Origin of the sequence: Sphingomonas sp. AP4-R1, from assembly GCF_013113735.1 — a bacterium.
Lineage (GTDB): Bacteria > Pseudomonadota > Alphaproteobacteria > Sphingomonadales > Sphingomonadaceae > Sphingomonas_I.
Map to the genome: position 1 here is coordinate 2217243 of NZ_CP053346.1, position 113241 is coordinate 2330483.

Below are 113241 nucleotides of genomic sequence, written 5' to 3' on the forward strand. Positions count from 1 at the left end.
AATCAGCGACGCTCAGGTTTGGTGCGGACGCGTCTTGGAAAGGAGCTGAGAAGGTGGCGGACTCGTTCTCCGACGCAGGACTTACGAGTCGGATCGTCGCTATCGTCGATGCTTTGGATTATGGGTCGTTGCCCCCGTCCGCTCAACGGGAGTTGGTCAGGGCATTGGTGAATGCGATAGGTTGCACGATCGGCGGCGCAGACCATCCTCTTGTCGACGTCGCGTACGAAGCTCTTTTCGAATTTTTCGGTCCGCCAACGTCCGTCTTGCTAGGGCGAGGCGTACGCGCCGATGGGTTGAGTGCTGCGCTGCTCAATGCCCTGTCGGGTGCAGCTTACTCGTTTGATGACACCTACTCTAACGCTATGTTGCATCCCGCAGGCCCGATTGCGAGCGCGCTTATTGTCATTGCGCAAAGACAGCAGATTGACGGGGCAACCTTCCTTTCTGCTTTTGCTGCAGGTCTTGAGTTCGCGTGCCGCCTCACGAAAGCGATCGCGCTAGAGCCCGCCGAAGGCGAAATGGGCTGGTCGCAAACGGGGGTGGTGTGCGCCATGGCCGCAGCGCTGGCCTCAGGCAGGCTGCTCAAGCTTGATCAACGCGCTCTGGCGAGCGCGCTCGGGATCGCGGCGTCGCAAGCCTCCGGAACGCGTTCCACGCACGGTAGTATGGCGGCTTCGCTGATTTTCGGCAATGCCGCGCAAAACGGTCTGCGCGCCGCGCTGCTGGCAGCGAGAGGCTTCACTGGTCCCGACACCGCACTGGAGGATCGCTTCGGCATCCTCGCTCTCTTTTCGCGGAAAGCCTGTCAGGAGAGCATGATTGTCGGTTTCGGAGTAGATTTTGAGCTGCTGCATCTCACCTATAAGCCGTTCCCATGCGGCATGGTCATTCATCCCGTGCTGGATGCCGTACTGCAACTGCGCAAAGCCTATGACATAACCGGTCCGAACGTCGAACGCGTTCTGGCGCATGTGAGCAGTCAGGCCATCAAATTCGGCTGGCATCCGGCGCCTCGCAATAGCCTCGAGGCAAAAGTCAGTCTCCATCACTGGATTGCGGTTGGGTTGCAGACCGGGCGGGCGGGGCTCGCCGAAGGCAGAATGGAAATGGTCGAAGATGCCGAAGTGCTTGCGCTTCGCGAGCGTATCGAGCTCGCCGAAGACGAAGCTTTGGCGACGGATGCTGCGCGCGTTGCCGTCATCACGGTAGATGGCGCTCGTCATGAACTTGCGGTCGACCATTGCGTCGGGAGCGCAGAGCAGCCGATGTCGGACGAGCAAATTTCTCGCAAGTTCATGCAGCAAGTGGGACCCATTATCAGCGAAACACGTGCGGCGCTGTTGCTCGAGCAATGCTGGGCGCTGTCTCAAAGTGCCGATGTCGGGGCCATCATTGCAACGGGAATGTGAAGGTCGCCGAGCGCGCGACGAAACGGAGTAAACAATGGATCTGGGTCTCAAGGGAAAGCGCGCGTTGGTGACTGGCGCATCCAAGGGCATCGGCGCGGCCGTCGCGCGTTCGCTCGCGAAAGAAGGGTGTAACCTTTACCTGGTCGCACGCGACATCGAACGTCTCGAGGCGCTCAAGGTCGAACTTGGCGCGATGGGTCCTCAACTGTCTGTCGAGGTGCTTGAGATGGACATGCGCGCGCCCGATGCCTCCCAGACCGTGGCTCGGGCCGCCGGCGCGATCGATATCCTCATCAACAATGCCGGTGACGTTCCGGGTGGCACGGTGCTGGAGATCGATGAGGCCCGCTGGCGCCAGGCGTGGGACCTCAAGGTGTTCGGCTATATCAATCTCGCCCGTGAGCTGTACCGGGAGATGACGGCCAGCCGTCATGGCGTGATCGTCAACATTGTCGGCACGGCGGGCGAGCGCCCGCGCGGCAATCATATCGCCGTCGCCAGCGGCAACGCGGCGCTTTTGGCCTTCACCCGTGCGCTAGGCCTCGAAAGCGTTGAGTCCAATGTGCGTGTGGTCGCGATCAATCCCGGGGCTTCCGAGACCGACCGGCAGATCGTCCGCTGGAAGGCGCGCGCCAAGGACCAGCTAGGCGACGAGGAACGTTGGCGCGAACTGGTTGCCGACTTCCCGTTCGGAAGGCTCGCCAAACCAGAAGAGATCGCTGACGTCGTGACGTTCGTCGCTTCGGACCGCGCGTCCTACATGTCTGGCACAGCCGTGACCGTGGACGGCGGGGGTCATCACTGAAACGCGCCCGAGGTTGCGCCAATTTGTCGATACCGGAGGACAAGGGTGAGTAAGAAAGTCGGAATCATTGGCCTAGGCGCCATGGGTAGTGGGGCGGCCAGGCGCCTCGTCGAAAAGGGTTTCGACGTCGCAGTGTTCGACGTTCGGGCTGAACAGATCGAGGCGCTCAGCGCGTGTGCGCCCGCAAGCTCGCCGGCCGATCTTGCCGCAAAGAGCGACATCATTCTCGCTTTCCTGCCCTATAGCCATCAGGTCGAGAAGGTGGCGCTGGGCGCAAATGGCGTGATCGAGGGCGCGCGACCCGGCTCCATCTTCGTCAACATGAGCACGAGCGCGCCGTCGACGACACAGAGGATCGCTGAGGTTCTGGGCGAGAAGCAGATTGCCGTCGTGGGTGCGCCCATGAACGGCGGTCCCCATCTGGCCTTATCGGGCGAACTGGCGCTCGTCGTCGGCGGCGAGGACGATGCCGTCGAGACATGCCGGCCGGTACTGAGCTGCCTCGGCGAGATCCGCCATGTTGGCGGTGTGGGGGCGGGCGAGGTCGTCAAGATCATCAACAATCTCCTGCTGGCGATCTGCACGACCGCCAATGCTGAGGCGTTGGTACTGGGCGTCAAAGCCGGCATCGACCCTGACAAGCTTGTCGATGCGATCGTTCACGGCGTCGGCTCCAATCACGCCATGCGTAAGCAATATCAACAGCATGTGCTCAAGGGCGACTTCGGCGAGAATGACCTCTTCTCGGTCGACTTCATGCGCAAGGATCTGGCGCTGGCGCTCGACCTCGGCAAGGAACTCAAGGTGCCGTTGATGTACGGCGCGATGGCGGACCAGATGTACCAGGCCACCCAGGCGAAGGGACGCTCCGCCAACTATCACCCGGTCGTGGTGACGCTGCTGGAGGAACTGGTGGGTGTCGAGGTGCGCAGCAAGAACAAATGACGGCAACAGAGCGCGTGCCGCGCGCTCCGGGAGAATGAGAGTGACAGCTTTAGATATCGATGGCCTGTTGCCGCCTATGCTCGGACGGCGAATGCAGATCGCTTTTGCCGTGAAGGACCTCGATGAGACGTTGCGGTTCTGGACAGAGGTCATGAAGGTTGGACCCTTCGTGGTGATCGACAACTCGGTCGCGGGGCGGCGGGTGGTCTATCGCGGCGAGGAAACCGGCATGGATTCCTCGCTCGCCTTCTCTTATGTCGGGGATGTCCAGATCGAGATCGTCCATCAGACGAACGATGAGCCCTCGCCATTCAAAGATTTTCTCGACAGCGGTCGTGAAGGCCTACAGCATATCGCGTTCTGGCCCGCAGATTTCGAGGGCGCGTGCAGCCAGCTCGAACAGCTTGGGTTCCGCGAGATCCTTTCCATGTATACCGACGACGGCGCGCGCAACGTCGTATATTACGAAGCGCCGCCGCATGTCGGTGTGATGGTCGAGATCGTGCCGTGGACGGCATCGCGTCAGGCCTATTTCAGCCGGATTCAAAACCTGACCCGAAACTGGGACGGGACGCGTCCTGTGCGCCGTTTCGCCAGCCGGGAAGAATTCCTCGCTACCGGCGAAGGCACCGAGTGATCCAAGCTGTTCCGTCATCCGGCGCCGATGCGCAGCGACTATCCCATGAAAGTAGACCCTATGGATGACCTTGCCAGCCTGGCTACCCAGTTTCCCGCTTCCGATCGTGCCGAAATCGTAAGGGAGAAAGGCGAGGCCTTTTTTCAGGCCGTTGATGGCTTCTGGGGGGCTGTCTATCGGTCCCCACATTTGACGCTGCGGATGAAGGAGCTCGTAATGGTGGCGCTCCACGCTTCTTCCAGCTCCCTCAACGCCGATGCGATCAAGCGGCACACGCAGCGTGCGATCGCTGCCGGGGCGAGCGAAACCGACGTGATCGATGTGCTCGTGACCATCATTCCGCTCGCCAATCATCCCCTGTATATCGGAATCCCGATCCTAATGGAGGAGCTCGAAAAGGCGGGGCAGGGAGATCAGACCCAGATGCCAGAGATGCTACCCCACATCCTCGCGATCAAGGAGAATTTCGTTCGGTCACGCGGCTACTGGACGGCGATGCGTGACACGATCGGCAGCTGGATGCCCGAGTATTTTGCGTCCTTCATCAACGCCTGCATGGAACCTTGGCGGAGCGGTTCTCTCACCCCCGCTGAACGCGAGCTCATGTATATCGCGATCGACTGCTCGATCACCCATACCTACGAGCCCGGCATGCGCATGCACATCCAGAATGCGCTGCGCTACGGCGCAACCCGCGACCAGATAATGGAGGTTTTCCAGCTCGCCGCCTTGCTCGGAACCGAGGGCTATGTGCTCGGCCTCACCGCCATGACCGATCCGGTCTGAAATTTCGTGTCCGATGCCGACGTTGCCTAACGTCGTTGCCGGGCACGCCATCCACCCCAAACAGGGGGCGCAACGACGCCGCCCCAGTCGAGGAGAATGCCTGATGAGCCAGAATATAACGCTCGCCGACAATGGTGAGGTCGCCTGCGTGGCGATTACTGTCGCAAAGCCTGGGTTTGAGGCCCGGGTCCGCAAGGCACTGGAGGATTTGATAGATCCGGTGCGCGCCGAGCAAGGCTGCCTCCAATATGATCTCCATGTCGATCTCGATAACGACGGCCGGTTCGCGTTCGTTGAACGATGGACCAATCTGGAAGACTTCAACGCTCATTGCGTGGCGCCGCACATCAACGATTATCTCGAACTCACCAATGGCTGGCTCGCGGATGCCCAGCACTTCCCGATGAGGCGGATCGGCTGATCTCCTTCGGTGGGAGTTGCGTCACAGGTAGTGGCGCAGCTCCCACCTGTCTGCGTCGAAAGCAGGGGGCACGGTGCAAAAGACACAGATCGTCATCGTCGGGGGCGGTGCGGCGGGTTTGGAACTTGCGCGTCGCCTTGGGGCTAGGTTCGGGCGCAAACGTCACGACATCATTCTGGTGGATCGGAACCGGACGCATATCTGGAAACCGCTATTGCACGAAGTGGCGACAGGCTCGCTTGATGCCAACATGGATGAGGTCGGGTACCGCAGCCACTGCCATCGGTGGGGATATCGATACTTTCACGGAACATTGGCTGGTATTGATCGCAAGCGCAAAAGGGTGCGGTTAGCAGCTGTTGTCGATCCGGCAGGCAAGGAGATCATCGGCGCCCAAGAATTGCGTTACGATTACCTCGTGCTGGCGTTTGGTTCCGTGACCAACACCTTTGGCACCCCCGGGGTGCCAGAAAACTGCACCTTCCTCGATACTCACGCGCAGGCAGATGTCTTCCGGGACCGATTGCTCGACCACTGCCTTGGCGTGTCTCGCGCGATGATGGCCGATCCACGCTCAGATGCCCGGGTTCGCGTGGCGATCGTCGGCGGCGGGGCGACAGGCGTAGAACGGGCAGCAGAGCTTGTGAACGCGGCCGACGCGCTGAACTAGCACGGCCTCGAAGTATTCGACCGGAACCGCATGGACATCATTCTCATCGAAGCGAGCCCCCGGATTTTACCCGCCCTGCCGGAATGGCTCTCAGACGGAGCGAACTCGTCACTCGAAGCACTGGGCATCAAGGTTCTGACGGCGACCGCAATCACCAAATCCTCAGCTTCGGGATGACCACGGCAGGCGGCGAGGTGATTCAGGCAGACCTCCAGATCTGGGCCGCGGGCGTCAAGGGTGCGCCAATCGCGCAGGGGGTCGATGGATTGGAGCTATCCCGGAGCGATCAACTGGCTGTGCGTCCCACTTTACAGACGACTCGCGATGACGAAGTCTTCGCAATGGGGGACTGTGCTTTCTGTATCCTCCCAGACTCTGATCGACCGATACCGCCACGCGCGCAGGCGGCGCACCAGATGGCAGCATGCGTTTTCGACAATCTGAACAGGATGATGAAGGGAAAACCGCTCGTCCGTTTCACCTATCGGGATCACGGCTCGTTGGTGTCGCTGAGCCGCTATTCGGCTGTCGGCTCACTGATGGGAAACCTTGTCGGCGGCCGGATGGCCGTCGAAGGCAGGCTGGCCCGGCTCGTCTATGTGACGCTCTACCGCATGCACATGATCGCGATTCATGGTTGGCTAAAGGGCGTGGGGCTGATCATGCTGCGCCCGATCAATCGATTGACCCGGCCCCGGCTCAAACTTCACTGAGCGGACGAGAGTCGGAAAAATGTCAGATAGAGCGGCGTCAGGTGGACCAACCGTTAAGGTTGACCAAGATGTGGCTGGAGCGTGACGCTGTTCGAATTTTCGCAGGCAAGGAGTAGACGGACCCTTGCTTCGAGCCGAACGACGAGGGACGTCCGCAATGTCTCGCCCGCCATGATCTTCCTCCAGCTGTTATAGCTGATGCCGAAGCGATCATTGAGGCATTTGTCAGTCTTGGTCCCTACGAGCCGCTGCATCGCCTCGACAATCTCTTGGGACACATGATCGGTCGTCGGTCCGCGGTCCGTCATCCGGTTCGTCATCCTCCATCCGGAGTACGATCTTAGGTGTCCAATCCCTCGAAACTGGACTGTGTGCCGGTCCGGATCATCGAGCGCTGTCTCAATGATCCGGAAGCATTCACGTATTGCCTACATGCCGGCGGTTTGACCACCGTCCATGACGAGCGCGTGTCCGGTCATGAACGCAGTGTCGTCGGAGCAGAGCCATAGCACCGCGCCGGCAATCTCTTCCGGTCGGCCCATGCGGCCGACGGGCTCCTGGGCAATCATACGCTCGCGGCCTTCGTCGGTGTTGTGCGTGAAGCGGCCGATCATCGGGGTATCGATGATCCCAGGGCAGAGCGCGTTGATGCGGATATTCTGGCCCGCATATTCAATCGCCGCCGCCTTGCTCATTGAGGTTACGCCGAACTTGGATGCGCAATAGACTGCCTGACCCTGGATCGCCGTTACGCCGGCACCAGAAGAGGTGTTCACGATCGCTCCCTTGCCGTTCTTCAGCATGATCTCAAGCTGATACTTCATGCAGAGAAACACGCTGGTCAGGTTGACGCCGATGACGCGATGCCAGAGATCCTCCGGGACGTCGGCGAGAAGGCCCACAGGCTGCTCGATGCCGGCGTTGTTGAATGCTGCGTCGAGCCCGCCAAAGGTTTCGACGGTTTTGTTGAGCGCCGCCTGGACTTCGTCGCTCTTCGTCACGTCACACTTAATGCCCAGCGCTTTGCCGCCCGCCGCCTCGATCGCCGCGACGGTTTCGTCCAAGGCGCTTTTAGCGATGTCGATGACTGCCACGCTGGCACCTGCCTGCGCGAATGCAAGCGCGGTAGCCCGACCAATCCCGCTCCCCCCGCCGGTGACGAAAGCGACCTTGCCGCTGAACTTTTTGCTTTGCGCTTCCACGGTATCCTGCTCCTTTCAAAATTGCATTCTTGATATTGGCGGCCTCGGCAGCGACCTTCCGCCAACGAAACGCGGGCATTCCAGATGGCGAGAGATGGATAGGTTTGCCGATCGACCGCCCTTTATCCCAAGGCGCTCCCCGCGGCTTGTCCTGGACTGAATTTCCTCGCGCGCCTTGTTGCAAGCTACAGTCAAATCCGCAGCATTGGCATTCATGTTATCCCGCGATTTGAGATTGGGTCAACAGATTTTCTCGGCCGGGCCTGCGAACCTGTCGGCCATCGCAAACCTCGCTTCAACGAATGCGTTTTGATCGCATCGGTGGTCTGCAAGGTTCAGGAAATGAACGCGAATGGCGGCAATAACTCGGGCGTTGGGCAAATTTTGCCCAACGCCGGGAAACTGTGACTGAAGAGAGGTGGCAAGGAGGATGTCCTGCCCTGGCGAGGAAAAACGAGTTCTGCGATCTAAAACAAATCCCACTAATTGACATTATAGGACGCAGGCCCTACCGTTTTTTCGCGCGGTCAATTCCAGCTTGGCGCTTTCTCGAGACTCAGCCTCAGCGGCGTAATCCGAGTTGCAAATGCCCTGAGGCGGAGCTGCTGCGAACGGTGCGGCGCAAGAGCATGTTTAACGTTGATAATGGTGAGGATCACATGACTGAAGGCCCAGCTACCCATGCTCCGCAGGATTCCGGCGTCCCCGCCCAAGCGCGCGATTTTTCGGTTGTGGGCAGAGTGGTCGTCATCACCGGCGCGGGGCAGGGCATCGGTCGTGAACTTGCCCGCCAATTTGCCGCTGCCGGAGCGGTACCCGTGGTGGCTGACATCAATCTGGCGACGGCTCAGACAGTCGTTGAAGAGATTGAGTCGGCGGGCGGCAAAGCGCAGGCTGTTCGTGTCGATATCGCAGACAAGGCGTCGGTTGACGCCATGGTCGCAGCCATTCTCGACGCGCAGGGCAAGATCGATGCACTCGTGAACAATGCTTCCATCTTCGCAACGCTTGAGAAAAGGCCATTCTGGGAGATCCCATACCCTGAATGGGAACGGGTAATGTCCGTCAATATCACGGGCACCTATCTCAGTGTGTGCGGTGTCACGAAGACAATGCGCGAGGCCGGGTCCGGTCGGATCATCAACATCTCGTCAGATTCAGTGCCAAGGGGCACGATGAACTATCTCCATTATGTGACGTCCAAATCGGCGATCATCGGCATGACGAACTCGATGGCGCGAGAGCTTGGACCGGATGGCATCACCGTCAACTGCATCAGGCCCGGGAGCGTTGCGACGGAAGTCGATCGCGCTGTCAACCCAACCGCGGAGGTTCGCCAGCGCAACGCCGCGCTTCAGTGCATTCCTCGCGGCATGGTTCCGACCGACTTGGTCGGTCTCATCATGTTTCTTGTGACCCCGGCTGCATCTTTCATCACGGGCCAGACGATCGCATGCGACGGGGGTTACACGCACAGCAGCTAAGGCTGGCCAAGGCGACAGCGCAGGGTCGGGATATCGGCTTGAACACAATGGCATGCCCGCAGCGGGCAGGAGCAGGCTCAAATGAAACATTATGGACAATTCTACATCGGCGGCGAATGGGTCGATGCGTCGGGTGCCGACAGGATCGAACTGATCAATCCCGTCACCGAGCAGGTCTTCGCGACGGTGGCGCGGGGGACCGAAGCAGACGTGGATCGCGCCGTTAAAGCTGCGAGGCAGGCCCTGCCGGCCTTCAGCGCGACCCAGAAGGAAGAGCGAGTGGCCTTGCTCGAGCGGATCATCGCCGAGGTCCAGTCACGCGAAGCAGAACTGTCTGCCGCGGTCACGCAGGAAATGGGTTCGCCGGTCAGCAATAAGACCAACTTCAACGCAGGCATTGCCTCACTCAAGCAAGCGGTCAAGACGCTCAAGGCTTACGAGTTCGAAGAGGAACTCGACGGCAACATCATCCGGCGCGAGGCCATCGGCGTTTGCGGCCTGATCACGGCCTGGAATTGGCCGGTTCAGCTTCTCTGCACCAAGGTCTCCTCGGCGCTCGCTGCGGGCTGCACGGTTGTCCTCAAACCGAGCGAGTTCACGCCTACCTGCGCGCTCATCTTCGCCGAGGCGCTTCATGCTGCAGGCGTACCCAAGGGGGTGTTCAACCTGATCGTTGGGCAGGGCACGGTCGTCGGTACGGCTCTGTGTGCCCATCCCGACATCGACATGATCTCGATCACTGGCTCTACGCGGGCGGGTATCCAGGTCGCCAAGAATGCAGCCGATACGGTCAAGCGTGTCACGCAGGAACTTGGTGGTAAATCGGCCAACGTCGTCCTGCCTGATGCGGATTTGGCGGCTGCGGCCAAATGGAACGTTGCACGCGGCTTCGGCAATTCGGGCCAATCCTGCCATGCGCCTACCCGAATTCTCGTCCAGCGCGACCAGGTGGAGCCGTTTCTCGATCATCTGCGGGCGGAAGCTGCACAGGTCCGAGTCGGCGATCCTCTCGATCCCACGACCGACATCGGCCCGGTTATCAATCGGTCACAGTTTGAGGCAATCCGTAAGTATATCCGCATCGGGATTGAAGATGGCGCCCGCCTGGTCTGCGGCGGTCCCGACCTGCCCAACGGCATCGAGAAGGGTTTTTACATTCAGCCCACTGTGTTCGCCGGCGTAAATCCGCAGGATCGCATTGCGCAGGAAGAGATTTTCGGTCCCGTGCTCGCGGTCATCGCCTACGATACCGAAGACGAAGCCGCTGAAATCGCCAATTGCACGCCCTATGGACTTGGCGGGTTCGTATTTGCGGGCGATCCCAAACGTGGCCTTGCGATGGGCCGGCGGATCAGGGCCGGACGCGTTTCGCTGAACGGTGCCGCAGCCACGCCCGCCGCACCGATGGGAGGCTATGGTCAGTCCGGCAACGGCCGTGAAATGGGCGTTTTCGGATTGGAGGAATATCTCGAGGTGAAGGCTTTGATCGGGTTTCCCGAGCAAGCCTTTGATTAACGGCGATCGGGAGAGGATAAATGAAAGAGATAATTCCGACTAAGCTCGCCGATGACTTCATCTTTCTCGAGGCGCCCCGCTGGCACGGGGGCAAGCTTTGGGTGCCTGATGTCTTTGATCAGAAGCTTTATCATGTTCAGCCGACCGGTGAGAAATCGGTGGCGATGGATAATTTGCCACCTGTCCCGAACAGCCTTGGGTTTCTCGCTGACGGAACACCCGTCATCATCTCCTCCTTCGACCGCCGTATCATGAAGGTTGTCGATGGCCACCTGGAGGTGTTCGCTGATCTAAGCGCTGCCACCCCGCATCATCTCAATGATTTCTCGATCGATGATGAAGGTCGCATCTACGTCGGTAATTTTGGCTACGACATTCACGGTGGCGCGGATCAAGAGCCCACTGACCTACACATGGTCGATACCGAAGGCACTGTGCGAACCGTGGCGACGGGACTGGAATTTCCGAACGGATCGGCGATCATCAATGATGGACGGACCTTTGTCGTAGCCGAAACCTGGGTTGGCAGGCTAACGGCTTTCAATCGCGCGCAAGACGGTACACTTTCTAACCGGCGGCTTTATGCCGATCTGGACGGTCGGCAGCCGGACGGCATCTGCGCGGATGCAGAAGGCGCGATCTGGGCGTCCTGCTTCAATACCGGCGAAATTATTCGCGTTCTCGACGGCGGTGAGATCACGGATAGGATTCAATTCGAAGGCAGTGCGATCGCATGCTGCCTGGGCGGCGAGGATGGTCGCACCCTGTTTTGCAGCACCTATGTCGGCACTATCCCGGACCAAATCGCGAAGAAGCGGCACGGGGCGCTCTTTACTGCTCGGGTTGAGGTCGGACGTGCCTGACCCCAGCATTCATCTTAGCGGAACCGCCGATCTTGGCACGACGAGGCTTGCATGAAAAAAGTGTTCCCTGACGCTGGGACGGCGCTGGATGAACTGTTGTTTGACGGGATGACGATCGCTGCCGGCGGTTTTGGGCTGTGCGGTATTCCCGAGTTGCTCATTACCGCGATCAAGCAGGCGGGAACGAAGAATCTGACCTTCGCGTCGAACAATTGCGGCGTCGATGATTTCGGACTGGGCCTTTTGCTGCAGACCCGCCAGATTCGGAAAATGATCTCCTCCTACGTGGGCGAGAATGGCGAGTTCATGCGGCAGTATCTGTCCGGCGAGCTTGAACTGGAGTTCGCTCCCCAGGGAACCTTGGCCGAGCGCATGCGGGCAGGGGGAGCCGGGATTCCGGCTTTTTTCACGCCAACCGGTGTCGGTACGCTCGTTGCTGAGGGGAAGGAAGAGCGCACGATCAAGGACCGTCGCTACATACTGGAAGAAGGGATCGTTGCTGATCTTTCGATCGTCAAGGCTTGGAAAGCAGACGAAACCGGCAATCTGGTTTTCCGTAAAACCGCCCGTAACTTCAATGTACCGGCTGCTACCTGCGGACAAGTCTGCGTCGCCGAAGTCGAGGAGATTGTCCCTGTCGGCAGCCTTGATCCCGACCTCATCCATCTGCCTGGCGTGTATGTCCATCGCATCATAACCGGCCCGCATGAAAAGCGGATCGAGCAGCGAACCGTTCGCTCGCTTGAGGATGCGTCATGATCGGCTGGACAAGAAACGAGATGGCCGCACGCGCTGCGCTGGAACTGCAGGATGGCTGGTATGTCAATCTCGGCATCGGCATCCCCACGTTGGTCGCGAATTACATTCCTGAGAATGTTCACGTCACCCTGCAGTCGGAGAACGGCATGCTGGGCATGGGCCCTTTCCCCCTGGCGGGAACGGAAGACGCCGATCTCATTAATGCCGGCAAGCAGACGATCACCGAGGTTCCCCAGACGGCCTATTTCGACAGTGCGACCAGCTTCGGCATGATCCGGGGCGGCAAGATCGCAATGGCCATCCTGGGCGCGATGGAGGTTGCGCAGAATGGCGACCTGGCGAACTGGATGATCCCCGGCAAGCTCGTGAAGGGCATGGGCGGGGCGATGGATCTCGTGAGCGGGGTGAAGCGCGTGGTTGTCGTCATGGACCACACCAGCAAGGCCGGGGAATCAAAGATCCTGCAGGCCTGCACGTTACCGCTTACAGGGCAGGCTGTCGTGAACCGGATCATTACCAATTTCGGTGTCCTTGACGTCGTTCCAGGTGGCCTCGAGCTGATTGAGCTGGCTCCCGGCGTCGATGAAACGACGCTTCGGGCAGCCACCGACGCAACGATTGTGGCGTGATAATCCTACTTTGACCGCTTGGCGTCGTTCCGCCGAGCCAGATGAACATGAGGTCTAACATGATTGAGATTGCAGAGCGGCCCTCAGAGCAGTTCGAAGCCGAACTTTATCCCCGCATCGGGCTCTATATCGATGGCGAATGGATTTATGATCGCGAGCCTTGGGCGGATGTCCTTAACCCCAGCACGGAAAACGTGCTGGGCCCTGTGCCCAATGCCAGTTCCGCGGATCTCGAGCGGGCGCTCCAAGCAGCCGATCGGGGCTTCAAGGTGTGGCGCGACACACCGCCGCAAGAGCGTGTACGCATCATTCTTCGCGCCGTCGCCCTACTTCGCGAACGCACGCCGGAGATCGCTCGGATCCTGACGCTTGAACACGGCAAGCACCTCGCGGATGCCGAAGCCGAAATATCGCGCTGCGGAAATTTCTATGAGTGGGACGCGGCCCAGTCGCTGCGTATGTTCGGCTTGGTCGTGCCGGCCGAGCCTCAGATGCAGAAGATCATCTACCGGCAGCCGATCGGCCCGGTGGTGGCGATCACTCCCTGGAACGTGCCGATGAGCTCGGCTGCCCGCAAAACCAGTGCTGCCCTCGCAGCTGGCTGCTCCGTCATCCTCAAGGCTGCCAACGAGACGCCGGGGACCGCCGTCGCCTTGGTGAAATGCTTCGAAGATGCGGGCCTGCCTGCCGGCGTGTTGAATCTCGTATTCGGCAACCCGAGCCAGATCTCCTCGACCTTGATCGCTTCACCGATCACCCGCCTTGTAACCTTCACTGGCTCCACCGGCGTAGGCAAACATCTTACCGAACTTGCCGCACAAGCGATGAAGCCGGTGCTGATGGAGCTGGGCGGCAATGCCCCGGTCATCATCGGTGCGAACGTCAACGCTACGAAGATCGGTGAACTCGCCGCTGAGGCGAAGGGCCGTGCAGGCGGACAGATCTGCGCATCCGCCTCGCGCTTCATCGTTCATGAGAGCGTCTATGGAGAGTTCATTGCTTCGTTCGCGAAGCATTTTGGGGCTTATCGCATCGGTGACGGATTTGCGTCCGGGGTGCAGATGGGGCCGCTGGCGAATAATCGCCGACTTGCGGCAGCCCAGGCCATGGTGGCCGACGCTAAGATACATGGCGCGCGCATCGTAACCGGTGGAAACCGGATCGGCGAGCGTGGCTTCTACTTCGAGCCGACGATCCTTGCCGATGTGCCTCTGGACGCGGAAGCCATGCGCGAGGAACCGTTCAATCCGATTGCGGCCTGTGTCTCCGTGCCGGATCTCGACACTGCATTGAAGATCGCAAACAGCGTCTCGGTTGGCCTGGCCGCCTACGCCTTTACCAACTCGCTTCATGATGCCGAACGTATCAGCAGGGAGCTTGAATGCGGCGTTCTCTCGATCAATCATTTCGGTACGCCAGATGCAGACACGCCGTTTGGAGGAGTAAAGGATAGCGGTATCGGCCGGGAAGGGGGACCTACGAGCCTTGAGGCTTACCTCAGCACGAAAACGGTCCTCCAGAGCACAGCGCAGCTATGATCGGGCAGCCTTCAAGGCGGGCAGAGCAGAGAGCATGACTATATCGATCCATCTCGACTATATCCTCGGGACGCTCCCCTTGGCCGAACGCTTCGTGGCAGCCCGGAAACTGGGTTTCGACGCTGTCGAATTCCCCTTTCCCTACGCTGTCCCGGCGGAGGAATATGTAAGCTTGCTGGCCGACAACGGGCTTCGGCAGATATCGATCGGCGCGCCCGCCTGCAATTACAAGGCCGGTGAACCGGGCTTCTCCCTGACGCCGTCGCTCAAAGGTGAGTTCGACCGGTCGATCGATACCGTGATCGGCTACGCCAAGACGATCGATTGCCCTAACGTCCACCTTTTCGCGGGCCCAAAAGCCGACGACGTTTCCGAGGAACTCGCGTTCACGACCTACTGCGACAATCTGCGCGAAGGCGCCGCCCGCCTTCGCGTCGAGGGACTGCGGGTTGTGATCGAAGCCGTGAATTCGACGGATTTTCCTGGTTACTTTATGAACCGCCTCGATCGAGTCATTAAAGCGATCGAGCAGATCGGCGACGATGATACCGGCATCATATTGGACATCTATCATGCCAATGTGAATGCCGAGGACCCCATAGCGTTTCTCCGCGCCCACTCAGATCGGGTGGCGCACATCCAGCTAGCCGACTTTCCAGGGAGGCACGAGCCGGGCACCGGAGGGATCGATTTTGGGGCCTTCTTCGCAGCGCTGGACGAGATCCACTATGCGAGATCGATCGGCCTGGAATATGTTCCGACGCGGCCGGTCTTCGAGGGCGTCCCCCTAGCCGAGCACCTTTTCACCAGCATTCACTGAGCCCCATCGCGCCTTGGACAGGCGAGTTTGTGTACAGCCAGTACATTTAGGTATCGACCCGGGGAGGCCCTACGTGCCCGATAGAGATTTAGCGTTCGATGTAGCCGACTTCTTCTACGACACTGGCTATGCAGACCTCTCTCCCGAGGCGGTCGACGGCGCGAAGAAGAGCATACTAGACACATTCGGCGTTTGCCTTGCTGCCAGCGGTAAGGAACCGGCCGTGCATGCAATCGTCGATATGGTCCAGGAGACCGGCGGCAAGGGCGAAAGCAGCCTGATTGCATTCGGCGGGAAAGTTCCTGCCGTCATGGCTGCCTTCGCTAACGGCGCAATGGCGCATTGCCTCGATTATGACGATCAGACGCCATGGGGCCAGCATTCCGCCAGCTCGCTGCTGCCTGCCGTTTACGCGATCTCGGAACGGGTAGGCGGCGTTACGGGCGAGCAAATGATCAGTGCCGTGGCGGCTGGGCAGGATTTCTTCAATCGCTGCAGGCAGCACGTCGATTGGAAGAAGGACTGGATGTTCTCCACCGTGATGGGCGTATTCGGCGCCGCCGCGGCAGGAGCCAAATTGCTCGGGCTTTCGCGCGAGCAGATCGCCAATGCTATAGGGATCGCCAGCATGCAATGCAGCGGACTGGCTGAGGTGGTAAACTCGACCGGCGGTGATCTGCGTGCCCTATACGCCGGCTTTCCTGCCAAAGGGGCGGTTCTTTCCGCCATTCTTGCGGAGCGCGGTATTTCCGGTCTCCCGGCCGTGTTCGAAGGCCCGTTTGGTATCATGAACCAGTATTTTGGCGGGCGCTACGACCGTGACAAGATCCTAGAAGGTTTGGGCCAAGTCTATACGGGTGGGCTGACCCTCTACAAGCGCTGGCCCGCCGTCGGAACAGCTCATAGTCATATTCATGCGACGATCGGTCTGATGAGGGAGAATGATCTCCAGGTTGAGGATATTGCCGAAATCAGGGTTTACGTCGGCGATTATCATCAGCTCATGTGCGAGCCCATCGACACTCGTCGTGTGCCGCAGACTCTGGTCGATGCCAAATTCAGTCTCCCGTTCCTTGTCTCTACCGCCGCCGTACATCGGGAAATGCGTCTGGCGAACTTTACCGAAGAGGGAATTCATGACTCCCGCGTACTAGCGGCCGCGCAAAAGGTGCTCCCGATCGTCGATTCAAGCCTCGACTGGAAGCTGGAACTTCCACCGGGACGGGTGGAGATCGTGATGACAGACGGCCGCCGCTTTGAGCGTGTGGGTACCGGGATTCCCGGCAGCGTCGAGAACCCGATGACGTGGGGCGATATATTTGCCAAGTTCGATGATTGTGCTCGCGCGGCAATTCATCCGTGGTCGACGGAGACTATAGCCGGAGCGCAAGAGATGGCGCGCAACCTTGAGCAAGTCACAGATGCAACAGCACTCCTCCGATTAGCATGAAATCGTTACACGATGGCTGATCTGCAGAAATTCCTCTGGGGTAGGACCGGCGTGTTCCTGATGGCTACGTTGGCCTGTCTCCTTTGGGGTAGCGCGTTTCCAGCGGTGAAATATGGCTACGCTCTCCTTGATATCGAGGCGGGTGAGACGGCGAGCCAGATAGTCTATGCGGGTTGGCGCTTTGCCTTAGCGGGTGCACTACTCCTGTTTGTTGCCGCAGTGACAGGACAAAAGCCACTTTTGCCGCGGCGTTGGCAGCTTCCGCAGGTTTTTATTCTCGGTCTGTTCCAGACTGCGATTCAATATGCCCTTTTCTACATAGGGGTCGCCCATACGACAGGTGCCAGGTCGTCCATCATGAACTCTACGGGCGTTTTCTTCAGCGTAATTCTAGCGCATTTTATTTATAAGAGCGACCGGCTCGATGCAGGCCGTGTCCTTGGATGCATTGCAGGATTTATCGGTGTGGCTGTCGTCAATCTCGACGGCGGGTTGGATTCCCATTTCAGCTTAAGAGGTGAAGGCTTTATTGCACTTGCCGCGTTCATGCTCGCGGCCTCGTCCATCCTTGGTAAGCACCTCTCTCGCGCGATGAACGCAGCTGTCATGACTGGTTGGCAACTGCTCATTGGTGGCGTCATCCTGACGGTCGCTGGACATCTTCTTGGTGGGGAAGTGGGCTCATGGACCACTGAGGCTGCCTTGCTTCTCGCTTACCTCGTCATGATCTCGTCCGTTTCCTTTTCCGTGTGGGGTTTTCTTCTAAAGCACCATCCGGTCGGAATGATAGCTCCGTTCAAGTTCCTGATACCCGTGTTTGGCATCCTGATTTCGGCATTGCTTCTCAGTGAGGAGGTACTTCGCCCAACCTATTTCTTCGCGTTGTTGTTAGTTTGCGTCGGTGTCTGGCTTGTCACGCGTACCAGGGGGCGAATCATCAGTGAAACAGGATAAGGAGTTTGCGCCTTATCGGGTAGCTAACTCATCATGTGGCCGATGGTGAGCTTGTCGTTATTGAGAGACGGCTATCTGAGATGAATGTCAAACCGAAGCTTGCGACGTGAAATGCGGCAGGATCGGCCTAACTTCGCTTCAATGCATATTTTATTTTTATAATTTGAGTGGTTTTTTTAGCCAGCTGAGTCATCCAGGATCCACACGAGCGCGGTTTCTGGTTTAGGCTCGATGCCGGATTGAGGATGCCGGTGTGGTTGCCGCGAGTGCTGTCACAGGATCTTCGGGAGCGGATGGTCGCCGTTTTTGATGTCGGGATGTCATGCCGGGCTGCAGCGGCGCGGTATGGGGTAAGCGCCGCAAGCGCTGGCGTCAGTTGGTCGTTCAAAATGGTACGCCGGCAGCCTATCGTCAGGGCGGCTACCATCGTGCTGGCATCATCGATGCGCGCGCAGCCGCCATCCTCGGCGCGATCGAGGCGAACGACGACATCATACTGGTTGAGATGCAGGCGCTGCTAGCCGAGCGGAGCACGCCGGTCGCGATCAGCACGCTGTGGCGGTTCTTCGACCGTCACCGGTTCACGTGCGACAAAAAGACTGCGCACGCTACCCAGCAGGATCGCCCCGACGTCCTGAATTCCTAGCGCAGAGAGGACTGGTTTGACGGCCAGTTCGATCTCGATCCGGAGCGACTGCTTTTCAGCGACGAGACTTGCGTATCGACCAACATTGCACAAGTCCAAGGCCGTTGCCGGCGGCTGAACGGCTGTGCTCGGCGTACCGCACAGGCAATGGAATACCGCCACGCTTGTCGCCGACCTAAGGCGCTCCGGTATGGTCGCACCGATGGTGCTCGACGGCCCAATCGACGGTTTAGTCGCCTGCGTCCGTCAGGTGCCAGAGCTGTCACCCGGCAACATCGTCACCATCGACAATTTGTCGAGCGACAGGGTGCCTGATGCACCCGCGGCGATCGAGGCAGTGGGAGCGAAGCTGCTTTTCCTTCTGCCCATAGTTCTGAAATTAACTCGATCGAGCAAGCCTTCGCCGAGCTTAGGGCACCCCTGCGCAACGCCGCTAAAGGCACCATCGATGGGCTATGGAACGCCATCTGCCGGATCTTCGACCTCTGCGCGCTACGGCAATGCGCCAATTAATTAGCCAACCCCGGATACGATGCAAACTGAAGGAAGCTGGTGGAGCGGGAGTAAGTGGTCAGATTGAGCAATTTTGCGGCAGACAGACGTCTCATTGCTCGAAAGTTTGACCCGTGAAGTTAAATCTAGGCTGCCACCAGTTGCTTCAGCGGTACATCTGCGTCCTGCAGTCTTTCAACTGGGATCTCCAAACGACCGCTGACAAGCGCCCGTCCTTGGACGAAATCCTTAGTCGAATTTATGCAGTCGAGTGCGATGACTCTACCCTGCTTCAGATAGATAATCGAGAAGCTTCGCTGAAGGGGATCGCCCCTGACGACTTCCTGGTCGCTCCCAAACGACAAGCCAACGGTTTGAAGGCGCAAGTCATATTGGTTCGACCAAAACCAAGGCACGGTGTCGTAGGGTACGTGTTGGCCCACAATCGCCTTTGCTGCCGTCACTGCCATATCGTTAGCATTCTGCACCGATTCAAGCCGGATTTGCTCACCCCCTGCGAAATTGTTGGGGTGTAGGGCGCAATCGCCAATGGCATAGATATCGGGCAGCGAGGTTCGGCAGAACTCATCCACTGCGACTCCATTTCCGCCTTCTGCACCAGCCTCGAGCAGAGGGGCGACTGCCGGAACGATGCCAATCCCGACAATTGCCATTTCTGCTTGAACGACATTGCCATTGTGGAGGCGCACAGCTGAGATTTTGCCGGAGCCCTCAATGCAATCAACAGAGGTGCTCAGGCGGACATCCACTCCGTGGGCCCGATGCTCACCCTCGAAAAAGCGGGACAGGGCGACGCCTGCGACACGGGAAAGAACCCGATTTTGAGCCTCGAGAAGTGTGACGTTCTTGCCAAGCTTCGCAAACACGGCTGCGGCCTCTAATCCAATAAAGCCACCGCCGATAACTACGATCTCGCGAGTTAAGGGGAGCTCGTTAATGACAAGATCAACATCCGCCTTGGTTCGAATCGAGTGGACCCCGTCAACTTCGTGCCCACGGCATGTTAAGTGTCTTGCCTGCCCGCCGGTCGCCCAAACTAATATATCATACCCCACGATGCTTCCGTCAGCGAGACGGACAGTGCGATCGTGGGGCTTGATCGCGGTAACGCGTGTGGCGGTAAGAAGGGTTACTGCTTGATCCTTCCAAAATGATTGCGGTCGGATGAGCATTCGCTCGAAAGACCTGTTCCCGGTGAGGTAGTCTTTTGAAAGGGGCGGCCGCTCATACGGGATCTCCGGCTCTTCGCTAATAATGAGGATTGAACCCGCATACCTTTGTTGTCGAAGCGATACGGCTAATTGAGCGCCGGCGTGGCCGGCGCCCACGATCACGACATCAGCTCGTTTCATATCAGCAGCCTTTCTGCTATAGCTGGCCTTTATTTTTGCGTTGTACGGTTGTAGTGGACGCCAATATTGAAAGACGCCCCTAATATCACCCCTCGGGAGCAATCGTAAACCGGGCGCCGTCCAGTTCGTTAGTAACCATAATTTGGCATGATAACCGGGAGTTTGGACGACGACTGCTGGAGGCATTTAGAAGCTCCTCCTCGTCTTCGCTGGCTTGAGTAGCTATGTCATTGGATGCATCAACATAGACGTGACAAGTTGCGCACGAGCAACAGCCGCCGCAAATGGCAAGAATTTCATCGATTCCAGCGCCGCGAATGGTTTCCATCAGAGTGTCCCCTGGGATAGGAGACACGACGATTTCACTGCCCTGTCGTAAGATGATTGTGATTTCCACTTTATATGTCCATTCCTAAAATGACAAGCGAGCGACCGTCTGGCGGTCGTTTAACAGCACCGGTCGCTATGCACGTCGGAGCCGGCTAGCGTCGATCGCGAACATCGAAGACAGTCGCTGGAATTGTTGTCATCAGTGAAAATGTTCAAAAGGCGGCTTTCAAGATGTCCAATCCCTCTCTTAATCGCAGGCCATTTGTGTATTGAGTGCATCTCTAGATCCCTCGCTGTCGCCGATATGCTGATATTCGGTCTGTTCCTGTGGTGTCGCCAATTACCGACGAGCCAAAAATTCTGGTGGCATCCCACTTGTACGAGTAGGTATTGTAGGAGTTGGTCAGAACGGGTCGGGGTTCGGGTATGGTTGTTTTTTTGGCTGCCGGTGCTCTCGCCCGGTCCGCGAGACTGATTTTGAGCTGGCACAGGCGGCGTTCGATATATAAATTGAGCGCAAGAGGTTCGAGAGACGTGGCAACATGACTCTTCGTTCGCGTTGGTGACAGGCTTCCGTCGTGCCTTAACAAGTTTGGGCGACCCGGCCCCAAGGCCTATGGTCCCGAATGCATCAACCGGGGCTCGCGACGATTTAGTCTGCAGCACCGCGCCGGGTGACACGCCCCGACGCCTTGTAAACGCGTCGGCAAATGAAGGGGCGTGACTAAGCAGGCCAAAACGACCGTCCACTGAACCGGCTCTGCCCTCAGGTGAACCCCACGGCTTGCTATCTCTGCATTCACGCCGCCCTTTCCAAGCTGGTCTGTACCGTCAATGCGATCTCCTCGAAACGTTCCGATCCGACTCGCTGAGATTACCAATTAGACAAATGTGTGGACCATATGCAAGACGATCAATAGTTCTTCGTAGGCACGGGATGGCGTTCGGACCGCCTTCGCCCATGCTTGCCGCCTCGGTGAAGCTCATAAAAACGGCGCGCTGCGCACTTCGCTGAGGATAACGCCCGCAGATCTTGCGCTTATCGGGATGTCCCCGTGCTTCCAAGCTTACGCACGGGTTGCGCGCTCAACGCTACAGCCCGCAGCGCCTCATCCGGCGCCGGCAGATGACCGAAGGGGCAGGAGTATCGTCCTCGTTTGTTCCTACGCACGCAGAACGTTTCGTTAGCTATTTCTACCCTATCTGGAATGTCGATATTCGCTGGCTTCGCGGGTCGCCAGATCAAGGTTGGATGATGGCCTTCCTGCAAAAGCGCCAGAACCGGATTGATGCTGTATGCGGGTCGCGTGGTCGGAGGCGGCTACCACCGATCTCTGCTTCGACGCAGTAGGATAGCCGTTTATGTACGCTGCCGGGACCACGCTAAACAAAGGTTGTACCGGTGTTAGGGAAGCGAGCAAACTCCGCCACAATGAAGCGATGGAGCCCGATTGCATCACGTACTCGGCTTGAGCGCGATACGGCGGCGGGGGGCATCATCCGCGATGAGCGCTTGTCTAACACAATGCTCGGCAGCTTGATCCTTGCGCCGACTACAGCGGTGGAGAGATCATCTTTTGAGGGGAGGAGTTTCCACAATGTTCCTTCCGACCCGCCGGTATCTGCGGAAATTTACAGAAATGAGCGTGTCGGGAAGTACCTGATAACCAAACTCCGTTCAGCTATTTGATTGTGGTCCAGCGATGGGCCGCCCGGTGAACGTCTCGGCGAAAATCAGCACCTGACTCTATCATGATATCCCCCTGCAAATGCTCTATTATTGAAGGTTGAACATTGCGAGGTCTTATTGATAATATACTCATGTAGCCGCGAGCATGGAATGTGTGCTTCTGCATTCGACGTAATTACAGGCGAAACCGCTCGCGGAGCCATTCCGAGGCAATCTCGCCAAATGCGTCACCGATCTCCGCGGGCGCCATGTGGCCACCGGCAGGAAGGATATGCAAATCCGAGCGGGCGATACGCGCGGCCATTTCAACGTGTAGTGCAGGTGGAAACAGAATGTCCTCCTCCCCGACCATCAGCAATGTGGGACACGAGATTTGCGGCAGCAGATCAGTGCGATCCGGGCGATTCAAAAGCGCCTGCTGCTGAAGAGCAAATGCCGCCGGATCACACCGCCCCAACATTGCGGTAATGCCGGATGTCATCAGTTCATTAGTCCGATTGCAAACCGCCAGCATTGGCGGCAGCCAAGCGCGCGAAACTGCCGCCATTCCTTCACTTTGTGCCAGACGGACGAGCGCACGGCGTCCCTCATCTTCCCCAGGTATCAAGCCATGCGCGCCCGTGCCAAAGAGACCGAGGCCGACGATGCGGTCGGGGGCCAGGGCCGTCGCTTCCAGCGCGACGCGACCGCCCATCGAGTGACCAAACAGACACAACTGCCCGGGAAAGTCGTCAAGAAGGCGTCGGGCCATTTCTTCGAGCGAGCCGCACCCATCGGTTTTCGCGATGGAGACTGGCCCGGTACGGGATAGCGGGCCGATCATGTCACGCCAGACCCAACCGTCGTTCATCAGGCCTGGTACTAGCGCGATGTGCATCCGTGTGGGGCTCCTATAGAAAAGGCATTCGCTTAACGCGTTCACACGGCGAAACACAGACAATTAGGGCGATATCCATATTGCCGTTACGCGAATGGTGCTGGTGAAGACGATGAGGCCATGACCTGTGCGACCTGCCGAAAATGATCGCGGACCCAACGGTGCCCTGGGTCGCGCTGGGATCGTTCGTGCCATATGATTGAGACCTCTAGCGGCACAAAGTCTAGCGGTGCTTCGAGGCATTGCAGGGGCAGTTGTGTCGCGTAATCCTGCGCAAGCCGTTTCGGCAACAGTCCGATCAGATCTGTCTGCGCGACGATGCGCGCCAGTGTGTAGGCGCTCGGTGCTCGGCACGAGACCGTCCGGGTTTTGCCGAGCGCGTGTAGTTGCCTATCACACATAACGTCGGCGGTAGAGAAGGAGTTCGACTGGTTAGCCATAAGGACGTGCCCCGCCGAAACAAAGCTATCGAGCGTCAGTTTTTTCTGAATGGTTGGATGTGACCTGCTGACGAGGCATGCAACGCCGTCAGCGAAACACGGGCGGATACGCAAGCTGGGATCGGGGCGGTCAAAGGCCCCAACTGCAAAGTCGCACGCGCCCTCCTCAAGATAGCTTTGGATCCGATCATGCCCGATCTGGTGCAGGCTGACCTGAACCCCAGGTGCCAGTCGCCGGACTCGCTGCAAAAACTGAGGGAACAACAGTACGGCCACATAGTCGGACATCATGGCGATATATGATCGACGACTAGTTGCTGGATCGAAGTTTCGGCGATTGGATACGGCGCCGGCAATCTCCTCAAGCCCGGCGCGAACTCTTTCAGCAATCTCCTGCGCCGCAGACGTGGCCACCATATGCTGGCCAGACCTGACCAGTAGGGGATCATCGAAAAGTTCCCTTAATCGGCTCAATGAGTTACTCATCCTAGGCTGGCTTAGGTCCATTCGGATCGCAGCCCGCGTAACGCTTGCCTCTTCGACAAGCGCAACGAGGCAGTGAAGTAGCTTCAGCTCAACCTTATCCATGTCCATCTTACGAGAATATATTCCTCTAACGATATAAGCAATATCGCCTAACCAGTCTTGCGGGATGCACGCAATCACCAGATACCACCGTCTCGATGGACAGAGATTGGGTGAAGACCGCGAAAGTCGGCCGCCCCAAATCGCACTAAATCCATGTTGCGATTTACGAAGGAGAGAGAAATTGGCGACTGTAAATCGGGAGATGGAGCTCGCATCGGGACGCGGCAGCGTTGTTCCATCAGCAGCACTCAGCCGCCTTGTGGCTGGGACACTTGTAACAACCGATTTAATCCGCGCACGCCATTTCTATACAGAGTTCTTTGGTATGGAATGTGTGCAATATGCTCCGGGGAGAATGCTGGCGCGAGATCGCCGCAGCAAATATCTGATGACGCGCACTGCGCATGACTTTTTCGTTCTTGACGTACTACAGGTGCCTTCCATTGAACGCCCGCAGGCGATGGTCAATCATTGGGGCTTCTCGGTCGGTAGCGAGGTCGAAGTGGACCGAGTGCGCGCCGCAGCGCTTGCGAGGGGCGAAGAACTCGGTATAAAGACCATCCATCCGACGACGAAAATGCATGGATCTTATGGCTTCTACTTCATTGACGCTGACGACAATTGGTGGGAAGTCGAATTTCGCCGCGGGATGACGCATGATCTGCTTTTCAGCCATGGCGATTTTGATGCCGAGAACAGGGAGAGTTTTCCGATAATCAATCCGCCGCTGGAGATCGCCGAGACCAAGCGCGCGATCATTGGCGACGAAGCATTCTTCACGCACGGCACCACGGCCGTCGCCGATTGCACCGACTGCCGTCCCTTTTATGAGCAAGTCCTGGGCCTGCGTACTGTCCGCCACTCGCGGCAGGCGAACCTCTTTGCGGGCGGAAGCGATTTCGGTGTCGTCGGGGTCGGGGCAGGCCTGCGCATCCAGGATCAGCTTCCGGACAATCGTTTCATCGTGTTAGTCGAGGGAGACGAGGCGCTTCGCGCTCTACAGGAGCGTGTGCAGGAGACTGCCGATACCTTCGGCGTGCAACAGATCACCGAGATCGAGCCTGGCGAATTTGGCGGCAATTTTTTCCGGCTGCGAACTCGCGACCAGATTTGGTTCGAGATTTCGACACGCACGCCCGAAAGCTACGTCGCCGTCTTCGACAATATCTGAAGCAGGCCGAAGGGACCGGCAAATCACCACCAAATCACAATAGGTCGGCCCGAGATCGACCATGATCGATACGTACCCTGGGAGGGGAACCCAATGAAATATCATTTGAAGCTCGCGCTGCTGGTCTCAGCTGCGTATGGAGTGCCAGCTAATGCCCAGGAGGTGCCGGCCTCCCCGGAAGCCCCGGTTCGCGCAGCCGCCGCCCCGGACGACGCCGCAAGCGACATCATCGTCACCGCGCAGAAGCGGGCGACCTCGCTACAGCAAACGCCGCTCGCCGTTTCCGCCGTTGGCGGACAGGAGCTGCGCACGCGGCAGATTCGCGACATTGAGGATCTCGCCCCATCGCTGCCCAATGTCAATTTCGGCAAGAATGTCGGCATTGCCCGGATTGCTATCCGAGGCCTCGGTTTCGATTCCACGCTCGCGGGCCAGGAAGGCCGCGTGGCCTACCATCTCGATGGCGTCTATGTGAGCCGGCCAGCGGCAACGCTAGGTACTTTCTTCGACATCGATCGCGTCGAGGTGGTGCGCGGACCGCAGGGCACGCTCTATGGCCGCAACGCAACTGCCGGCGCCGTCAACGTCGTCACCGCCGATCCGGAAAGCCAGTTCGGCGGCTATGCGCGGTTCACCATCGGGAACTATTCCACCTTTATCGAAGAAGGCGCTCTGACCGGCCCTGTTAACGATGCCATCAGCGCACGCGTGGCGGTCATCAAAACTGATCGCGGCGGTTTTGGTAAGAATGTGGTCACCGGCCAGGAAGTCGACAATGAACACAGTCTCGCTCTTCGCGCGAAGCTCAAGATCGAGCCCAATGCGTCAACGAAGCTGACGCTGGAAGCCGATTACTATGATCGCGACGACGGGGCTTTCGTCTACCACTTCCTTGGCGCGGGCAATCCGCTGGTCGCGCCGATGGCGACTGTGCTCGGCGCGACCAAGCCGGCAAATCCCCGTGACACCAACGCTAATGTCCCGCAAGGCGACGTGCGCTCGTTTGCGGGGCTGACCGGCACGGCCGAGTTCGACCTCGGCTTTGCGAAGCTGACCTCGATCACCGCTTATCGCGATGGCTTCTACCGTGTCACGATCGACGGCGACGACACGAACTCTGCGGTCGGTCAAACCCTGTCGGCCGAACGCGGGCACCAGATCAGCGAGGAGCTGCGTCTTGCTGGATCGCTAGGCTACCTCAACTGGATAGTCGGTGGCTATTACTTCTACGAGCGGATTTTTGGCGAGACCCGGCTGTCGCCTGTTCGCTCACCGGTGCCGGCGCTTCGTGGCGCGCAGGTCTTCGGGCTGAACTTCGACGGCCACATGCGGACCGACGCGTATGCCACATTCGGGCAGCTCGACTATGAGATCCTGCCCCACCTGACACTTTCGGCCGGCGTGCGCTATAGCCATGAAAAGAAGGGGATCGATCAGCGAACCGCCACCGAATTCGTACGTGTCTACGATCCCGGGCAGCAACCTAACTACACGGGCTTTCAGGACGAGGCGACGACGTTCAGCGACACGACGCCACGCTTCGGAATCGAGTATAAGCCCAACAATAACCTGCTTTTCTACGCCACCTACGCAAAGGGATTCAAGAGCGGGACATATAATCTCACCAGTGTAGCGCCACCCGTGCAGCCGGAGCAACTGACCGACTACGAAGCCGGTATCAAGATGCAGTTGCTTGACCGTCACCTTACAGTCAATCTGGCCGCGTTTAAATATGATTATACTAATCTCCAGGTGACTGTAATCCGGGGTACCGTCGCAGTTCTGGAGAATGCGGCGACTGCACGCCTGAAGGGCCTAGAGGGAGAGATCGTCGCCAAGCCCTTCGATAATTTCGAGATTTCCGGTAGCGGTGCCTATCTTTCGTCGCGCTTCACGCGCTATGCTACGATCGACGGTGGTCGACCCGAACTGGGCGTGCTCAACCTCACGGGTAACCAGCTCCCGCAGGCCCCGCGATGGACCGGTAACGCGGCCATCCAGTATCGGATCCCCATTGGCTCCGACAGGCTGACACTGCGCGGCGAGCTGACGTACAGCGGCCGAGTGTACTTCTCGGCGGTTAATCGCCCGGAGATCTCGCAGCGCGCTAACAGCAAGACCAACGCGATCATCCGCTACGAGCTGGCCAATGGCCTGAATGCTTCCGCCTTCATTCGGAACATCGGCAATCGGCGGACGGTGTCCTCATCGCAGGTCTCGTCCAGCTTCGCCGGTTATCCGATCATGGGCACCTATGATCCGCCGCGAACCTACGGCCTGACGCTCGGTTACAATTTCTGAGGGCGGAGCGGCCGTACGGTCGCTTCACCGCACCCCATAGGAGTCTTCATGAAGTTAGTGAGCCTCGCGGGAAATCGCGCCGCGGTCGTGCTGGAAGAGCAAGTGCTCTGCATCGCGGATGCGCGTCATCTGGTCGAAGCGCTGGGCGGCGCGCCCGACACCGTTTTAGGCATCGTCCAGGCACAGGCTGACGTGGTAGCTGGGCTTAACGTCGTAATTGCGGACGTACAGTCGAATCCCGATTTGCGGGCTTCACTGGCGTCGGTCGGAGCCCTGTTGCCCGTGGCGTCCGCGGAACTGATGCCGCCGCTGCCGGATCCGAAGACGATCATCGGGTTCGGCATGAATTACACCGATCATATTTCCGAGATGAAAATCGATCGGCCCGAAGATCCACCTTACCTCAACAAGTCAGTGACGTCGCTCGTCGCGCCAGGTGGGTGCATCATTCTTCCACCTGATCACTCCACTATGGTCGACTGGGAGGCGGAGCTGGCCGTTATCATTGGCCGGACCTGCTACCGCGTATCGCCTGCCGACGCCCTTGGTCATGTTTTCGGATATACGGCGGCCAATGACGTTAGCGCGCGTGACTGGGTGGACGTGAGCTATGCCGCACAGGGACTGATGGACACGATCACCAAATGGGGACTGAACCTGCTCGGCAAACAGTTTCCCACCTTTTGTCCGCTCGGACCTGTTATCGTCACCGCCGATGAACTGGGCGATCCCAACGTACTCGAGATCGCGTGCCACGTTAATGGCGAGCTCATGCAGCAGAGCAATACCGAGAACATGGTGTTCTCGACCGCTGAGCTTATCAGCTACATCTCGAAATTCCAGATCCTGCAGCCAGGCGATATCATCCTGACGGGCACGATGAGCGGAATTGGCTTTGCAAGAAAGCCGCGCATCTTCCTTCAACCCGGCGACAGGGTCGATGTCGAAATCGAGAAGATCGGCGTCTTGTCGAACGTGGTCGCGTGAACGTCCGGTTGCGCGGCATGCGCTGAAGCCAGGGGGGAAGCATGTTTCTCACGAATGATGTCAGTACCTCCGTATCGCGGCTGATCGATAAGCGGCCAATGGCGCCGGTCCAAATTCTCGTCGTGGTACTTTGCGGGCTAATCGCAATTATCGACGGTTTCGACGTTCAAGCTGCGGCCTTCGCTGCGCCAGCTATGTCGAAGGTGTGGCATCTCGGCCGCGAGCAACTCGGCGCCGTCTTCTCGTCGGGGCTGGCCGGCATGCTGCTCGGCATGGCTCTCCAAGGGACGATTTCGGACCGGGTCGGGCGACGGCCGATCATCATCGCCTCAGTCATTGCCTTTGGCCTGTTCTCTCTTCTGACCGGCATGACACAGACCGTAGACCAATTGATCGCTTGCCGGGCGCTAGCCGGCGTCGGAATGGGCGCCGCTATCCCGAACATCCTGACACTCACGTCCGAATATTCTCCAGCGCGTGTGCGGACGCGGATGATGGTGCTGATGAATATTGGCTTTCCGATCGGAGGTCTCGTTGGTGGGCTCATCAGTATCAGCCTTGTCAACCATGGCGGGTGGCGGGCGATTTTCTTTGTTGGCGGCGCCCTGCCGTTGCTGTTGGGCGCGCTGCTGATCTTCGTCCTCCCGGAATCGGTGATGTTCTGCGCCGACCAAGCCGCGCGGAGCGGATCGCAGGTGTGGAAGGCGCGCGCCCGCCGTCTGCTTGCGCGGATGATGCCCGATGAGGAGGCCGACGCGCTAACCTCCGGTGGCTCTGCCGCGACGCCGGTGCTCAAAGAGGAGGTGCCACGCGCCGGTCTGCTCTCGCGCGAGCATCGCGCGCTGACCCTGTTCTGGTGGGTGGCCTATTTCTCCAGCCAGATCCTGTTCTATTCGATGGTGAGCTGGCTGCCCGTTCTTCTGTCGAACACCGGCATGGCCATCCGACAGACGCTCCTGTCAACGACGATGTTGAACCTGGGCTCGATCATCGGCGGCCTTTCGCTCGCTTGGGGCACGGATCGCTTTCCACGAGTGCCGTTTGGCACCCTTGTCTTCCTGGGCGGGGCAGTACTGTCGCTGCTAATCGCGGCGAGCTTGGCCGCACACGGGGCTGGGATCCTGCAACTCGCCTTTCTTGCCGGTGGTTGTTTTGGGGGCGGACAGCTGTTGCTTAACGCCTATTGCACGGCCTCCTACCCGACACGGATGCGTGCTTCCGGTATTGGAGTTGCTACCTTTTTCGGCCGTCTTGGTTCGGTCGTCGGTCCGGCTGCTGTCAGTCTCGCGCTAGGCGTGGGGTGGGGCGGCTCTATGGTATTCGCCGCGCTCGCGGTTCCCGCGAGCGCCGCCTCCATCGCTACGACTTTCGCAGTCCGCCGCAGTCGGGGTACGTCAGCCTGACACCTGGCGGGGGGCAACTGTATACGCTTCAAATACGCATGCCTCCGGCCCATGGACCATTTCGGGGGCGGGAAAGCTTGCGTCGAACTTGTACGAAGGGCCTTCGGCACGGTGGTCGGCGTAAGGGAAGGAGAGGCCGGACACCCTTTGGTGTCCGGCCCTTATTTGGAGATTATTGGAAACGATAGGTGAGGGAGCCGCCATACCAGCGCGGCCGCACATAGACATTCTCGACTGCTGTAACGAACGAGTTGTCAAGGCCAAAGGTGCGATATGTCACGTTGCTGACGTTGTTGATGAAGAAGGTGGCCTCGATCGGCACGTTGTCCGGCTTGATCGATACGGCGACATCGCCGATTGTGTAAGCGGGCTCATGATCCACCGGAGCATTGAACGTCGACAAATACTGGCTGCTATTATGCTTCCAATTGGTCGAGATCGTCATCGAACCGACATTGCCCAGGTTGAAGTCGGTGGCCACCGAGCCACCATAGCTCCAGGCGGGGGCATTGGGCAGGTCGCGATCGGTTATGCGTCCACCCGGCAACTGCAGGTTGAGAATAGTCGCGTCGAAAAGGTGGGTGGCGAAGGCCGTCACGCGCAGCCATGGCAGCGGACGGGCGGTGAGCTCTGCCTCCAGGCCCGTCACCCGCGCCGGCAGATTAACGATAAATTGGTTGCCACCGGTGCTTTGGAAGGCCTGATAGCCCTTATAGCGATAGTGGAACACCGCAGTGTTGAAGGTGGCGCGATTGTCAAACAGGGTCAGCTTCGCGCCACCTTCATAGCTGGTCAGCACTTCGTTGCCGAATGGTATCCGATTGTCGAACGCAGCCAGTGTTGCCGGCAGCGCTCCAGGTGCGACCGTTGCTGCGCTGGGCACTGCAAACGGCGCATTATATCCGCCCGACTTTGTCCCACGGTTGACTCCGGCGTAGAGCAGGACGCTGCGACTGGGCTGAGCATTGAGCTGCAGCTTGCCTGACCAAGTCTCGAAGCGGCGACTGGCGAGATCAGGCCGTCTCTGGGCAAAGTCATAGCTGGTCGCGCCAAATGAGGTGTGAATGTAACTGAAACGCTTCCAGTCCGAATTGTAACGCAGGCCGCCGATCAGGCTGAACACCGGATCGAAGCGATACTCGAGCTGGCTGAACGCCGCGACCGAACGGGTGCGCTGACGCGCGTGATAGGCGCCGCTGCTGGCGAATGTGCCGACCGGCACGCCCGCATAAAATTCGGCGAGCAGCGGATCGAGGTCGATCAGTGGCACCGGCGCATTCGCCTTGATCTGCATGCCATAGCCTCCGACAAGCCATGTCAGCTTGTCTACCGTACCGGACAGACGGAGTTCCTGCGAGATCTGCCGCCATCTGACGTTGACCTGCGTGGCGAGGAGCTGGCGCGGACTAGCGTCGTAATCCTGGGAGAATTTCTTGTCGATGTCCTGGTAGTCGGTGATCGAAACGAGCTTGCTCCAGCCGAAATCATGCTCGTAGCGAGCCATACCGTTCCAGAAGGTTCGGCTGAACCGCCCGGCGAAATTGGAGCTGTTCGTATAAGGATTGCCCGACCATCGGAAGCCGGCCGCGTTGCAGCCGGCACAGGTGCCGAACGGGTTTTCGTTGGGGCCGATCGGCACGCCAATACCGTCCGCGTTCTGCGTTGCGGGAGAAGCATTCTGGCCATTGGTGCGCTCGTCGTCGTTGCGCATATATTCCAGCTTCAGGCGCAACAAGTCGCTACTGCCGATATCGAAATCCAGTTGTCCGCGAGCGGCGTAAAAGCGGCTTGTAGGGCCGTCGAGGTCCCGATCAATGAGATTATGATAATAGCCGTTCGAGTGGTCGGTCGTGCCAGACACACGGAAACGCACCCGCTCGCCGATCGGCCCGCCAATTGCTGCCTCGGTAGTTATTTGATCGTAGCTGCCGACCGTGACCTTGCCGAAACCTTCGAACTTGGCCGTCGGTTTGCGGGTCACAGCTTGGACGAGCCCACCCGTGGCATTGCGGCCGAACAAGGTACCCTGCGGCCCGCGCAGCACCTCGACCCTTTCGAGGTCGAACGTCTGTCCGCTGATCGCGCCGAGAAATGCGATATACACCTCGTCATTGTAGAAAGCGATCGGGCCTTCCTGGATGTCGGCGAAGTCATTCTGGGAAACGCCGCGGATATTGAACACGGTGCGACTTGGATTCTGTTGGGTGACCTGGAGCGAGGGAACGACGCGAGCGAGCGCGGTCGCGTCCGAGGTCACCTGCACGGCGTTGAGCTGGCTCTGCAAGACGGCACTGACAGCGATGCCGACATCCTGTAAGCTCTGGCGGCGCTTTTGCGCGGTAACAACGATTTCATCCAGTTGTGAGCCGCTCGCCGCCGAGCCTTTTTCCGGCGCTGGAATGGCCGGTGGGCTCTGGGCGAGAGCGCTGGTGGCGAGGATAGTGGAAGCCAGAGCGAAATTGACAATGCAGGACTTGCCTTTGTAATGTACGTGCGTCATGAAGACCCCCCTTAGGTTCGTAGTTCCTTGTGCAGTTCCTCCGGTGTAATCAGGCTTCTTCCGAGCCGCTGTTACTTATCCGCGAATGAATTTAATGTCCCGCAGGCATCTTCTGACTTAGGCAGCTGCCCAAGCCGATGAAGCTAGTCACGTGCAAGCTCGTCGATGAGCAATTCCCTAAGACTTTCGGGTTCGTCGATCATGATATCATGCCCGGATTCTATCGTCGTCGTCCTCCACCCGGCTGCGACCTTGTACAAATCGTAGAATTGCTGGTAGACCGATCCAGGGAAACGGGTGGACATGACGAAGGTCCGCCGCGTCACCATGTCGAGTTTGTCGCCGAGCCGAATGCCTTCGATATAGCAGTCCAGCGGATGATCCGTGCTGTTGCGCTCGACCAAGGCGTGATGCTCGGGTGCCGTGCCGAAAAATTCCGGTGGGAACGTCGGTGAACGGCCTTGATTGTCGCGCGCTGCTGCGATCATCGGTTCACGGTAAGCTGCGGGTAGCAGGTCGAATAGCGACTGGCCGGCGGCGGGCACGAATGCATCAAGGTAGAAGAGAGAGCGAATACGATCGCCCATCTGCCCGGCAACACCGGTCACCACCATGCCGCCGTAGGAATGACCGCATAGCACCACGTCATCAAGGTCCTCCCAGTGGAGCACGTTGGCGATGTCGGTGACGTGGGTCGACAAGTTGATGTTCAGCCCCATAAGATGAGACCGCTCTCCCAAGCCTGTCAGTGTCGGAGTAAAGACATCATGGCCGGCGTCGCGTAGTAGTCGGGCGACGCGCGAATAGCACCAGCCGCCGCGCCAGCCCCCGTGAACGAGTACGAACGTGCCCATCTGCTTTCCTCATGGTTTGCGGCGGGCGGCGATCGCCTGGATCTCGACTTTGAGCTCTGGCAGCGCCAATGCAGAGATGCCGATCACTGCGCTCGTGGGTAGATCGATGCCGTCGAAATATGTCTTCCGGACCTCGATGAAGCCCGAAAAATCGCTCCGCAAATCGGTGAGGAACACGGTCATCGTGACAATGTCGGAAAGATCGAGGCCGGCTACCGCCAGTACCTCGATGATATTATCAAATGTCTTGTTCGCCTGGCTCTGGACATCTGTGCCAACTGGTCGGTAATTCTCGTCGACGCCAACCTGGCCGGCGACGAATACGAAATCGTTTGCGAGAATACCCTGGACATAGCCGTAAGGCGTAGAATCTCCAAGGTTGGGAACGGAAAGAGCTTCTTTCAATGGATATCTCCTTTGATGCGACGATCTGCTTCGATCCAGGGATTTTCGTCGAAATACTGATCGACTGGCCCAAGATTGCGAGGCGCGAACTTGAGGCGAAGCTGCAGCGCTGTCTCCATGCCGGCCCGATCCAGGCGCGCCATCGGGAAAAAGCCCTCGTCCGTTCCCGAGAGGCGATCAGCGGTCTCGATGAGAATGGCCTCAGGCAAGGCGGGAAGATTATCGCGCAGGACTTCCAGCGCCTCGGTCCGATTAGCGCGATCAAGCATCCAATCAAGCGCGCGGCGGAAGGCGGCTATGAAGCGTACGACCGTGTCGCGATTGTCTGCGAGCCATGCGCGGGTCGCTGCGGCGACGACGCCCTGATAGGCGCCCAACTGATTGAGTGCTCGCTCGAATATTTTAAGCCCGTGTGTCTGGGCCATGAGATCGAATGGCGTGACGAGCAGCGAGGCTTCCTGGCTTCCCGCGATGAGCGCCTCGAAGCGCTGCGCGACACCGCCTATACTTTCCAGCTGCACGTCCGAGGTAGACAAACCAGCCGCTTCCAAGAGAGCGAACAGCACAAACGCATATCCTGTTGACAGCGCGTCGACGGCTATCCTCTGTCCTCGAAGCTCCGAAACTTCGCCGAACCTCGACTGGCCGACAAGGTAAAGAAGGCCATTGTCGATACCCATAAGGGCGACAGGATCCAACGGCGCGCGTTCGCCGGCGTCCGACGCATACGCCAGCACATTATCAAAGCCGGTGAAGGCGATTTGATAGTCACCAGATTGTAAGCCCGACATCTGCGATCGGGAGTCGCGGGTCGCATGCACGACGACGTTGAGGCCTTCCGTTTCGAAGCAGCCAATTTTCTGTCCGACCCAGAGCGGCCAGTTAAAACCGCCGGGAAATGCGATAACATTTAGATCGGTCATCTGCATTGAGGTTCATCCTGCTAGGCTGGAGCGGAGCCCGCGTCGCGGAGCCTACGTCGTGCCAATGATGAGCATCCGGTTGCAGCGCCGCATGGGCAAACGCGCCCTGCATCCGTCTTGATTTGGCAAAAGGTCGATGTTCACCACGCCGTCGCTCTCATCAATGTTGCCAGAACTTGCCGCCGACCTCCGTGCGACAAGCTCCAGCCATGATCCAAAAGGGTCAAGCGGCCTCTCTATTGGCTAATATACATGGCATTGGAGCAGAAGCAACGGGTTTCGTGCATTTTAGGGATTGGTCACGAGCCGATTGAGGCGCCAAAGCGGCTTCGACCTCACGTTCTGCCTGATAGCTTGGACAAGCGCGCCGGACGGTCTATCCAGATTGCCGAAGCGCGTTTCTGGAAGCCGAACCCGGGCGTCCGCGGTGAAGATGGAGAGTCGATGGCATGTTTTCGGACTCGTATGAACGAAACGAACTCCGCCGTCGGAGCATTGGATCGGTCGAAACAGGGATTCTGGTCCTGCAGGCCATCGTCGATCTCAGACGAGCCGCGTCGCTGAAGGAGATCGCTGCGAACGCAAAGCTTGAGGCAAGCCAGACCCATCGTTATCTGAGTGCGCTCGTCAACTCGGGCATGGTGAAGCAGACCGAGGCGGGATTATATGATCTTGGCTATACGTCGATACGAACCGGCCTTGCAGCGCTGTCCCGGTTGCCAATGCTTTCGATAGCCGATGAGATTGCAAGGACGCTTACAACCGAGACGGGGGCAACCACGCACGTCACCGTGTGGGGGATGCACGGACCAACAATCATCCGGTGGAATCAGGGATCTCCTCCCGTCTACACCGCGCTTTCACTCGGATCGTCGCTGCCAGTGACGCGATCGTCCACAGGTCGGACATTCATGGCCTATATGCATGACGATGCGCTGGCGCCCTTCCTCAAGGCGGAGGGCCTTGGCATACCGATCGAGGAGGATCCGAAGTTGCAGGCGGCACGCGACGAGATAAGGCGAACGCGCATTTCGTCCTTCGAAGAGGCTCTGGTTGTCGGTTTTCCTGCTTATGCGTCTCCGATTCTGGCCCCACGCGCAGCAATCACCGCAGTCGTGACTGCGGTGATGCCAGAAGTCTTGGCGCGCGAGAGGAGTGCCGAAATTAAGGCCAAGCTGGTCAAACTGTGCAAGGCGGCTTGCGTCGACTTCGAGTAAAGCTCGCTTCCGCTTCAATAACCTCGCGGAATGAATCGGAGAAATATTGCCCCCAGTTGGCATGAGCGATTAGACAACTGGCGGTACCGGCTTTGGCGCTATGCGCATCGGTGCTCAGCTTCAATCAGGAATGCGTTCGAAAATGCCGCTGCGCTGCGACCCAGGCTGCGTTCTGCTCCTCCCGGCTGCTCGCCGCACAATCGAAGTCGGTAATCTTGCTTTTGCGTAACGTCGTGGAAAGACACCGCTATGAAGGATGTCATTATCGTCAAAATCTTCGCTTATCAGGCACGCGCCTCTGTTGCGCGGCTCGCACGCGCCAGGCCGACGGGCATATTCGTCTCGCGGGCTTCACTCCGCAAAGATACTTTGATTGGCAACACCCTATTCGCTGTGGAGTTCGCCCCGTCTGTATGGGCGCCTTCGCAGGAGCGAGTAGCGAAACAGCGCGCACTGAGTCTGTTGCTCGCCCATAAAAATCCCTGGAAAAGCGTTAAGGGCTACTTGCTCATCCAGCGGACCTTCGAGTTTTTCCATGGCCAAAAGCGGAGCCGAAACGCAAATGCCCCGCCGCGGGTCGCTTTGCAGCAGAATGCTACGGCCGTAACTTCACCGATCCGCGGGAATTACGCTGTTAAAAACGATGCGGTCATTGCGCTCAGCCAGGGAGCCTGAGATGGGCCACGAAGGGCTGCCTGTGCCTCGCTTGTGGTTTGCCTCGGCGGCCATGTGGATCGCCATCGCATTGATGGCTATCGACACGACGATCGCGAATGTCGCCTTGCCGGTGATTGCACGCGAGTTAGGCACCACGGCGAGCGCCTCGGTCTGGATCGTGAACGCCTATCAGATCGCGATCACCATGGCACTGTTCCCCTGCGCAGCATTGGGCGAGCGAATGGGATATCGCCTTGTTTATCAGGTGGGCTTGATCGTCTTTCTCGTCGGTTCGCTCGGTTGCGCGCTGTCCGGTGGATTGTGGTCGCTTACCGTCGCGCGGTGCGTCCAAGGGATTGGGGCGGGGGGTGTGATGGCCGTCAATGGAGCGATCGTGCGCTTCACCTTTTCCAAGGCGTCGATGGGCCGCGGGATCGGCCACAATGCGCTCGTGATCGCGGTCGCAACAGCCGCCGGCCCTGCACTCGCGGCCGGAATACTGGAGATCGCTGCCTGGCCTTGGCTGTTCGCGATCAACCTCCCGGTCGGTCTTCTCTCACTAGTGATCGGCTGGCGCACTCTGCCAGAGCAACGCGGTACAGTAACGCCATTCGACTGGCGTCAGGCTCTGCTTTCGGCGGCTGCGATCGGTGTGCTGGCGCTGGGCTTCGCGCGGCTCAGCCATCTCGAACTCGGACCTGCGACCTTCCTGCAAATTGCAAGCGGTACGGCTGCCTTCGCGGTCATGCTGCGGTCGGCGCGCGCGCAACGGCATCCAATCCTGCCTGTCGACTTGCTTGGCTTTCGAGAGCTCCGGCTTGCTTACCTGGTTTCTGCGTTGACGTTTGCGGCGCAGATGATGGCGATGATCGCGCTGCCATTCTTCCTCCACGCGCAATATGGCTTCGACACGGCGACAGTAGGATTGGTCATCACGCCTTGGGCGATCGCCGTCGGGATTACCGCGTTCGCGTCAGGACGGTTGCTCGAAAATTTCCCGCTGGAGAAACTTGTCTTCGTTGGCCTGGTTGTGTTTGCAATAGGGCTGATGGGAATTGCCCTGATGCCCGATTCAGCATCACTCGCTGCATTGGCAGCCTGTTCGGCGCTGAGTGGCGCTGGTTTTGGCCTGTTCCAGACGCCTAACAATCGAACCATGCTTGCCGCGAGCCCATACGAGCGCAGCGGAGCGGCCGGGGGAATGCAGGCGGCCGCACGGCTGGTCGGTCAGACGGCAGGAGCTGCGTTTGCCGCCTTGGCACTTCATCTGGCCGGTCCTGCGGCGCGCTCCAACATCCTCGTCGCCGTCGCGATTTCGTCGGTGGCAGCGCTCACGGCGCTTTTCAAGGCGCGAAAGCGAGAAGAAAGCCGCGAAAGCAGGTAGAGGACGACAGCTTTGCAGGGAATGATTATCTGAACAGGCGGCGCGCTGCGCGAGGACTCGGTGCTGGCTGACAACAAACTCCTTAGGCGCACCGTCGCCTGGCGCTCCACAACCGTAACCGCGCACCGAGCTTCTAATTACATAGTTTGACAGCGTGGGGTTCCCAACCCCGCGATTACCTTCTGTAATTTGCATCCGCATCACCTGCCCCGACTTCGCCGATCGATTCGCCGCCCAGCAACACATAGCGCACCGATTCCTCGGCCGTTTCGACGAAGAGATGGTCGCCGTCGGTTAAGATGGCGAAGTCATGCTGGCGAAGCAGTCTGCGCTCGTCACCAATGTGCGCTTCTCCCGAAAGAATCTGGACTATGGCCGTCCAGCCACGAGGCAGCCGATGTCGGGCACTTGAGCCGGGTTCGTGGCTGATGTCCAGATACAGGCTCTGGACCTCGGTTCTGACCGCGGCTTCCAGTCCAGCAACATGACGGACCGTCACGCCATCTGTGCATGTGACGGGAACCTCTCCAGCCTCGCGTCGCGGCGGCAGTTGAGCCACATCAGGCAGTAGCGCGATCCAGCGCTGTACGCCGTGGGAAGGTTGATCACCCAACGGAGACTCGCTGTGCACCATTCCGGATCCCGCGAACAAGTGCATCGCGCGGCCGGCAGGCAGTTCGAGCCGGGTTCCGTCTGGCTCACGATGCTCCATCGTGCCGTCCAGCTGGTACGTCACCATCTCGACGCCCCGGTGGGGATGATACCCGAACCCGGCTGAGCCGGATGGGATGATATACTCGCCAAGGGCCATGAACGGGTTGGCATGCGGCAGGTTTCCTCCCGGAAGCGCGCGGTTGACCGTCGCCGGTCCCTCCCGACGGGGTGTCGCGGCGCGCGCGATCAAGACGCCCCAACCAGTGGGCGAGTTTACATCGGACATTTCTCTATCCCTCGACCGCCTATGAACAACGTAGGCCGCTGCCGCGACGCTACTTGTGAGCCGTTCGCCATATGGCGAACGGCAATCCGGCTAGCTGACCGGCCGATCAAAATCGCGGGCGAGATGGCCCCGGCCGGTCAGGTCTCCGCGTTCGAACATCCAGCCGTACCCGCCTTTCGGGTTGCTCAGTATCTCCCAGTAATTCTCGTCGGCGTCGCGGAAATAGAAGCTGTAGCTGCCATGCTGCACGATCGGCTCGGAAATATCGTGGAGTTGCATTTGTCGGCGTCGCGCAGGACGGTTCGGTAGGCTTCGTCAACCTTCGCATCCGTCTCCACGTCGATGCCGTTGTGATTAAGAAAGGGCATCACCGCCTCCTCACCGGGGGGTGATTTCACCACGACGTATACATGGTCCGCCAAAGCGGGCCCAAAGGGAGATTTTACTGGTGCGGACAGTCTCGAAGCCGGGGAATTTCTCGTAAAACGTCGCAAGAAGTCGATGTTGCGCGACTCCAGAGTGCCGTGAGAGATGAATTTGAGCTTGAGCGCCGGCTCGACGACTGCCTGAGAAGGTGCAGTGTCGGACGTAATGCTGACATCGGACATGGTTTTTTTCCTGGACCGATAGATCAATAACCTGCGCCGATCGTAATCTCGATGTCGCCTAGTCCTTCGACACCCCCTTCGATACGGTCTCCCGTAACGATGGCGGCCACGCCTGCTGGTGTGCCTGTATAGACAAGGTCACCCGGCTTGAGCGCTATCCCGTGGCTGAGCGTCGAGAGCAATTCAGGCACAGACCAGATGAGGTCGGCCGTCCGGGCGTCCTGCTTCGTCTCGCCGTTCACCTTCAACCATATACGAGCATCCTCGATGACGCCTGTCTGGGATATGGGGTGGATCGGCGCGCACGGGGCCGACTCGTCAAAGGCCTTCCCGAAATCCCAGGGCAGTCCGGCCTTGAGCGCAGCCATCTGGATGTCACGACGCGTAAGATCGATGCCCACGGCATAGCCGTAGATGTGGTTGTTCGCCTCCTCTGGCGAAATCTGGAAGGCTGGCTTCCCGATCGCGACGACCAGCTCGATCTCGTAATGGAACTCCTTGGTGAGTGTCGGGTAGCGCACGGTCGCCCCGCTTGGAACGATGGCGTCTGCCGGCTTGGAGAAGAAAAATGGCGGGTTTCGCTCCGGATCGCCACCCATTTCCTTGACGTGATCGCTGTAATTGCGCCCGACGCAGAAGATGCGGCGGACCGGAAACAGGTCGGTCGAGCTGGCGACCGGAACGGTAACGGTTTCAAGCGGTGGTACTACAAAGGTCATCATTCTCTCGCTAGAACTGAGTTGTCTAAAATTCGACGAGCAGGTCGGAAGCGATCTTGCCGAGGGGGCGGGTGGGGTCGGTCAACAGCCTAGAATCACCGCGCCAACCGCTCGCGATCAGCCTGCTCGATGGGCGAATGTCCCGCCCATTGTTCACGGTCGAGACACCACGAAGCACGCCGTTGCGAAAGTGGAATGCGGTTCCGGAGATCGACGTGCCGCGCCAGACCGTCTGGTCGCAATCAGCTGCCAAGCCGGCGACCTGAATGTTGGTCTCCAACTGGTCGGTCCAAAACCAAGGGACTTCCGCATAGGCATCGTCGATCCCCAGCATCGATCTGGCGACGTGCGCCCCATGCCGTCCCGCATGCTGCCATGCCTCCACTCTCAGGGAATGGCCGTAGGTCGGATGGTGAAAACTGGCGACGTCGCCAGCGGCGTAGATGCGCTCGAGGCTCGTGCGTCCACAGCCATCGACAACGACGCCGTTGTCGACCGCGCAGCCTGCTGCGCGGGCCAGGTCATCGTTTGGTATCACCCCGATCCCGGCGACGCACACATCCGCTGAATGCGTAGCTTCGCCAACCCGAACCAGGGCACCGCCGCGTCCATCCGCTTCCACTGCAATAGGGCCGCTTTCCAGGACGAGCGTCACGCCGGCCGCGCGGTGAAGATCAGCAAGCAGTGCGGAGATCTCGGGCGCGACGGCGCGGTGCATGAGCCTCGGCGCGGGATCGATCACGGTGACATCCAGGCCGAGCTCAACGGCGGTCGATGCAACCTCCAGGCCGATCACGCCCCCGCCCAGGACCACCACCGAGCGTGCCGCGCGAAGCGCGCTGCGTAGCCTGGCGGCGTCCTCCCGCGTACGGAGGTAGTGAACACCCGCCGGATCGCCTTGAAGCCTGCGCGCGCGCGCGCCGGTGGCCAGCAGGAGCGCGTCGTAGGAGACCACCTGGCCAGAGTCGCCGAGCCGCGCGCGGCGGGCTGCGGGGTCGATCTCAGAAATGCAAGTGTTCGGGATCAGTTCGATCCGCTCTGCCGCGAACCACTCGGCCGGACGAATCAGCCGTTCCGGCTCGTCATCAGATTTCAGCTGCTGCTTCGATAATGGGGGGCGTTCGTAGGGAATGCCTGCCTCGTCGGTTGCCAGCATCACGTGGCCGCCAAATCCACCCTCACGCAGCGCCGCGGCCGCAGCGACGCCGGCTTCGCCCGCGCCGACGATCAGGACTGTGCCGGTGGCCGGAAGCGACCAACGATTTTCCCGCTGCTCCTCGCCCAAAGGACCTGACACTAAACACTCCTTGCTTATTGCGGTATCATTAGCACAATGTGCAAATCACGCAACGGTGACGGTGCGCGTTTTCCTATGTGCAAATAGTTGTACTATGTGGCATAGAGTCAAGCAGGGAGAGCCTGGAGTTGTCGGTGAGCAAGAATCACACATGGCCTGAAGATGGGCGGGGGCGAGTGCCGTTCTGGGTCTATACCGATCCACAGGTGTATCGGGAGGAGATCGACAAGATCTGGTACGGCCCGCACTGGCTGTACGTCGGCCTCGAATGCGAGATTCCGAACGTCGGAGACTTCAAGACCACGACGCTTGGCGAACGCCCTGTCATCATGGTCAGGAGCGGGGTCGACGAGATTACGGTTGTCGAGAATCGATGCGCGCACCGGGGGCTGAAGTTCTGCCAGGAGCGGTTCGGCAACCGGCAGGATCTCCTTTGCCCTTACCACCAGTGGGCCTACTCGCTGAGGGGCGATTTGATCGGCGTGCCTTTCCGCCGCGGCGTGAAGAAGCAGGGCGGAATGCCGGCCGACTTTGATCCGTCCGCCAACGGTCTCCATCGCTTGCGCGTGGAGGAAGCCAATGGCGTCGTATGGGCGACATTCTCTGACGAGACGCCGTCCTTCCGCGAATATCTCGGCGAGCGCTTCTGGAAGCATTACACGCGCGTCTACGACGGTCGGAAGCTCGAGGTGCTGGGCTATAATCGGCAGCGCATCCCGGGAAACTGGAAGCTGATGCAGGAGAACATCAAGGACCCTTACCATGCAGGACTCCTACACGTGTTCTTCGTGACATTTGGCCTGTTCCGGGCGGACCAGAAATCAGCCGTCGACATCGATGACCTGGGCCGACACGGGATTTTGATCAGCCGCAAGGGCGAAAAGGAGCAGAATGAGGTCACCGCGGACATGCGGCAGTTCAAGAGCGACCTCGTCCTCAACGATCCTCGCATCCTCGACGTGGTGCAGGAATTCACGGGCGAGGAGACCGTCGGCATGATCACGATCTTCCCGAGCGTGATTCTACAGCAGCAGGTCAACTCTCTTACCACCAGGCAGATCGTACCATCTGGACCCGGGGCTTTCGACTTCCACTGGACCCATTGGACCTACGCCGACGACAGTTCCGAGATGAAGCAGCGCCGCACACGACAGGCGAACCTGTTCGGTCCGGCCGGGTTCGTTTCGGCCGACGACGGCGAGGTCATCGAGTTCAGTCAGCAGGGCTTCTCTCCCTCGGAGGACGAGGCAGCCCTGGTCACGATGGGCGGCCGCGAAATCGAATGCACCGACCACATGGTCACCGAAACGGCGATCCGCGGCATGTACGACTATTGGCGCAAGGTGATGGGCTATGCATGAAGCGATGGAATGCCAGGGTGCGGCCGGCGCTGGCCTCCTCAACTCGCGTGAAGCGATCCGCGATCTCTTCGATGACTATTACGCCACGCTGGATGCGGTGGATCTTGAGGCGTGGCCCAACTTCTTCACCGAAGACTGCGTATACCGAGTCATCTCGCGGGAGAATTACGAGCGAGGTTTCAGTCTAGCCACCATCGGGGCGGAAAGCCGCGGCATGCTCATGGACCGTGTCACTGGCCTGCGCACCACGCAAGTCTATGCGCCGCGCTATTACCGTCGCTTCGCCGGTCCGCTGAAGATCGGCCGGGGAGCCGATGGCGCGGTGCCGGTCGAACACAATTTGCTGTTAGTCCAGACCCTCATCGACAAGCAGTCCGAGATCATTCTTTCCGCGCGCTGCTACGATAGCGTCGTCGAAGTTGACGGTCGACTGGCGCTTGAGCGCCGGGACGTCGTCTTCGATTCGGAGATGATTCCTAACAGCCTCATCTACCCTGCATAGGATTTCCCCAAAATGCCTTGGATCAAGACGATTCCGACATCGGAGCTCGGCGAGGAGGGCCTTGCCAGCGCGCAGGCCGGCAACGTCTGGGTAGCACTGTATCGTGTCGACGAAGAATATTACGCCACTTCGGTAGTGTGCACGCATGGTCAGGCAAGCCTCGCGGACGGCTATCTCGAAGGCCACAATATCGAATGTCCGCTGCACCAGGGGACGTTCGACGTGCGCACGGGCAAACCGACCGGTGCCCCGTGCACCGTACCTGTTCGCACCTTCCGGGTGAGGGTCGAGGACGACGTGATTCTGGTCGAAGTCGGCCAGGGGGAGGTATGACATGTCGACGCTAGTCAACGACCAGCGCCAGCAGCTGGAGGGGCTGTACGATGAGATGCGCCCGAAGGGTCTGTACCCCTTGTGGGAGCATCTCGCCGCCCTTGTCACCCCGGAGCCTCGGGGCCAGACCAAGGCGGTCAAGTGGAACTTTTCCGAGATCAGAGACTATCTGATGCGTGCCGGCGATCTCATCAGCGCGCATGACGCAGAACGCCGTGTGCTCATCCTGGAGAATCCTGGCCTTCCCGGCACCTCCGGCATCACGTCAAGCCTTTATGCCGGGCTTCAACTTATCCTGCCCGGAGAAGTCGCACCTTGCCACCGCCACTCGCAGTGCGCCCTGCGCTTCGTGCTGGACGGCGACGGCGCTTTTACCGCGGTGGATGGCGAGAAAGCTGTCATGCGGCCCTTCGACCTCATACTCACCCCCAACTGGCAGTGGCACGATCACGGAAACGTATCTGGCAAACCGATGATCTGGCTTGACGGCCTCGACATCCCCACGGTCCACCACTTCGACGCGAGCTTCGCGGAGAAACTGGGTCAGGAGGCCATGTCAGAGAGCGCGCCAGCTGACGACAGCATGCGGCGCTATGGGCGCAACCTTCGCCCTATGCGGGGTTCGACGGCAGACCGCCGTCCCACAGAACTGCCGCTGTTCCACTATCCCTATTCGGAATGGCGTCATAGCCTTACCTCGCTGGCGGAGGCCGATGCTCCCGATCCACATCTCGGCCATGCGCTCGAGTTCCTTAATCCTGCCAACGGGGGGGCGATCATGCCGACGATTTCCGCCCACGTCCGCCTGTTGCCTGCCGGCTTTGAGAGTAGGGGGCGAAAGTCAACCGACGCCACGGTCTTCACCGTCGTCGAGGGCAGCGGCCAGGCGCAGATCGGCGAGATCGAGCAAGGTCTCAAGCATGGCGACATCTTCGTCGTGCCCTCTTGGCACACGTTACGCATTCGGGCGACGGATGAACTTGTGCTGTTCGGCTATTCCGACCGTGCGGCCCAGGAGAAGCTCGGACTCTATCGAGAGGCAAAAGCATGACTCAACTATTCGAACTTCCGGCCGCGGTCACCGCACCAGTCGCCGGCGAGCAGCATGGTTTTCCGGTTCGGCGGATTTTCTGTGTGGGGCGGAATTACGCCGAGCACGCCCGGGAGATGGGCAAAGATCCAGAACGTGACCCGCCATTTTTCTTCACCAAGTGGGCAGAGACGGTGGTGTTCGACGGCACCACGGTCCCCTATCCCCAGAAAACCGGCAATTTTCATTACGAGGCCGAACTGGTCGTCGCGATCGGCCAATCTGGCCGCAACCTCTCGCGCGAAGAGGCGCTCGACCACGTCTACGGCTACGCGACCGGGCTCGACATGACGCGCCGCGACTTGCAGCTCGAAGCGCGCAGCAGCGGGCGTCCCTGGGACACGGGCAAGAATGTCGAAGCGAGTTCGCCCCTCGGTTTGATACATCCGGCAGCCGCCTCGGGGCATCCCGAGACGGGCGCTATCCGCATGCGGGTCAACGGTGAAGTCAGGCAAAGCGCCGACCTCGCCGACCTGATTTGGCCCGTTGCCGACATCCTCGTCTTTCTCTCCGGGCTTTATCGCATCGAGCCGGGTGACCTCGTCTACACGGGCACTCCGGCCGGTGTCGGGGCGGTTGTCGAAGGTGACGAACTCCGGGTGGAGATCGACGGCCTTACTGCTGTGAACGTGCGCGTCGGGCCGCCCGCCGCATGATCCTCCATGGATATTTTCGGTCGACGGCGAGCTGGCGTGTCCGGATCGCCCTTGCGCTCAAGGGCTTAACGGTGACGCACAGCTCTCATCACCTGCGAAAGGGCGAGCAGCGCGCGGCAAACTATCTCGCAGTCAACCCTCAAGCCCTCGTGCCGGCCCTGGAGCTCGACGACGAGGTGGTCCTGACCCAGTCGCTCGCTATCATCGAGTTCCTGGACGAGCTCCATCCGGACCCGCCGCTCTTGCCCGCCGACCCGGTCGACCGCGCGATCGCTCGGTCGATTGCACTGGCGATCGCGTGCGACATCCACCCGATTCAGAACCTCAAAATTCTGGACCGGGTTCGGCAAATTGGGGGGCAGGAGGCGGCAGACGACTGGGCGCGGACGACGATAATGGATGGCCTCGCAGCGACGGAACAGCTGATCCAGCGGCGGGGAGGCCGGTTCTGTGTGGGCGATCAGCCGACGCTCGCCGACATCTGCCTGGTGCCCCAGCTCGGGAATGCGCGACGGTTCGGAGTCGAGCTGGTATGGCCCCGCATTGCCGCTGTCGACGAGGCCTGTGCTGCAATGCCGGAGTTCGCTGGGGCCGTGCCCAACCGCCAGGCCGACGCCTATTGAACCAACGACTGCTTCTAACTCGATAAGGTTTGACTAAGCTGCCTCGGTTTGAGTTGGTGAAGGATCGGTCTCGCGGCAGCGCCAGACGCTTATCCTGCCTGAAAGGCAGGAGCCCAGTCGCGGTGCGAAGCAGCCTGCACCTTCGCTTTGTCATGTCCTTGATCGTAGCGCTGCCCTCGGTGAAATCGGGCACGCAACACCCATGCGCCGGGGATAGCTCAGGCTTCCGTAGGAGTTCGCGTCTTGCTTGGCTGAGCCTTCGATTTCGACCTCCGGGGGGGCTGGCGCGTCGGCCACGTCCCTCCCAGGCATTCCGTGAGATATTTGCACGCGCCTTGCAACTGGGTGATCGTCTCTTGATCGTCCCCGCTGCTGCCACGAGCCTCATTCGATAACGCAGAGGCGACAAGAACAAGCCGGCCCTGGAGATCGAAAACAGGAGCCGCGGCAGCACGCAAGCCCGGAATAAGATCCCCACGGACCACCGCCACCAGTTCAGCCGCAACCTGTTCGCGGATCGACTCGGCGTCCCGGACGAAATGCAACTCGTCCTCCATCGCACCGTGTTCAAGGCGGTCGACGTGCGCCCGGTCGCCGAAGGCGTAGAAGACCCGCCCGGTAGCGGAACGCAGCAGTGGCAGCACCGAACCGATTGCGAGTGAGGTGATTACCGGGGGCGAACCATCGAACCAGCGAACGATCGTCGGCCCTGCATCGCCCCAGATCGCCACAAGCAGGGTGCGACCGGTCGATTGCGCAAAGTCGCGGAACACTTCATCCGCCATTCGAAAGACATCGATCCGCGCGAGGGCCGCCAAGCCTATCCGAATCGCCCCGGAGTCCAGATCGTACGAACCCGACCTCTGCTCCTGCTTCACCATTCCTGCATCTATCAGGCTGCTTAGATAGCGATGAGTCTGACTTGCTGAGAGATCCGCGCTTTGTGCAATCGTGGTCAACGTCGCTGCTCCCCGTTGAGAGGCCAGCGCTGTCAGCACACGCAGGCCTATTCCCACGGACTGGATGCCCCGACGGGTGTCCGCAGATCGGGTGGCTTGGGTCGGTTTCAAGGTCATACCGAACCGTAGAGCAATTCGATTGGAAAAACGAGGACAGGGGGGGTGGGGTTGCCTCGTAGTCCGTCCGCCATCCTTCGATGATCCGTCTCGCCGCAGCGATGGGAACAGGTGCTCTTCGTCTAATCGCGTCGGATGCAAGGGTTCTCTGAGATGGCATTGACAGTAGCAAGGTCGTCGTCGCGGCCGGCATGTGCCGCCGCATGATGGGGTCTCGCGGGGCGACCCCTCCAAAGTTCAGGACGCAATCCGTTGCCATGGGGGCGGCGGATGCAACGAACGTCGCGGAGTGGATCGGCCTCCGTACCGCCAGGACGTCTCGCGGCGCCCTGCGACGCGGACGCGCTCGGGTGTCAAGCTTAGGCGAGCTCACCAGTCTTCACGCCACGCGTGACCTAGCAACCCTGAATATGCGCGTCGTCATGGCCGCGGCCGACGCCGAGGCTAGCCGATCGCTTGCTTTGTCGGCGATCAGCAGCTGCGACCGCGTAGGAACACACGGGGCAGCATTTGAACGCCGCTCCCGGTGGCGTATACGGTCAGGGTTCGACAATACCGACCACCGCGCGCTCACAGCCGCACAGACAGATGCGGACGCCGATGCACGTCACAAGATCGGCGCTTACGACGCGGTCGCTCGCATGCGGCGCGACCTGACCGTGGCACAGCGCGAAGCCGAGCAGAAATTCAGCAAGATCCCGGGTTCGATCGACGCGCCAGTGGCCGACTTGCGGTCGTCACTCGGGGCGGATCTGCGGCGGGCGAAATTCGAATGGCGCGGGAGTCTGGGCGCGAAAACCAGGCTGTGGGGCAATTGCCTGCATGAACGAGCCATTCTTTGGCAGGCGGCAGCCGCCTTCATCGTGATCCTGATCAACCCGTACGCCATCCGGCTGTTCTGCTATATCGTGCTAGCGCCGATCGCGATGCGGCGACCCGCTATCCGCATCCATGCGCCGGCCGGCAGCGCGATCGTGCCGCCGGCCGCGCGTTCACAGACCTCGGTCGGAATACGGCTGGCGGCGGGGCACGAACTGCTCGTGCGGCAGGATCATCTCTAGACCGCCTCGCCTGGCGGCGCCAAGGGAAAACAGTGGTTCCTGGACTGGCGTCACCCCGTCAGCAGCCTTGCAGCCAAGGCTCAACTTTCTAATGCGCATCCGCAGCGAAGGCGAGGCCACCACCATCTCGGCTGCCCGTGACCCCTTGCCGAGGTGATGGTGCTGCAAATTCCCGAATAGGCGGCATGCGTCCCTAAACCGCGCGCACTGGCCGCAATCGTCCAGCCGGTCGACCGGCCGCTTCGCGTTTCAACACACTGGCGGCTGACGTCGCTCAATGCGTGGCTGACCTTGCAGCTGCGCCACATCGCTTTTCATGGACCCCCGAGCTGGTTCTCAAGGGCGGACGGGGGGGGGGGCGCATCGGGGCGTCGGAGCGGGGCGTGTCTTCGGCCAAGCGCAGCTGATCGGCTTCTCTGCCGATCTTGCCTATTCGGTGACGAGAACGGTGACCTTCTCGTCTTACTTGCTGGGATGGGAGCAATTGCTCAAGGATCGCGTGGAAGGGGGCAGTGGCATCCTGATCCTCGAAGAGGCCCTTGGTGCCCGGTGGGGGCGAGGCCACGCCAAACACGGCATCGAGGGAATGATAGACGCCGCGCTGAAAGTCTTCGGCCTTTAGCCGCACAGGTTGCGACCCGTTCCCCGACGGCCCTTCGCTCCTTCTAAAATGCGCTGCCGCTGCCTCTCTTCGATCTCCGGACGGCACATCATGTCGGAATTGAGTAGAGCGGTGCATCCGCCTCCGTTGTCGCTGATCGCCGGCGCGCGGCAGGAAAGGTTCCCGTGAACAAGAAACTCAGGATGGCAGACCGCTCGATCGCCAGACAAAGCGCCCAACAGATCGCCATCGTCGCAATCAGGATAAGCGAAAAGTCGATGGCAGGCGAGATGGCGACTGGCTTGGCCAGAGTGAACAAGCCGATCAGGACCGGCATGTGAAAGAGGTACAGGACGAAGGATCCGGCAACCAGGCGATCGATCGTCCGGCTCGGACGGTCGAACCAGGTGCGAGCGCATGCGATCGTCACCTGAGAGGCGGTCAGCGCGGCGACGCCGCCGATAAAACTGGTCACCATGTCGTCGCCATGGGGCGACCAGCCGACGCCGTAGGCCACCGTCGCGGCGGCGACCGCCGCCACCGGCCAGGAGAATCTGCCGAATGCGTCGAGCAATCGATGGCTGCGCTGGAGGAGAAATCCGACAAGGAAGTAAGGCGCGAAAACGATCAGTTCGTTGAGACGCAGACTGTCCTGGAGCAGGTCGGTCGTCCAGCCGGCGCGGTGGAAACCTTCCATCGCCACTGCCTCATACGCTCCGATCAGTCCCGCAACGCCGACCAGCACGAACGGCATCGCCAGTGCCAACGCCGTGTCCAGTCTTTCGCTGAAACGCCATGCCGCCAGGGAAGGGCGCAGCGCCGTCAGCCCCGCGATCAGCGTCGACAGATAGACCAGCACGATCAGGAACCACAGGTGTCGGACCCAATAGCCGCCCGAAATCGCGGACTGGTGCTTCCACTCGCGTATCGCTGCTTGAAGTGGGCGCCCGCTCAGCTCCGCGAAGATATTCATCGCGGGAACGAGGAGGAGGATGCTGGACAGGAACGGCACGCCCAGACGCACGATCCGGGATCGCCACCATCTGCCCGGAGTACGTCGCTGGAGCAGCATCGCCGCGAAGTAACCGGCGACGATGAAGAAGGCCGGCATGCGGAACTGATGGATGACGGAGGCGAGCCACCCCAGGGCCGCCGACTGCTTGCCAACCGCCACAATCCAGCCGCCCGGCTGATAGAGCAGGGCGACATGATAGGGCAGGCCGAGCATCATCAGCGTCGCCCGCGCGACGTCCCAATAATGCTCGCGGGAAGGACCATGCGCGGTGGCGGTCGCGTGGCCTTCGTCCGGTCCGGGCTGGGTCACGCGTCTGCCTCAGGTCGCAGGGGACGGCGTGTCTTCGACAACCGCGCGATCGTCGCGCGGCTCGGCCACTTGTTCATCTGGATCATCATCGGCTCCGATCATCTCGACCTGTCCGCAGCGTGGCCGCGGACATCGGGATCAGGAGCGGAGCGGCGGCGCGCGCCCTCTTCGTGAGGCGCCAAGCAGAATTAGGTGCAGATCCCTTTGGGGTGACGAATAACCGGCAGTGTCGCCGACGCATGACGTCTTGGCCGCGATGTCGGTGCCGAAGAAAGGACGGAGCGACGGGGGTACCGGATCGCGGCGTCGCGTGACCCTGACCGTCGCCACCGCCTGCGCGCGCGCCCGGACCGCGACAGTGGCGGTCGTCGGATCGAAGGCCGATCCCCGGGCCTTCGATCCGGGCAGGCCGGCACTCGGGATCGTCGAGATGAGGGCGGTGCAGAGTGCCAGCCACAGCACGAGTATGAAGGAGCGAGAGCGCCGCAAGGCGGGCGCTCGCCAGGAGTGACCGGCGGTCCAGGTGGTCGGTATGCCGGCCACCGCCTCAGGCTCGCAGACGCGCTTCGAGAAGGTCGAATTCTCGAACCAGCCGTGACGCGGTTGCGTCGCCGATCGTCCGGGCACGGAGCAGATCGAAGATCATCTCTCGCTCGGCCTTGAGCGCTGCCACGCGGAGCTGCTGCTCGATCCGATCGGTTTCCCGGAACGTCCGGGCCGCCTCGCCAATCTGGCTGCGGCTTTCGATCCGCTCGCGGTAGAACTCCATGACGCGCGCGCCGGCGGTGGCGAACATGTCCGCGTCGCTGCGCCCCTCGGCGCGTTCGTGCTGGACGCGTTCCACCTCGCGGATCGCGGCTTCCGCCGCCGCGACGCGAGCCGCATCCTCTTCAGCCTGACGGGACGGCTCGGGCGGCAAGGCCAGCCCCTTGAGCAGGAGGGGAAGACCGAAGCTCGCCAAGACGAGCGACAGCAAGATCACGCCGGTGGCGAGGAAGATGGCCAGATCGCGACCCGGGAAGGGGCTGCCATCAGGAAGCGCCAGCGGAAGCGTCAGCACGCCGGCCAGCGTGATCGCGCCGCGCACGCCGGCGAACGACATGGCGCTGACGAGCTTGAGGGGAGGGTTCCGAAACGGCGAGCTTCCACGGCGTCGGAACAGAGTAAACCGCAGCGATGTCCAGACCCAGGCGAAGCGCAGCGCCGCCAGGGTCATGGTGAGGCCCACGACATAGAGCACGAGCCACCAGGGGCTGTGATGGCCGACGGCTTCCACCGTGCGGCGGGCACCGACGAAGATGGCAGGCAGCTGCTCGCCGAGCAGGACGAAGATGATGCCGTTCGCGGTGAACTGGATCGTGTCCCAAACCGAATTGCGGCGCATCCGGGTGGCCGGAAGCGCCTGACGCGACATCTCTGCGAACGTCATCGTGATGCCAGCCGCCACAGCGGCAAGAATGCCCGAGCAGTGCAGATGCTCGGCCAGCAGATAGGAGCCGAAGGGGATGAGCAGGCTGATCAACACCTGGGATCCGGCATCCTCGCCGAACCGGGCCGAGATCAGCGCCTTTGCCCGGATGGTCACGAGCGTCACGCCGACGCCGATCACGAGACCGCCGAGCGCCAGCCATGCGAAGGTGAGCGTCGCTTCCGCGATGGAGAATGTGCCGGTCATCATCGCCGCCACGGCGAAACGGAGGCAGACGAGGCCTGACGCGTCGTTCAGCAGCGACTCGCCCTCCAGGATGTGCATCATCCGCTTCGGGATCGGCACGCGCGCGGCGATCGCAGAGACAGCTACGGGATCGGTCGGCGAGACGACGGCGGCCAGCGCGAAGGCTACCGGCAGCGGCAGACCAGGGATAAGCCAGTGCATCAGGAGGCCCGCGCCGATGATCGTGAACAGCACGAGGCCGAGCGCCAGCTCGACCACCGCGGGCAGATCCTTGAACAGTTCGTCCTTGGGGATGCGCCAGCCGTCGAGAAACAGGAGCGGGGGCAGGAAGACCAGCAGGAAGAGTTCGGGTTCCAGTTCGACGCGGAGGCCGGCGATGAGGCCGATGACGGCGCCCAGCCCGATCTGCACCAGCGGCGTCGGCAACGAGACCGGCAGGGCGCGGGAGACGAAGCTGCTCAGCACGACCGCCAGCAGCAGAACCAGAACGATCGAAACGACTTCCAACCATCTTCCTTTCAATATCCGACCGCATGGCCTCGCACGGTCATCGACGCGAAAAGCGCGCAAACCCACATACGCATTTGCGACCGTCGATATTCCCGCTTATCTGCCGATCATCATGCACGCAGTGCTTTCCGCCTTCGCCTGCGGGCTGACATCGCCCTGGAGACGAACCAACTCGCGATGGCGAACCCGATCCCGATCCCGAAGCCGACGAGGATCAGCGACCCTTCGTTCATGCCGCCACGGGCCACCAGATGCCGGGCCGAGAGATAGCCGGGAGCGAAGAGCAGCGGCACCCACAAGATGGCGGAGATCAGATTGGCCATCTGAAAGGTATGGACCGGCATCCTGGTAACGCCGGCGACCAGCGGCACGACAGCGCGCAGCGGTCCCAGAAAGCGCCCGCCGAAGACCGTGGCGAAGCCGAACCGTCGGAAGAACAGGCGCGCCTGGGCGACCGCGGTGCGATGCTCGCGAAGCGGCCAGTGTCGATAGGCAGCGGGCCCGAGCGCGTCACCGATCAGATAGGACACCCAGTCGCCCAGCGCTGCGCCGACCACCGCTGCCGCCAGAACAGGAAGCGCTTCCAGTCGACCGGTAGCGAGCAGGCTCCCCGTCGCGATCATCAGCGATGTCGCCGGGATGAACAGGCCTATCAGCACGAGTGACTCGCCGAAGCAGAGCAGTCCGATGACCAGCGGCGCCCATCCCGCGTGGGCGGTGATTAGCCTTGTCGCCCACGCTGCCAATTCTTCCACACAAACCTCCGTCAGGCTCCTTCCCCGAATCCGACCGGCCACCGCCATCGGGCATCAGGAGAAGAGGCGATTCATCCTCGGCGGAGGTCCACGCCACAGGTCCGGGACGAACCGGACCGGCGCATACAGGTTCCACCAAGAGGAGACATACGAAGCTCGCACGCCGATCATCCCCGGGCGTCAGGGGCTACCGCAGATCGGCAGGGCCGAAGGCAGCGAGCGAAGTGAGCCTTTCCAAGACAGTTCGTAGGTCACCATGAAGCCATCATGGTCGGACAGCTTGGGACTGTCCGGACTTCCATCGAACAAGGCCTCGACGCGGACCGGGCGGACACCGATCGTCTCACCGCTGTCGAAGAACTGGAGGTCCTGCGTGTCCATCCATGGCGCGTCACCGTCCCATGACATGTGAACCTCGCACCCGCTTCTTGGTTCGGCGCAGACCCTGTGAACGAGCGTCAGCGTCTGATAGCGCGTGAAATTCTCCCACCGCTGTCCCGACTGGCGCATGTTGAAATCGCCGCCGAAGATGGCGGGAGCGGCGTCGTCATGGGTGCGCTCGATGAATTCCGAGGCTTCCAGGGATTGCCGCTCATGCGCCGCGATATGCCTCTCAACAGGCGCGCGCGAGGCGGTTCGCGAGTTCATGTGCGTGTTGTAGATGTCGATCGGCATCGGCAGGCCGGGAATGGCGAGCCGCGCCAGCATGATGCCCTTGTTGGCCAGGCAATCCCGACCCGCACAGGAGCGGCGGCCATAGGCATTGCGGTCTTCCGCTACGATCGGAAAGCGCGACGCGATCGCCAGGCCGCTGCCGACGACGTGAGGACCCCATTCGGCGAGGCTTCTCCGGCCGGGGAGCGGCGGCAGTGTCGATGGCGCTGGTTTGGCGGTCCTGCGGGGACCGGGAGCAATTGCGGGGTACCCGCTCGCTGCGACGGCGCGCTTGGCGGCTCCGCTGAACATCTCCTGGAAGAGGATCACGTCGGGTCCGTGGCCTGATCGGCGGAGTGCATCCAGACGTTCACCGATCTGCTGCAGCTGAAGCGCCCGATTGGTGCGGGCAGGCCAGCCGAGCCCCTCGATATTGTGGGTGAGGACCGACAGGTGGATCACGTTCGCCTGGCCGTCGTCCGCGCGCGCAGAAGCTGTGGCAGGCGCGCAGGTTGCGGATCGAACGGGCGGTCTGGTTCCGCAACTGCCGAGCAAAGCGAAGCCGGTACACCATGCGGCGGCGCTGAGGAGCTTCGCTGGCCAGATCATCAGATTATCTTCATCCCGTTGAAGCCATGCGGGCGGCCGGCACCTAGGCAGGATCTGCATCGGCGACAAGCACGGTGAAAGGGCCGGTTTGCAGGGAATATCCGGACGCCGGGATGCGTCCATGCACGGAGGTCGATCCTCGGCCTGTGCCTCTACCTGGTCCGGAGTCCCTTTTGCCTGCCCGTCTTCGCGCTCCCATGCTCGCCGTCACGCTGAACCTCGCAACGGCTGCTTCTGCAGCAAAGTATCCGGTCATTCCCGAACCGATGGTGTTCGACATGATGCGGCCGCTCGGCGCGAAGCGCGGGGAGTTGGAGGTCAACACGCTCGGAACCGCAGCGCTGTCTGGTCGTGAGCGGCCGGTCGATTGGGCACCTGAACTGGAATATGCGTTCGCGGACGGTCTTGCGATCGAGTTTGAATTCCCGTTCGAGGATCGCAGCTTCGTGGCCTACAAGCTCGGCCTGCAGGCGGCGTTTGGAACGTTCAACAACGGGCGCTCTGCGCATGGCGTTCAATATCTCGGCATTTACGACCGGCACGGCAAAACCTATCGCAACAGCCTGATCTACATGCTGGGGCATCGGTTCGATAGGCGCTGGAGCACGATGAGCATGATCGGCGTCGGCGAGATCAGCCGTCAGCGGGCGGCGGGGCGTAACGGGCTGATCCTCAATCATTCCACTTTTTACGATCTTCCTGGCGGCTCGATCCTCGGGCTCGAACTCAACTATCTCGGTGGCCGCGATGGTCACTTCCTGGCGATGCCCCAGGTCCATCATCGTCTCTCCCATCGGGTCAATGTGCAGTTCGCCATCGGTGGCGACAGGATTCGCGGCGACGTGGTGAGACCCAAAGCGGGCCTGCGGATCGTTCAAGAATTCTGATCACCCAGGCGGGAATAAGATGCGGCCGGCGCTCGTAAACCCGCGATGCCGTCATCCAGCCAGCTTTTCCTGCAGCCAAGTTCTCGGACCAGCGAACCCCGGTCCGCGCCGCCGATCTATCGTTCCTGGCGTGGCACCCGCCTGCGCGTAGCGCTTTTCTCGGGCAATTATGACGGCGTACGAGATGGTGCCAATCAGGCACTGAACCGGCTTGTCGGCCATCTGCTTGAGGAAGCCGATGCAGACGTCCGCATCTATGCGCCGCGCTATCGCAAACCGGCTTTCCCGGCGATCGGTGATCTGCATCCCGTCGCGTCGGTGCCGCTTCCGATCGGTGGGCGCTCCGAATATCGCATAGCCCTCGGCCTGCCGGCAGCCGCGCGACGGGATCTGGAGGCGTTCAGACCCAACCTGATCCATGTGTCGGCGCCCGACCTGCTGGGCAGGCAAGCGCAGCTATTTGCGCGGGCGCGGGGCATTCCCCTGGTCGCCAGCTTCCATACGAGGTTCGCGACCTATCTCGAACATTACCGGTTGTCGTTCCTGCGGCCCGCAATCGAGCGCTATCTCGATCGTTTCTACGATGCCAACGACCATATCCTCGTCCCCAATCTCGCCATCGCAAACGAACTCGCGGCCCGTCTTGGACCGCGCAAGGCTGCGATATGGTCGCGCGGCGTTGATCGTGAGCGCTTTCACCCTCGGTTGCGCAGCCCTGCTTTCCGGCAGAGCATGGGTTATGCAGCGGACGAGATCGTTCCACTTTTCTTCGGGAGGCTCGTTCTTGAAAAGGGTCTCGGCATGTTCGTCGAGACGATCGCGGCACTTCGGCGACAGTGTGTGTCGGTACGGCCGCTGATCGTCGGCGACGGACCGGCGCGGCGCTGGATGGCCAAGCGGCTGCCAAACGCCACCTTCCTCGGCCATCTCGATGATGTGAGACTAGGGATGGCTGTGGCCAGTGCGGACATCCTTATCAATCCAAGCCGGACGGAGGCATTCGGCAACGTGAACCTGGAGGCGATGGCTTCGGGCGTGGCGGTCGTTTCCGCCGATGTCGCGAGCGCCTCGGCGCTAATCGACCATGGGCGGACGGGCTGGCTGGTGGCCGATCAAACCCCTGCGAGTTATGCCAGAACGGCTTTGCATCTGGCAGGAAACACCCCGCTTCGTCGGGCCGTCGGATCTGCCGCATCGGCCGCTGCGGATGCGTTCTCATGGGAGAAATGCCTCTCGGGTGTGGTGGATGTCTATCGCGCTCTCGTGAGCCGCGTCGCCGTGGAGGGGGCCGGGTGACACCCGCGCCACCCCCCGAAGATCTTGCGGCGATGCGTCGTTATGCGCGAGCGCTGACCCGCGATCCGCATGACAGCGACGATGTTGTCCAGCAGGCGTTGTTGAACGCGATCGAGCGCAAGGAGACATTTGAGCCGTCGCGCTCGCGCCGTCGCTGGCTGCTGGCAATCGTCCACAATGTTTTCGTTTCGCAGAAGCGGCGGCAGGCCGCCGAAGCGCGCCGGGATCAGCGTTTCTCGGAGACACTGGTTGAGGAACTTGATCCTGAGCAGGAATATATCGTCCGTCTGCACGAGATCGCCCGGGCCTTTGCGACCCTTCCGGATCATCAGCGCGCTGCGATGCATCTCGTTGCGGTAGAGGGCCTTGACTATCAGGAAGCAGCCGCCGTCCTGAACGTGCCGGTGGGCACGATTATGTCACGGCTAAGCCGGGCGCGCGCCGCTCTTCGTCAGCGCCACTTCGGATCGCATCTACGGCTTGTGAAAGGCGAAGAAAATGGATGAGGCACTGCAAGCGGTCGAGCTTGAGGCCTATATCGATGGCTGTCTGGATCTTGATCGACGTTTCGTCGTCGAGACGCATTTGTCTCGCAATCCGGCGCTTGCGGCGCAGGTCATGGCAGATCTGAGCACTACGAGCGCGCTTCGCTTTTTAGCGGAGCGATCCGACAAGCCTGATGGTTGTCAAAGCGCTGGTGCGACGGGAACACAGCTGCTCGCCCGGCTGCGCCGCAACTGGACGATTGCGATGAGAGTGTCGGCACTCGCCACTGTTGCTGTAGCGGCCATCTTCTTGATCATGGGTTCAGGCCCGCCAGACTATGTTGAGTATGCGTTGAGTTCTCACCGGATCGCCATTTTGCGGGCGCACATGGCATCGCAGATCGAATCCCCACGATACGATGCCCGTGAAATTGCCTCATCGACACAGATACCGATGCCTCGGTTGCCGGGCGACTGGTCTGTGACCGACGTTCAGGTTTTTCCAACGGATAAAGGGCCGGCACTGGTGATTGCTTTGCGAACACGCGACGGAGATCCCCTTTCTCTTTTCGCCGTTCGTGAGCGCACTGAGGCGCCTGAAAAGCCCGACGCGATTCGGGAAGGGGCACAATCGGTCGCCTACTGGCGGCGAGGCAATATGTCGTATGCGCTCACGGGTAACGCCGAGCCGGAAGCGATCGACGCTACCGCACAAGCGTTGGCTGGAAGTTGGTCCTGACTGAAACGGTTGGAAGATGGCCTCTCCGCCTTGGAGCGGAGCAGTCATGCAATACGGGGAGAAAACGAATGCGCATCAGTCTGGTCGGGTCATCGATGGTGGCGACGGCGCTTTTCCTCGCCGCTTGTAATCAGTCGCCCAACCAGCAGTCGCAACCGGGCCGCCGCGCAAATCTCGAGCAGGCGCAATGGTCTGCCTCTACCGCAGCCCAGTTGCGCGACGCGATCGAGAAACGCGCGACTCACGGTCTAGATAAGATCAACTTTCAGGTGACTGCTGACGCGCAAGACTCCGGCAAGCTGACGACTGCAGCGCTCGCCTACGCGGTGCTCTGGCCCACGGTGCCAGCGATCCGGCCAAGCTGTTTGAGATCTATTCGGTTGCAAAGCCGAAGACAGACCTTCGTACCGGCCTCGCGCAAGCGCTGAAGAATGGGAAGGTGGGCGCCTGGCTTGAGAGCCTGGCACCGCAAGATGCGAATTATCGCAAACTGTCGGAGACTTACATCGAACTGCGCCTACAGGGCGATGCCGCACCATCTCCAGCCATCCCTGATATCGCCAAGCCATTGCAGCCCGGCACGACGGACGCGCGCATCCCGCGATCGCGCGGCAATTGGTCGCCTTCGACTATCTCGATCAGGCTGCGGCGCAGGGCGACCGCTACACGCCGGCGATCGCAAAGGCGGTGCAGCGGATGCAGGCTGACTACGGCATCAAGCCGGACGGCGTGATCGGCGCTGATGCCCTCGAAATCCTGAATTTGTCAGATTCCGATCGGGCTCGCGCCCTCGCCGTTGCAATGGAGCGGATGCGCTGGCTCGAGCGCGAGCCGCCGGCAACTCGGATCGACGTCAACGTGGCGGCCGCGCGCCTCACCTATTGGCGCGATGGCAAGATTGTCGACACCCGCAAGGTGGTCGTCGGCGAGCCTGATACCGAAACGCCGCAGCTGGGATCACCGATTAGGAACCTTGTCGCCAACCCGACCTGGACGGTGCCGAAGTCGATTGCGAGCAAGGAAATCGCGAGCAAGGGCACTGGCTATATGAAGCGCAACAACATGGCATGGAAGGACGGCAAGATCGTCCAGCAACCGGGACCGAAGAACTCCCTTGGGATCGTCAAGTTCGACATGGACAACCAGCATTCGATCTATCTGCACGACACGCCGGTGACCCAGCTGTTTAACGAGGTGCAGCGCCAGCGTAGCCATGGCTGCGTGCGGGTCGATGACGCACTCGGCTTTGCAGAAATGCTCGCGCGTGACGAGGGCGTCCTCGATCAGTGGCACCAGGCCCGCGCGGCGGGCAAGGAGACGTTCGTCGCTTTGCCTCGCCAGATTCCGGTCAGGCTGCTCTATGAGACCGTCTTGTTCGACGACGAAGGAAGCCCGGTGGTCCGCTCCGACCCCTACGGCTGGAACGACCGCGTCGCCAAGGCGCTGGGGTTCGACGTCGGCGCCGGCCAGCGCTTGCGCAGCGGCGGCGACGACGTCGGTCCTTGACTCTTAGCCGCGTAGGCTGTCGGGCACGATACCACCATTCTCCGCGAGCTTGGCGATGACGGCCTTGTGAAGCGCGATATTCTGTTCGGCCGTGCCGGGCTCGCCGGCATGGACGCCGAGCTCGTCGGCGAGCTCCTTGCGCGCCTCGAGACTGGAATCGAGATCGAGCAGCCTGAGCAGATCGACGATCGAGACCTGATAGTTGCCGCCACCGCCCTTGGCGTTTGCCATCTCAGACAGGACGGCCCCGACGTCGACCCGCTGGGCGGCGGGGGCCGGCACCGGTGCCGTGGTCGGTACAGGAGCTGGCGCTGGCGCGGCCGACGGCGCAGGGGCGGCGGGTGCGCTCGGCGCAGCATTCGCTTGCGCATGGCCGCTGCCGAAGATCTTTCCCATAATATTACCGAAGATGCTCATCCGTTGGTCCTTTGCCGTTCTGAGCACACGCGCTCACCCGGCGAAAACGGCTCACGGATCGGTTAGCTCCTGCCCAAGCTGACCTGGGAACGGTCACGACCAGCGACTCGTTGTGGATTAATTGAATAACAGGATGAGGGAGCTGGCCATGAACCGCGTGTCGATCGTTTTTTTGGGGGCCACCGCGTTGAGCCTTGGTGCCTGCGGTAGCAAGACGGACACGACAGCGCCCTCGCCGAGCACGACAACAAATGTCGCTGCGGCCGAAGCGCCTACGCCGATGCTCGCACCCGGGCAGGACTTCGCCAACAAAGCGGCGTCCAGTGACGCGTTCGAGATCGAAAGCTCGAAGCTCGCGCTCGACAAATCAACGTCGGCGAAAGTCAAAAAGTTCGCGCAGGCGATGATCACCGCGCACACCGACTCGACTGGCAAACTCAAGACGGCGGCGGCGTCGGTCAGCCCGGCGCTCACCCTAGATCCCACCCTCACGACCGAGCAGCAGGCCGAGCTTGATAGCCTGAAATCGGCTAGCGGTACCGCGTTTGACCGCACTTATATCGATGCGCAACGCGGCGGGCACGAGAGGACGCTGGCGGCATTGCGACACTATTCGGCGAACGGCGATGTTCCAGCGTTCAGGACGTTTGCGACCGGCTTGGTGCCCACTGTCACCGCGCATCTCAATATGGCGAAAGGCCTGAAACCTTAAGCGTGGTGTCCGGCCGCATCATATCTTCTTAGGACTATATTTTTGGAGCGAACAGATGACCGAGAAGAATGGTCACGGAAGCGACACTGCCAAGCAAACAAGCGCCACCGGCGCCCAAGGTAAGAACAACCCGGGAAAGTTACCCGCTCGCGCCCATCGGTCGCGTCACGCTGAGGCGAAAAGTAGCCGAGCGCTCCATCGTCGTCGCACACGAGCGTTATGATGATCCACTTCCAGAACGGCAAGCCATCCCTACCGTAGTTGAGCAGATCCACCGACACCGTCGTGCGATTGCCGACCGCGTTGCGAGGCTATGCTACCTCGCTGCCGTCGGCCATCGGCTCTTCGAGGAACCGGCGATTCCGGCCGAGCACCTCGTCGTGTGCTTAGCGGATGAATGTATAGACCGCCGTATCGACGTAGACGACGGAATTATCGGGAAGGCTAGTGTCGCTGATCGCCACCAGCAGAATGGCGTCGCGGCTACCGGTGAGGTGGCCCCTTAAATGACCTGACAGGATCTCGCTCTTGGGTAAGAGTGAGGCATATGACGGACGGTACGACCAAGCGTTATAACGAAGGTGAAGTCCTCTCTGGTGTTCAGCGCCGGAGGCCATGGACACCGGAGGAGAAAATGCGAATCGTCGAGGAGACGTATCAGCCCGGGATGGGCGTATCGCTCGTGGCCCGTCGGCACGACATCAGCAGTAGTCAGGTATTCACTTCGAGCAGGCTGATGAACTAGGGGGCGCTGACCGCTGCAGCCGGTGAGGAAGTACTTCCGTGTACTTGACACGCAGGTGCGCAAGCTACACGGGCTGCTCGGCAAGAAGGCATGGGAAACGATTTGCTTCGCGAGGCTGTCTCCCGGAGCGCGGGCCGAAAAAACTGCTGTTGCGCTCCACCTCCGTGCCCGGGGATGGCCTGTGAGTGTGGTGGGAGAGGCGCTTAATATCGCTCGCTCGTATCTATCCGCGATGCGTAACCGACCATCGCCGCGGCCGCGAGCCAGACCGCACTGCCAGATGCCGAACTGCTCGCAGAGATCCGCCTGCTCGGTGCCGACCTACGGCTATCGCCGTATTCACACCTTGGTCCGCCGGCCAAGCCGAGAAAGCCGGGCGCGCAGCGCCCAGTCCAAAGCGTGTCTACCGCGTGATGAAGGTGCACGGGCTGCTGCTCCGACGGGACGATGAACGTCACGAGGAACGACGCTACGACGGCGAGGTCGCCGTTGATCAGCGCACCACCCGCTGTTGCTCCGATGGACTGGCGATCGCTTGCGACAACGGCGGGACGATCCGCGTCGCGTCGCGCTCGACTGCTGCGATCGCGCGGTGATGGGGCATGTGGCGACGACAGGCGGCATCACCGCCAAAGACGTCCAGGACGTGATGGTTGCCACCGTCGAGCATAGCTACGGCCAGATGAACCGTCTGCCGCAGCCGATCGAATGGCTCACCGACAACGGAAGCTGCTACACCGCACGCGATATCCGGGCGTTCGCCCGCGGCATCGGCCTCAGGCCGCGCACGACCCCTGTTAGCAGTGCACAACCAAACGACATGACAGAAGCGTTTCCCGCACACTCAAACGCGATTACGTCCGCGTGAACTCAAAGCCGGATGCACAAGCGGTCATCGCCCAGCTGCCCGGATAGCTCGCTAATTATAACGAGGTGCATCCGCACCGGGCTTTAGGCTATCGATCACCCCGCGATTTTTTACGCGACTTGACCTGAGCCCTTCGGATTGGTCCGTACTTTGTGAGGAAATCCCGGTTAGGTTTGGCAGGTGCCGGACCAGGGAATCCGTCAATGAAGAAGTCGAGGTTCAGCGAGCAGCAGATAGCGTTCATCCTCAAGCAGGCCGAGGATGGAGCGACCGTCGAGGAGGTTTGCCGGAAGGCCGGCATATCGATCCAGACCTATTATCGATGGCGTAGCAAATACGGAGGGCTGATGCCGTCGGAGATGAAGCGCCTGAAGGTGCTGGAAGAGGAGAACGTCCGGCTGAAGCGGCTGGTGGCGAACCTCAGCCTAAACAAGGAGATGTTGCAGGACGTCATCCGCCGAAAAATGTAGGGCCTGATCGAGCCCGGGAGATCGTCGGCTATTTGCAGGCGAGCTACCAGGTCAGCGAACGGCGAGCCTGCGGCGCGTTTCCGATCAATCGATCGACCCAGCGTTATCGGTCCCGCCGCCTCGATCAGGCCGGCCTTAAGATGAGGATCAAGGAGTTGGCTGCGACCCGTGTTCGCTACGGGTATCGACGCATCCACGTGCTGCTCCGGCGGGAGGGCTGGGAGATCAATCACAAGCGCATCCATCGCCTGTATCGCGAACTAGGGCTGCAACTGCGCAACAAGACGCCCAAACGCGAAGTGAAGGCGAAGCTGCGCGATGACCGGACACCGGCGACGGCCCGAACGAGTGCTGGTCGATGGATTTCCTGTCGGACCAGCTATTCGACGGGCGCAAGATCCGCGTGCTGTCGATCGTCGACAACTTCACGCCGGTGTCGCCAGCGCTCGACGTACGGACGAGCTACCGCGGCTCTGACGTGGTCGAGACGCTCGAACGCATTGCCGCTGTACACGGTCGTCCGAAACGCATTCGCCTGGACAATGGCCCGGAATTCATCTCGAAGGATCTCGACCTATGGGCCTATCAGCATGATGTGGTGCTGGACTTCAGTAGGCCCGGAAAGCCGACCGACAATGCGTTCGCGGAGGCGTACAACGGCTGGGTGCGGGCCGAATGCCTCAACGCATACTGGTTCTTGAGCTTGGACGACGCACGGGTAAAATGTGAGGCGTGGCGGCGCGAACAACGAGCACCGTCCGCATAGCTCCCTCGGCAATCAGACCCCGGTGGAGCGTGCTTTTTCGTCAGGGCAGGCATGCCTGCCCTGACGAAAAGAGAGCCGGTTTTCTCATAAAGGCCGGACCAAAGACGGGGTGAGGCTCAGCCGCATCCTCATTGAGGGGCGCCACCGAGGTTCGTGCTCTGTTCCAACCTCTGATTCGTTATTCGGGCATGCGCAAGAGATCAAGCGGGATGCGGGTTTCACGTTTAAATCCGGTGAACGGTGGACTGCTTTCGCTATCTTCGAGGGCCGGTCGTTGACGACGACAGAATGACCACCGGGGGCGTCGAGCAGGCTTCTGGTGGGCACTTAACTGCCATAGACCCGTTGACGCAGCCGGAACGACGTTTCGTTAAACCTTGGTCCCCGAACCGCTGCGAGCCTGCAGTTTCGCCGGCGGGGCAAATGTGATTGTAGGGAATTACCGATGTCTGATCTGCCTCCTGAAGCATCTGGCGGTCCATCTATTGGCGGCCAAACGACACAAGAAGACCTTCGCGCACTGGCTTCAAGGCTTATAGAAGAGGGTAAAGATTGGGCCGCTGCCGAGATTAATGTTGTTACGGCAACCTTTGATACATGGAGCAAGCCTGTCAAAATCGCCGTGCCGTTGGCCGTCGTTGCAATATTGCTCGTGCTGGCAGCGGTGACTGTGTTTGTCGCGGCGTTTGGAATGGCCTTGGCTTACTGGCTGGGTGTCGCAGCCGGTCTTGCTGCCGCAGCATTTATAACCCTATTGGCCGCAGCTGCGCTTATGCTGATAGCAGTCGAGAAATTGAAAAGGCTTGATCGATGAATGAGATCGCTGCAGCCCGCACGGAGGCAAAGCTGAAACGCCAACGTCTCCTCTCGAGCTTGCATGAACTGCAAGATCGGCTGAAGCCAGCAAACATCGCCGGCGATCTGGTGGAGAGCACTAAAGCCCTTGTTCAAGAGACGAGCAGGGTAGCGATCGACAATGCACGAAAACGGCCCGGTGCGTTATGGCTTGGAGGAACCGCGGCGATCGCGCTGGTTGGCCTCGGTGTTTTTCGTCGTCTCCGTTCAAACAGAAATCGCGATTGATAGGAGCGACTTTGTCAAGAGACGTATGCCCCCGTGTCGTGTTGTGCTTTCGTTCAAAACGAAGCATACGTCAGGAAGTTCTTATCAATAAATCTAAAAAGGAACGGGGCGAACACTTAAGCGTGCTCCGCTTATAACATCACGCGTTATCGTAACGCTGCTTGGCTTTAAAAGTTTTGATGCTTTATCCATTAGAGCTGACGAAAGTTTTCTTTGCCGTTGCGTGGACAGTCCTCCTGTTGACCGCCGTTACGCTCAAAACATAATTCGGCTGTTTCGTTTTATGCTTTGTAGTATGTGTTTTCATTGTCGTCGTGGTGGCGACCCCGTTGGAGACGGCGGTATCAGTGTTCACCTTCGTCTGACGCGTGGCCTGCGCATACGACGGAGCGGCCGCCAAGAGGGCGGCGCTTGCAGAGAGGATGAATGTGGAACACGTTTAGCAATAGCCGGAGTGTGAATTGGACGACAAACAGCGAGGCGATGATACGTCTCGCTGCAGCCAGGAAGTTCAGGCAGCGAGATGCCGCTCGAAGAAGCTGGTCAGCTTTTCGAATGGGATGACGTCTACCTTGTCATAGAGGTCCGTGTGGTTCGCCCCCGGGATGATGACCAACTCCTTGGGTTCCGCTGCCGCCGCGAAAGCGGTTTCACTGAAGTAGCGCGAGTGGGCCTTCTCGCCGTGAATGAACAGGACCGGCCGCGGCGAGATTTCAGCGATATAGGTCAGGATCGGCATGTTCATGAACGGCAGCGGGGTGGTCTGCGTCCAGGCATTGCCCGAGTTGACCGCACGCTTATGATAGCCGCTAGGCGTCATGTAATAATCGTGATATTCGACCAGAAACTGCGCTTCGCCGCCCTTCAGCACATTGTACGGTGGTTGATACGCTGGCGTCCCGGCTTCCGCGTCCGCCCAGCGCTGGCGGCTGAGTTGCTCCAGCGTCTGCGTGCGCTGTTCCAGCGTTACGCTGTCATTGTAGCCCTTCGACATGACACGGGTCATGTCATACATGGTGCTGGCGACCACCGCCTTGACGCGCTTGTCGACGGCGACGGCGCTCAATGCCATACCGCCCCAGCCGCAGACGCCGATCACGCCAATGCGCTCTCGATCGACTTCAGGGCGCAAGCCGATATAGTCCACCGCCGCGCTGAAATCCTCGGTGTTGATGTCAGGCGACGCGACGTTGCGGGGCTCGCCGCCGCTTTCGCCGGTGAAAGACGGATCGAACGCCAGGGTGGCAAATCCGCGTTGGGCCATGGTCTGCGCGTAAAGGCCCGACGACTGCTCCTTCACGGCGCCGAAGGGGCCGCTGACCACGATTGCCGCCAGTTTTCCAGCCGCGTTTGTTGGCAGATACAGATCGGCGACTAGCGTGATGCCATAACGGTTCTTGAACGAGACCTTCTCGTGATTGACCTTCTGGCTGCGCGGGAAGACCTTATCCCAATCGTTTGACATGTTCAGAGCCTTTGCATTGGAGGTGGTGACGATCGAAGCTGCACCGTACGCGGCTGCGCCCGCGCCGGCCAGTTTCAGAAGCGCGCGTCTGTCGACGCTCTGTGGTGGCGCATTTGGATCCAGGTCGGTCATAAATATTCCGATCTCCTAATGTGTTTGAGTGGGATAAGTGCATTACATGGGTTGGCTCATCGCTAGGGAAGCACGGGCTTCAGCAACCGATGGCCGGTGCCGATCAGCGCAACCGCAAGACCGGCGAGGGCGACACTGCCGGCAAAGGTCGCGGCGACCGTCAAACTATCCAGCAGAAGGCCGCCTGCCATGGCGCCCATCAGGATCGAGGCCTGGATCGCTGCGACCATCAGGCTGCCCGCAGCCTCGGAAACATCGGCCGCGTTCTGCGACATCCATGTCATCCAGATCACCGACATGGCGGTGTTCATCGCGCCCCAAAGGGCCAGAAAGACGCCGGCTGCGATGACCGAATTGCCAAGGAGCAGAAGGCCCAGCGTGCAACCGCCCATGAACAGTACCGGCACGCGCAGCAGCGCGGCGACGTTGCCGCTCACATAGCGGCCCGCCGCCCATGTACCGGCAAATCCAGCGCAACCTAGTACGAGCAGCAGGATGGAGAGCGTCGTCACATCCACCTTTGTCACCTGCTCGAGGAACGGCCGGAGATAGGTGAACATCGTGAAGGCGGAGCCCCATGACAGCATTGCCGCAACGAGGCCGCGCAGGAAGTAGGGGCGCTTGAGCAGAGCAAACATCATCCGGAAATTCTGGCGCTGACCGGCTGGCAGCGACGGCAGCGCGACCATGTGCCAGAGCAGATTGCCGGCGACGAGCGGGATCAGCGCCCAGAAGACCGCGCGCCAGCCGAATATGCCCCCCAGATAGCTGCCGATCGGCGCGGCAAAGGCCGTGGCGATGGCGTGGCCGCCATACATGAGGGCGAGCGCGCGCGGGACGTCGCCTTCGGGAACCAACCGCATGATCACAGCGGTAGCGAGCGCCCAGGAGCCGCCGATGCAGATCCCGAGCAGCGCGCGGCCGATCATCAGCACGGCAAAGTTCGGGGCGGCCGCAACCGGGACCAGGGAAAGCAGCATCAAGGCAGTCGTCGCGATCAGGACCGATTTTCGGTTTAACTTACCCGCGGCGGTGGTCATGAGCATGCTGGCCGTTACCGCGAACAACCGGCTGATCGAGATCGCCTGACCGGTCTGTCCGGTTGAAGCGTGAAGCCCTTGTGCCATCGGCGTCAGCAGGCTGACCGGCATGAACTCGGACGCGATGAGCAGCGCGACGCAAAGCGCCATGGACAGCACGGCGCCCCGGGCGGCGACCGGCTCGCTACGGATATCGGACGTGGTCGCGGCGGCCATCGACAGAATTCCAGTTTGAACTTCCAAGGCCTATCTAACCCTTGAGCGATCATTCTATTAGACGTAGAAATGCGCATGAACTTATCGATATTCGCAAATAATAGGCAGGCGAGCGTGGACGAAGGTCCAGATGGCCAAGCCTGACCTTAATCAGCTGGGCTGGTTCCAGATCGTCGCGGAGGAGCGCAGTTTCACCAAGGCGGCGGCGAAGCTTGGCATTTCGCAATCCACGCTCAGCCAGGCGATCAAGTTGCTCGAAGAGCGTATGGGCATCAGGCTGCTGACGCGCACGACGCGCAACGTAGCGACGACCGTAGCCGGCGAACGGCTTCTCCAGACGATCACACCGCGGCTCGGCGAGATCGAGACCGAGATCGCGGCCCTGATGGCGTTTCGCGAAAAGCCGTCGGGTTCGATTCGTCTGACATTGTCCGACCATGCTCTGAAAAGTGTCGTATGGCCGAAGCTCAAGCCGGTCCTGCGCGCCTATCCGGAAATCAGCGTCGAGTTGATCCTGGACAGCAGCTTCCGCAACATCGTCGAGGAGGGCTTTGATGCGGGTGTTCGTCTCGGAGAGGCCGTCGAGAAAGACATGATCGCGGTCCGCATCGGTCCGGACTGGCGCTTGGTTGCGGTCGCTTCACCTGCATATCTTGATGCGCATGGCGCGCCCGGGCAACCGCGGGATCTGGTCGGGCATGTTTGCATCAACATGCGACACGAGACCGCTGGCGGCCTTTACGCGTGGGAGTTCGAGATGGACGGTCAGGCGCTGCGCGTCCGCGTGAGCGGACAACTGACCTTCAACAATTCCTACGCGATGATCGATGCTGCAGTGAGCGGCTACGGCATCGCTTATGTCCCTGAGGACATTGTGGCGCAGCAGATCGGTTCAGGCCAGCTTGTGCAGATTCTGGACGAATGGTCGCCGGCTTTCGATGGTTATTTTCTCTACTATCCAAGCAGGCGCCAGAATCTGCCCGCGTTCAAGATTATCGTGGATGCGCTGCGAATGGGGGGCGGTGAGAGGATAAGTCAAAGTCGTACGCTAAGCCCGCAGTCGTCCTGATTGGGAAGGTCGCTAACCGCTCAAGGTCTGATCGGGAGGTGTGCGCGGGAACACCGCCGGGTCGAAAGCCGCTATGTCCAATAGATATGCGCGATCCTTCGCGTCCGTCCAGCCCTCCGGCCAGTTTCCCAAAAGCCAGACGGCTTGATCGAGCCATGCCAGTTCCAGGATCGACGACCACGCAGTCAGCTCCGCGTCGGTGAAGGCGACATGCCCAGCGTAGGCCCGCAGGAAGGTCGCCCATTCGGCCGGCATCCATAATCGACCGGGAGCGGTGGAGAGGTCGCAGTGGAACAGGAGCAGTGCGACGGCGAGGTCATAGAGCCTCGGCATCCGTGCCGCATGGTCCGGATCGACCAGCGTAGGTTTCGGGCTGAAAACGAGGTTCGACGCCTTGAAGTCGAAGCTGCACCCGGCGAGCGGCAAACCCATGACGGGTTTGGCCGTGGCAAGGCGTGCCAGCGTCGTCTCCCGGAATGCGTGTCGATCCGCACCGGCGGTTTCGATGGCATCTTCAGCTGAAACAAGGTGCGGCTCGATCCATTCGGCATCTCGCAGCGTCAACACGTCACGCTGACCATCGAACTAGCGATTGAGTGCGGCGGGGAAAAGGGCATGTGGGCGCACGGCTTCGAATAGCGTGAGTGACGATCGTAGCTTTGTCGCATCTATGTCACCAAACACTGCAACCGGGCCGCTGATCGTCAAGTCCTGCATCGGCATAGCGCGGGCCACGGGTGGTGTGTTCGACAAAGGCGCCTTACTCTTCGAGGGAGCGGATCGTGAAAATGCCGCGCCGTCGTGCTCTGTCCCAGCCCGGCGATCTGCGGAAAGATGAACCACATCCAGTGCGTGCGCTTGGCCCCGCGACGAAGCTCGGCCGGCGCCGTGGGGTAGGCGAGCGTCTGCGCTTCGATGAAGCGATCGAGTGAATTGATGTCGGGCATCAGGCCAGGGGTCCTCGCGCTTCCTCCGATGAAAAATACCTACGCGAATTGGTCGCGGCACTCGATACCGGCGACGACTCAAGGCAACTTCGCCTCTTGAACCTGCTTAAATCGCTTCCCAATTCCACCACGGCCGATCGTTTCGGCCGAAGCATTGCAGCGACTGGTAGCGAAAGGAGGCACAGTCATGTCGCAGCCTGTTTCCCGTTATTTTCATCCGTTCGACATCGCCGGCCATCCGACCCTCGAACCCGAGGTCAAGCGTGCGATCCTCGCGTCCTGGGCGTCGGATCGCGTCGCGGTCGAAGGAGAGCCGGCCCTCCGCAAGCCACCCGAGCTGCGAAAGTCCATCCCGGTCGATGACATCCTGGCTGCGTTGAAATCGCTTGACGGCCAAAGTCAGCAATCAACCCTGCAATGAGCCGCGGACCGCTCAAGCGCTGGCGCGAACGCGGTGGCCGCAGCGTGCGCGTCTCGCTGCCGTTCGCCGACATCATGGAGGTCGCGCTGGCGCTGCTGGCGCTGTCTCCCGAGGAACTGGTGGCGTTGGGTTGGACCTTCGCCGACCGCAAGCGACTGCTCGACCACTTCCTAGCTTCAGGAAAGGAAGCACAGAAGGCCGATCGCGCCAGCCTTGACCAGACCCTACTCACGCTGCGTCTGCCGGTCCGCGATATTCAGCGTCTACAGCGCTTCGCGCGACGCGAGCTGCCGAAGGCAGCGACGCACGCCGGCATCATCGAGCGGCTTAGCCGGGTGCTGGCCGCCGCCATCGCGCCGCCCGGCTAGTGCATGAAGGGTGCGCGCTCCAGTCCGTCGAAGATGAACTGGACGGCGAGGCCGGCGAGTAGCACGCCCGAGAGGCGCCGGACCACATCCGCGCCGGTCTCGCCGAGCACCAGCACCAACCGATCCGAAGCCCGCATCGCTCCGTAGGTGAGCGTGAGGCAGATCATGATCATTGCGATCACACCCGCCGCTTCGATCCAGCTGGCGGTTCGGCCCATCAGCAGCACGACTGCTGACAGGCTTCCCGGTCCGGCAATCAAAGGAAAGGCCAGCGGAAAGACGGCGATGTCGCCGGGGCGCTCGGCGTCCTGACGCTCCCCCTCGCTGATCGAGGACAAGCCCGGGCTCGAGAAGGTCAAGGTCAACGCTTGGAGAAAGAGCAGCAAGCCGCCCGCCACGCGGAAGGCGGGCACCGAGATGTGCAGGAGCGCGAGCGTAACGTTACCGCCCAGCGCGAACATCAGCAGCACCAGTCCGGCTACGCCAGTCGAGCGGACCGCGAGGCTGCGTCTTTCCTCTCTATGATTGCGGGCGGTCAGGCCGGCGAAGACGATGGCCGTCTCGACCGGGCCGATCGTGACGAGCAGCGTGACGAAGCTGGACAGGATGCTTGGGGGTACATGCATGGTGACAGCGGACGGCCCGTCCGCATTACGGTCGGGCGCTTTGGCAAGGGTGAGATAGTGCTATGGCAAGAAGGGCGGCCGGCGGTTCGCGCCAGCGGCCACATGCCTACCAGCGATAAGGCCGATACCAATAGCGGTGGACCGGCCGATAGACCCACGCCGCTCCGTTCCAGGCCCAGGGCCCATACCAACCCGGCGCGGCAGAGACGAGGCCGGGATAGACGGGGGCCGGATACCAGACCGGCGGTGGCGGCGGCGCATAGTAAACCGGCGCGATCGGGCGCACGACATAGCCCGGCGGACATCCGGGCGGCGTTGCCGCGTTGCCGATCGCCCCGCCGGCTACCGCACCGGTCGCCCCGCCGAGGAAGGCGCCAGCGGCGCGATCATGACGCCCGGCGAGACCCGTGCCCGCCGCAGCGCCCAGCAGGCCGCCGATCACGGCGCCGGCGGTGGTGTTGGAGCGCTTCTCGGCGACGCAGTTGGCGGCCGCCCACTGCCGGGAGCCATCGGAGTAAGGCTGATTCTGCGGCGAAGCAGCCGTTGGGCCAGCGCTGCCGGATGTCGTCGACGTGGACGGGGTCGCGCCGAGTACGGGCTGTTGAACGCCCGCAACAAGCGCGGCGCCGGCCAGCAGCGCTTTGGTCAAGTTCTTGCGACGAAACATGGTTCACCTCCTCAAAGTGGATGATGATTCCGCGCCCTGCACCGTGAACCGGAGCCGTTCCCGGCGGCAGTAACGCTCCGCCGACGCGCGGTCGGGGAAATGAAGTTCGATCTGGATCAGCGGGTCGCATCCGCCGGTCCAGCCGGTCAGCGGATCGACGAACGGCGGCACGCGTGGCGCGAAACGCACTCGCCACTGCCCACGCCGAGCTCGGCCACCCTGGTTGGTTGCGACCGGCATCGGCTCGACGATGGCGCGGGCGTCGGGCGGCAGCGCGCTCGACCAGCCGGCCAAGCCATTGTCATTCGCTGCCGTCGCCGGACGGACGCCGCGGCAGATTGGCCCGGGACGAAGATCCCGGGCCAGATCCTCAAGCGGCCGCGCCATGGATCGGGATGCGGCGAACATTCTCGTTCGCCGCCTCCGACCTTGGCAGGGTGATAGTGAGCACGCCATTCTTGAAGGTCGCGCTCGCCTTGTCGCGCTCGATGCCGCGCGGCAGGCCGATGCGGCGCTCGAACCGGCCATAGCTGCGCTCCGAATAGCCGCGCTCCTTGTCCTCGACCTCGGCTTTCTTCTCGCCGCGGATCGTCAGCACGCCTTCCTCGACCTGGATGTCGACATCCTTCTCATCGAGGCCGGCTAGCTCGGCCGTGACACGGATCTCCGTGTCGGTCTCGGCAAGCTCGACCTGCGGCCAGCCGAGAGTGCGATCGAAGCCGGCGAACGACGGTACGCCGAAGCCGCGGAAGACATCGTCGAACAGGCGATTCACGTCGCGATGGAGCGACAGCAGCGGATGGGTGTCGCTGGCGCGCTCGCTGTTCACGGGCGCGGGGAGCCGGTTTTCCTGCCGGCTCCAGGGAATGAGATCACGAATAGCCATGATGGTCATCTCCTTGTTGGGCTGATTTTGGGCATGGCTCACCGGTCGTCGCCCCACAAAGGAGCGACGCCGGCGAGCCGGTTCTGGACGGTTTAGGCCGCCTGTGCCTGTGGCTTCGGGGCCGCGATGCGGTCGTTCGACGCATTGCCGCCGCCGATCTCGATCTTGCGCGGCTTCATCGCCTCGGGGACGACGCGCTTTAGCTCGATTGAAAGCAGACCGTTCTCGAAGCGGGCATTGCCTACCTCGATAAAGTCGGCGAGCTGGAAGCGACGCTCGAACGCACGCGTCGCGATGCCGCGGTGCAGATAGTCGCCCTTGTCGGCGTCGTCGGCGCGCTTGCCAGTGACGTTGAGCTGGTTCTGTTGCGCGACGATCTCGATCTCGTTCGGCGCGAAGCCGGCCACCGCGAGCGTGATGCGGTAACTGTCCTCGCCTTCCTTGACGATGTCGAAGGGCGGATAGCCGTCATCCTCGCGCTGCCCGGATTCGAGCAGGTTGAACAGCCGGTCGAAGCCGACCGTCGAGCGGCGATAGGGAGTCAAATCAAAAGCCGTTCTCATCTCCAAATCCTCCATTGAAGCGATCTGGGCATGAGTTGCGCCGGTACGGAAAGAGCCGACGCCCTCTATGTCCCACCGGACCCGAACACGGCGCCCGGCACGATTCAGATAATTTGCGCAAAAGCCTGTTCAAGACTTTGCGCGCGAGAAAATTCGCGATCTGGGCTCATCGCTGACAACGGTTTGAATCCGGCAATCCATTCTTATCTAAGTGTCTGAAAACGCCAGGGCGCGGAGGACAGGATGGCGAATGGCTGGGCGCCCGATGGCGCCGTGCAGGATCAGATCGACGACACCGTGAAGGACGCGGTTTTGCGGGCGCGCGGCATGATGCCGGCGGGCGAAGGCAGTGACGAATGCGACGATTGCGGCGACGATTTTCCGGCCGCCCGCCGCGCCGCGCTGCCTGGCACGCGGACCTGCGTTGCCTGCCAGGCCAAGCGCGACGCAACCATCGGCAGCGTCGGCATCAATCGGCGCGGCAGCAAGGACAGCCAGCTGCGCTAGGCGGTTGCGTAGCTGTTATTTCCACAAGTCTGTGACAGGGCCGGAAGAACCCTCGACCGGATCCGCATCGGGGACCGGCAAAGCGGCCATACGCTGCCGCGCCTTATCGCTTGGCGCCTCCCGGCAGATATCCCAGTCCTGCCCCTGCGGATAGGCGCCGACCACGAGAAAATCGTCGCTCGCCTCCACGTTGCAATGCCCCGTGCCAGTCGGAAGAACGAGGGCATCGCCCGCCTCAACCCGGATGTCTTCTCCGCCTGGACCGCCGATCGTCAGCGTCGCCGAGCCGGCCGCGACGCCGAGCGCTTCGTGCGCAGTCGAGTGATAGTGATGATAGTCGTACACGCCATCGCGCCATTGCGGCGGCCAGCCATTCTCGGCGAATGCGGCTTCGAACTCCCTGGCCGTCTCGTCGCATGATCCGACATGCACGGCGCCGCGATAGAGGAGCACCGGCAGCTTGGGATTGTTCGGCACCCAGTCATGCTCGGGCAGGAGGAAGCTTTCGATTTTCATAGCGGGGCTCCCGCCTGGCTTGACGCGGCCGGTTGCCGGCGGCGCTTCGATTTGTCGGCCAGCTCGATCCACACCGGCGCATGGTCGCTGGTTTTCTCCCAGCCGCGCACGTGGCGGTCGACCTGCGCATCGACGGGTCGATCGGCCAGTGCCGAGCTCAACAGAAGATGATCGATCCGCAAGTCCCGGTGCAGACAGTCCGACCGACCCAAGGGCGCAGGCACTTGCGGCACTAAACGCGGTCGCCAGATCATCACCATCGCCTATCCTTCACGAACATCACAACGGTCAGGCGCGCTGCTGTCGCTCGTCCCGATGAGTTCGCGGCGCTCGACGTTCTAATACAAAACGAAACGACCACTCGCAGTCGACCTGCGCTCCAACAATCTTCACAGCCACCTAAAGTGGAATGGGACCAAGCTCGTGAAAGGCGGCAGCGATTGCACCGCGATCAAGCGGTTTGCTAAAGATACGACCCGGCGGATCGCAGGGCGAACACTCGTCAGGCGTTCCGGTAATGAAGACGACCGGGATAGTACCGAGCCGTTGATGAATGGTGCTGACCGCGAGGGGGCCGGTGCCGTGCGTCAGCTTGACGTCCGACGTGATGAAAGCTGGACGCTCCGCCATCGCTGACGCAACCGCTGCCTCCTGCGAGTCTGCAATTGCGAAGGACGTCGCACCCTCGTCCTCGAGCAGGTCCTGAAGCAACTGTGCGATGATAGGTTCGTCTTCGATAATCAGGACGTGGCACATGGGAAGAGTCTCCTCCTTCGCCAACTCCTGGCGCCATGGGAAAGTTCAGCCCTTTCAATGATTCAGCCCAGGTTTCGACGTGAACAAGGCTGCCACCGCGCTGATGGCGACGGAACAGCTATGTCAGATTTGGCGAAACATTATGCCTTCGACCTCACTCGCTCGCGGGCTGCGCTCCATCCGCGCGGCGGAACGCGATCGTGACGCGCATTCCCTCGTCGGGGCGTGACTCAACGGCGAGGTCGGCGTGGGCGTTTTGGCGAAGCGACTGGACGATCATGGCGCCGAGTTTTCCGGGCTTGGGCCACTGCACGCCCTCGGAAAGGCCGACGCCGTCGTCGGCGACGATCACGCGACAGTCCTTCCCCTCGACCAAACTATGAAGCGTGATTGTGCCACCACGACCTCCGGGAAAGGCGTGCTTGAGCGCGTTGGTGAGAAGCTCGTTGACCACGAGGCCGGTCGGCATCGCGACGTTGACCGAAACAGGCCAGGTATCGACCTTGAGATCGAGTCGAATTCCCTCCACCGCATGCGCGCGCATTACGGCCGAGGCGATCTGGCTGAGATAGGTGCCGAGGTCGATCCCGTTTCCGACATGATCTGCCAACATGGTATCGTAGAGCAACGCGAGGGCCTGAACGCGACCGGCAAGCCGGTCGAACCGCCTGTCCTGTTGCTCGTCCTCGGGAAGGTTCCGCGCCTCGAGCCGGATCAGTGCGGTAATCATCTGAAGGTTGTTCTTTACGCGGTGCTGCAACTCACGCAGCAGAAAGTCCCGCTCCTCGACGCGGCGTTCAAGTGCTTCCCGATCGACGCTCTGCTGCGAGGCGTCAGCCAGCGCGATCAGCCGGAATATGGGCTCACCCTGATCATCCTCGATGACGTTGGACCAGACATGAGCGTCGCAGGCACCGTCGGCGCGGTCGAGCGAGAAGACGCCGACATATTGCTGATCGTCGACGATCGCGTCGCTAAGCAATCGGTCATCGTCGGGCACCGCCGCCCGTCCAGACAACTCATGCCAATGCCGCCCTTCCAGATCGGAGGCATTGCGGCCGGTCAGTCGCTCGCATTCTAGGTTCACGTAGACGATATGCTCACGCGGCTTGAGTTCGGCGACCGCGATGGCGATCGGCACCTGGTCGAGAAACTGCTTGAACCGATCGCTTTCAAGCGCGTCGGCCAGCTCCGGTGTGCCAAGCAGTCGGTCGACACGGGCTTCATCCTGATCTTTCATCAGTCTCTTGTAAGCCGAGACGTCGCGATTGACGAGATCGACATAATTATCACCGCCATTGAATGAACCCGAAAGTGGCCGCGACCGGCGCTGTTCGGCGAGCAGATCACCCTGTTCCTGCTGACAGCGAGCATCGATGAGGTCGCGTCGGCGAGGCGGCATCTAAGCCCCGAGCCGGCTGGGTTACCTGTAGGCCACATCAATTCGCGCGTCCGCCCAACAAGTCATTACGGAAGGACAACAAGATGCTGATATAACATGCTAATCTGTTTTTAAGGCCGGTATCTTAAGCTTCTGCCAACGATATCTCGGATCTCTCTTCTCATGGAATGTTGGGCTGCTAAAGACGATTCCACGCATGAAGCCGAGCGCCTCAAGGCGATCGCTGACTATGCGCTGGTAGGAACGCCACCGGAGCCCGAGTTCGATCATATCGTCGCTCTTGCCGCTTCGTTGTTCGACGTAGCGATCAGCCTGATCTCGATCGTCGAGAAGGAGCAACAGATCTTCGCGGCACGGGTTGGGCTCGAGGCCGCCTCGACTGCTCGAGATATTTCCTTTTGTGCGCACGCACTCGACCGTGAGACGGCGCTGGTGGTCGAGGATGCGCGGCTCGACCCTCGATTTGCCGACAATCCGCTGGTCGTCGGGCCGCCCTTTATCCGCTTCTACGCTGGGGCGCCGCTACGGGTGGCGTCGGGTCATGTGCTGGGAACATTGTGCATTATTTCGCCTGAACCTCGTGGGTTCGATCCGCTACGCGCCCAGCAACTCGAGGGCCTGGCCCAACTGCTCATCGACCGGCTGGAACTGCGGCGTAGCGAGCGCAAACGGCGGGCAAACGAAGCACGTCTGGCGCATCTGGCGCATTACGACCAGCTGACGGGACTTCCTAATCGAACCCAATTTCACGAAGCAGCCGACCATTTGCTCGCATCGCGGCCGGCGGCGGCTGTTCTGTTGTTCGATCTCGATGGATTCAAAGACGTCAATGACGTGCTCGGCCATGCTACCGGCGACCGTCTGCTGGCGGCAGTCGGAGAGCGTCTCCGGGGCGAAGTGAAGGATCGGTATCTGCTGGCCCGCCTTGGCGGAGACGAATTCGCGCTGCTGGTGCCAGGAGTCGGCGATCCACGCGACGCGCATCGTATCGCGATCCAGCTCCGCAATGCGTTTCGAAGGGGATTCCTGCTCGACGATGACGAATTGCAGCTCGACACCAGCATCGGCGTGGCCATCGCACCTCATCACGGACGCACGATCGAAGCGTTGCTGATGGCGGCTGACCTGGCATTGTACCGGGCGAAAGCCCAAGGTGGCGGCACCGTCGGTTTTTTCGAGCCGCACCTGCGGCACAGCGTAGAAGCGCGGCGCCGTTTACAGAAGCAGCTGCGCCACGCCTTTGAAGCGGGCGAGTTCGAGCTGCTCTATCAGCCACAGATCGATCTTGCCGATGATCGCATCGTCGGTGCCGAAGCCTTGCTGCGCTGGAACCATCCCGAGCATGGCCAGCTCTCTCCGGGCCAGTTCCTAGACGTTCTCGACCGGATGCCGCTCGCCGCGGCCGTCGGATCCTGGGTATTGCGGTCCGCGATCGCACAAGCCGCGCGGTGGAACGAGGCCGGAACCCCGCTCCGAATAGGGGTCAACCTCTTTGCCGCCCAGTTCCGATCTGGCAACCTGCCGGAGCGAGTCGCAATAAAGCTCGCCGACAACAAATTGCCAGCGCAGCTGCTCGAAATCGAACTGACCGAGACGGTTGCCGTCCGGAACGGCCATGCAGTCGGAAGCGCGCTTGCGGCCTTGCGCCAGATGGGCGTCGCCATCTCCCTCGACGACTTTGGTACGGGCTATGCTTCGCTGAGCCTGCTCAAGGAGCTTCCGGTTACGCGGCTGAAGATCGACAAGATCTTTGTCGCCGACATGGTAGCGGGCAACTGCGACGCCGTGGTCGTCGATGCCATCCTGCGAATGGCTGGGAGCTTTGGACTGGACGTGATCGCCGAGGGTGTCGAGACGGCGGAACAGCGGGACTGGCTCAGAAATGCTGGCTGCCGGGAAGCACAGGGCTATCTCTTCGGCAGGCCGATGCCCGCGTCCGAGCTGACCGATCGGCTGAGCCGTCCGCCCGCTTCTTTGGCTGCTGCCTAGCAGGCTATCTGTTCGCGGGCCGGCTGCTCGGGCGTTTTCACATACCTGGCACAGCGCGTAACAGCGCCGGAACCATGTCCGGCGTCCGTCGTTCGCGACCTCGTGTCGATGCGCACGAGGCAGCCCACATGACGGATTGCTCGCACACCGGCGCGACGCAGTGCCGTAAGAAAGTCGATGACCGGCTTCTGCCGGCCGAAACGAGATAGGGGGAGCGTGGCCGAGTCAGTGCATTTGTCGAGCGCGCACGACAGGTTCAAGTTGTTGGTGCAGAGCGTCACGGATTACGCGATCTACATGCTCGATCGCGAAGGGATCGTGACCAGCTGGAACCCCGGCGCGCGGCGCTTCAAGGGATATGAAGCCGACGAAATCATCGGACAGCATTTCTCGCGCTTCTACACGCCTGAGGACCTCGAGCGGAACATCCCCACATTAGCGCTCGAAACAGCCGAGCGCGTTGGCCGGTTCGAGGCGGAAGGCTGGCGGGTGCGTAAGGACGGCACCCGGTTCTGGGCGAATGTCGTGATCGATCCGATCCGTCAACCCGATGGCACCCTTGTCGGCTTTGCCAAGGTCACGCGGGACCTGAGCGAACGGCGCGCAGCGGAAGAGAAGTTGCGGGCAAGCGAAGAACGCTTTCGGCTGCTGGTTCAAAGTGTGTCAGACTACGCCATCTACATGCTTGATACCGATGGTCTGGTGAGCAGCTGGAATGCGGGCGCCGAACGGTTCATGGGTTACGCTGCCGGTGAGATCATCGGCCAGCATTTCTCACGCGTCTATACGCAGGAGGATCGCGGCGCCGGCGTGCCCGATGCCGCGCTCGCAGCAGCAAGAAACGAGGGCCGGTTTGAAGCCGAAGGGTGGCGGGTCCGTAAGGACGGGAGCCGTTTTTGGTCGAGTGTGATCATCGATCCGATCCGCAACGATGCAGGGGAGCTGGTAGGCTTCGCAAAGGTAACACGCGACCTTACGGAAAGGCGCGAGATCGAGGAACAGCTGCGCCAGGCGCAGAAGATGGAGGCGGTCGGACAGCTCACCGGCGGCCTCGCTCACGATTTCAACAATCTCCTGACCGGCATCAGTGGCAGCCTGGAGATGATGCAGGTCCGCTTGGCGCAGGGTCGCACCGCAGAAGTCGATCGCTATTTCATCGCGGCGCAGGGTGCGGTCAAGCGCGCGGCGGCACTGACCCACCGTCTTCTCGCCTTTTCCCGGCGGCAGACGCTCGATCCGCGTCCCGCCAACGTCAATCACCTGCTGGCCGGTCTGGACGAGCTCATCCGCCGCACGATGGGACCGGCGATCGACGTTGAAGTGGTCGGCGCAAGCGGTGTGTGGTCTATCCTCGTGGACGCCAATCAGCTGGAAAATGCGGTTCTCAATCTGTGCATCAATGCCCGTGATGCCATGCCCGACGGTGGCAAGCTCACCATCGAAGCGGCCAACAAATGGCTCGATGAGCGCGCGGCGCGCCAGCATGATTTGCCGGTCGGCCAATATGTCTCGCTCTGCGTGACCGACACCGGCACGGGCATGACGCCCGACGTGATCGCGAAGGCGTTCGATCCGTTCTTCACCACCAAGCCGTTGGGCGAGGGAACAGGCCTCGGCCTGTCGATGATCTATGGGTTCGCCCGGCAGTCGGGCGGACACGTCCGGATCTATTCCGAAGTCGGGCAAGGCACCACCATGTGCCTCTATCTGCCTCGTCACACAGAAGATGCCGCGAGCGATGAGGAGATAGAGCTCCAGGCGGATATTGTGCCGGCCGGTGATGGTGAGGTCGTGCTTGTGATCGATGACGAGCCGACGATCCGGATGCTTGTCGCAGAGATTCTCGGCGAGTCCGGCTATTCTGTCATCGAAGCGCCTGATGGACCTACAGGTCTTCGCGTCCTGGAGTCCAACACGCGTATCGACCTGTTGATCACCGATGTCGGTTTGCCGGGCGGGATGAACGGGCGTCAGGTCGCGGATGCGGCCCGCGCCACCCGTCCCAATCTCAGGATACTGTTCATCACAGGCTATGCGGAAAATGCTGTGATCGGCCGTGGACGCCTCGAGCAGGGCATGCATGTCCTCACCAAGCCGTTTCAGGTCGAGGCGCTGGCAGTGAAGGTGCGCGAAATCATCGAAACTGGTCAATGAGCTTGTCCAAGTCCGTTTCCCTGAGTATTCATCAAGGGCGGAGCCGGGGGCGTCTGCTAGGGTCAGGACTCGTTGATCACAGCCAGAAGATGACAGTGGCAGCGAGGGTGATGGCGGAGAAGAAGGCGGTGGGGCAGCGGTCGTAGCGGGTGGCGACCCGGCGCCAGTCCTTGAGGCGGCCGAACATGATCTCGATGCGGCTGCGACGCCGGTAGCGGCGCTTGTCGTACCGGACCGGCTCGTTGCGCGAGCTGCGGCCTGGGATGCAGGGCTGGATGCCTTTGGCCTGGAGGGCGTCCCTGAACCACTCGGCGTCGTAGCCGCGGTCGCCGAGCAGCCACTGTGCCTTTGGCATGTCATCGAGCAGCGCTGCCGCGCCGGTGTAGTCGCTGACCTAGCCCGCGGTCATGAAGAAGCTCAGGGGGCGCCCATTTGCATCGGCGACGGCGTGGAGCTTAGTGTTCATGCCGCCTTTGGTGCGGCCTATCAGGCGGCCGAGATCCTCTTTTTAACCCGCAGGCTTGATGCCGTGCGGTGCGCCTTCAGGTAGGTTGCGTCGATCATGACCGTCTGCGGCTCGGCCCCAGCTGCAGCCAGACCTTCCATCATTAGCGTGAACACACCGGCCTTGCCCCAACGCTTCCACCGATTGTACAGCGTCTTGTTCGGGCCGTACTCGCTGGGTGCATCTCGCCAGCGCAGCCCATTGCGGTTGACGAATACGATACCGCTCAGCACCCGCCGGTCGTCCACCCTCGGCTTGCCGTGGCTCTTGGGAAAGAACGGCCGCAGCCGCTCGATCTGCTCATCCGTCAGCCAAAACAGGACGCTCATTCCGGTCTCCTTGCGGAGCCTGAATCAGATCGCAACGCTCACATCAATGGGTCCTGACCCTAAAGACCTGCCGATCGATAAAGGTGCTTCCGCTTGCGACAGGAATGCTGCCACGGATAAAGTATCAGGCTTAGAAACGCCGCGTCGGCACCTGTGCTTCGACGGTTCCAATGCCCTATCCCGGTAAGGTCGAGGTTCTTTGCGGTCTTCCGCCGGATAGGAGCGAGCTTCCCATCCGAATCAGCCATTTACCCAACTTTTGCAGTCGAGCGCGTAATCTGACGATGGTTCGACCCCATAGGTGGTTATATGTCTGCGATTGCATCAAGAACAGCTGTACTGTCCCGACCGCGCGAAGCAGCTCTGCCCGAGATGGCAACTGCAGTCCTTATTCTGAACGAGGCGCGCGAGGTCGAATATGTCAATCGTAGCGCCGAGACGCTGTTCAATCCGGTCGATCCGATCGGCTGCACGTTTTCTGCGTTGCTGGCGAGTAGCGGCGAAGAGGCGGCAAGCGACGTCTTCGGGCCGGTGGACCATGGCGGAACGTGCACCGAGGTTCGAATCGCGCTCTCCGACGGCAGGCTGCTCGACTGCATGCTACGGGTCCTGTCAAGCGGCGGGTTCGTTCTCAGCCTGGACGATGTGACTGCGCTGGTCCGAAACGCCGAATTCGCACGCCGCGATACGCTCACAGGCTTGCCCAACCGCGCGGTGCTGAAGGAACAGCTTATCGAACGACTGGCGCAGGCCGAAACAGCGCAAGAAACTCTCGCCGTGCTCTATGTTGACCTAGACCGGTTCAAGGCGGTGAACGATTCGCTTGGCCATGCCATAGGCGATGCCTTGCTGCAGAAGGTCGCCGACCGGTTTCGCAGCGCGGTGCGAGAAGGCGACATCGTCGCGCGGCTGGGTGGAGACGAGTTCGCGGTAATCCAGTCGGGCGCGCCGCAGCCGCTGGCGGCCAAGTCCCTGGTCGGTCGGTTGGTCGATCTGATCAGCCGGCCTATGCCGTCAACGGCCACATCCTGCATATCGGAGCCAGCGTCGGCATCGCCGTCTACCCCGCTGACGGTGGCGAGGCTGCCGTTCTCCTCAAGAACGCCGACTTGGCGTTGTACCGCGCCAAGGCCGAGGGTCGCGGCACGTACCGATTCTACGAGCCCGGCATGGACGAACGCATGCAAGCGCGCCGCGCGATGGAGATCGACCTGCGCCGCGCGCTGGCGCTCAAGGAACTGCAGCTAGTCTATCAGCCCAAGCTGCGTCTCGACACCGGTACGATCATCGGTTTCGAGGCTCTGATCCGCTGGCATCATCCGGAGCGAGGCATTGTGTCGCCCGCCGATTGTATTCCGCTCGCCGAGGAGATCGGGATCATCGTGCCGATTGGCGACTGGGTGCTACGCGAAGCATGCAGATCGATGCTCTCCAATCAAAGATTATACCCCATAATGCCGGTCTTCGTCCCCGCTGCCTGGATATGGAGGTCAACAACCGCCTCATCGTCGCAAAAGGAGATCGTAGACAGTGCGGCTGGCCTCTCCACGCAAAGCTACTCGCGGTGACGAGGTGCGTCCACCAGCGTGACGAACGCAGGAGAGGATTGCCGCCGGCTGAGGTAATAGAGATGGTAGCCGTCCCAGTAGGGGCTCCAGTTTTCGAGAACACGCTTCAGGCGCCCTTTCGCAATGTGAGACAGCGCAATTTCCTCGGGCAGATATGCGGGGCCCAAACCCGCAAGCGCGCCATCGAGCATATTGAAAATTCCGGGCGATCCCCGGCGCGATGGGGCGGCGTGGCAATGTGACGCGACGTCGAATCAGGCGCTTGCACTCCCCGATCGCCTTCGAACACCCGGTGCGCAAACTTTTATGGCGCGGTGCAGCTATTGCCACGGCGCGGATGGCCGGGGTCAGAGTCAGTGGATTCCTTCCCTGGCCGGATCGGCCTCCTCCATGGCGAAAGAGAATGCCTCGTCGGTCAACGTGACCTGAACGGATCCGCCCAGGTGGTCGCGAAGGGCGTGCCCGACGCTATCGGATGCCGCCCTTCCGCGAGCACCTGCCGAATCAGGAGATCGCCGATGTGCTGTCGTTCATTCGGTCGTCTTGGCGCCACAGGTGAGGACCGGTTAAGCCGGACGAAGTAAAGAAGCTCCGCGCGCGAACAACGCCCGCGAGCAGCACCGTTAGCGTGCTTCAGATGCGGTGACGCCGTGATTTCGGTTGACAGCCGCTGCCGCGGCTGCCGTGCGCACGAGATCACAGGTTCGCCGCCTGGATCGCGGGCTCGATCCATCCACCGACATCGATTTTTCAGGAATCGCGGCGCCTGCATCGGTCCGGCGCTGCGGGCTTGCCGGCGATGCCATACCGAGCAGGGAGGTATGGCCGAGGCCCTATCACCGGATAGGCGATGGTCAGGACGAGACCATAACAGTGACCCAGCCACAGCATCAGCACGGCTCGTTTTGCCAAGGCCCGGAGGCTTGGTGGGATTTCCTATTGGTCCCATTGCCAATTTAGCGAAGAGGGCGAGACTTCGGCAGATTCAGTACTTGATGGGCGCCAGTCAACGCCGGCTTGAGGCAGATAGCTGCTCTTCATGAACTGCAAGTATGTTTGCCGAGAATCGGGATTATACTCAAAGTGGGCAAGCGCGCCGCGGTACCTAGCCATCTGGGTAGCGTTAATCGAAAGCGGAACCTTCGCATCTGACGGAAGAAGCGAAGACCATTTCGGGAACCCTGCCAACTGAGCGGCGAAGTCCCGCCTGATTCCCTTCAGCAGTGCCGGATCGGTAAGCAGATCGATGACTGTATCGGTCAGTGCCTTCGCGCCAACGGTCATGCCTTTGTGGGCGAGGGGTGTCGCGACACCGACGGCGGCCGCCCAGTGGTGGAGCGTGGTCGCACCGGGCGGTCGGGCAGGAAAGCGCATCCGGACCATCGGAACCTGCCAGGAGACATCGCCGGCATCGGTCGTGCCTGCTTCTTGTTTGCTCTGCGCGAGCGGAATGGTCTTGTTGGCAAGACCGACCACATCGACCTTCAAGGCGGTCTGCAGGTTCCGAGCGAAGGCGATGTCGTCGGTCGACCATTGCGGCATGCCGACGCGCTGGATATTGGCGTCGAGTACCTTGGCCAGTGCCTTGTTGCCGTAATAGGGCCAGGTCCCGGCGATGATCTGTTCGCTGACAGTCGTCCGCGTCGAGGCCGCCGCTCCTTTGGCGATATCCCGCACCCAATCAAGGATTTCGCTGACCAGCCGCGGAGACTTCGCCCGTATATAATACCAGTCAGTGGCGGCTTCCGGGATGATGTTGGGCTGCAGGCCGGCTTGCGTGACGACATTGTGTACGCGTGCATCGTCGGGATTGTAGCCGTGCTCGCGCATATAGTTCACGCCGAGATCAAGTAGCTCCACGCCGTCGAGCGCGCTGCGACCGGTCCAGGGCTGGGCGCCATGGCCGGACACCCCCTTATACTTCCATTGTACTGAGACACGGCTGAAGTTGGCGAGCCCGTAGGCCGTTCCGAACACCGTGTCGACGTGCACGTCAATCATAGCGTCCAGACCCTTGAAGAGGCCAGCATTGACCATATACCCGCGGCTCGCTCCGATCTCCTCAGCGGGGCCACCAAACAGAACCAGGGTACCGGGCAGGTGAAAGCGCTCCATCGCGACCTTGGCCGCAAGAGCAGCCGCGATGATCGTGGGCTGATGCGTGTTGTGCCCCTCGCCGTGGCCGGGCGCTCCCGCCACGATCGGCCGCTCGACAACGCTGGTCGTGTCCTGCGATGTGCCTGGCACGCCATCAAAATCAGCCATCAGGCCGATGACGGGGCCACCCTTGCCATATCGCGCGACGTATGCGGTGGGCATTCCAGCGACGCCGGTTTCGACCGTGAAGCCGTTGGCCCTCAGCTCCTTGGTCACCAGGGCGACCGTTTTGGTTTCCTGAAAGCCGATCTCGGCATAGGAATAGATGGCGTCGCCGAGCCGGCCCATTCGATCGGCGTAGCGATCGACCGCCGCTTCGGCCGCCCGCTTCTGCTGCGAAGACGCCGGCTGAGCGCCGGCGGGGCATGCCGCCATCGCTGCCGCGAGGATGCCGATCGTGCGCAGCCCGCTGCGAAGCTTCGAAATGCTCATATCGACATCAGCCTTCATGCTTGCCCCCCATTCCGTCCGACTGCTTGCCGACCGGCCCGGCCGGCTCGTCCGGCGGATACTTGATTCCCAGGCTCTCAAGGTACGTCTTGCTGGAGTTGGGATCATATTCGAACCTGCCGAGCGCCGGCCGATAGGTCTGCATCTGGTCTGTGTTCATGAAGGTTGGCGGCTTGGCGGTTGGCGGAATCAGGCTCTTCCAGGCCGGATATTCCCGGAGCTGGGCGGAAAAGCTGGCCTTCACGGCCGCAACCTTCTGCGGATCGGTCATCAGATCGAGCGCGGTCGCGACAAGAACTTTGGCGCCGGCGGCGATGCCCTTGTGCGCGACCGGCGTTGCCGGCGAGATCGCGGCCGACCAGTGATGATTGATCGAGCCGTCGATCTGCCCCGGTATCAGCATCCGGACGTAGGGCGCCTGCCATGTCACGTCGCCCGTGTCGGAGGAGCCGGTGATCTGAATGGCACGGTGGAGCGGTGCAACCTTCGTCGGCAGCCCCGTGATCGGCACGTCCATCGATTTCTGGAAGGCGCGGGCAAAGGCCTGGTCGTCGACCGACCATTTCGGCATGCCGACCAACTCCATATTCTGCTGGACATATTCGGCCAGCGTCTTGTTGCCGTTGAACGGCCATGAACCGGCGAGGATGTTCTCGGTGACAGTGGTCCCGGTCGCCTGCGCCGCTCCTTCCGCGGCAGCGCGGATCCGCGTAAACAGTTTCCAGAGCTGCGCCGCATCCTGGTGGCGCACATAATACCATGTCGTTGCTTCGGCCGGGACAACGTTTGGCTGCTTGCCGCCGTCCGGGATGGTGTAGTGGAAGCGGGCGAACGGCTCGACATGCTCACGCATGAATTCCGTGGAGGCGTTCATCACCTCGACCGCATCGAGCGCGCTGCGCGCCTTCCATGCCGAAGCGGCATGGCCGCCCTGGCCTTGGAAGGTCCACTGTACCGACATGATAGCCGAATTGTTGATGCCCCACGATGTCGCGAATTCGCGGCCGATGTGGATGTCGAGCATGGCATCGACGCCCTTGAAGACGCCGGCATTGACCATATAACCGCGGCTCGCTCCGAGTTCTTCGGCTGGGCCGCCATAGACGATGATGGTGCCGGGAAGTTTGTGCTCGTCTTTCAGCCGTTTGAGCGCGATGGCCGCCCCGATCAAGGTTGGCTGGTGGATGTTGTGGCCTTCGCCATGCCCTGGGGCGCCCTCGACCATCGGCCTGTGGGGAAGCACGGCGGGGTATTGCGACGCGCCGGGGACCCCGTCGAAATCACCCATCAGCCCGATCACCGGCCCACCACTGCCATAGGTCGCCATGTAGGCGGTCGGCATACCGGCAACGCCGGTCTTGATCTCGAAGCCCGCAGTGCGGAGTTCGCGGGTGACCAGCGCGATCGTTTTCACTTCCTGGAAGCCGATCTCTGCATAGGAGAAGATGGCGTCGCCAAGTCGGCCGAGATGGTCGGCCTCGCGGTCGACGATCGCGAACCCTTCCTGTTTCAACGCGTCCGTGCTTTCTGGTTGCGCGCCGGCCGGCGGAGCCAGGACAGCCGCGATCGCGCAGAACATCGTTATGGTTTTCGACCGCATGATCCATCCTTGCGAGAAGAAAGGGAGCCGGCGGTCCTGGGGAAGGAGCCGCCCTCGGCGCACGTTAGAGCCTGACGCGCGCACCGATCCGGAATTGCCGTCCGATCGTGTCGAAATACTGCTGCGCGACGCCGACCGTGGCACCTGGGGTGTTGGGCCGCGGCGAGATCGGCGGATCCTTGCCGAGCAGGTTCTGGATCACGCCGAACAATTCCAGCTTGCTATCGCTGACCTTGATCGTGCCCGAGAGATCGAAATACGTGGCGCCGGCGAAACTATTTTCTGCGATGGTCGCGGGGGTGAAGGAATTATCGTAGGTGCCGTGCCCTACGCCCCTGCCGATCAGCGTCAGCGAGCCCCTGTTGTTGGCGTAGGTCAGACTGCCGAAATAGCGCCACTTCGGCGGTCCTGACGACGACAGTCCCGATTGCGAAATCTCGTTGAGATTGTTGTCCCGAACGCCATTCGCGAGGGTATCGAATCGGTAAGTATACGACAGCATGGCCCGCAGCATGAGCCTGCCTGGCAAGGAAACCCCGTCGAGCCCGGTCGAGTAGCTACTCTCGAAGTCGAGGCCCGAGACGCGTTGCACGCTGGCGTTGAGCGGGATCAGGTTGATCTGGCTGATGAGTCCGTTCGTGCCGCGGATGATCTGGCTGCAGTAAATGCTCACGCCGGCGAAGCACTGATCGACCACCGTCTGTGCGGCGACGGTGAAGATGGAGTCGCTCAGCTTGATCCGATACCAGTCCGCGGAGATGGTGAAGTTACCCAGAAGCTTGGGCCGCAGGATGATCCCGGCCGTTGTCGTTTGCGCGATTTCGGGCGTGAGCGCGGGATTGCCCGATGTCACAAAGCGTGAGTTGAGACCGTTCGCAGGATTGAGCGGATCGATCACGTTTCCGGTGTTGGTCTGCCCGCCAAGAAACAGGTCGCTCAGGTTTGGCGCCCGGATGTCGCGCGCGCGGGTGCCACGCAGTCTAACCTGACTCGAGATGTCATAAGTCGCGCCGATTTTCCATGTCGCGACACCGCCACTGGTGCTGTAGTCTGTGTAGCGAACGGCACCATTCAGATCGAGCGACTTACCGAAGCGGGAGTCGCGCAGGAGCGGTACTACGACCTCGGCAAAGCCCTCGGCGACCCGGTAACTACCGTTGGTTGGCTTGTAGTTGCCCACATTGAAGGCGTTGGCGATTGAGAGATCGTCCGCGGTCGCAATAGCGCTCTCGTGCCGATACTCCACGCCGCCAGCGACCGAAATCGGTCCCGCCCAGATCGAGAAGGGCTCGCCCCGAACGCTCGCCGCCGCCACATGCTGCTGAAGCGTCGTGATGCCGGTCGCGGTACCAAGGACATAGGCTATCGCTGCGGCGGAGGGGGAGCCCAAGCCGAAGACATTGAACGGGGCGCAGCCGGCGACCCGGGAGCGGCAGACGATCGTACCGGTCCCTGGGTCGACAATCGCATCCACCGCATTGGTGAAGTTGGGCACGATCATATTGTTGGCCACGATATTGTAGACCCGGCTCCGGCCATATTGATAATAGGTGTTGGCTTTCCAGCTCCCTCCCAGGCTCACATCTGCCCCGACGACACCGCGCGCGAGTGACCGCTTGTTGATCGAGCGGCCGCGCCCGATATCGTCGTTGCGGCGTCCCATGACGAAGCTGGAGATACCTGCCTGCGCCATCCGTTGGCGAAGCTCGGAGGGCAGGAATGCGTTGTCGGATCGAATTGTAATATTGCCGGGACGGGTGTTGAAGCCGACGTCGAACTCGACCTTGGTGCGACCGTACGACCCCTCGGCGAACAACGTCACGTCGTCGGTCACTTCGTAGCTCGCGCGGCCGAAGGTGCTGACGAGCTTCATCGGCGTCGCCAGGACAAGGGTCCCCTGACTGTCGATATAGGTGCCGCCTAGTTGCGCCGCGCCAGAGACGAAACCGAAGTCGTAAGGCTGGAGTCTGCCACCCTCGCCGAATTGGATACCGCGGAGAGGCCCCGCGGTGATGAGGCCGCCGGGCGTCATATTGGAGACGCCGACCGGGCCCGCCACCGTCATCGTCGGCTGCCCGTTGCCGGGTGCGTAGGCCGGATTCTGAATGATCTGGTAGCCGCCGAACCAGCGCCGTGTATTTGCCTGCCCGACGCCATCGTCATCCAGGTACTGGCCGCTTAGAATGATGTGACCGCGTCCGTCGGCGAAAGGCAGGCCGACGGAAGCTTCGATCTTGCGCGATCCGCCATCGCCAAGTTGTGAGATGCCTGCCTGAGCCTCGGCCTTGAACCCTTTGAACTTGTCATCGAGGACGAGGTTGACGATGCCAGCAACGGCGTCCGACCCGTAGGCGGCCGAAGCGCCGCCCGTCACCACGTCGATCCGCTGGACCAGGGCGGAAGGCAGCAGGTTGATATCGACAGAGCCGGTGAGCGCGGAACCCACGACACGGCGGCCGTTCAGAAGGGTCAGGGTGCGGTTGGCTCCGAGCGCGCGGAGGTTAAGAAAGTTGGCGCCGGCGATGCCACCGCCGACGACGCCGTTGTTGACGGTCGGCGTGCTGGTGGGCGCGAGCTGCGGCAGATCGTTGATGACGTCGGCGATGCGGCTGGGCGCCTTGGCCTCGATTTGAGCCTGACCGAGCACGGTCGTAGGCGTCGGCGCCTCATAGCCGGGTCGGGCAACGCGTGTCGCCGTTACCGTGATGTCTTGGGGTTGCTCGACTGGAGGTGGATCGAGCGGCGTCGCGGGAGCGGGCTGGGGATCCGATGCCACCTGGAACGCTGCCTTGATGACACGGGGCTCCCCCAATCGGCGGATCGCCACGGTGTTCGCGCTAGTCCAGGTGACCGAAACCGGGGCGTTGCCGATAATGCGCCGCAAGGCGTCGCGGGCGGTGAGTTGTCCGATCGCAGACCCGCTACGGATGCCCCTGATTTCACCGGCCTGGATGATCAGCTGCACATGGCTCTGATCGGCATAAGCCATCAGACCAGCGGTTAGATCTTGGCTCTGTATTTGGAATCTGTAAAGTTGAAGAGCTTGTGCGTGCAACTCAGCGGCGCCAATAGGAAAGATTAACAGGGATGTTCCAATCATCAGGCGCGAGGAACATGAAAGCCCATTGGACCTACGCGAATTGATCGTCCGACTCATTTCACCCCCGGATTTCGATAGTCTGGTCCTCTCTGTCTTGTGTTTGTAATAATAACGATGAGCATCGCTAACTTGGGAATGCTCGAGTATTTTTTTTCTGCTGCCAGCGAGTACCTGCGTTCAGATGGACGTTATCATCGGTCGCGGGAACGATTCTGACCCCGGTGGCGCTTTCAAGTCCCGACAGCCAGTCTTCGATCGCATTGACCCGGACGCTGCCGGTGATTGGTAAGGCAGCGACATCCGGGCTATCGATTGTAATCGGTCGTGGTGAATAGCGGTTCAGTTCCATCACTATCGACCCAAGTGGTGCATCGACGAATTGCAGGACGCCCCGCTGCCATGCCACCGCCCGGCTCGTGTTGACCGCCCTGGGGATCCCGATCCGACCTTCGGTAGAATATGAGACCTGCATGTCCCGGCCAAGCGGAACGGGATCGCGTCCGCTGCCAGTCTCGATCTCGACCAGGCCTTTTACGACTGTGACGACAGTGGCGTTCAGCGTTCTATTGACATCGAAAGCGGTGCCAACCGCACGGGTCACACCCGCTCCGCTGTAGACGAGGAACGGTCGCCGGGCGTCATGGGCGACGAAGAACATGGCCTCGCCTTGCGCCAGTGAAATACGTCTCGAATCCGGTCCGTAGGCCACACTGACCATGCTTGCGCCGGCCAGCCTGATTTGCGAGCTGTCGGGGAGGCTGATGAGTCTCGTTTCACCCACGGCCGTGGTGAAGCGGAGCGCCGGCGGCTCCTGCGTGGCGGGCCATGGTCTGATCAGGGACAGCGCAAGAGCGCTGACGGCAGCGAAGCCGGCGAGCCAGACAGCCGCCATGCGATGGGCCGGGCCTTTAGATCCGGGCGCGACGCTCACCGTCTCGAAAGGGTGTAGCTGTGCGTTGCCGCATGCCTGCCAGAACCGTTCAACCTTGGCGAGCGCAGCCTGATGCTCAGGCGCACTTTCGATCCACGCCAGTGCCGCGGCGATTGCGTCTGCCGACGCCGCTTCGTCCTCAAGGACCAGGAAATACTCGGAAGCTTTTAGATTGATAATGTCGGTGGATGTCATCACTCCCACCCCTCGAGCTGGTGAAACCGCTCCGCACAATAGGACAGGGCACGCAGCACGTATTTTCGCACCATGCTTTCAGAAATGCCGTGCCGGATGGCGATCTCACCGTAGCTCCGGCCCTCGAATTTGTATTCCACGAATGCCCTTCGACATTTTTCGGGAAGCTCCAGGGCGATCTTGCGTACCAAAGCCAGGTCCTGTTGTGCAGCCAAGACTCTTTCGACGGAGGGAGCCTCGTCAGCGAGCGCCGCCGCGACAGTCTCGAGCGGGAAGGTTCCCGAGTGGCCGGCTCGCTGTTTCGCGCGAAGCAGATCTGTTGCCAGGTTCCGCGCCGTGACGAAGATCAGGGCCGTGAGGTTGCTGTCGCAACCATCTTCCGGCCGCTGCCATAGCCGGAGAAACGTCGATTGGGCGACGTCAGCAGCCTCCGTGTGTGAGCCTAGCCTCAGGGCGAGGAAGCGGAGCAATCGCCCCTCGCTCTCGCGATAGGTCCTTTCGAACTGTTCCCGGCGTGGATGATAGTCGTGCAACCGCACGACGACCGGAGTTACTGCGTTCTGTGACTCGGCATCGCTCATCTTGTCGATCACCCTCGCACTATAACGCTCGAGCTGAAGATTTTGAGAATGGCCATCGCATGATGGCGAGCATTCGCAGATAGCGCTGGAGGGCATCCGGCCGAAGCCAAGCGCCGCATGATGGCCCGCTTTGCCGACTGCGGGACGTGCTATCGCCCTCCGACAAATCTGCCTTGAAAGCAGACGCTGTCGCACGGCGGGTCTGATCACCGACAACCCATTTGAACGTCGGCAGCCGGGGCGAAGAATGACTATAGGCTTCGCTCATCGCGTGGGTATGATGGGACTGAGCCAAGTTACGAGCGACGATCGCTGCCTGCGGTCGTAGTGTGCGGGGGTGTCTGCAAAATCGCTCGAGGTGCGAGGCGGCCATGGCAGGCTGGTGATGTTCGAAGTCACCGACCCTGTGAGGAGCCGCTGCCATGACCAAGACCGAGGTTAGTCCTGCTGTTGCTGCCGTCCAAGAACTTCTGATCGGGCACCGGAGGGGCTGCGCAAGATCCGTTCGCAGCGTGATGCAAGAGATGCTGGAAGCGGAGATGGCCGACGCGGTTGGTGCCGGGAAGAGCGAGCGCATCGCAGCGCGGCTGGAGTATCGCTCTGGCTATTACAGCCGGACGCTGGTGGCGCGGGTAGGCAAGCTTGAGCTGCGCGTACCGCAGGACCGCGACGGGTGGTTCCCGACCGAGCTGTTCGGGCGCTATCAGCGTTCGGAGCAGGCGCTCGTCGCCACGCTGGCCGAGATGTCCGTGCAGGGTATATCGACCCGCAAGGTCAGGGCGATCACCGAAGAGCTGTGCGGGCACAGCTTCTCGGGGTCGGCGATCTCGGCGATCAACAAGCGGCTCGATGCGAGCCTGGCCGCGTTCGCCGGCCGTTGGCTGGCCGAGCCGTTCGCTTATCTGATCCTGGATGCACGCTACGAGAAGGTTCGCGAAGGCGGCATCGTCGCCAGCCAGGCGGTGCCGATCGCGGTCGGCATCGACTGGGACGGCCGGCGCCAGATCCTCGCCGTCGACATGGCCAACCGCGAGAGCCGCTCGTCGTGGAAGGACTTCCTGCTCGACCTGCGCAAGCGCGGGCTGCACGGCGTCGAGTTCGTCGTCGCCAACGATCATGCCGGCCTGCGCGCTGCGATCCGCGAGGTGCTGCCCGAAACCGCCTTCCAGCGCTGCTATGTCCACTTCCTCAGAAACGCGGTCGATCATCTGCCGCGCAAGGAATCACAGAAAACAGCGCATTTGAAGCGCAAAGTGCCCCTGTGCGCGAAGAATGTGTGTGCCTATCCGGCGCTGGTCGGCCGCCAGGTGTACTGCGGATTACGCCAGTCGACCCCCTCGAGCAAACAGGCCAATTGCGAGCTCGTCAGCGACACCGTTCCATCCTTTGCCGGTGGCCAGATGAAACGGCCTTTCTCGAGGCGCTTGGCCATCAGGCACAGTCCCGCCGTCCCACCATACCAGCTTGATCCGGTCACTGCGCTTGGCGCGGAACACATAGATCACCCCCGAATACGGGTCACCTCCGTACTCGACACCGACCAGCGCAGCCAGCGCATCCGGGCCTTTGCGGAAATCCACCGGACGCGTTGCTACCATCACCCTGGTACCCGGGCCGATCCCAAGCATCCCGCGGCAGTCTCTTGAAGAGCTTGAATGATGGCCACGACCAAGTCAGTCCGGGCTGCCTGTCCGATCCGGACCACTGCTCCACCGACTTCAACCTCAATGCCATCGTGAGAGCACGGCTGCGACGACCCGCCCACAACTGGAACAAACATGGGCTCGTCGCGCGGGGGCAGTTTGGCGGCTTCCATGGCGTAACGCAGCTCCCTGCGCCATGTGTAAAGCAGCGCTGTGCTGACCTCCCGCTCCCGAGCAAAGGCCGCGATATTATCGCAGCGCTCCATCTCCGAGACCAACGCGAGCTTCTGGTCCAGTGTCCAGACGCGGCGGCGACCTGCCATCCCCGCGAGAACCTCAATCCGCCGGACAGGCTTCAGAGGCACTCCAATGTCGGTGTCCAATGCGGTCGTAAGGCGGGTCTCGTCCATCCCCGCACTTCAGCTACAGACCCCGTGCATGGCAAGGTGGAGCCGGGACACCGCTTGCCCCTATCCGGGCGGCAATCGACCTTCATAGCGCCTCCACGCAAGGCGGCCTGAGCGCCACGGTTACAGGAGGTGGCGGGAAGCCGAGCAGCTATCTGGCTAGCTATGTGAGGGGCGGTGCGCATCGCTCTTCGCACCTCAACATTATAAACCAAGCGGGCGTAGCTCGCGTATGAGATCGATCAAAAGACGTAACCCGGTCGGCACTTGGCGTCGGCTGGAATAGTAGATCTGATAGCCAGGTCCAGTGGTCGCCCAATCCTCAAGGACCAGGCGAAGTTCGCCTCGAGAAATGTGCCCCTGGAATGTCGGTTCGGCACCATACATCAATCCAGTACCAGCTACCGCCAGCGCAAGCATTGCTCGTCCTTCATCAACTGTAATCTTGCTCGGCACGCTCAATGCGAACTCGCCCTCTGGGCCCAAAAACTCCCAACGGTAAATGCGATCATCGCCAAGTCGCACAGCCAGACAGTGATGATTGCAAAGGTCTTCGGGCGTTTTCGGTGTGCCGTATCGTTCCAAGTACGCCGGGGATGCGGCAACAACCCAGCGGAGATCAGCCGACAGGCGTTGCGTAATCATGTCTTCTGGTACGGTTCCTCCGTGACGGATGCCGGCATCGAAGCCGCCGTCCGTCACGTCAACCAGGCGATCCCTGGCTGCCACATCAATTTCAATCTCAGGATAGCGCTCGGCAAATACCGGCAAAACGGGTGCCAGGAGGAGAGCTGCAGCATCAACGACAACGTTCAGTCGAACACGGCCAGTCGGTGCGTCTCGGTAGCGATTCAGGTTCTCAATTGCCTGATCGATGACCTCGAAGGGGTCCGATATCTGGTCGCGCAACTCCTCGCCAGCCGCGGTCAACGTGACGCTGCGGTTGGTGCGGTTGAGCAGGCGAACCCCCATCCGAGCTTCCAATCCCTTGAGGGCGTGGCTGAGGGCGGAAGCACTGACGCCTAGCTCAAGGCCGGCGAGGCGAAAGCTGCGGTGACGCGCGATCGACACAAAGTAGGTCAGGTCGGCAAGATCGGATCGTTTGGATGGCATACGTCACCCTGCGCGTAACCACCGCTTCTCGCAAGAAAAGCGGTGGCCGAATTTATGTTCGGGGCAATGCGAACGCGACGATCTTGTTGGCGAGCGTAGTTTTCAGCGCCTTGTTGCCGCCAGCGGCGATGACGACAAATTGGCGTCCGCTACGCGGACTGATGTAGGTGATCGGCGTCGCGTTGGCGCCGCCCGGCAAGCGCGCCTGCCACAGCTCACGGCCGGTGCGGACGTCGAGCGCGCGCAGCGTGTTCTCGGCCGCAGCGCCGACGAAAACGAGACCGGATCGCGTCGTTATCGATCCGCCAGTGAGCGGCGTGCCGATAGTGATCGGCAGCATCGAAGGGATGCCGAGCGGGCCGGTATCTCGGGCGGACCCGAGCGGCTTCGACCAGATCAGCTTGCCGGTGGTAAGATCGACGGCACCGATAAAGCCCCACGGCGGCGTGGTGCAGGGTACGCCGAGCGGCGACAGGAACGGCGTGCCGTATGCGCCAAATGGCGTGTTGAGCATCGGTCGCTGCGCATCGCCGCCCGGCGTCTTGCCGTTATTGAGCTTAAAGTCGCGCTTGGTCGCCTCTTGGCGGGAGACTACGGTGACACGATCGGCGGTGCGCATCCAGGTCACGACCATGATGCCGTGGTCGACGTCAAGCGACACACCACCCCAATTGACCCCGCCCGATGAGCCGGGATCGAAGATGGTAGGCTTGTCGAGCATTGAGGGGGTCAGGTGGCCCTCGTAGCGCGAACGGCGGAACTGGATGCGGCAGAGCATCTGGTCGATCGGTGTCGCGCCCCACATGTCCTTTTCGCGGAACGCGCCGCCACGGAACGCTGGCAGCCCAGTCGAGAAGGGTTGGGTCGAAGTAAGCCGCTCGCCCGGTGTGACCCGGTTTTGCGGCACAGCCATTTCGACGACGGGGAAGATGGGCCGCCCGGTGGTGCGGTCGAGCACGAAGACCTCGCCCCGCTTGGTTGCCTGGATCAGCCCCTGACGGATGCCGTTCGGGGTCGGCAGGTCCGCCAATGTCGGCTGTGCGGGAACGTCATAATCCCAGATATCGTGGTGTGTGGTCTGGAAGCGCCAGCGCAGCCGACCGGTCTCGGCATCGAGCGCGATCACTGCGTCGCCCAGCGCCTCGTCGGAGGGTCGCCGCTGCGCGCCGTAATTGTCGGGTGTCGCGCCTCCCATCGGCAGATAGACGAGGCCGAGCGTCTCGTCGGCGCTGATCGGCGCCCAGCTGTTGGGGGAAGAGGGCGTATACGTCTGCCCGGCCGGCGGGGCGCCGATCCGGTCGGGATGGCCGGGATCATAAGCCCAGGCGAGCGTCCCCGTCACCGCGTCGTAGGCGCGTATGACGCCAGACGGCCCGTGCCAGAATTGGTTATCGGGGATGCCGCCACCCACGACGACCTTCCCGCGGACGATCTGCGGCGCCGAGCTGACGTAGAACTGGCCTTTGGGATAGCGGCTGATGTTGGCGTTGAGTTCGATGGCACCGGCGGTGCCGAAACCGGGGCAGGGCCGCCCGGTTCGGGCATCGACGGCGACGAGCGTCGGCACCTGGCTCGCACCGAAGATGCGTTCGGCGCAAAGGCCGGTAGCACCCGGCACACGGTAGTAGGAAACACCACGACAGGGCTTGCCGAGCGCTTCCCGGCCGGGCGCCATGTCATGCGTCCAACGAGTTTGGCCGGTCTCGGCATCGTAGGCGAGGATGCGATTGTATCCGCTGCATGCATAGAGCGTGTCGCCGATCATGATCGGCACCGTCTCGAGGCCGTTCTTGGGGCCGGGGCCGGCGGGGCCGGCATCCACCGTCCAGGCGACCTTGAGCTCGGCGACGTTGCCCGGCGCGATCTGAGTGAGCGGACTGAAGCGGGTGCCTCCCTGATCGTTGCCGAACGCCGACCAGTCGGAACGGTCGGCAACCGCGAGCGGCTTCGCGAGCCAGCCCGGCGCGGCTGTCTGCGTGCCACGACGAAGCCATGCAGGCACGGGATCCGCGTCGGTGGTGCGGTGAAGGAGGAAGCCGGCCGCGACCGACAAGGCGAACAGAGCGATCGTCGCGGAAACGCGACGTATTCTGTGGGCTGATGTCAGCGCGCTCGTGTCGAGCGGTATGACCAACAGCAAAAGGCCAAGACCAGCAGGGGCAAGAAGGCGCGGCACCAGCGGCCATCCGGCGAAGCCTACCTCCCACAGACTCCATATGAGCGTCACCGCGAACATAACCACGTAGAGGAGGCGAGCGCGGCGGTCGTCGCGCCAGAGAAGGAGCGCGGTCGTAATCAGTGCCAGGCCGGCGGCAAGATAGTAAAGCGATCCTCCATCGGCGACGAGTAGCGTCCCGCCCATGGCTAAGGTCAGACCGAGCAGACCAACAAGCGCGGCTGCGCCAAGGCGAGTCCATCGTCCCGCGGTCTGCGCGCTATTCATAGCCATTCACCAGTCTCAACATTGCAGCGATGGTAACGTCGTCCGACCGCACCATTCTCATGAGCGTCGTGCGATGAGGTGATGAAGGTTGCTCATCACCTTAGCCTGAAGGAGGCATCGTAAGCGACAATCTGTCGAAAACGTCACGCGCTTCCGGTGTGAATGTCGCGCCTACGAAGACATGGAATGCGCCGGGATATTCGCGATAATCGCACTCGACGCGCGCGGTCACACATCTCGCCGCGAACGTGCGGGCATCGATTACGAAGATATCCGCATCGCCCTGGAAGATCGCGATCGGCGGCAGTCCGGTCAGCTCAGCGTAAAGTGGGCTTAGCTGCGCGCATGCGGGGTTCGCGTCCCCGGCCCACCATGCTCCGGCCTGACGCAGTCCGTCGACGGCCAGAATAACGTCGCGAGCTTCCAATGCCCTGATGCGTGGATCCCGCAGTTCCAAATCGAGCCACGGCGAGAAGAGCAGCAGACGTTGGGGCAGAGACTGCCCCATGTCGCGACGACGTAGCGTGAAATTGAGAGCGAGGTTGCCGCCGGCGCTGTCGCCGGCGAGAGCGATACTCGCTCCAGGAGCCTGCTTCTGCACGGTATCATAGACGCTGTGCATCAGCGCTGTTGCACGCCTGTAGTCGTTCTCCGGCGCGAGCGCGTAGAGCGGCACGGTTACGCTCGCACCGGTGGCAGCGATGATCGCGCCGATGATGCCCCAGTGCGGACGCGCGAGCGGATGGATATAGGCACCCCCATGCAGGTATATGACATGCCACCCGCTGCCGTCCCTATGGGGCGTAAGGGTGATGACCTTCTGACCGTCAAGATGCCATTCATGCACCAAACATGTGCGGCTCAGCCTCCTCGGCAATGGCGCATCGGCCGGACAGGGTCGATGCTTCGTGCTGGCGCGTAGCCGAGCTACATCGCGAAACCCGTTCGGCAAAAGCCGCAAGGCGGATCGCGCCACGAGCATCGACGGACTTACTCCCTGCCGGCGAGCACGCACGGACAAGACGCCGCTACCAAGGGCGCCCGCGCTTACAATCCCGCTCAGGATCCAGGCAAAAATTCTTGCCCGGCGTCGCTCGTGCTTTATCGTCTGTCCGGTCCGCATCGATCAGTTATTGTCCGAGTGCTCATCGAACGCAAAACGCACGACATGGCTAGGGTAGCCATCCGAGAGCGGCGTTTTGTGACGGGGCATCGCCACATCAGGGGACATGAGCGCGAAAGATCATACCGGCATTTTCTTCCGCGCCGTCACTCGAGACAATCTCGATCTCACCGGTAGCAGGTTGGATAGCGAGACTGGTCAGGTGCAGGTTCTGCCCGGCGTCGCGATCCGGCAGCACGATTTGTGCGACGGGCAGGCCTGTCGGCGAGAAGATGAGGATTCGGCCCTGCCCGTAGAGGCAGACATACACGCGGCCCTGCGTGTCGACGCGCATCGAGTACGGCGCCGGCCCGGTGAAGTGGTAGGCGGTAACGGCGCCGAACGGCGCGGGGGTCGTCGCGTCCTTGAGATCGATGCGATATAGGCGGCCAAGCGCGAATTCGCCGATCCAGAGTCGCTTGCCATCGGGGCTGAGGGCAATGCCGTTGGCGACCGCCAGATGGCGTACCACGGGCACTGGGGCGCTCCCTGGCGCGACATACCAGACGCCGCCGGTCGCCTCGCCGATGCTGCCGCGAGCGTCGGTGAAGTAGAAGCCACCGCGCGCGACGAACACGATGTCGTTGGGTGTCAGCCCGGCGCTCTCGGCAACGATCATCGTCTGCTGCGTGCCGTCGATCGCCATGGCGACAATGGCCCCGCCACCTTTGTCGTTGGCCGCAGCCACGAAGACGCGGCCGTCTGGACCAAGAGCCATACCACCCGGCATCAGCCCAGGCAGCTTGACTACGGGAGTGACCCGGCCGCGGCGATCCAGGCGGAGCACTCGGCCGCCCTGCACGTCGGGAAACAACAGATCTCCGTTCGGCAGGAACACCGGACCTTCCAGGTCCATCGTCACGCCGGGCACAACGATAGGGCGATCAGCGATCGTCGTTGGCAATGCCTTTTCGGCCGGCGGTATCGGCACGATGCTGTAAGGCGGCTGGGTCGCCGCTCCGGCAGCGCACGCCAAGAGGAGGGCGGTCGCGAGGGCTCGCCGGGCCATCCTCACGCGACCGTCGGTAGCTGGGCGAGATGCTTGTCGAGCGTCATCGGATAGTCGCGCACGCGCACTCCCGCTGCGTTGTAGACCGCGTTGGCGATGGCAGAGGCAACGCCGGATAAACCAAGCTCGCCACGCCCTTGGCCTTGACAGGCGTTATCGTGGGATCGACCTCATCGATGAAATGGGACGTCGAGATGTGGCACGTCGGCGTGGACGGGTACCCCGTAGCCGACGAGGTCGTGGTTCACGAAGAAGCCGAAGCGCATGGCCACCGCCAGTTCCTCCGTCAGCGCCGCACCGATACCCATCGTCATGCCGCCGATCACCTGACTGCGCACGGTCAGCGGGTTGATAATGCGTCCCGCGGCGCACACCGCCAGCTTCCGCCGCACGCGCACCACGCCGGTATCGGCATCCACTCCCACTTTGAGATAGCCCCCTAATTGACCTGACAGGTCTCGCTTTGAGCATACGACTAGGCGTTACAGCGACAACGGCGAGAAGGTCCGCGACCTGATGATCGCTATTGTCGAGCATCGGTCTCGTCCCACGCACCACCCCGGTCAGCAGCCCGCAGTCTACAGCATGGCAGAGGTCTTCGTCCGTACGCTCAAGTGCGACCATGTCCGGTTGAACCACACGCCTGATGCCCGCGCCGTCACCGAGCAGCCGCCCGCCTGGCTGACTCCTTACAACCAGGTCCGCCCGCACAAGACGCTAGGCTACCGCTCGCCCCGCGAGTACATCATGCAAACCCTTGAGGCCCCGTCAGGCATTTTGGGGGCAACGTCACACTTCCCGCATCAGCGATACGAGCTTGTCGGCGCTGGCGACTATCGGTCTGGGACCATCGAGAGATGCGCTCCCGGCCAGTGCGAGGGCGGCACGGTAGAAGCTTCCGTGATCGGCAGCGGCTACCGCCAAACTTAGCTGTTTAAAAACTAAAAGGCACCGGTCCTATCCATGCGTCAATATCGTTTGGCGCTATTCCGCCAGCGGGATCACTGAGGATCGATCCATGTTGGAAATCTTTTCTTGCCGGAGGATCCTGCTGAGTTGCCAGACCGAGATCATGTACGAGACCGCCACCGCAGCCGCGACCGCGCCCATTCGATTGCCAGGAACAAGAAGCCACGCGGCGACTACTAGCGTGCAGCGGAGGCCAAGGTGAATCAGACCCAGAGGGTGGTCGATGGTCCACGAGAAGACCGCCCAATGGAGGCCGAACGCCACTCCTATTGTGAGGGGGAACAGCGTTGGGGCATATATCCAAACCGGAACATGGATTGCCCATGTGGCAAGGACCATCATGCGTGCGAGATTGGCCAGCCGGAACAGGGGATTGTCGGAACTCTCCCGCATCTGCTCTCCGCGCAGCCACCCGATCAGAGCCGCGACCGGCATGATCGCCCAGAAGCAGATCGCGAGAGCGAGGTTGGCGTGCTCGGGCGCTACAAAGAGGCTCGCGAGAGCGGCGATCGAGTAATTTATACAGCCCGTGATTGGCAATGACGGAACGCCTTTACGCCGACAAAGGAAGTCGGCTCGCATCTCGTCAAGCGTCATCGAGCGTCTCGCACCAGCTACGGCTTGATCGGTCATCGCCTCACCTCCGGCAGAGCAAAGGCAACGGGATCGAGCGAGACCTCCACTGGAAGATCCGCCGCGCTCCCGTTCCGTAGGAATTCGTAGACCTTGGCTGCAATGTCGGGTCTGCTGCGAAGAAGGGCGAACGTACCGTTATGTTGACCCCGGTGAAGTAAGATCGTGCGGCTATTCGGGAAGTAGGTCTGAATCGCGAGTGTATTTTCGACCGGCGTGGAAACGTCCCAGTCGCCTTGGACGAACAGTATCGGAGTAAGGTCCAGTACCGGACGGCGATATTCATCACCCGCATCCTTGGTCGCCCATTCGCCCTTGGTGGCCAGATAAGAGGCTGAGTCCCATCGGCCAACGAGCGGCAAGGCGGGGTCGTTCTCGAGCAGCGCCTTCCGATCCGACGTCATGTCGAGCCCGATGTTTATGAGGGGGTTGATGAGGGCGCGAGTTTCAGGAGCGCGCCAGTCGATTACCTCCTGCGCCCAGTTCTTATAGTTCTGTTGATATACCGAGAGCACGAAAGCCGGGAACGTCGCCGCATCTGCGGCGTGGGCGATCAACGCGTATTGATAGTCCTCGACGCCCATGACGACGCGTTTCGGCGATCCGCCATGCTTAACCACTGCGCTAACAGGGCGTGCCGCTAAGCGATTGCGGGTCGCTTGGATCGCCGCAACGAGGCCCCCGGGCGGAAGGTAGGGCTTCAAACGCGCATCAACGTCGGCTTCGCAAACGATGCGGCGGATTGCAGCGAAGACGTCCGACGGCATGTCGTAGCCGTAATTCAGTGGTTCGGCCGAGGAGATGACCGCACGTGTCACGAGGCCTGGATGCGACTTCATCACAGCGAAAGCCCACTGGGAACCGAAACTGGCAGCCACCAGACTGATACGATCATAACCGAGCGCCGATCGCAGGTCGTCGACATCGTCCGCCAGCGCCGAGATCGAATAACCCGACAGGTCGGCTTTTGGGTAGGCCGCTTGGGCACGGCGAGCCATGTCACGAACGGCCGCAATATCCTGGGCCGTCGTCATCGGCCGGTCCAGGGGGAGCGCCTTTATTTCGCTCACCATGAGATCGCCTCGGAGCGTATAACCGCGTTGCTCGATCACGATCAGGTCCGCGACGTTCGCATAGGCCTGCCACGCCTTTACGCGCCGCCTCGCGACATCATTTTTATCGAGCACGATGTCGAGCATCGTGACGCCGGGTCCGCCTACTAGAAGAAAGACGGGAGGCGCTCCAGTCGGGTGTGCAGCCCTGACCCGCGCAAATCCGACCCCTATCATGCGGCTACCGGAAACCGCCCGGTTTTCAGGCACAAAGACAGTCCCGATCTCGTAGGACATCGGCGAACCGTCGATTGCCGTGGCGACCCCAGCCTCGATGATCACTCTTCGTGAGGTCGCAGCCGAAACAGAGCTAGTCAGCAACATCTGGGAGAACAGAATTACCAAGGCGCTGAGTAAGGAAGTGTGTGGGAGTAAGGAACTGCGTGGTTTCACTCAGCGTCTCCGGCAAAGACTCGTCGGCATGATGAGAACACATTGTTTGGCAAGCGGCGTCGGCGACGTGCAGCCGTAACCCGGCAGCATCATCATGCAGTGTCTTATGAGATCTGGTCCACTTGCGGGGGAGCAATCGGTTAGCGGCGTCGCAGCGTCGGTGAGCGGTAAGACTTGATCGAAATTCGCATTATAAGACCACCCATGAGCCGGCTGGCACTGATCTTTCTCGCCCTTCTCTTCGCGCTACCCGGTCGGGCCGCCGCGATGCCGGAGGTGCGCGAGGTAGTCTCGTGCAGCAACATTTCGAATGTTCCCCCAGACTTCACAGGAGCCACATGCCGTCGCATCCCGGTGGGCTCGATCGATCCCCAGAGACGGCAGGTCTGGGTCAAGGCGATCATTGATTTACCTTCGGCTTCGGACGAGCCGCTCGCAGTGAGGGTGGCGGCGATGGCCGCCAGCGAAGTGTGGTGGAATGGCACGCGATTGGGCGCGAACGGCCGGCCGGGCGCGAGGGCCTCGACGGAGATTCCCGGCCGACTGGATGCCGTATGGCCTATCCCTCCGGCTCTGCTGCGACCTGGACAGAACATCCTCGTTTTGCGTCTGTCCTCTTGGCATCAGCCTTGGCGCGTGGACCGACCGATCCTGCAAATCGACACCGAGGATTATGCGGGCTCGCTAGCGCCTCTTCTGCTCTATTACCTTCCCGCGATACCAACCGCAGGAACATTCGTCATCGCCGCGATCTTCTTCGGCGCTGCTTGGCTGACGGATCGGCGCGACAAAGGGTCGCTTGCTCTAGCGGCGTTGTCCCTGTTCACGCTGTTGCAACTGACGGCTGAGATATCTCGCGGCATTTTACCGCTGCCCTATCCGTGGCAGGCGCCTCGTCTCGCCTTGATCATGCTTTGCGCTAGCGGGGTCGGGCTTTCAATGCTGGCCTACGCAGTGTGGCACTATCGCCGAAAAGCGATGCGCTGGTGGATGGTCGGCGGGACCGCTGTTCTGCTCGGCGTGTGCGCCCTTTCGATCCCTGCAGACCAGCGATCACAGTTAGTCCTCGCTCTTGGTGCGCTCGGTTCAATGCTGGCGACCGGCGCCACAATCCTGCGCCGTGGAGATGAAGGGCGAAGAGCCCGAATACTGCTGGCGGCATTGGCAATCTTTATCATCTTGCTCGCCATCCAGCCCGACTTTCTCGATGCAACGCTCTACCTGACACTCGCGGCGCTGTCCGCCATCCTGTTCGCCAATCAGATACTTCTCCTGCGGAGGATTCAGCGCGAAGCCACTGCAGAAGCGGCTCGAGCGGCAGGCCTGGAGATGGCTCTTCTCAGGCAGAGCATCGCGCCGCATTTCCTGCTCAACACGCTCAACAGCATGATCGAGTGGGTGGAAAGCAATCCGCGCGCCGGCGTGCGGATGATCGAGCTACTCGGCGATGAGTTTCGCACCCTGTCCAGGATCGCAGGGCAGCCGTTGATAGCTCTCCAGGAGGAAATCGACTTATGTCGGTCCCATCTTCAGTTGATGGCATTTCGAACCGACGCACGGCTCAGTTTCGCCGTCGAGGGCGAGGTTTCGGCTCTCCGTGTTCCGCCGGGCGTCATTCTTACACTCGTTGAAAACGCGTTGGTTCACGGCCGGTACGTCGATGGAGATTCCTTTTTGCTTAAGGTCGTTCGCTTTGACGACGTCCTCGTAACCCTTGAGCTAACCACACCGCCCAGCCTGCACGAAGGTGCCGGATCGCTGGGGACAGGCACCGGCCTAACCTATGTCGGCACGCAGATAGCCGCAGCGTTCGGCAACGCCGCAACAGTCAATGCGGAAGCAACAGCCGGCAACGGCTGGTGTACGACCATCGTCACAGGTGCTGTTTGATGCGGTTGCTGCTGGTGGAGGACGAGGCGTCCGCGATGCGCCGATTGATGCGGCTGGTTCGCGAGCATCTGGGCGGCGGCGCTCTGTTGACCTGTGTCAACGACGTCGCAACTGCCATAGAGCAACTAGGCACCACATCCTTTGACGGTGTGCTCCTCGACCTCAATTTGAGCGGCAACAACGGCTTCGACGTCATGCGCGCGGTTGGCGAAACGCCGTGCGTGGTCGTATCGGCGTATGCCGACCGGTCGCTTGAGGCCTTCGATCACGCGGTGCTGGATTTCGTGCCCAAGCCGATCGTGCCTGCGAGACTCGCGCAAGCGCTCGATCGGCTTGCAACGACACGTGACGGGCCGAGGCGCCCGTCTCTCATCGTGCGGAGCGCTGGTCGCGCGGAAATAGTCGATTGCGAACATGTAGTCCGCATCCAGGGCGCAGATGATTATGCCGAACTCGTAACCATCGACGATAGACATCTGCTTCATGATGGTAGCCTGACTTTCTTGGAGCAGCGGCTTCCGCCGCATTTCGTGCGAACGCATCGTTCGCACATCGTCAACGTGATCCACGCCTCGGCGATCGTTCGCGAGGAAGCTGGGGCGTCGATCAAGTTAGTGTCGGGTCACCTCGTACCGGTCAGCCGGCGTCGACTCCATGATGTCGAGCGCCGGCTGCTGATGGAGCGACGCATAAGTCAGTTCTAGAAGGTCCACCCGGACGGCGGTGATGCCGAGCCGACAGGAGAAGAATGAGGATGTGCATGCTCAACATAGTGGCAGCATTAGTCGCTGTGCCCGCATATGCCCAAGGTACCGATGCCGCATTCACCAAGCGTTTGCATCGACTAGCTGCCCAACTCGACCTGCCCGTGTTCGCGGCCATGCTTGTGCGCTCGGTCGTCTTACTTTCCGTACTTGCCGCTTCTCCCGCCTGGGCCCAACGCCCCGCGCCGGTGACGGTGGCGCCGAGCGCAGCACCGGCGGACTTGACGCCCGGTCAGCGGTCCGCTGCGATCGACGATATCATACAGAAGGTGTCCGCGCGTTACGTGTTTCCCGATCGCGTGCCGACGATAGTCGCGCGGCTGAACCAGGCTCGGGCCTCCGGCCGCTACGCGACCGGCAGCCCCGCTGACTTTGCCGCCCGCGTCAGCGAAGACCTGCGTGAGGCGAGCAACGACCGCCACATGTATCTGACCTATGCGCCCGAGCAGTTCGCAGCCGCAAGCGCCGGCAAGGGCGGCGGCGAGGACAGTCCACAGCTTCAGGCGTTCTGGGAGCGCGAGGCGCATCGCGACAATCACGGGCTGACGGAGATGAAGATCCTGTCAGGCAATGTGCGGTATCTGCGCGTCGCTGGCTTCGAATGGGTCGAGGATCAGACCGGTGCGGCCTATGACGCGGCGATGCGCTTCCTGCGCAGCGGCGACGCCGTGATCATTGATCTGCGCGGCAATGGCGGCGGATCACACGCCGCGGTGCGCTATCTGCTCAGCCATTTCATGGATGGTGACAAGCTCGACATCACCTTCCTCGAAGCAGGCAAGGACCCAATCCAGTCGCGTACGTTGGAATATCTTCCGGCCGGCCGGCTGAAGGGCAAGCCGCTATATGTGCTGATCAGTAACCGGGTCGGCTCTGGCGCCGAGGCCTTCGCCTATGACGTCCAGCAATTTCATCTCGGCACGCTGGTCGGTGCCACCACCTCGGGTGCTGCGAACAACAACGAACTGTCCCCGATCGCGCCGGGCTTCATGCTGAGCTGTTCCTATGGTCGGCCAGTGCATCCGGTGTCGCAATCGAACTGGGAGGGTTTCGGCGTAGCGCCCGACGTGGCCACAGAGCCAGAACAGGCGCTGGATGTCGCGCACTCGCTAGCGCTTGCCGAACTCCTCAAGCGGACGGACGCGAACCCCGCCGATCGTGCCGAATGGATATGGGCAAGCCCCGCAGTCGAGGCGCGGCTTCACCCGCCTGTGTTGTCGCAGTCCAGGATGCGGGCGTTGGCCGGCCAATATGGCGACCAGCGCGTGTTGTGGCGAGATGGCGCGCTACACTATGTCAGGCGCAACGGTCAGGCGGCCCGCCTCATTCCGCTCACCGACGACGCGCTGTTCACGGTCGAGGGTTTGGATGACCGGCTCCATATCCGTCTGAGCGCCGATGCAATGGAACTGCAGTGGAACGACGATCCCGCGCCTGCGCGTCTGCCAAAAACGAGGAATTGATCGAGGTGTCGCGCTGCCGGACAATTGCTGCCAGCGCCGATGTCGCGGCGAAAAAAGGAACAAGCATGCGGATGCCCAAAATAACGGTGGCATCAGCCGCTGCGCTCATCGCGGTGCCTGCTCATGCCCAAGGTGCCGATGCCGCATTCACCAAGCGTCTGCACCGAATAGCCGCCCAACTCGACCTGCCCGGGTTCAGTGTCGCCGTCATACGCGACGGCAAAATAATCTATCGTCACGAAGAAGGCGTCGCCGATCGCGCGACGGGAGCGCCGATCCGGTCCAACTCGCTGTTCGGCATCGCATCGGTCACCAAGTCGATGACCGGCATAATCCTTGCGCAGCTTGAGGCGGAGGGAAAGATTCGGCTGGACGATCCGCTGCTCGCCTATCCGCTCAACACCGGTTGGCATCCGCCCGAGGGCATCGGCGATCCCAATATCACGATCGGAGACGTGCTCAGCATGAGCGCCGGCGGGCTGCCCGGCGAGACTTATGTATATAATGGCGCGCGGTTCAATCTGCTCTCGGGACTGTTCGACAAGATCAGCGGGGTCACGTCGCCGCAAAGCTATGTCGTGCAAAATCGCCAGCGCCTCCTCGGCCCGCTCGGCATGATCGACACAATGACCGGATATCAGAAAGACAGCCCGCTCTCGGCCCGCGCGGTCAAACGATATGAGGCTCAACCGTCCGCGTCGGGCTGGAACTATGTCGAGCGGCACTATGATTGGGATGCTGCCTATCCAGCCTCGGGCCTGATCTCGACGATCGATGATATGGCAAAATATGCTGCCGCGCTCGACCGCAACGCGCTGATTGATGAAGCAGCCTATGATCGCCTGACCACGCCACGAAATGGTCATCCCTATGGTTTCGGCTGGTTCACTCAAATGGGCGCGGGCACGCGGCTTCATTGGGTCTTCGGCTATGGCCAAGCCGAATCCGCCCTTTTCCTGCGAGTGCCCGACAAGAAGCTTACCTTCATCTTTTTAGCCAATGCCGACACGCCTTCCGCGTTGGGACAGCTCGATTATGCGGACGTGTTGCGACAGCCGTTCGGTCTGGCATTCGTCGATAGTTGAGTGAGCGGCGGCAAGGCGATCGATTTCGATGCGCCAATCACCGGGATCTCCCGCGCCATCGGCGCGAAGCCAACACCGATGGCGATAGAGCAATTGTTGGATGAAGCGCTGCTCCAGGCATATCGCGCTCGCACGAGCGGAGCTGATCGCGACCGGGCAGTGGCACTGGCCGAGCTTCTGTTGGAGCGTGCACCGGAAAGGTTCGAGGGGCCTGATGTTTATATGTTGCGGCTATTATCCGACGTGACCTCGCCGCGATTAGCGCCGGCCGCGCGCCGCTTGCTCGCGACCTTCGATCTCGACCAGGATCGCCGGCCTGTCTCCGCTGTTTGGAGCGGTAATGTGCTGGAAAAGCTTGGGGATGTCGCCGCTGCGGTGAAGCTCTATGCGCTGTTGTGCGATCGGTCCGGTTTCGAGGACGAGGCGATGAAGGCGCAAGCCTGCGAGCGTGTGGGCGCTCAGGAAATCGCCAACGGACAGATCACGGCAGGTCGCCAACATCTTTGGCATTCGGCGCGCATCTCGCGCAATGCCAACGACCGTGGAGAATTCGAGCGCAAGGTCGCGCTGCTTGGCCAAGTAAGGTGAGCGAGATGCATGCAAACTTCTCCCTCTCCCGTCGTCGGCTGATCTCGTATCTTTCGGTTGTCGCCGTTGGCGGTCTGGCCCGACCCGTCGTCGCAGGCGAGCGTCAGACGGCGCTCGCGAATTTGGCGTCGGCTGCCATCTCGCCCGGTATCCCTTCTGCCATCGGCCTCATTCAAATCACAGGGGAAAGGATAGGCGAGCCGCTCGTTCTCGGCGTTAAAGCCGTTGGCAGCACTGAGCGCGCGCGCGTTGGCGATCGCTGGCATATCGGTTCCAACGCCAAATCGATAACGGCGACGATGATCGCGCGTCTGGTCGAGGGACAGCCAGCCTCACAGTGGCGCAAAGCTAGACGCAGTCGCAAGGTACATCAGTGCTTGTTTAGATTGGAATAGAAACTCTGGAGGGCGAGCCGGAATGGAGAGTCAGCCCCCGACCTCGCTCTTGGCTCGAATGACCACTTTCCCGAATGGCCCGCGTTCGAGGTGATCGAAGGCCGCCGGTGCATCTGCAAAGGTGTAAATTCTATCGATCACCGGCTTTATGGCATTCTCGTCGATGGCGCGGTTCAAGTCCTCAAAAGATCGTCTATGGCCGACCGACACACCCTGAATGATGGCCCTTTTGAGCATCATAGGAACTGCCGACAGCACGATCTCCGATCCCTTCATAAAGCCGATCTGGGCGATACGCCCGCCGCTCGTGAGGGCGGCTGCCGAATGGCTGATATTGTCGCCACCGATCAGTTCGAGCACATGATCGACGCCGTGCCCGTCGGTCAGGTCCAGTGCTGCGACGGACCAGTCCGGGTTCGCGCGAGTATCTATCACGCCAACGGCGCCGAGCGCCTTTGCGCGTTCAAGCTTCTCCGCGCTCCGCGAAGTGACGATCACGCGGGCTCCGAAAGCCTGGGCAATTTGAAGCCCGAACAGGGCGACGCCGCCGGTGCCCTGCACCAGAACCGTCTGGCCAGGTTTCAGGTGACCTGCTTCGATCAGCGCAAACCATGCCGTCAGCGCCGCAACCGGTAAGGTGGAGGCTTCCTCGTCCGTCAGCGATGCGGGCGCCATGACGGCCACGTCCTCGTGAAGCGTCACATATTCGGCCAGCGCACCAGGAAGCGGTCCGCCCAGCGACAGGCCATGCCGGGCCATCTCGCGTGGCGGCTCGCCGTCGATCCATTGCGTCCAGAAGTTTCCGAGTATCCGGTCGCCGACCCTGAAACGTGTCACGCCTTTGCCGGTCGCCACGACCTCGCCGCTCATGTCCGAAACCGGAACGAATGGCATGGTCGGCCTGTCGGGCAACAACGCGCCTTCGACCACCAGTTTGTCACGATAGTTGAGGGAAACCGCGGAAACCCGGATCAGCACCTCGTTGCTGGCCGGCGCGGGCACTGGCACCTCGGTCAGCTCCAGGTTCTTCAATCCGAATGCCGGCAACTGCCATCGTTTCATTGTCTCGCTCATGGTCGACGCTCTCCGATGTTGAGCGCCGATCCTATTGACAATCGCATGGACTATGTTGCGACGTATTTTGCGAACAGTTCCTCCACTTGGTATCCAATCAGTGAGTCTTAACCTTCATTCCCACCTCCAAGGCATTTCCGCCTTCGTTCATTCGGTAGAGACGGGAAGCTTCACGGCGGCGGCAGCACGCATGGGCGTGTCGAAATCCGCGACAGGCAAGAGCGTGGCGCGTCTCGAAGAGCGTCTCGGCATACGGCTGCTTGACCGCACGACCCGCAGCCTGAACCTGACGGCCGAAGGGCAGACCTATTATCAAAGCTGCCTGAAGGTCTTGGAAGAGCTGAATGCGGCGGAGGCGCTGCTGGCCTCGCGAAAGCGCGTCGTATCGGGAACCTTGCGCATCAACCTGCCGATCTCGTTTGGCAGGTTGTGCGTCATGCCGGTACTGGAGGAGGTCGCGGACCGGAACCCTGATCTGAACCTCGATGTCTCGTTCACGGACCGACAGGTCGATCTCGTCGAGGAAGGTATCGACCTTGTAGTGCGGCTTGGTGACCCTGGAGATCACGCGAGCCTGATCGGACGCCGCATTGGTACGCAGCGCTCAATCATCTGCGCTGCGCCATCCTATCTGGAGCGTCACGGGCGTCCGAGCGCCGTCGAAGAGCTCGCTCGACATGACTGCCTCGCTTTTGCCAAAGATGGCCGCCCGCTGCCATGGGCGGTTTGCGGCCCGGATGGGCTGGTCAGGTCGTTCGTCATCCAACCGCGCCATACGGTCAGCCACGGTGAGGCTCTGCGGGACGCGACCGTGAACGGACTGGGGCTCGCTTATCTTTCGACCTGGCTCGCAGCAGACGATCTCCACAGCGGGCGGCTCGAGGTGGTGCCGATTGCCACACCCACGGAAGACGGCCCCATCACCGCGCTTTGGCCGCGCTCGCGCGATATGGCCCCCAAGGTTCGTGTCGTGGTGGATGCGCTCGTCGAGGCGTTCATTCGAAGCTCGCCACCGGCTCGGGAGCAAGAGCAGCATGAGAGCGCTATGTAGGGGTAGGTGCAGCGCTCACTTCCATAACGCGTGGTCAACTCTACGTACAAGGTTGATCGCCGTTATCGAACTGATGAGGATCCGACACGTTTTAGTCCGCTAGAGCGCCGGACGGACGGCATCACAAAGAAGGCGCTCACGGATGCGCTCAGGACGCTTTAGCGCCAGGGCATCGTAACGCGGCGAGTCATCGCCCGATCGCTGGATGCCGTGGAAAACTTCGTGACGCCGCTTGGCCGGACAGTCAGCGGGCCGCTCACCGCGCTATATCGCTGGACGGTTGATCATCATCAGGACGTTGAGCGAGCTCGCGCATCATTCGACCTCCAGCGGGGCAGCGAGTAGGAACAAGCTATCGGATGCATGGGAGCGCAGATCAGCGGCGCCTGCTTATCCGGGCCGAGTTGAGGTGATATTGCTACCGATCCGAAGCAGGCGGCACGCAGCCGGTCAGATGATCCGATCGACCTCGTGGTCTCGTACGGATGCCGATCAAAAACGAGGTGAGCAGGATAGGAAAAAATTCGCGATAATCTGACTGGCGTCGAACTGGCGGCTCGCCAAACCGATCATCCTCGGCAGAGCGTATTGGGGGCCGCCAGGCCAAGCATGCCCACCACCAATGACGGTCAATAACGTGACGGAACCATGCGCGCGGCAATCCTCATGACGGGTACGGGCGACTTTGGTTCGATCAAACGGGGCGGTTTGAGCGAGCATCTCGGGCGGGCCACTCCGTTTGCAGCCGTTCGATCTTGACCACAGGCGGATGGTCTCCACGACCGACAGGACCTCTCCTCCTTCGCCCTTGCCGCCGAAGTCGGCTACAGCGCCGCCCCGGTACGGCATGATCGGGTCCGCTGTGCCGGCGATCTGCAGGACAGAGACAGGCCGGGCCGGCCGGCAGTGCGGCGCCAGATCGCTCGGCATCGTGCCGGCGACCGGCGCGATCGCCGAGATCCGCTGCGAGAGATCGCAACCAAGCCGCTCGGCGAACACCGCACCGTTCGAGAGTCCGGTGGCGAAGATGCGTCGATCGTTCGCGGGATATTTCCGCCCGATCTCGTCAAGCAAGATCGAGACGAAGCCTACGTCGTTCTGCGGATTGCGGATCGTCGAACGGCCGTCGTTCCAATGTTTATCGATGCCATCGGGGTAGACGACGATCAGCCCGCGCTGATCGGCAATCGTATCAAAATGCGTGAGCCGCCGCATGCCCGCCCCTTGCATGCCGCCGCCATGGAATACGAGCACGACGGGAAACCCGCCCGCAGGCGGTCGGCCATCTGGAACATGGACGGAGTAAGTGCGCGTGACACCGCCCACCCGAAGCTGTCCGGATTGATCGGCGGCGAATGCCGGAGAGGCGAGTATGCTGGCCAGGACCATGAGCGCGACGCCAAGTTGTGCCACGTAGGTCTTCATCGATGCCATATTTTAAAGTCCTTAAGTTTGAAGCAGAGGACACGAGTCTGGGCGAGCGGCTGGTCGTCATTGAGAACATCCGAAGGTGCGTCGGCTAGGACCCAGAGGCCAGCCGGCAAGGCTCACCAGCCGCCGACGACCGCTTGAACGATCATTCCTGTCGCCAAGGAAGCGAGCACGAAACTATTGCCGGCGTAGAACTAGCCGTAGCCGCCAGACGCCGGTCGCAGGCCATAGACGGTGGGTTCGATCACCACGTAGCTGCGCATCGGCATCGGCAGAACGACGCCCGCGACAAGCGCCCGATCCGCATAACCGTAGAGTACGGGGTAGTAGCCATAACCCGGGGCGAAGTAATATCCGGCCCTGACGCCGCGGTAGGCTCGGAATCATGGATCCGTCCGCCACCATCCTCCATGGCTGCGATCGATCACGATAATCCCTTGGTCATGGTAGGGTGACGGAGGATAGCCATGGCCGTGATGATCGCCGTCATAATGATGGTCACGGCCGCCTCGATGACCATGATCGCCCGAGTGGCCGTGCGAATGGCGCTGGGCGTGTGCAGCCGTGGCGCCCAGTCCGAAGCCCAACAGCACCGTCGCTGCCAGTGCTTTATTGTGTGCAGATAATCGTTTCATCTCGAACTCCTTGGAGTCCGATCATCACTTAACCTTGCAACAGGCGGTTGCGACCATTGTGACGCTATGTGTCGGCCGCCGCCGGGTCTGCATGACCGTACAGCCGCAGACGCGCGCGCAAACCGCCCTCTTGACGGTTCTGCAATTCCAGATCTCCTCCGAACCGGTGCGCGAGCGCCTGGACGATGGACAAACCGAGTCCGACCCCACCCGTGTGTCGGGCGCGCGATGTCTCGAGTCGCCGGAACGGCTCCATCAGGGCTGTGAGTTGTTCGTCAGGCACACCGGGCCCCTGATCGTCGATGCAGACGATCACCTCCTTTTCGTGCGCGTTCACCGTTATGCGCGCCGCACCGTTGCCGTAGCGAAGCGCATTGTCGATGAGATTGGCGATCATGCGCTTGAACGCCACCTCCGTGACCTGCGCCCGGCATGTCTCTCGAGGGAGGGATAGGATCAGGTCCTCCCCGAGTTCGCGACGGATCCTAACGATCTGTTCTAGCTCCTTGCCGACGTCGATGGCGACGTCATGACTGCCGTCCCTTTCACCAGGCTCTGCAAAAGTCAGCGCATCGTCCATGAGCTGCCGCATCTCTTCGAGATCGCGAACGGCCAGCGCTCTTTGCCGCTCA

The 113241-nt window shown here is 61.2% G+C and carries 106 protein-coding genes and 12 pseudogenes (1 of these 118 cut by a window edge); 64 read left to right on the forward strand and 54 right to left on the reverse strand.

The genetic code is table 11. From position 1 onward, the window contains the following. Positions 1–53: 53 nt before the first annotated feature. The 7 genes and pseudogenes from HL653_RS10395 (at position 54) to HL653_RS10425 (ending at position 6389) form a co-directional block, all read left to right on the forward strand. A complete protein-coding gene (locus tag HL653_RS10395; protein ID WP_171744466.1) occupies positions 54–1412 on the forward strand; it encodes an MmgE/PrpD family protein in 1359 nt (452 codons plus the stop codon). A gap of 34 nt (positions 1413–1446) precedes the next feature. Further along, positions 1447–2217 carry a short-chain dehydrogenase/reductase gene (locus tag HL653_RS10400; protein WP_171744467.1) on the forward strand — a complete coding sequence of 257 codons (771 nt, stop codon included), beginning with the start codon at positions 1447–1449 and terminating at the stop codon, positions 2215–2217. Positions 2218–2262: 45 nt separating this feature from the next. Continuing rightward, a complete protein-coding gene (locus tag HL653_RS10405; RefSeq protein WP_171744468.1) occupies positions 2263–3162 on the forward strand; it encodes an NAD(P)-dependent oxidoreductase in 900 nt (299 codons plus the stop codon). 91 nt (positions 3163–3253) lie between these two features. Then, on the forward strand, positions 3254–3799 hold the full coding sequence (locus HL653_RS10410) for a VOC family protein (protein WP_171744469.1): 546 nt from the start codon (positions 3254–3256) through the stop codon (positions 3797–3799). Positions 3800–3859: 60 nt separating this feature from the next. After that, positions 3860–4585 (forward strand): carboxymuconolactone decarboxylase family protein, encoded by a 726-nt coding sequence (locus tag HL653_RS10415; protein WP_171744470.1) that lies wholly within the window; start codon positions 3860–3862, stop codon positions 4583–4585. Between the two features lie 103 nt (positions 4586–4688). Next, positions 4689–5006: a putative quinol monooxygenase gene (locus HL653_RS10420; RefSeq protein WP_171744471.1), complete on the forward strand. Its 318-nt coding sequence runs from the start codon at positions 4689–4691 to the stop codon at positions 5004–5006. 46 nt (positions 5007–5052) lie between these two features. Then, a pseudogene (locus HL653_RS10425) lies at positions 5053–6389 on the forward strand (NAD(P)/FAD-dependent oxidoreductase). 428 nt (positions 6390–6817) lie between these two features. Here the strand turns inward: HL653_RS10425 and HL653_RS10430 are convergent. After that, the gene (locus tag HL653_RS10430) at positions 6818–7591 is read right to left on the reverse strand and encodes a glucose 1-dehydrogenase (protein WP_171744472.1); all 774 of its coding nucleotides are present in this window, start codon (positions 7589–7591) and stop codon (positions 6818–6820) included. Between the two features lie 629 nt (positions 7592–8220). On the opposite strand from HL653_RS10430, the gene HL653_RS10435 reads away from it, so the two are divergent. The 10 genes and pseudogenes from HL653_RS10435 to HL653_RS10480 all read left to right on the forward strand — a co-directional run bounded on the left by HL653_RS10435 (position 8221) and on the right by HL653_RS10480 (position 18762). After that, positions 8221–9075 carry an SDR family NAD(P)-dependent oxidoreductase gene (locus tag HL653_RS10435; RefSeq protein WP_216599970.1) on the forward strand — a complete coding sequence of 285 codons (855 nt, stop codon included), beginning with the start codon at positions 8221–8223 and terminating at the stop codon, positions 9073–9075. An 81-nt stretch (positions 9076–9156) separates the two neighbouring features. Then, a complete protein-coding gene (locus HL653_RS10440; RefSeq protein ID WP_171744473.1) occupies positions 9157–10590 on the forward strand; it encodes an aldehyde dehydrogenase family protein in 1434 nt (477 codons plus the stop codon). 20 nt (positions 10591–10610) lie between these two features. Beyond that, complete coding sequence (locus tag HL653_RS10445; protein ID WP_171744474.1) at positions 10611–11453, forward strand: SMP-30/gluconolactonase/LRE family protein; 843 nt, start codon at positions 10611–10613, stop codon at positions 11451–11453. Between the two features lie 51 nt (positions 11454–11504). Further along, on the forward strand, positions 11505–12212 hold the full coding sequence (locus HL653_RS10450) for a CoA transferase subunit A (protein WP_171744475.1): 708 nt from the start codon (positions 11505–11507) through the stop codon (positions 12210–12212). Further along, entirely contained in the window at positions 12212–12841 is a 630-nt protein-coding gene (locus HL653_RS10455) for a 3-oxoacid CoA-transferase subunit B (protein ID WP_301337973.1), read from the forward strand. The genes HL653_RS10450 and HL653_RS10455 overlap by 1 nt, the downstream gene beginning before the upstream one ends. A 59-nt stretch (positions 12842–12900) precedes the next feature. Then, positions 12901–14379 carry an NAD-dependent succinate-semialdehyde dehydrogenase gene (locus HL653_RS10460; RefSeq protein WP_216599971.1) on the forward strand — a complete coding sequence of 493 codons (1479 nt, stop codon included), beginning with the start codon at positions 12901–12903 and terminating at the stop codon, positions 14377–14379. A 34-nt stretch (positions 14380–14413) separates the two neighbouring features. After that, positions 14414–15199 (forward strand): hydroxypyruvate isomerase family protein, encoded by a 786-nt coding sequence (locus HL653_RS10465; protein WP_171744478.1) that lies wholly within the window; start codon positions 14414–14416, stop codon positions 15197–15199. 73 nt (positions 15200–15272) lie between these two features. Next, on the forward strand, positions 15273–16649 hold the full coding sequence (locus tag HL653_RS10470; protein WP_171744479.1) for an MmgE/PrpD family protein: 1377 nt from the start codon (positions 15273–15275) through the stop codon (positions 16647–16649). Positions 16650–16661: 12 nt separating this feature from the next. Beyond that, complete coding sequence (locus tag HL653_RS10475) at positions 16662–17603, forward strand: DMT family transporter (RefSeq protein WP_171744480.1); 942 nt, start codon at positions 16662–16664, stop codon at positions 17601–17603. Between the two features lie 245 nt (positions 17604–17848). Next, positions 17849–18762 (forward strand): annotated as a pseudogene (locus HL653_RS10480) (IS630 family transposase). 125 nt (positions 18763–18887) lie between these two features. On the opposite strand, the gene HL653_RS10485 reads toward HL653_RS10480, so the two are convergent. The 5 genes and pseudogenes from HL653_RS10485 to HL653_RS24590 all read right to left on the reverse strand — a co-directional run. Next, positions 18888–20114 carry an NAD(P)/FAD-dependent oxidoreductase gene (locus tag HL653_RS10485; RefSeq protein ID WP_171744481.1) on the reverse strand — a complete coding sequence of 409 codons (1227 nt, stop codon included), beginning with the start codon at positions 20112–20114 and terminating at the stop codon, positions 18888–18890. Positions 20115–20199: 85 nt separating this feature from the next. Beyond that, positions 20200–20511 (reverse strand): 2Fe-2S iron-sulfur cluster-binding protein, encoded by a 312-nt coding sequence (locus HL653_RS10490; protein WP_253717872.1) that lies wholly within the window; start codon positions 20509–20511, stop codon positions 20200–20202. A gap of 1798 nt (positions 20512–22309) precedes the next feature. After that, positions 22310–22984 (reverse strand): alpha/beta fold hydrolase, encoded by a 675-nt coding sequence (locus tag HL653_RS10495; protein WP_171744483.1) that lies wholly within the window; start codon positions 22982–22984, stop codon positions 22310–22312. 113 nt (positions 22985–23097) lie between these two features. Then, entirely contained in the window at positions 23098–23868 is a 771-nt protein-coding gene (locus HL653_RS10500) for a LysR substrate-binding domain-containing protein (RefSeq protein ID WP_253717873.1), read from the reverse strand. Between the two features lie 36 nt (positions 23869–23904). Further along, positions 23905–24045 (reverse strand): annotated as a pseudogene (locus HL653_RS24590) (LysR family transcriptional regulator); the annotation flags it as partial. Between the two features lie 175 nt (positions 24046–24220). Between HL653_RS24590 and HL653_RS10505 the strand changes: the two are divergent. From HL653_RS10505 to HL653_RS10520, 4 genes are all read left to right on the forward strand, one after another. Beyond that, positions 24221–25210: a VOC family protein gene (locus HL653_RS10505; protein WP_171744485.1), complete on the forward strand. Its 990-nt coding sequence runs from the start codon at positions 24221–24223 to the stop codon at positions 25208–25210. Between the two features lie 93 nt (positions 25211–25303). Beyond that, complete coding sequence (locus HL653_RS10510; RefSeq protein ID WP_171744486.1) at positions 25304–27511, forward strand: TonB-dependent receptor; 2208 nt, start codon at positions 25304–25306, stop codon at positions 27509–27511. A 48-nt stretch (positions 27512–27559) separates the two neighbouring features. Next, positions 27560–28498: a fumarylacetoacetate hydrolase family protein gene (locus HL653_RS10515; RefSeq protein ID WP_171744487.1), complete on the forward strand. Its 939-nt coding sequence runs from the start codon at positions 27560–27562 to the stop codon at positions 28496–28498. A gap of 41 nt (positions 28499–28539) precedes the next feature. Then, the gene (locus HL653_RS10520) at positions 28540–29901 is read left to right on the forward strand and encodes an MFS transporter (protein ID WP_171744488.1); all 1362 of its coding nucleotides are present in this window, start codon (positions 28540–28542) and stop codon (positions 29899–29901) included. A gap of 172 nt (positions 29902–30073) precedes the next feature. Here HL653_RS10520 and HL653_RS10525 read toward each other — a convergent pair whose 3' ends face one another. The 4 genes from HL653_RS10525 to HL653_RS10540 form a co-directional block, all read right to left on the reverse strand. Next, positions 30074–32401 (reverse strand): TonB-dependent receptor, encoded by a 2328-nt coding sequence (locus HL653_RS10525; protein WP_171744489.1) that lies wholly within the window; start codon positions 32399–32401, stop codon positions 30074–30076. Between the two features lie 143 nt (positions 32402–32544). Then, positions 32545–33255: an alpha/beta fold hydrolase gene (locus tag HL653_RS10530; protein ID WP_171744490.1), complete on the reverse strand. Its 711-nt coding sequence runs from the start codon at positions 33253–33255 to the stop codon at positions 32545–32547. Between the two features lie 9 nt (positions 33256–33264). Further along, positions 33265–33660 (reverse strand): RidA family protein, encoded by a 396-nt coding sequence (locus HL653_RS10535; RefSeq protein ID WP_171744491.1) that lies wholly within the window; start codon positions 33658–33660, stop codon positions 33265–33267. Continuing rightward, complete coding sequence (locus tag HL653_RS10540) at positions 33657–34589, reverse strand: ABC transporter substrate-binding protein (RefSeq protein ID WP_171744492.1); 933 nt, start codon at positions 34587–34589, stop codon at positions 33657–33659. The genes HL653_RS10535 and HL653_RS10540 overlap by 4 nt, the downstream gene beginning before the upstream one ends. 443 nt (positions 34590–35032) lie before the next feature. Between HL653_RS10540 and HL653_RS10545 the strand changes: the two genes are divergently transcribed. From HL653_RS10545 to HL653_RS10555, 3 genes are all read left to right on the forward strand, one after another. Next, on the forward strand, positions 35033–35800 hold the full coding sequence (locus HL653_RS10545) for an IclR family transcriptional regulator (RefSeq protein ID WP_171744493.1): 768 nt from the start codon (positions 35033–35035) through the stop codon (positions 35798–35800). 249 nt (positions 35801–36049) lie between these two features. After that, complete coding sequence (locus tag HL653_RS10550; RefSeq protein WP_171744494.1) at positions 36050–36475, forward strand: hypothetical protein; 426 nt, start codon at positions 36050–36052, stop codon at positions 36473–36475. Between the two features lies 1 nt (position 36476). Next, entirely contained in the window at positions 36477–37841 is a 1365-nt protein-coding gene (locus HL653_RS10555; RefSeq protein ID WP_171744495.1) for an MFS transporter, read from the forward strand. 175 nt (positions 37842–38016) lie between these two features. Here HL653_RS10555 and HL653_RS10560 read toward each other — a convergent pair whose 3' ends face one another. The 4 genes from HL653_RS10560 to HL653_RS10575 form a co-directional block, all read right to left on the reverse strand. Next, positions 38017–38781 (reverse strand): pirin family protein, encoded by a 765-nt coding sequence (locus HL653_RS10560; RefSeq protein ID WP_171744496.1) that lies wholly within the window; start codon positions 38779–38781, stop codon positions 38017–38019. A 90-nt stretch (positions 38782–38871) separates the two neighbouring features. Then, positions 38872–39060: a hypothetical protein gene (locus tag HL653_RS10565; RefSeq protein ID WP_171744497.1), complete on the reverse strand. Its 189-nt coding sequence runs from the start codon at positions 39058–39060 to the stop codon at positions 38872–38874. Between the two features lie 352 nt (positions 39061–39412). After that, the gene (locus HL653_RS10570) at positions 39413–40111 is read right to left on the reverse strand and encodes a fumarylacetoacetate hydrolase family protein (RefSeq protein WP_171744498.1); all 699 of its coding nucleotides are present in this window, start codon (positions 40109–40111) and stop codon (positions 39413–39415) included. Positions 40112–40133: 22 nt separating this feature from the next. After that, a complete protein-coding gene (locus tag HL653_RS10575; protein WP_171744499.1) occupies positions 40134–41405 on the reverse strand; it encodes an NAD(P)/FAD-dependent oxidoreductase in 1272 nt (423 codons plus the stop codon). 134 nt (positions 41406–41539) lie between these two features. Between HL653_RS10575 and HL653_RS10580 the strand changes: the two genes are divergently transcribed. The 6 genes from HL653_RS10580 to maiA are packed head-to-tail and all read left to right on the forward strand — an operon-like array spanning position 41540 to position 45970. Continuing rightward, complete coding sequence (locus tag HL653_RS10580) at positions 41540–42766, forward strand: aromatic ring-hydroxylating dioxygenase subunit alpha (protein ID WP_253717874.1); 1227 nt, start codon at positions 41540–41542, stop codon at positions 42764–42766. Then, positions 42759–43268: an aromatic-ring-hydroxylating dioxygenase subunit beta gene (locus tag HL653_RS10585; protein WP_216599972.1), complete on the forward strand. Its 510-nt coding sequence runs from the start codon at positions 42759–42761 to the stop codon at positions 43266–43268. The genes HL653_RS10580 and HL653_RS10585 overlap by 8 nt, the downstream gene beginning before the upstream one ends. 12 nt (positions 43269–43280) lie before the next feature. Continuing rightward, positions 43281–43601, forward strand: a complete 321-nt coding sequence (locus tag HL653_RS10590; RefSeq protein WP_171744500.1) for a non-heme iron oxygenase ferredoxin subunit — start codon at positions 43281–43283, stop codon at positions 43599–43601. Between the two features lies 1 nt (position 43602). Further along, complete coding sequence (gene gtdA / locus HL653_RS10595) at positions 43603–44652, forward strand: gentisate 1,2-dioxygenase (RefSeq protein ID WP_171744501.1); 1050 nt, start codon at positions 43603–43605, stop codon at positions 44650–44652. Continuing rightward, positions 44649–45347: a fumarylacetoacetate hydrolase family protein gene (locus HL653_RS10600; protein ID WP_171744502.1), complete on the forward strand. Its 699-nt coding sequence runs from the start codon at positions 44649–44651 to the stop codon at positions 45345–45347. The genes gtdA and HL653_RS10600 overlap by 4 nt, the downstream gene beginning before the upstream one ends. After that, positions 45344–45970 (forward strand): maleylacetoacetate isomerase, encoded by a 627-nt coding sequence (gene maiA, locus HL653_RS10605; RefSeq protein WP_171744503.1) that lies wholly within the window; start codon positions 45344–45346, stop codon positions 45968–45970. The genes HL653_RS10600 and maiA overlap by 4 nt, the downstream gene beginning before the upstream one ends. A gap of 218 nt (positions 45971–46188) precedes the next feature. Here the strand turns inward: maiA and HL653_RS10610 are convergent, their stop codons facing one another. Both HL653_RS10610 and HL653_RS24595 read right to left on the reverse strand, forming a co-directional pair. Beyond that, positions 46189–46851, reverse strand: a complete 663-nt coding sequence (locus HL653_RS10610) for an IclR family transcriptional regulator (RefSeq protein ID WP_253717875.1) — start codon at positions 46849–46851, stop codon at positions 46189–46191. Positions 46852–46896: 45 nt separating this feature from the next. Then, positions 46897–47046, reverse strand: a pseudogene (locus HL653_RS24595) (helix-turn-helix domain-containing protein); the annotation flags it as partial. 422 nt (positions 47047–47468) lie between these two features. Here HL653_RS24595 and HL653_RS10615 point away from each other — a divergent pair. Further along, on the forward strand, positions 47469–48107 hold the full coding sequence (locus HL653_RS10615; protein ID WP_171744505.1) for a hypothetical protein: 639 nt from the start codon (positions 47469–47471) through the stop codon (positions 48105–48107). Between the two features lie 448 nt (positions 48108–48555). After that, positions 48556–48729, forward strand: a complete 174-nt coding sequence (locus tag HL653_RS10620) for a hypothetical protein (RefSeq protein WP_171744506.1) — start codon at positions 48556–48558, stop codon at positions 48727–48729. A gap of 88 nt (positions 48730–48817) precedes the next feature. Here HL653_RS10620 and HL653_RS10625 read toward each other — a convergent pair whose 3' ends face one another. Then, entirely contained in the window at positions 48818–49939 is a 1122-nt protein-coding gene (locus HL653_RS10625) for an acyltransferase family protein (protein ID WP_171744507.1), read from the reverse strand. A gap of 403 nt (positions 49940–50342) precedes the next feature. Between HL653_RS10625 and HL653_RS10630 the strand changes: the two genes are divergently transcribed. Further along, positions 50343–50543 carry a hypothetical protein gene (locus tag HL653_RS10630; protein WP_171744508.1) on the forward strand — a complete coding sequence of 67 codons (201 nt, stop codon included), beginning with the start codon at positions 50343–50345 and terminating at the stop codon, positions 50541–50543. 36 nt (positions 50544–50579) lie between these two features. On the opposite strand, the gene HL653_RS10635 is transcribed toward HL653_RS10630, so the two are convergent. From HL653_RS10635 to HL653_RS10645, 3 genes are all read right to left on the reverse strand, one after another. Then, positions 50580–52214: a Na+/H+ antiporter gene (locus HL653_RS10635; RefSeq protein ID WP_171744509.1), complete on the reverse strand. Its 1635-nt coding sequence runs from the start codon at positions 52212–52214 to the stop codon at positions 50580–50582. A gap of 113 nt (positions 52215–52327) precedes the next feature. Next, positions 52328–53020, reverse strand: a complete 693-nt coding sequence (locus HL653_RS10640; RefSeq protein ID WP_171744510.1) for a DedA family protein — start codon at positions 53018–53020, stop codon at positions 52328–52330. Positions 53021–53152: 132 nt separating this feature from the next. After that, positions 53153–54358 (reverse strand): endonuclease/exonuclease/phosphatase family protein, encoded by a 1206-nt coding sequence (locus tag HL653_RS10645; RefSeq protein WP_253717879.1) that lies wholly within the window; start codon positions 54356–54358, stop codon positions 53153–53155. A 74-nt stretch (positions 54359–54432) separates the two neighbouring features. Between HL653_RS10645 and HL653_RS10650 the strand changes: the two genes are divergently transcribed. The 7 genes from HL653_RS10650 to HL653_RS24610 all read left to right on the forward strand — a co-directional run bounded on the left by HL653_RS10650 (position 54433) and on the right by HL653_RS24610 (position 59148). Further along, positions 54433–55122: a hypothetical protein gene (locus HL653_RS10650; RefSeq protein WP_171744511.1), complete on the forward strand. Its 690-nt coding sequence runs from the start codon at positions 54433–54435 to the stop codon at positions 55120–55122. Positions 55123–55167: 45 nt separating this feature from the next. Beyond that, positions 55168–56418: a glycosyltransferase family 1 protein gene (locus HL653_RS10655; protein WP_171744512.1), complete on the forward strand. Its 1251-nt coding sequence runs from the start codon at positions 55168–55170 to the stop codon at positions 56416–56418. Positions 56419–56450: 32 nt separating this feature from the next. Next, the gene (locus HL653_RS10660) at positions 56451–56924 is read left to right on the forward strand and encodes a sigma-70 family RNA polymerase sigma factor (protein ID WP_253717880.1); all 474 of its coding nucleotides are present in this window, start codon (positions 56451–56453) and stop codon (positions 56922–56924) included. Continuing rightward, positions 56917–57642, forward strand: a complete 726-nt coding sequence (locus tag HL653_RS10665) for an anti-sigma factor (RefSeq protein ID WP_171744513.1) — start codon at positions 56917–56919, stop codon at positions 57640–57642. Before HL653_RS10660 ends, HL653_RS10665 begins: the two co-directional genes overlap by 8 nt. Positions 57643–57710: 68 nt before the next feature. Continuing rightward, positions 57711–58070, forward strand: coding sequence for a hypothetical protein (locus tag HL653_RS24600; RefSeq protein ID WP_367613598.1), 360 nt, complete (start codon positions 57711–57713; stop codon positions 58068–58070). After that, positions 58013–58375: a hypothetical protein gene (locus HL653_RS24605; protein WP_367613607.1), complete on the forward strand. Its 363-nt coding sequence runs from the start codon at positions 58013–58015 to the stop codon at positions 58373–58375. Before HL653_RS24600 ends, HL653_RS24605 begins: the two co-directional genes overlap by 58 nt. Continuing rightward, positions 58258–59148 (forward strand): L,D-transpeptidase family protein, encoded by an 891-nt coding sequence (locus HL653_RS24610; protein WP_367613599.1) that lies wholly within the window; start codon positions 58258–58260, stop codon positions 59146–59148. Before HL653_RS24605 ends, HL653_RS24610 begins: the two co-directional genes overlap by 118 nt. Before the next feature lie 3 nt (positions 59149–59151). On the opposite strand, the gene HL653_RS10675 is transcribed toward HL653_RS24610, so the two are convergent. Further along, complete coding sequence (locus HL653_RS10675) at positions 59152–59565, reverse strand: DUF3597 domain-containing protein (RefSeq protein ID WP_171744514.1); 414 nt, start codon at positions 59563–59565, stop codon at positions 59152–59154. Between the two features lie 148 nt (positions 59566–59713). Here HL653_RS10675 and HL653_RS10680 point away from each other — a divergent pair, with 148 nt between their 5' ends. The 5 genes and pseudogenes from HL653_RS10680 to HL653_RS10700 all read left to right on the forward strand — a co-directional run bounded on the left by HL653_RS10680 (position 59714) and on the right by HL653_RS10700 (position 64209). After that, a complete protein-coding gene (locus HL653_RS10680) occupies positions 59714–60277 on the forward strand; it encodes a DUF4142 domain-containing protein (RefSeq protein ID WP_171744515.1) in 564 nt (187 codons plus the stop codon). Between the two features lie 547 nt (positions 60278–60824). Further along, a pseudogene (locus HL653_RS10685) lies at positions 60825–62018 on the forward strand (IS3 family transposase). 75 nt (positions 62019–62093) lie between these two features. Beyond that, positions 62094–63190 (forward strand): annotated as a pseudogene (locus HL653_RS10690) (IS3 family transposase). Positions 63191–63571: 381 nt separating this feature from the next. Then, positions 63572–63940: a hypothetical protein gene (locus HL653_RS10695; RefSeq protein WP_171744516.1), complete on the forward strand. Its 369-nt coding sequence runs from the start codon at positions 63572–63574 to the stop codon at positions 63938–63940. Further along, the gene (locus HL653_RS10700; RefSeq protein WP_171744517.1) at positions 63937–64209 is read left to right on the forward strand and encodes a DUF3618 domain-containing protein; all 273 of its coding nucleotides are present in this window, start codon (positions 63937–63939) and stop codon (positions 64207–64209) included. The genes HL653_RS10695 and HL653_RS10700 overlap by 4 nt, the downstream gene beginning before the upstream one ends. Positions 64210–64720: 511 nt before the next feature. On the opposite strand, the gene HL653_RS10705 is transcribed toward HL653_RS10700, so the two are convergent. Further along, complete coding sequence (locus HL653_RS10705) at positions 64721–65806, reverse strand: alpha/beta hydrolase (protein WP_171744518.1); 1086 nt, start codon at positions 65804–65806, stop codon at positions 64721–64723. 62 nt (positions 65807–65868) lie between these two features. Continuing rightward, positions 65869–67062: an MFS transporter gene (locus tag HL653_RS10710; RefSeq protein ID WP_171744519.1), complete on the reverse strand. Its 1194-nt coding sequence runs from the start codon at positions 67060–67062 to the stop codon at positions 65869–65871. A gap of 130 nt (positions 67063–67192) precedes the next feature. Here HL653_RS10710 and HL653_RS10715 point away from each other — a divergent pair, with 130 nt between their 5' ends. After that, positions 67193–68131 carry a LysR family transcriptional regulator gene (locus HL653_RS10715; protein WP_171744520.1) on the forward strand — a complete coding sequence of 313 codons (939 nt, stop codon included), beginning with the start codon at positions 67193–67195 and terminating at the stop codon, positions 68129–68131. A gap of 12 nt (positions 68132–68143) precedes the next feature. Here HL653_RS10715 and HL653_RS10720 read toward each other — a convergent pair whose 3' ends face one another. The 3 genes from HL653_RS10720 to HL653_RS23960 are packed head-to-tail and all read right to left on the reverse strand — an operon-like array spanning position 68144 to position 69078. Further along, entirely contained in the window at positions 68144–68695 is a 552-nt protein-coding gene (locus HL653_RS10720; RefSeq protein ID WP_171744521.1) for a phosphotransferase family protein, read from the reverse strand. 21 nt (positions 68696–68716) lie between these two features. Then, a complete protein-coding gene (locus HL653_RS24615) occupies positions 68717–68854 on the reverse strand; it encodes a DUF1810 family protein (protein WP_171744522.1) in 138 nt (45 codons plus the stop codon). Then, positions 68836–69078 (reverse strand): DUF1810 family protein, encoded by a 243-nt coding sequence (locus HL653_RS23960; RefSeq protein ID WP_367613600.1) that lies wholly within the window; start codon positions 69076–69078, stop codon positions 68836–68838. The genes HL653_RS24615 and HL653_RS23960 overlap by 19 nt, the downstream gene beginning before the upstream one ends. Before the next feature lie 187 nt (positions 69079–69265). On the opposite strand from HL653_RS23960, the gene HL653_RS10735 reads away from it, so the two are divergent. Next, positions 69266–69499, forward strand: a complete 234-nt coding sequence (locus HL653_RS10735) for a hypothetical protein (protein WP_171744523.1) — start codon at positions 69266–69268, stop codon at positions 69497–69499. Next, complete coding sequence (locus tag HL653_RS10740; protein WP_171744524.1) at positions 69496–69867, forward strand: hypothetical protein; 372 nt, start codon at positions 69496–69498, stop codon at positions 69865–69867. Before HL653_RS10735 ends, HL653_RS10740 begins: the two co-directional genes overlap by 4 nt. On the opposite strand, the gene HL653_RS10745 is transcribed toward HL653_RS10740, so the two are convergent. The 5 genes from HL653_RS10745 to HL653_RS10765 all read right to left on the reverse strand — a co-directional run bounded on the left by HL653_RS10745 (position 69864) and on the right by HL653_RS10765 (position 72609). After that, a complete protein-coding gene (locus HL653_RS10745) occupies positions 69864–70493 on the reverse strand; it encodes a MarC family protein (RefSeq protein WP_171744525.1) in 630 nt (209 codons plus the stop codon). The genes HL653_RS10740 and HL653_RS10745 overlap by 4 nt on opposite strands. Positions 70494–70599: 106 nt before the next feature. Next, complete coding sequence (locus tag HL653_RS10750; RefSeq protein WP_171744526.1) at positions 70600–71160, reverse strand: hypothetical protein; 561 nt, start codon at positions 71158–71160, stop codon at positions 70600–70602. 3 nt (positions 71161–71163) lie between these two features. Continuing rightward, positions 71164–71454, reverse strand: a complete 291-nt coding sequence (locus HL653_RS10755) for an NADH dehydrogenase ubiquinone Fe-S protein 4 (protein ID WP_253717881.1) — start codon at positions 71452–71454, stop codon at positions 71164–71166. Between the two features lie 76 nt (positions 71455–71530). After that, positions 71531–72046 carry an Hsp20/alpha crystallin family protein gene (locus HL653_RS10760; RefSeq protein WP_171744528.1) on the reverse strand — a complete coding sequence of 172 codons (516 nt, stop codon included), beginning with the start codon at positions 72044–72046 and terminating at the stop codon, positions 71531–71533. A gap of 92 nt (positions 72047–72138) precedes the next feature. Continuing rightward, positions 72139–72609, reverse strand: coding sequence for an Hsp20 family protein (locus tag HL653_RS10765; RefSeq protein ID WP_171746904.1), 471 nt, complete (start codon positions 72607–72609; stop codon positions 72139–72141). Positions 72610–72852: 243 nt separating this feature from the next. Between HL653_RS10765 and HL653_RS10770 the strand changes: the two genes are divergently transcribed. After that, entirely contained in the window at positions 72853–73116 is a 264-nt protein-coding gene (locus HL653_RS10770; protein WP_171744529.1) for a DksA/TraR family C4-type zinc finger protein, read from the forward strand. A 15-nt stretch (positions 73117–73131) separates the two neighbouring features. On the opposite strand, the gene HL653_RS10775 is transcribed toward HL653_RS10770, so the two are convergent. The 4 genes and pseudogenes from HL653_RS10775 to HL653_RS10790 form a co-directional block, all read right to left on the reverse strand. After that, positions 73132–73632, reverse strand: coding sequence for a cupin domain-containing protein (locus HL653_RS10775; protein ID WP_171744530.1), 501 nt, complete (start codon positions 73630–73632; stop codon positions 73132–73134). Then, a pseudogene (locus tag HL653_RS10780) lies at positions 73629–73814 on the reverse strand (hypothetical protein); the annotation flags it as partial. The gene HL653_RS10775 and the pseudogene HL653_RS10780, both read right to left, overlap by 4 nt. Positions 73815–74031: 217 nt before the next feature. Further along, positions 74032–74388, reverse strand: coding sequence for a response regulator (locus tag HL653_RS10785; RefSeq protein WP_171744531.1), 357 nt, complete (start codon positions 74386–74388; stop codon positions 74032–74034). A gap of 154 nt (positions 74389–74542) precedes the next feature. Further along, positions 74543–75790 carry a sensor histidine kinase gene (locus HL653_RS10790; RefSeq protein WP_253717882.1) on the reverse strand — a complete coding sequence of 416 codons (1248 nt, stop codon included), beginning with the start codon at positions 75788–75790 and terminating at the stop codon, positions 74543–74545. A 162-nt stretch (positions 75791–75952) separates the two neighbouring features. Between HL653_RS10790 and HL653_RS10795 the strand changes: the two genes are divergently transcribed. Beyond that, positions 75953–77779, forward strand: a complete 1827-nt coding sequence (locus HL653_RS10795) for a bifunctional diguanylate cyclase/phosphodiesterase (protein ID WP_171744532.1) — start codon at positions 75953–75955, stop codon at positions 77777–77779. A 216-nt stretch (positions 77780–77995) separates the two neighbouring features. After that, positions 77996–79933 carry a PAS domain-containing sensor histidine kinase gene (locus tag HL653_RS10800; protein WP_253717883.1) on the forward strand — a complete coding sequence of 646 codons (1938 nt, stop codon included), beginning with the start codon at positions 77996–77998 and terminating at the stop codon, positions 79931–79933. A 76-nt stretch (positions 79934–80009) separates the two neighbouring features. On the opposite strand, the pseudogene HL653_RS10805 reads toward HL653_RS10800, so the two are convergent. Further along, positions 80010–80767, reverse strand: a pseudogene (locus HL653_RS10805) (IS5 family transposase). Between the two features lie 597 nt (positions 80768–81364). On the opposite strand from HL653_RS10805, the pseudogene HL653_RS24175 reads away from it, so the two are divergent. Together HL653_RS24175 and HL653_RS24180 are read left to right on the forward strand one after the other, a co-directional pair. Continuing rightward, positions 81365–81852 (forward strand): annotated as a pseudogene (locus tag HL653_RS24175) (diguanylate cyclase); the annotation flags it as partial. Between the two features lie 114 nt (positions 81853–81966). Further along, on the forward strand, positions 81967–82335 hold the full coding sequence (locus tag HL653_RS24180; RefSeq protein ID WP_253718027.1) for an EAL domain-containing protein: 369 nt from the start codon (positions 81967–81969) through the stop codon (positions 82333–82335). Here the strand turns inward: HL653_RS24180 and HL653_RS10815 are convergent. Next, positions 82323–82526 (reverse strand): LysR substrate-binding domain-containing protein, encoded by a 204-nt coding sequence (locus tag HL653_RS10815; RefSeq protein WP_171744534.1) that lies wholly within the window; start codon positions 82524–82526, stop codon positions 82323–82325. The two genes, HL653_RS24180 and HL653_RS10815, sit on opposite strands and share 13 nt — an antisense overlap. 115 nt (positions 82527–82641) lie before the next feature. Here HL653_RS10815 and HL653_RS24620 point away from each other — a divergent pair, with 115 nt between their 5' ends. After that, positions 82642–82764: a cytochrome c gene (locus HL653_RS24620; protein WP_367613608.1), complete on the forward strand. Its 123-nt coding sequence runs from the start codon at positions 82642–82644 to the stop codon at positions 82762–82764. A gap of 507 nt (positions 82765–83271) precedes the next feature. On the opposite strand, the gene HL653_RS10825 is transcribed toward HL653_RS24620, so the two are convergent. The 5 genes from HL653_RS10825 to HL653_RS10845 form a co-directional block, all read right to left on the reverse strand. Beyond that, positions 83272–84942 carry an amidohydrolase gene (locus tag HL653_RS10825; protein ID WP_171744535.1) on the reverse strand — a complete coding sequence of 557 codons (1671 nt, stop codon included), beginning with the start codon at positions 84940–84942 and terminating at the stop codon, positions 83272–83274. Then, positions 84932–86542 carry an amidohydrolase gene (locus HL653_RS10830; RefSeq protein WP_171744536.1) on the reverse strand — a complete coding sequence of 537 codons (1611 nt, stop codon included), beginning with the start codon at positions 86540–86542 and terminating at the stop codon, positions 84932–84934. The genes HL653_RS10825 and HL653_RS10830 overlap by 11 nt, the downstream gene beginning before the upstream one ends. A 64-nt stretch (positions 86543–86606) precedes the next feature. Next, positions 86607–89531 (reverse strand): TonB-dependent siderophore receptor, encoded by a 2925-nt coding sequence (locus HL653_RS10835; RefSeq protein ID WP_171744537.1) that lies wholly within the window; start codon positions 89529–89531, stop codon positions 86607–86609. A 235-nt stretch (positions 89532–89766) separates the two neighbouring features. Then, on the reverse strand, positions 89767–90768 hold the full coding sequence (locus HL653_RS10840) for a FecR family protein (RefSeq protein WP_171744538.1): 1002 nt from the start codon (positions 90766–90768) through the stop codon (positions 89767–89769). Then, positions 90768–91361, reverse strand: coding sequence for an RNA polymerase sigma factor (locus HL653_RS10845; RefSeq protein WP_171744539.1), 594 nt, complete (start codon positions 91359–91361; stop codon positions 90768–90770). Before HL653_RS10845 ends, HL653_RS10840 begins: the two co-directional genes overlap by 1 nt. A 410-nt stretch (positions 91362–91771) precedes the next feature. Here HL653_RS10845 and HL653_RS10850 point away from each other — a divergent pair. After that, positions 91772–92569 (forward strand): annotated as a pseudogene (locus tag HL653_RS10850) (IS256 family transposase); the annotation flags it as partial. A 62-nt stretch (positions 92570–92631) separates the two neighbouring features. On the opposite strand, the pseudogene tnpB reads toward HL653_RS10850, so the two are convergent. From tnpB to HL653_RS10885, 7 genes and pseudogenes are all read right to left on the reverse strand, one after another. After that, positions 92632–92977, reverse strand: a pseudogene (tnpB, locus tag HL653_RS24625) (IS66 family insertion sequence element accessory protein TnpB). Then, positions 92947–93402 (reverse strand): transposase, encoded by a 456-nt coding sequence (locus HL653_RS10860; RefSeq protein WP_171744540.1) that lies wholly within the window; start codon positions 93400–93402, stop codon positions 92947–92949. Before HL653_RS10860 ends, tnpB begins: the two are co-directional and overlap by 31 nt. Before the next feature lie 201 nt (positions 93403–93603). Continuing rightward, positions 93604–94512, reverse strand: coding sequence for a LysR family transcriptional regulator (locus HL653_RS10865; protein WP_171744541.1), 909 nt, complete (start codon positions 94510–94512; stop codon positions 93604–93606). A gap of 52 nt (positions 94513–94564) precedes the next feature. Continuing rightward, positions 94565–96955, reverse strand: coding sequence for a pyrroloquinoline quinone-dependent dehydrogenase (locus HL653_RS10870; RefSeq protein WP_171744542.1), 2391 nt, complete (start codon positions 96953–96955; stop codon positions 94565–94567). Positions 96956–97055: 100 nt separating this feature from the next. Next, a complete protein-coding gene (locus HL653_RS10875) occupies positions 97056–97802 on the reverse strand; it encodes an alpha/beta hydrolase (RefSeq protein ID WP_253718032.1) in 747 nt (248 codons plus the stop codon). Positions 97803–98175: 373 nt separating this feature from the next. Beyond that, on the reverse strand, positions 98176–99126 hold the full coding sequence (locus HL653_RS10880; RefSeq protein ID WP_171744544.1) for an SMP-30/gluconolactonase/LRE family protein: 951 nt from the start codon (positions 99124–99126) through the stop codon (positions 98176–98178). A 2-nt stretch (positions 99127–99128) separates the two neighbouring features. Continuing rightward, a pseudogene (locus HL653_RS10885) lies at positions 99129–99566 on the reverse strand (molybdopterin cofactor-binding domain-containing protein); the annotation flags it as partial. Positions 99567–99711: 145 nt separating this feature from the next. Here HL653_RS10885 and HL653_RS24630 point away from each other — a divergent pair. Further along, positions 99712–100056, forward strand: a complete 345-nt coding sequence (locus HL653_RS24630) for an integrase core domain-containing protein (protein ID WP_367613609.1) — start codon at positions 99712–99714, stop codon at positions 100054–100056. 54 nt (positions 100057–100110) lie between these two features. On the opposite strand, the gene HL653_RS10895 is transcribed toward HL653_RS24630, so the two are convergent. Together HL653_RS10895 and HL653_RS10900 are read right to left on the reverse strand one after the other, a co-directional pair. Next, complete coding sequence (locus HL653_RS10895) at positions 100111–100728, reverse strand: hypothetical protein (RefSeq protein WP_171744546.1); 618 nt, start codon at positions 100726–100728, stop codon at positions 100111–100113. Beyond that, complete coding sequence (locus tag HL653_RS10900; protein ID WP_171744547.1) at positions 100725–101927, reverse strand: alpha/beta fold hydrolase; 1203 nt, start codon at positions 101925–101927, stop codon at positions 100725–100727. Before HL653_RS10900 ends, HL653_RS10895 begins: the two co-directional genes overlap by 4 nt. A 510-nt stretch (positions 101928–102437) precedes the next feature. Between HL653_RS10900 and HL653_RS10905 the strand changes: the two genes are divergently transcribed. From HL653_RS10905 to HL653_RS10930, 6 genes are read left to right on the forward strand one after another with little or no spacing between them, the layout of a single operon-like run. Then, complete coding sequence (locus HL653_RS10905; RefSeq protein WP_171744548.1) at positions 102438–104123, forward strand: sensor histidine kinase; 1686 nt, start codon at positions 102438–102440, stop codon at positions 104121–104123. After that, positions 104123–104827 (forward strand): LytTR family DNA-binding domain-containing protein, encoded by a 705-nt coding sequence (locus HL653_RS10910; RefSeq protein WP_171744549.1) that lies wholly within the window; start codon positions 104123–104125, stop codon positions 104825–104827. The genes HL653_RS10905 and HL653_RS10910 overlap by 1 nt, the downstream gene beginning before the upstream one ends. 56 nt (positions 104828–104883) lie before the next feature. Next, positions 104884–106350, forward strand: a complete 1467-nt coding sequence (locus HL653_RS10915; RefSeq protein WP_216599975.1) for a S41 family peptidase — start codon at positions 104884–104886, stop codon at positions 106348–106350. Positions 106351–106355: 5 nt separating this feature from the next. Continuing rightward, on the forward strand, positions 106356–107435 hold the full coding sequence (locus HL653_RS10920; RefSeq protein WP_253718033.1) for a serine hydrolase: 1080 nt from the start codon (positions 106356–106358) through the stop codon (positions 107433–107435). Continuing rightward, complete coding sequence (locus HL653_RS10925) at positions 107436–108023, forward strand: hypothetical protein (RefSeq protein ID WP_171744551.1); 588 nt, start codon at positions 107436–107438, stop codon at positions 108021–108023. After that, positions 108020–108418, forward strand: a complete 399-nt coding sequence (locus tag HL653_RS10930) for a hypothetical protein (RefSeq protein WP_171744552.1) — start codon at positions 108020–108022, stop codon at positions 108416–108418. Before HL653_RS10925 ends, HL653_RS10930 begins: the two co-directional genes overlap by 4 nt. Positions 108419–108448: 30 nt before the next feature. Here the strand turns inward: HL653_RS10930 and HL653_RS10935 are convergent, their stop codons facing one another. Beyond that, a complete protein-coding gene (locus HL653_RS10935) occupies positions 108449–109492 on the reverse strand; it encodes an NAD(P)-dependent alcohol dehydrogenase (RefSeq protein WP_171744553.1) in 1044 nt (347 codons plus the stop codon). Between the two features lie 190 nt (positions 109493–109682). Here HL653_RS10935 and HL653_RS10940 point away from each other — a divergent pair, with 190 nt between their 5' ends. Then, complete coding sequence (locus tag HL653_RS10940; RefSeq protein WP_253717884.1) at positions 109683–110543, forward strand: LysR family transcriptional regulator; 861 nt, start codon at positions 109683–109685, stop codon at positions 110541–110543. Positions 110544–111035: 492 nt separating this feature from the next. Here the strand turns inward: HL653_RS10940 and HL653_RS10945 are convergent, their stop codons facing one another. Beyond that, positions 111036–111977 carry a PHB depolymerase family esterase gene (locus tag HL653_RS10945; RefSeq protein WP_171744555.1) on the reverse strand — a complete coding sequence of 314 codons (942 nt, stop codon included), beginning with the start codon at positions 111975–111977 and terminating at the stop codon, positions 111036–111038. Positions 111978–112441: 464 nt separating this feature from the next. Between HL653_RS10945 and HL653_RS10950 the strand changes: the two genes are divergently transcribed. Continuing rightward, positions 112442–112600 carry a hypothetical protein gene (locus HL653_RS10950; RefSeq protein ID WP_171744556.1) on the forward strand — a complete coding sequence of 53 codons (159 nt, stop codon included), beginning with the start codon at positions 112442–112444 and terminating at the stop codon, positions 112598–112600. A gap of 73 nt (positions 112601–112673) precedes the next feature. Here the strand turns inward: HL653_RS10950 and HL653_RS10955 are convergent, their stop codons facing one another. Beyond that, positions 112674–113241: the 3' portion of an ATP-binding protein gene (locus tag HL653_RS10955; protein ID WP_171744557.1), read on the reverse strand. Its footprint extends 782 nt past the window's final position; 568 of the gene's 1350 nt are visible here — the last part of the coding sequence; the start codon falls outside the window, past its right edge; it ends in the stop codon at positions 112674–112676.

Excerpts from the sequence above, each read along its gene's own strand:
- HL653_RS10400 (WP_171744467.1), top strand. The coding sequence starts at position 1,447 with ATGGATCTGGGTCTCAAGGGAAAGCGCGCGTTGGTGACTGGCGCATCC.
- HL653_RS10705 (WP_171744518.1), bottom strand. The coding sequence starts at position 65,806 with ATGACCGACCTGGATCCAAATGCGCCACCACAGAGCGTCGACAGACGC.
- HL653_RS10840 (WP_171744538.1), bottom strand. The coding sequence starts at position 90,768 with ATGACATCCACCGACATTATCAATCTAAAAGCTTCCGAGTATTTCCTG.
- HL653_RS10700 (WP_171744517.1), top strand. The coding sequence starts at position 63,937 with ATGAATGAGATCGCTGCAGCCCGCACGGAGGCAAAGCTGAAACGCCAA.
- HL653_RS10745 (WP_171744525.1), bottom strand. The coding sequence starts at position 70,493 with ATGCATGTACCCCCAAGCATCCTGTCCAGCTTCGTCACGCTGCTCGTC.
- HL653_RS23960 (WP_367613600.1), bottom strand. The coding sequence starts at position 69,078 with ATGCCCGACATCAATTCACTCGATCGCTTCATCGAAGCGCAGACGCTC.
- HL653_RS10860 (WP_171744540.1), bottom strand. The coding sequence starts at position 93,402 with ATGGACGAGACCCGCCTTACGACCGCATTGGACACCGACATTGGAGTG.
- HL653_RS10545 (WP_171744493.1), top strand. The coding sequence starts at position 35,033 with ATGTTTTCGGACTCGTATGAACGAAACGAACTCCGCCGTCGGAGCATT.
- HL653_RS10610 (WP_253717875.1), bottom strand. The coding sequence starts at position 46,851 with ATGGTGAAGCAGGAGCAGAGGTCGGGTTCGTACGATCTGGACTCCGGG.
- HL653_RS10935 (WP_171744553.1), bottom strand. The coding sequence starts at position 109,492 with ATGAGCGAGACAATGAAACGATGGCAGTTGCCGGCATTCGGATTGAAG.
- HL653_RS10910 (WP_171744549.1), top strand. The coding sequence starts at position 104,123 with ATGCGGTTGCTGCTGGTGGAGGACGAGGCGTCCGCGATGCGCCGATTG.
- HL653_RS10540 (WP_171744492.1), bottom strand. The coding sequence starts at position 34,589 with ATGCAGATGACCGATCTAAATGTTATCGCATTTCCCGGCGGTTTTAAC.
- HL653_RS10660 (WP_253717880.1), top strand. The coding sequence starts at position 56,451 with ATGCGTCGTTATGCGCGAGCGCTGACCCGCGATCCGCATGACAGCGAC.
- HL653_RS10735 (WP_171744523.1), top strand. The coding sequence starts at position 69,266 with ATGTCGCAGCCTGTTTCCCGTTATTTTCATCCGTTCGACATCGCCGGC.
- HL653_RS10590 (WP_171744500.1), top strand. The coding sequence starts at position 43,281 with ATGCCTTGGATCAAGACGATTCCGACATCGGAGCTCGGCGAGGAGGGC.
- HL653_RS10450 (WP_171744475.1), top strand. The coding sequence starts at position 11,505 with ATGAAAAAAGTGTTCCCTGACGCTGGGACGGCGCTGGATGAACTGTTG.
- HL653_RS10645 (WP_253717879.1), bottom strand. The coding sequence starts at position 54,358 with ATGGACGCATCCCGGCGTCCGGATATTCCCTGCAAACCGGCCCTTTCA.
- HL653_RS10795 (WP_171744532.1), top strand. The coding sequence starts at position 75,953 with ATGGAATGTTGGGCTGCTAAAGACGATTCCACGCATGAAGCCGAGCGC.
- HL653_RS10905 (WP_171744548.1), top strand. The coding sequence starts at position 102,438 with ATGAGCCGGCTGGCACTGATCTTTCTCGCCCTTCTCTTCGCGCTACCC.
- HL653_RS10640 (WP_171744510.1), bottom strand. The coding sequence starts at position 53,020 with ATGGCGGTGGCCGGTCGGATTCGGGGAAGGAGCCTGACGGAGGTTTGT.
- HL653_RS10675 (WP_171744514.1), bottom strand. The coding sequence starts at position 59,565 with ATGAGCATCTTCGGTAATATTATGGGAAAGATCTTCGGCAGCGGCCAT.
- HL653_RS10665 (WP_171744513.1), top strand. The coding sequence starts at position 56,917 with ATGGATGAGGCACTGCAAGCGGTCGAGCTTGAGGCCTATATCGATGGC.
- HL653_RS10410 (WP_171744469.1), top strand. The coding sequence starts at position 3,254 with ATGCAGATCGCTTTTGCCGTGAAGGACCTCGATGAGACGTTGCGGTTC.
- HL653_RS10585 (WP_216599972.1), top strand. The coding sequence starts at position 42,759 with ATGCATGAAGCGATGGAATGCCAGGGTGCGGCCGGCGCTGGCCTCCTC.
- HL653_RS10945 (WP_171744555.1), bottom strand. The coding sequence starts at position 111,977 with ATGGCATCGATGAAGACCTACGTGGCACAACTTGGCGTCGCGCTCATG.
- HL653_RS10435 (WP_216599970.1), top strand. The coding sequence starts at position 8,221 with ATGTTTAACGTTGATAATGGTGAGGATCACATGACTGAAGGCCCAGCT.
- HL653_RS10655 (WP_171744512.1), top strand. The coding sequence starts at position 55,168 with ATGCCGTCATCCAGCCAGCTTTTCCTGCAGCCAAGTTCTCGGACCAGC.
- HL653_RS10510 (WP_171744486.1), top strand. The coding sequence starts at position 25,304 with ATGAAATATCATTTGAAGCTCGCGCTGCTGGTCTCAGCTGCGTATGGA.
- HL653_RS10740 (WP_171744524.1), top strand. The coding sequence starts at position 69,496 with ATGAGCCGCGGACCGCTCAAGCGCTGGCGCGAACGCGGTGGCCGCAGC.
- HL653_RS10570 (WP_171744498.1), bottom strand. The coding sequence starts at position 40,111 with ATGATGACCTTTGTAGTACCACCGCTTGAAACCGTTACCGTTCCGGTC.
- HL653_RS10500 (WP_253717873.1), bottom strand. The coding sequence starts at position 23,868 with ATGGTGGCCACGTCTGCGGCGCAGGAGATTGCTGAAAGAGTTCGCGCC.
- HL653_RS10940 (WP_253717884.1), top strand. The coding sequence starts at position 109,683 with ATGGGCGTGTCGAAATCCGCGACAGGCAAGAGCGTGGCGCGTCTCGAA.
- HL653_RS10615 (WP_171744505.1), top strand. The coding sequence starts at position 47,469 with ATGGCCGCGGCCGACGCCGAGGCTAGCCGATCGCTTGCTTTGTCGGCG.
- maiA (WP_171744503.1), top strand. The coding sequence starts at position 45,344 with ATGATCCTCCATGGATATTTTCGGTCGACGGCGAGCTGGCGTGTCCGG.
- HL653_RS10415 (WP_171744470.1), top strand. The coding sequence starts at position 3,860 with ATGGATGACCTTGCCAGCCTGGCTACCCAGTTTCCCGCTTCCGATCGT.
- HL653_RS10790 (WP_253717882.1), bottom strand. The coding sequence starts at position 75,790 with ATGCCGCCTCGCCGACGCGACCTCATCGATGCTCGCTGTCAGCAGGAA.
- HL653_RS10825 (WP_171744535.1), bottom strand. The coding sequence starts at position 84,942 with ATGAAGGCTGATGTCGATATGAGCATTTCGAAGCTTCGCAGCGGGCTG.
- HL653_RS10815 (WP_171744534.1), bottom strand. The coding sequence starts at position 82,526 with ATGCTCGATGGCGCGCTTGCGGGTTTGGGCCCCGCATATCTGCCCGAG.
- HL653_RS10870 (WP_171744542.1), bottom strand. The coding sequence starts at position 96,955 with ATGAATAGCGCGCAGACCGCGGGACGATGGACTCGCCTTGGCGCAGCC.
- HL653_RS10710 (WP_171744519.1), bottom strand. The coding sequence starts at position 67,062 with ATGGCCGCCGCGACCACGTCCGATATCCGTAGCGAGCCGGTCGCCGCC.
- HL653_RS10950 (WP_171744556.1), top strand. The coding sequence starts at position 112,442 with ATGGCCGTGATGATCGCCGTCATAATGATGGTCACGGCCGCCTCGATG.
- HL653_RS10550 (WP_171744494.1), top strand. The coding sequence starts at position 36,050 with ATGAAGGATGTCATTATCGTCAAAATCTTCGCTTATCAGGCACGCGCC.
- HL653_RS10600 (WP_171744502.1), top strand. The coding sequence starts at position 44,649 with ATGACTCAACTATTCGAACTTCCGGCCGCGGTCACCGCACCAGTCGCC.
- HL653_RS10565 (WP_171744497.1), bottom strand. The coding sequence starts at position 39,060 with ATGCAACTCCACGATATTTCCGAGCCGATCGTGCAGCATGGCAGCTAC.
- HL653_RS10750 (WP_171744526.1), bottom strand. The coding sequence starts at position 71,160 with ATGTTTCGTCGCAAGAACTTGACCAAAGCGCTGCTGGCCGGCGCCGCG.
- HL653_RS24630 (WP_367613609.1), top strand. The coding sequence starts at position 99,712 with ATGGCAGAGGTCTTCGTCCGTACGCTCAAGTGCGACCATGTCCGGTTG.
- HL653_RS10445 (WP_171744474.1), top strand. The coding sequence starts at position 10,611 with ATGAAAGAGATAATTCCGACTAAGCTCGCCGATGACTTCATCTTTCTC.
- HL653_RS10880 (WP_171744544.1), bottom strand. The coding sequence starts at position 99,126 with ATGGCCCGGCGAGCCCTCGCGACCGCCCTCCTCTTGGCGTGCGCTGCC.
- HL653_RS10555 (WP_171744495.1), top strand. The coding sequence starts at position 36,477 with ATGGGCCACGAAGGGCTGCCTGTGCCTCGCTTGTGGTTTGCCTCGGCG.
- HL653_RS10525 (WP_171744489.1), bottom strand. The coding sequence starts at position 32,401 with ATGACGCACGTACATTACAAAGGCAAGTCCTGCATTGTCAATTTCGCT.
- HL653_RS10515 (WP_171744487.1), top strand. The coding sequence starts at position 27,560 with ATGAAGTTAGTGAGCCTCGCGGGAAATCGCGCCGCGGTCGTGCTGGAA.
- HL653_RS10865 (WP_171744541.1), bottom strand. The coding sequence starts at position 94,512 with ATGCCATCCAAACGATCCGATCTTGCCGACCTGACCTACTTTGTGTCG.
- HL653_RS10765 (WP_171746904.1), bottom strand. The coding sequence starts at position 72,609 with ATGAGAACGGCTTTTGATTTGACTCCCTATCGCCGCTCGACGGTCGGC.
- gtdA (WP_171744501.1), top strand. The coding sequence starts at position 43,603 with ATGTCGACGCTAGTCAACGACCAGCGCCAGCAGCTGGAGGGGCTGTAC.
- HL653_RS10420 (WP_171744471.1), top strand. The coding sequence starts at position 4,689 with ATGAGCCAGAATATAACGCTCGCCGACAATGGTGAGGTCGCCTGCGTG.
- HL653_RS24180 (WP_253718027.1), top strand. The coding sequence starts at position 81,967 with ATGGAGATCGACCTGCGCCGCGCGCTGGCGCTCAAGGAACTGCAGCTA.
- HL653_RS10475 (WP_171744480.1), top strand. The coding sequence starts at position 16,662 with ATGGCTGATCTGCAGAAATTCCTCTGGGGTAGGACCGGCGTGTTCCTG.
- HL653_RS10485 (WP_171744481.1), bottom strand. The coding sequence starts at position 20,114 with ATGAAACGAGCTGATGTCGTGATCGTGGGCGCCGGCCACGCCGGCGCT.
- HL653_RS10625 (WP_171744507.1), bottom strand. The coding sequence starts at position 49,939 with ATGATGCTCGGCCTGCCCTATCATGTCGCCCTGCTCTATCAGCCGGGC.
- HL653_RS24615 (WP_171744522.1), bottom strand. The coding sequence starts at position 68,854 with ATGCCGATGCAGGACTTGACGATCAGCGGCCCGGTTGCAGTGTTTGGT.
- HL653_RS10785 (WP_171744531.1), bottom strand. The coding sequence starts at position 74,388 with ATGTGCCACGTCCTGATTATCGAAGACGAACCTATCATCGCACAGTTG.
- HL653_RS10760 (WP_171744528.1), bottom strand. The coding sequence starts at position 72,046 with ATGGCTATTCGTGATCTCATTCCCTGGAGCCGGCAGGAAAACCGGCTC.
- HL653_RS10775 (WP_171744530.1), bottom strand. The coding sequence starts at position 73,632 with ATGAAAATCGAAAGCTTCCTCCTGCCCGAGCATGACTGGGTGCCGAAC.
- HL653_RS10715 (WP_171744520.1), top strand. The coding sequence starts at position 67,193 with ATGGCCAAGCCTGACCTTAATCAGCTGGGCTGGTTCCAGATCGTCGCG.
- HL653_RS10650 (WP_171744511.1), top strand. The coding sequence starts at position 54,433 with ATGCTCGCCGTCACGCTGAACCTCGCAACGGCTGCTTCTGCAGCAAAG.
- HL653_RS10495 (WP_171744483.1), bottom strand. The coding sequence starts at position 22,984 with ATGAACGACGGTTGGGTCTGGCGTGACATGATCGGCCCGCTATCCCGT.
- HL653_RS24600 (WP_367613598.1), top strand. The coding sequence starts at position 57,711 with ATGCGCATCAGTCTGGTCGGGTCATCGATGGTGGCGACGGCGCTTTTC.
- HL653_RS10835 (WP_171744537.1), bottom strand. The coding sequence starts at position 89,531 with ATGGCTTATGCCGATCAGAGCCATGTGCAGCTGATCATCCAGGCCGGT.
- HL653_RS10915 (WP_216599975.1), top strand. The coding sequence starts at position 104,884 with ATGCTCAACATAGTGGCAGCATTAGTCGCTGTGCCCGCATATGCCCAA.
- HL653_RS10830 (WP_171744536.1), bottom strand. The coding sequence starts at position 86,542 with ATGCGGTCGAAAACCATAACGATGTTCTGCGCGATCGCGGCTGTCCTG.
- HL653_RS10530 (WP_171744490.1), bottom strand. The coding sequence starts at position 33,255 with ATGGGCACGTTCGTACTCGTTCACGGGGGCTGGCGCGGCGGCTGGTGC.
- HL653_RS10695 (WP_171744516.1), top strand. The coding sequence starts at position 63,572 with ATGTCTGATCTGCCTCCTGAAGCATCTGGCGGTCCATCTATTGGCGGC.
- HL653_RS10560 (WP_171744496.1), bottom strand. The coding sequence starts at position 38,781 with ATGTCCGATGTAAACTCGCCCACTGGTTGGGGCGTCTTGATCGCGCGC.
- HL653_RS10465 (WP_171744478.1), top strand. The coding sequence starts at position 14,414 with ATGACTATATCGATCCATCTCGACTATATCCTCGGGACGCTCCCCTTG.
- HL653_RS10680 (WP_171744515.1), top strand. The coding sequence starts at position 59,714 with ATGAACCGCGTGTCGATCGTTTTTTTGGGGGCCACCGCGTTGAGCCTT.
- HL653_RS10520 (WP_171744488.1), top strand. The coding sequence starts at position 28,540 with ATGTTTCTCACGAATGATGTCAGTACCTCCGTATCGCGGCTGATCGAT.
- HL653_RS10900 (WP_171744547.1), bottom strand. The coding sequence starts at position 101,927 with ATGCTCGACATCGTGCTCGATAAAAATGATGTCGCGAGGCGGCGCGTA.
- HL653_RS10895 (WP_171744546.1), bottom strand. The coding sequence starts at position 100,728 with ATGACCGATCAAGCCGTAGCTGGTGCGAGACGCTCGATGACGCTTGAC.
- HL653_RS10770 (WP_171744529.1), top strand. The coding sequence starts at position 72,853 with ATGGCGAATGGCTGGGCGCCCGATGGCGCCGTGCAGGATCAGATCGAC.
- HL653_RS10460 (WP_216599971.1), top strand. The coding sequence starts at position 12,901 with ATGATTGAGATTGCAGAGCGGCCCTCAGAGCAGTTCGAAGCCGAACTT.
- HL653_RS24620 (WP_367613608.1), top strand. The coding sequence starts at position 82,642 with ATGGCGCGGTGCAGCTATTGCCACGGCGCGGATGGCCGGGGTCAGAGT.
- HL653_RS10440 (WP_171744473.1), top strand. The coding sequence starts at position 9,157 with ATGAAACATTATGGACAATTCTACATCGGCGGCGAATGGGTCGATGCG.